The following is a 93,029-nucleotide window of genomic DNA, read 5'->3' as shown; positions in this document are numbered from 1 at the left end:
TCCCCCCCCCCCCCCCCCCCCCCACTCCCACAAAGGGTTGTTCTTGCGGCTGGCGGCCGCACGCCGCTTTTGGCAGTCTGTCGGCGACACCTCACGGATTCGCGCCCATGTCGGCTCCCCGCCACTTCTCGATGTTGCGCGAATTCCGGCTCGCCGACTGGTTCACCCTCGGCAACGCGTTCTGCGGCACCGGCGCGGTGTTCGCGGCGATGCGTTTCCTGCAGGACGGGGTGGTCCGCGACCTAACGATCGGCATGGCGCTGATCCCGCTGGCGTTCGTGTTCGACGCGCTGGACGGGCGCATCGCCCGCTGGCGCAAGGTCGCCTCCACCCTGGGGCGTGAACTGGATTCGCTGGCGGACGTGATCTCCTTCGGCGTGGCGCCGGCCGTGCTCGGCTACGCCTGCGGGCTGCAGGGCGGCTGGGACTGGGTGGTGCTGAGCTACTTCGTCGGCTGCGGCGTCAGCCGGCTGGCGCGCTACAACGTCACCGCCGAGCAATTGGCCGGCGACGCGGGCAAGGTGAAGTATTTCGAAGGCACGCCGATCCCGACCAGCCTGGCGATCGTGATCCTGCTGGCGGTTCTGGCCTGGCATGGCCGCATCGGTGCGCAGCTGTGGCTGGGGGTATGGCAGCTCGGGTCGTGGCAACTGCACCCGTTGGTGCTGGTCTACGCCCTGTCCGGGACCCTGATGATCAGCAAGACGGTGCGCATCCCCAAGCCATGACCGCTGTGTCACGGCGACGACGTGCCCGGTTGCTATCATCCGGAAACCAGCTCCGGAGGGCGGCATGGCGAATAGCGAACCACAGGGCGGCGCGGCCGCTGATTTCGAAAGCCTGGCGCGGCAGTACTGGAACGCCTGGGGCGATGCCTTGCGCAGCGCTTCGCCCGATGCCGGCGCGCAGGGCGCGCAGGCGCTGCAGGACGCGATCGGCCGGTGGGCGCGCATGGCGCAGGAGCAGGAGCAGCCGGGCGCGGCCGACGTCGTCGTCGCGCGCTTCGACGCCCAGGCGCGGCAGTGGTATGCGCAGATGCAGCAGGTTGCGGCGCAGTTCGCCGGACGCGACGGCAGCGCCGCGGACGTGGTCGATGCCTGGAAGCGTGCGCTCGGCGCTGCCGGCGTCAATCCGTTCCCGGAGATGTTCCGGAGCATGCGCGGCCCCGGGCTGCACGATTTCGAGCACTGGATGGAGCAGGTGGCGCCGTTGCTGCAGGCCTGGCGTGCGCAGGGCAGCGATCTGCTGGAGCTGCCGGCGTTCGGTTTCGCACGCGAGCACCAGGAACGCTGGCAGCGACTGGCGCAGGCGCAGGTGGAACTGCAGCAACGGACCGAGGCCTACAACGCGCTGATGCTGAAGGCCTCGCAGCAGGCCTACGCCATCCTCGAGCGCCGGCTCGCCGAGCGCGAGCAGCCGGGGCTGCAGATAGAATCGCCGCGCGCGCTGTTCGACCTGTGGGTGGACGCGGCCGAGGAGGCCTATGCGGAGGTCGCGCTGTCGCCGGAGTTCCGTGAGGCGTACGGGGATCTGGTAAACGCGCAGATGCGCGTGCGCGGTGTGGTGCAGCGCGAGGTCGAGCAGCTGTGCAGGCAGTTCGACATGCCGACGCGCAGCGAACTCGACGGCGCGCACCGCAAGATCGTGGAACTGGAACGACAGGTGCGGCGATTGCGTGACGCGGTGGTTTCGTCGACGGTCGCGTCGCCCGAAGCCGCGGCGGTGCGCAAACCGGCAAAGGCGGCAAAGGCAGGCAAGCCGCGAAAATCCGCCGCCCGCAGCGGCCAGCCCGCCGCGGTGAAGCGCAATGCGAAGACGACGACGAGCAAGCCGGTCGCGGCCAGGAAAACGCCGTCGCGAACCGCCGGAACCGGACAACGGGCTTCGAAGCGTCCGCCGCGAAGCAACGCGAGCAGCCCCGCCAAGCGCGCCGCCGGTCGCGCCAAACGCTCGGCTTCCGCCGCCGCCGGCAAGGCATCTCCCGCGCCCGGTGCGGTGAAGAAGGCCGCCAGGAGCAAGCGCTGACATGCACGGCCCGCTCGACATCAGTACCAAGGCCATGGCCGACGACGCCTTGCGGCTGCAGCAGAAGCTCGCCGCCGGCCTGCAGACCCTGCGCGAGGTCGACGACGTCGACTACGGCGCCACCGAACGCGAGGAAGTCTGGCGCGACGGCAAGACGGTGCTGTACCGCTTCCGCGGCGGCGATACCGATGAGAGCCGGGCGCCGACCGCGAAGGTACCGTTGCTGATCGCCTACGCGCTGGTCAACCGGCCCTACATGGTCGACCTGCAGGCCGACCGCTCGCTGGTCAAGGGACTGCTGGCGCGGGGCGAGGACGTCTACATCATCGACTGGGGCTACCCGGACCGCTCGGACCGTTTCCTCACCCTCGAGGACTACATCGAGCGTTTCATCGGCGGCGCGGTCGACCACCTGCTCGGCAGGTTCGGCATCGACGCGGTCAACCTGCTCGGCATCTGCCAGGGCGGCACGTTCTCGCTGTGCTACGCGGCGCTGCACCCGGACAAGGTGCGCAACCTCATCACCATGGTCACGCCGGTCGACTTCCACACCGACGACAACATGCTGTCGAACTGGACCCGCGGCATCGACGTCGACCTGCTCGTCGACACGCTCGGCAACGTGCCGGCCGACCTGATGAACCTGTGCTACCTGACGCTGAAGCCGTGGCGCCTGTTCGTGCAGAAGTACGTCGGCCTGGTCGACATCCTCGACGACCGCAAGGCGGTCGAGGACTTCCTGCGCATGGAGAAGTGGATCTTCGATTCGCCCGACCAGGCGGGCGAGGCGTTCCGCCAGTTCATCAAGCAGTTCTACCAGGGCAACGGTTTCGTCGAGGGCGGCATCGTCATCGGCGAGAACGAAGTGCACCTGGGCATGGTCGAGATGCCGGTGCTCAACATCTTCGCCGAGCAGGATCACCTGGTCCCGCCGTCCGCCTCGCGGCCGCTGCAGGGGCTGGTCGGCAGCGACGACTATTCCGAGCTGTCGTTCCGTGGCGGCCACATCGGCATCTACGTTTCCGGCCGCGCGCAGAAGGAAGTGCCGACGGCGATCCACGACTGGCTCGCAGCGCGCGCGCCCTGAATCGCGCCGGCGCCGGGCGCGAGCTTCCTGCCACGCGCCTCTCGCCGGCCTTCGCGCTAGACTCGTCTGCAACGCAGCCATTGCGAGCGAGATCATGAACCAGTCTGCCACCCTGTCCCGTTCGATCAACGACCGCGTCCTCGCCGGCGTGCTGGGCGGGATCGCCCGGCGCTTCGGCTGGAGCTCGACCTTGCTGCGGGTGCTGTACGTGGTGGTGTCGATCCTGTCCGCGGCGTTCCCGGGCATCCTCGTCTATCTGGTGCTGTGGCTGGTGATACCGGAAGGCGACTGAGCGCCGCGCCGCACATGGGCCGCACTGCGTCGGTGCTACTGCGCGTCCTCGGCATGCTGTGGACGGCGCCCAACACCGGCCTCGGCCTGATCGCCGGAAGCGTCGGCCTGCCGTTCGGCGCTCGCGTGCATTTCGACCCCCACACGGTAGCGCTCGTGTTTCATCGCTGGCCCTGGGGGCCGGGCGGAGCGATGACGCTCGGCAACACGATCCTGCACACCGGCGAGACCCTCGATGCGCCGTGCCTGACCTATGCGCACCGCGCCGGCCACTGCGAGGAGCCGCCGGTCCGGATCGGCGACCACGAGCGCGCCCATGTCTACCAGTACATGGCGCTCGGCCCGCTGTTCCTGCCGCTGTACCTGGTCTGCGGCGGCATCAGCGTGCGCAACCGCTTCGAGCGCGCCGCCGACCGCTACGCGCAGACGGGCCGGGGCTGGTGGCCGTGGTGAGGGCGACCGATGAAGTCGCCGACGAACGGTCGCCCTGTTTTACGCCCGGCTAACAGGCATCGCGGTAACCTGCATGCGTCGAAGAAAAAGCGAAAGGTGCAAGCCGGACGCAATCGCTTCGACAAGGAAGGCTCAGCCGATCGGGGTCAAACCCGAAAGACTGGGCCTTCTGCTTTTGTGGGGTACAACCTCCGGCCCGACGGACAGGCGTGCAGGGCGCTGTTTACATAGGGCGGGCCGGCTCCCGCTCATGTGGGAGCGACGGAAATCGCGACTTCCCTGGGAGGCATGCCACCGCCACTCCCACATCGAGACACCGATGCGCTCCTGCCCCTATTGCGGATGCGCGTCCGCGTGTCCGGCGGCCAGCGCCGGCTCGAGTTCCGCCGTTCCGTAGCGGCCCTGCAGTACAGGTTGCTCGATCCAGTCCGCCAGCAGGCGCAGATAGCCCTCCGGGTGCCGCAGCAGGATCCGCTCGCCGTCCTCCTCTGCGAATTCGTAGATGCCGTGGTCGGTCTCGGGAAATACCGCCAGGTCGACTGGCCGCCCCTGCGCCTGCAGCGCGCGCAGGCGGCGCAGCGTCTCGGCGTTCGGCGCCTCCCGGTCTTCCGCGGCGATGATCCACAGCTGCGGCACCGCCAGTTCGGCCAGCACCGGTAGCGGCTCGTAATCCCAGCTGGTGCCGACGTCGTAGCGCATCGCGATCCGTCGCGCGGCCCACTGCGGCATCCAGCCCGGGAACTCCAGGATCCTGCCGGTGAACTCGCCGCGGATATCGCCGAACCACGCCTCGTCGCCGTAGGCGCGGCGCACGGCATCCAGTTCGTCGAAGCCCCGGGTGAACCCCGAAGCCATCAACAGTCCCGTCGCATCGGTCACCTCCCGCGCCTTGGCCAGCACGTCCTCGCCGTGGCCGGCGTCGCGCAGGTCGTTCATGACCTGCTCGCGATCCTCGGCGAGCGCGCCCTCGGCCAGGCCGAACATCGCCACGGCGTAGTCCACGCGGGAACGCGACGCCGCCAGCGGGGCGATCCAGCCGCCCTGGCTTCCGCCCGCGTAGCCGGTCCGCGAGAAGCCGTCCGGCGCCAGCCGCAGCGCCTCCTCCAGCGCCGCGACGGCGTCATCGGCGAGCACGCGGAAATCCTGCGTGTATTCGCCTTCGGAACCGCCGGTGCCGCGCTTGTCGTAGACGAACACGGCCACGCCCTGCGCCGGAAGCAGGTACTGCAGCGGATAGATGTCGACCGCGGAATAGCGCTCCGAACCGTGCACGAGTACCGCCAGCGGGACCGGCGCGTCGCTGTCCGCCGGCAATACCAGGCGTCCGCGCAGCGTCAGGTCGCCGCTGCGAAAGCGCGTGTCCTGCGTCGGCAACGCGATCTTCTCCGCCTTGCCCGATGGGCCGCCATCGATGCGGAACTGCATGGTGCCGGCGTCGCAGGGCTCGAACGTCGCCGTCGCCACCGCAGGGCCGTGCTCGCGCCAACCTTTGCGCGCCGACAGTTCCGCGTCGTCGCCGGATGTCTCGAAAAGGCCGCTGCGTCCGTCGAGCAGGCGATGGCGCAGTCCGCCCTCGACCGGCGACAGCGACAGGATTTCGCCGCTCTCCATGCGCCAGGCGCCGGCCTGGCAGGCGATGGCCTCGGGCAGGGGCGTGGTGGTGGCGTCGCGATCGGCGCAGCCGCCCAGCAGCAGGGCGGCCGCAACCGCGGCGATGGCGATCAGGGCAGAGGCGGGCAGTCGGGTCGGCATGGGCATGAATGCGAGCGGGCCAGGGCACCAGACTAACGTTCCGCAGAGTGCCCATCCTGTGCCGAAAGAAAGGATTTGCGGGTGCCGAAGGTCACTGGATGCGTTAGGCTCGAGCTTCCTCAAGAAGAGGGCAGCATCATGAGCGGGTTCCGCGACGACACTCCGCCCTGGTCCTTCTTCGTCCCGATCGCGCTGGCCGTCATCGTCGGCGTGCTTGCCGCCGACGCGATCCGCTATGCGGTGGTGACGGTGTTCGCCGGGCACGACGCACCGATTGCCGAGATTGCGCCACCCGATGCGGCCGAGCCGGGTGTCTCGCCCTTCGCCGAAAATGGTGAGGCATCGCCGGGCCCGGACCTCGACGCTGCCGACCAGGATGCCGCGAGCAGCCCGCGGGCCGAGTCAGTCAACGCCACACAGCCGTCGGACGCTGCGGCCGGTGTCGACCCGGGTGGAGCTGAAGTCGATGCCGTCCTGGTGCCGGCGGCCTCCAGTGCGCTTCAGGAACTGCCGGGGCCGCTCAGCGCCCGCCGCGACGGCAACAACGCCACCTGCATCAACGGCACGGTGGCCTATCGAAGCGGCAACGGTTGGGAACAAAGCCTCGAGAACGACGCACCGATCCGCTGTACCGCGACCTCGCCCTGAGGTGGCTGGCGCTGCCCGGCCGACTCGCATCGCCAGGCAGGTTGTCCGGTCGAATCTGCGCGTGCGTTGCACGGATCCGAAGCGTCACCGTTTTCGGGAAAACAAGCTTCGTGCGGGACGGGTCTTCGAGTCATCCGGCCGGCACGTACGAGCGCTTGTCACGTCGTGCGTGTCAGTGCCGCCACCGACCCGCCCAACGCCCGGGCATTCGGTCCGAAACGCCGTTCCGCGAACACGATCCGCCCGCGTTCCACCAGTACCACGCTGCTCGAGCGCGTGCCGTAGGTTTCGCCCAGGACGAAGGGCGGCGATAACACCCGCTCCAGTTCCAGCCCGATGCCGGTGTCCGGCAGCGACGTGTCCGGCGCGGTGGCCGTGTCGGCGAGGGCCGCGAAAAGCGGTTCGATCAGATCGGGATCATTTGCGGGATCGGCGCTGTCCGGCAGCGATTCCAGCCAGGCCGTCAACGCCCGGGTCGCATGCCCGCTCTTGGGCCAGGCCGCGTCGAAAGCGCCGTTCGACATGGCGTGGACGCCGGGCGCCACCGGCGCATGCATGGGCGGATGGTTGCTGGCGAAGGCGAGGGCATCGCCATCCCACACCAGCAGGTTGAAGCGCCCGTAATCGTGCGCGAGAGGCTGCAACGCCTCGACGTACTGACCGGCCGGTGTGTCGCCACGCGCGAAATCCCGCACCAGCCATCCGCGCGACCGCGGCGCCGCCTCCGCCGCAAGACCGTCCCTGACGTTCGTCACCGCCGCCAGCCGCCCTCGTGTCGACACTTGCAACCAGCTTCCACCTCCCACCAGATCCCGGCCACCGTAGACATCCGGTGCCTCCGGGTCGGCTTCGGCTGCCGCAGCCGGTCGCGCATGCGACTCGTCGCGATTGGCGATCAAGGCCAGCGGAAAGCGGGGATGGATGTTCCAGGCGATGGCGATCAGGCACATGGAGTACATCCTAGCCCGGTCGCCGAGGAAGCGAGGCGACCTTCTCGGTTTGTTCATTCATGGGCCGGCGTCAGCGGCAGAGCAAGCTCCTCAGGGCCGCAGTATTCCGTAAGCGCCGGATTTCCATCCGGAGGGCCATACGCCGAGCGCGCCGAATCGAACGCAACGGTGTACTTTCGCGTCCCGGTTTCGCCTTTGCCTTCATCAAAGCATGCCCGGCTGACCTGCAGATCGGCCCAGGTTTTCCTGGCCTCTCTCGGCCGGACATCAGTGAAGAAATCGTCGAGTACCTTGACGCTGAATCCTCCCGGACAGCTTGCGAATCCCATAAAGTGCACGACGTCGTGCATGCCGTAGGCGCCTGAAAAATCCTTGATCATATAATCTTCCCGGCCGTCAAAGTTCAGGTCGAGATTGGCGTGTATGAATGTCTTCCCGAGTTCGAAGCTATAGAGACAGTCCCCGACGCCATCCGCGCGGCAGATGCTGGCGTGTCGATCATCGCCGACTTCAATTGCCATCCGAATTTCATGGTCAGCCGTCGAGCAAGGATCCATGCGTCGAGTAATATCCTTTCCGGTCGCGTGTCCATCTGATCGCGCAACCGGTGTGCAGGCGACCAACACGAGCACAGCCAGCGCGCTTACAGGAAGTTTCATGGTCATGCACCTAGATGCGTGCGATAAAGCGAAGGCAATATGCTCTGTTCAGTAGAGAGATACAGAGAAAAGATCCTCAAGGGAGCGTCTTCACGGCGATCTCGTGATGCGAGCTCTTGTTGAGCCCCCAGAAAGTCAATGTTTTCTGGTTGGCCTCCGCGGTTGTAGGCGCAAATTCGAATCCGGCGATTGAAAAGATCACACGATAGTCTGGTGAAAGAAACTTGATGGATAAGTTTCCTGTCATTTCATCGTCTTCTCCCGTCTTGCATCTGACAATGTAATGCCCTGCGTAAGCCAGGCCTGATGGATGCTCGCAGTCGGCAGAGTTGCTTGCTTCACCGAGCCACGGTAGGGACGAGGAGTACGTGAGCAAGTGCTCGTCGCTGATAGCGTGATCTATAGACTCGATGGATGCATCGGATCGGCCTCTGCAGTAGGTCCCGACCGATACGGTGGTCATGTCCGTGATGGATCTCACATAGCTGCAATCGATGAGGAGGTCGTCCTGCTCGACGCTGACGATCGGCGTAATCGTCTTGTATTTCGAGCGGGACGAGAATGTCTCGTGGACAATTACGTATCTGCCTTCTGAAGGTCCATCGATGTAGATAAAGTTCGAGCCATGATTTGCGACGATGTCCTTCGCAATGGCGATTTCCTTGATCCTGCCCAGATCCTGCGCGACGTGGGTTTCTTCGTCTTCGACTGCAGACGCGGTCCGTGAAGGAGCAGACGCGGTCCATGAAGGAGAGGGTAGCGAGCCCCTATTTCCGCGAGTCGTGACGTCCTGACAACTCAGCAGGAAAATGGAGAGAGCGGACGGGACCAGCAGGGAGAGGTTCGAGGGCATTCTTGGCATCAGCCATCAATCATTCGTTACTGATGCTGTGTGCTCATATCGTCCACTAGTTTTTTTTCGGCTGGCTGAGCAGGGCGTCCATGAGAGGCAATCTATCTTCTGCTAAGAAGCTTGCGGATACTTGCCGCGTCTCGGTAACGATAATGGACCTTTTCTCCCTCGCGTGTGCCGTCCAGGCCTTCCCCGATCTTTTCCTCGACATCTTTCAGTCGGGAAAAATCCGTACTGCTTGCATTGGCCTTGTAAACATAAGTCCTGAAGTAGTTACCTGATGTTTGCAATCCAGAATGCCTCACTTCCAAACGCGCAAGAACAAGCAATTCCTTGCGCCCATCTCTGTCTACGTCCATGGTAAAGACCGATTCAATATTGGGCGGGCCGCCTTCCGGTTCTATTTTCCCTAGGTAGTAGGATCTCGGGGTGGCGTCTGCCTGGCTGGTCAAGTACATTTCAATGCTCGGATCGCGGTCGATCCGTTCGACGTAGAAGAACTGGATGAGAGAGTTAAGGGACGGGAAATCGACCCTTAACGTCGGTGAAGCGATCGAAGTCGCTGAATTTTCCCGGTTGTCATCGGCGTTGGTTATGCCGACAAGTGTTAACAGGAGTGCCAGAACTAGCAAGAATTTCTTCACCGGGTTGCCTCTTTGGGCCCTTGGCCTAATTTGCTGAGCTAATTGGAGCATCCTAACGCGTTCCTGGCACACAATTCAGACTTGGTGCCTTCGTGCTCATCTGTAGAGTGAGCGGAATTTATTTCGTCTGTCTTGTTTTCCGAGCCCGCAGGTCGGGTTGACGGGCAGGTGCTAATCGTTATGGTCATTAGTATGGCGTTGTGATTTTCATTTTGAAGTCCGAGCTAAGTGGCGGAGGGAATTAAGGGGCAAGTATTGGTGACTTAGTTGCCTCCGTTCCTTTTAGCTCAGCTTTTTTATTCGCGCTGACGCGCTGGCATTCACTTGTCTTCTCTGGGTCTTCGGGTGGTTGCTTGATACTGGAAGCTGCATCATTTGAAAGAAGCGCATCCATCGGTGTTCCCTGCAATACTTCGCAAGAGTAATGGGACGTAGGATCGGAACGCCAGTCAGAAAATGTGTAAACGGAGCGCGTTAGAAGCCATTTTTCATTAGAATATGAAATATAGTGAGTCGCTGAATTTTCTTCTCTTGGATAATAAGTTTGGATTGATATTACTTCTGGGTTGGGCGCGCCTTCCTGTACTTCTTGGCTGATCGTATCAAGGGTTCTCCCTCCATCCTCAGTGAAATTAATGCTACTGAGAACCTTGGTGAAGCTATCATTTGTGCGACGAAAGAAAATCAATTCGTTTCCGCTATTGACGGCACTACTCACGACTTTGTCTGGTGATCCATCATCATCAATGTCTATGTCGTAGATTATATAATTTTTGCTATTCTCATGCTCTTTTAGCTCGTTACCGTATTGCGCAGGCCCTTCTGTGGCATGAGTTTTTGTGGCGCCAATAGCTGAGCTTGGGTCGTGAGTCAATGCTGGGGATGCACTAGTAGAGCGCGATTGTTCACACGCAACGAACAAGATTGGTGTTAGTAATAAAGCCATTAATGCTGCGTAATTATTTGTTATTGACACAGTCTTCATACTTTATAATCTATTTTAGTTTGCTGACATAGGCCCGTCTCTCTGACAATCCGTTGCTCCCTCCGTTTACGAGTCAGCTGATCACATCCACGTAATCGTCGAGGGACGACTCCCTAGGGGCGGTCAGCGCCGCAAGACTTTCCAAGTCTTCGCGGCAACGAGAGGTCCAGCGCAAGATTTACTTGCCATCCTGCTCGACCACCACCGGTGTTGTGCCGTTGCAAATGACCCTCTCGCCAGTATCAGGGTCTGACATCCCTTCAACACTCTGTAGCGGCAAGACAGCATTGGCCGCAGATATGCTTGGATCGTAAAACTCAGCGATGACTGCGCTCAGGTCCGCAGAGAACACGATCCGATAGTAGTTTCTTGTCCGAACATCAGGGTTCTTCCCTGGGCCTGTCTGAATTACGAGGTCAACGGAATTGCCGTCGCATCCGTGGCTTTCCAATGCGAATATCCTCTCCACCTTATCAAATCCCACCTCGGAGAGAGCATGTTCGATTTCCGCTCCACCCGAAAAAGTTCCACTGACAAGCTTGCCCGACTCAGATTCATGTAAAGAGAACTTATAGCTTTGTATCTCGACCGACATAGGGCTATTGATCTCCGGCGGAACGAACAACTCGGCGCCAGCAGGCAACTCAACAGGACAAGCTGCGGCAGCACAGGAAGCCATCAATAACACAAGAGCACTCATCCTCCATCCAGCGCGCATCAGCGCAAAGTCCGGACACAGATGTCCCACATAAGAAATATCTAAAATACGTCCATGGTTTATTGGTCGAAATGTATTTTCGTGCATTCAGTCCACATATTGATTAGCTCATTGCTTTCACTCAAATATTGTATCTCGCACCAGCCTGCCGTTTCGCTTTTGATGATCACTCTGTCTTCGGCTATCAGGTATGAACGTGTCTTGTCTGCAACGACGGGAAATGAGTGAAGGGATGCTTTTTCTCTAATTGTTCCGCTCAGTTGTCTGCCAGATAGCCAGTTCTGATAAATTGGAGAATTAATGCTGGACTCTATCGATTCTTTTGTTTTGTATGGAAATTCATAGATTATATTGTAATCTTTATTAGTTTGATCGATAGGTTCTGCGATATCGCCTCCGGTTCCAAACCATTTGGAAATCTTTTCATTTCTTTCATATTTTCCGCCGTTTTCTGTGTATACCGAAACTGTATAATAATCACTAACGTAGTTCTCGCCAGTGTCGGATCTGATTTCAATGCTGTGAATTACAAATATATCCGAATTTCCATCGTTATTTGCGTCTAGAAAGAAGCTGCCTCGAACTTTTCCTGTTCCGGCTAAATAGGGAAGGTCATCAAGATTTTCATGCTCTCCATTCTGGTTGTATATATATATGGAAACTTGCGGTTCTTCGTTAGATGGATTGCGGCCGCTTTCATCAGTAAGCGGTTTGAGCATGAAGCAAATAGCTTTGTTCCCGTCATATATGGGAGGGGCGGCTTGTTGAAGGTTGTCAATTGCGCAATCACTGAGTGCCGATACCGTTTGGCATCCGGAGAGAGCTATTGCTATAAAAAATGTTTTGATCATCTGATGCACTCCCCGAATTCATCTTCAAATATCTTCGATATCTCCCTCATGAACCTTTGTCGTTCGGCTAGGCCCTTATATCCGGGGTTGATTGGGTAGGTGACACGTTTTACGGCAGCATCGCCTGCATAGCTTGGGTTGTCAGCTATTGTTCCAATGCTATGCTTTTTCCAATACCATAAGCCTGTTTCCATAATGACTGCGGTTTTGGTCTCTACTAGTTCAGGATTTGAATCGATTGGGTGTCCGACTTCTTTCGCATAATTTTCATATGTTTCGAAATGCGTCAGATGTAATAAGCCTCTTCCTCTATAATCTTTGTTTGGAAATTTATTGCTCCCAAAGCAGTGCTGTCCATACCCTGCGTCATTTTTAAGAAGATTGTCTTCTATGTAGTCAATTTTATCTTTGTTGGTTTCAAAAGTAAGTCCTTTTCTGACAAACCCATTATTTATGGCTGTTGGTGCCATAGCGTATAAGGATTCGGCAGTATAGCTTGAGTAATAAAGGGACTCTCGAAACGCTGTGAATCGTTTAGTCTCATGTTTGCCTTGGGCTAGCAAATGTTTGATTTGACTGCAGGTATTTACTTCATATTTTGTGAGAAGCTCTCCCGATAGTTCTGAAAACTCCGTTAAGAATTTATCTTTAGCTTCCGAGCCTGCTACTTTTCGCATAAAATCAAAAGATAAGAGTATCGATCTTCCGCATGTTTTGCATGTCAGCCCTGATTTAAAGAAATTTCCGACCAATCCCACTGGATGAAAGTGGTTCGCCTTGCTCACCTGCGGGAACCCGTGCTTGCCCTTGACGTCATCCCACCAAGTCAGCGACTTGATACGGCTCTTCTCCTGGGTCCAGTCCGCCTTGCGCTCTTCGGGAATGTGCTGGTCGATCTCGTCCCACTTGCTCATCGGCCCCGACCATTCGTTCTCGTATTCGACGATGAGGCGCGAGATGGCCTGGGCCAACCATGGCCTGGCCAGGGCCTTGCGGATCTCCTGCGGCGAGAGGTGGCCGTCCTTCTCTTTTCCGCCATCCGCCTGGTCGATGATGTCATAGAGCTTGCTGAACACGGGACGGGTGTCGACCGGCTCGCCCTCGGCTGCCAGTTCGCCTTCCTCGCTCGGTGTGGCCTGGCGCTGCTGGACGACATGGCGGGCATACAGCTGCGCCGGGGTGCTGGTCTCGCCCTTCACGATCTCGAATCCGGGCCACGCCCAGGGCGAGCACAGGGTGACGTTGGCGTGATCCTTCTCACGCGCCCAGCCCGTCCGGCTCGACCCGTCCGCGGTGCCGACGTCGATCTCCCACCAGCGGGTGCCGTCCTCCTCCGCGGCGCTCTTCTCGAGCAGCTTGATCTGCCTTACACGCAGGAATCCGGCCTGTGGGCCGTTCGCTCCTGCAACCTGTAGGGGAAAGCGATTCCAGAGGGAAGTGGCTGTGCTCGAGGCACCTGTTTCGGCAACCTGCGAGCGCCGCGCCCAGGCCTCGGTGCCGCCGGCGGGCAATACCTCACGCCGTGGGTAGTTCTCCTTTTGCTCAGGGGTGAGCGCGTTGTAGGCTTCGACGGTGATCTTGTCCGTGTCCGTCGTGCCCACGACCATGGACAACGTTTGGCCGCCGCCATAGGTTCGCGTGTCCGTGCTATAGCCGTTGAGCGTGGCCTTGGAAACGATTTGCAGCGCTCCCTTGCGCACCTTGACCCATTCGCCCGTCTTCGGGGAATCGGCGGTCGGCGCGACGCTTTCGCCTGCGCCCAGTTGCAAGTCCGACTCGGCAGGCACGACCAGCGTCGCGCCCGGCTCGACCACCAGCAGGGTCTTCTGCTTGGCGTCCAGTTCCTTGTCGCGGTCGCGGCTCTTCTTGATGAACTCGTCGATATCCTCGTGGGTGAACACATCCACCTGCGCCAGTGGACGGCCGGTGCAGGACGTGGCCAACGGGTTCATGTCGCCGTAGCGCTGGTACTCGCCCAGATACCCCATCAGGTCGCCCGCCTTGGCTGGGATGGGCGTGTCCGGGATCGCGATGCTGTCCTTGGTGGCCGGTTCGGCTGCCGCCGGCGTGAGTTCCTTCTTGTAGGCAGTGGCACCGGAGATCTCGGCGGGCGTGGTCTGGCCGCCGACGATCTCCGTGACCGTGTAGTACCCCTTGTTTGCGGATTCCGCGCCGAGACGCAGCTTGGTGCCGCGCGGCGCGAAGCCGCAGTAGCCGCCGCTGGCATCGCGCAGGTTCAGGCCGACGCCGTCCTCGGGGATATGCGGGTTGTCGGGGTGATTCTGCCGGCTGTCATTGGCGTCTTCGCCCACCGAATAGACAGGTTCGCCCCAGTATGCAGGGCGCTTCTTCTTGTCATCGTCCTGGTATCCCTTCCAGTACAGCAAGTGCATGTACAAGCTGTAGAACACCATCGAAGGCTGCTCGGATGCTGCGGTCGAGGATTGCGATTGCGCCGGCGCTTGCGGCTCTTCGCGGGCCGCGGCGCCTTGTTGGGGGGCACCGGGCGCGGCGTCCGGAGGCAATGGCCGGTCTGGCAGCACGGGCCCCTCGGCAGGCAGCGCGACTGGCTGCGGAGCAGCGGGCGCGGTTGCGGCTTCCGTGCTTGCGTCGCCGCTGTTGGCGGGGGCGGCGGGCAGCTGCAACCGATGCCTGACCAGGGCGAAGCCGGACGAGTACTTCGCCGCCTTGCAGGTCTCGTACTCCACTTCCGGGTATTTGTCCCCGTCGATCCGCCAGGCGATGACCTCGCCATCGGCGATGCAGCGCACGCCGCCGTCCTGGGACAGGGCGGTGCCGGTCTGGCTGCCGAAGTGGATGCCGCCGTGCCACTGGCCGTTGACGCCGATGGGATAGAACCCGTCCTCCGCCTTGGCCAGCGCGTCGTAATAGACCTGCGGGTCGTCGATCTCGACGATCTTGGGGTCGTCCGGGTTCGAGGCGTCCGTTTTCGGGAAGGGGTAGACGAACTTCTTGAGAGATTCAGGGGCTTCGTTGCCATTGCTCATGCGGGCGTCCTTGTCTGTCGTTCATCAACCGGAGAAGTCGAGCATCCTGTCCGGTTCGAGTTTCACGATGCCGTCCGGCAGGGAAAGCCTGACGTCGCCACTCTCCCCGCCCAAGAACGGATGCTGACTCGCCTTGACCGTGAAATTCCCCGGACAGGCAAACGTGATGTCGCCACCCTCCAGCGTTACCTGCGTCTGCCCCGCCTGCAGCACGATCTTCTGCTGCGCGAGCACGTCGATGCGCTCGTCGGTGGCGGTGAAGGTGACCGACTGGTCGGCCAGCAGTTCCAGTGGACCGGTATGCGCCTGCAGGGTGACCGGGCCGTTGGCGGCGATGGCGCGGATCGGGCCGGCGTGGGCGTAGAGGGCGGCGTGCTGGCCGGAGACGGACGAGAACGTCTGCCCGGCGCTGAGCTGGGCGTCGTCCTGCGCGGTCAGGTGCAGGGCGCCGCCGGCGTAGGCGACGGCGCTTTTCCGGGTGGCGAAGGCGATCGACTCGGGCGATTCGGCGATCAGCTTGGGATCGGCGAAGCGCTCCACCGGATCTTCGCCGGGATCTCGGCCGCCGGGCGCCGGCTTCATCGCGCTCTGGCCGGCGACGCTGCCGGCGTACTTGCCATCGACCTGCGGGTCGATCGCCTCGCGCAGCGCGGTGAGGCGGTCGTTGGCGTCGAAGCCCGGCACCTGTTGCTGGAGCAGGGTGTCGTGCAGGCTCTCGGCGGTGCGCTCGGCGCCCGTGAGCTGGGCGATCGCCTCGCTCAGGTCGAGCTGGGTGGACGCGGCGTCGGGTCGCGCGGTACTGGTCAGCAGCAGGCCCTGGCCGGCGTGCACGTTGCCCCAGCCGCCGGTGGCCAGTTCGATGCCTTGTCCGCGCAGGCCGCCACGGCTGGCGTCCTGGTGATCGATCAGGTAGCCCAGCTCCAGCCGGCTGTCGGCCAGGCTGGTGTGCAGACGGGTGCGCAGCTGGCCGGGGGTGTCGTCGAGCACCCATTGCTGGGTGCCGGCGCCGTCGTGCGCCTGGCTGTGCAGGCCGCTCACGGTGCCGGGGTGGTTGGACGGTCCGTCGATGCCGCCGGCGAAGGGCGGGGCGACCTCGCCGTTGTACAGCTGGCCGGTGATGCGCGGCTGGTCGATGTCGCCGTGCAGGAACTCGACCAGCACCTCGGCCTCCAGCCGCGGCAGGAAATGGCTGCCCCAGTTGGGCCCGGCGAGCCACTCGGCCACCGGCACCCAGGTGCCGCTGGTCGCGTCCCCGGGTGCATGCCCCGGGTGCTGGCTGGCGGTGTCGGTCAGGCCGCCCGGGTTCGGTTGCGGGCCGCGCTGCCAGGCGAACTGGATCCGCACCTGATGGTCGCGGCTCGGCGTCACCGCGGCTTCGGGCAGGCCGACCACGTGCGCGGTCTGCGGCCCGTGCACGGTCGGGCGCGGGCGCGGCAACGGCGCCACCGGGGTGCCGGCGGGCACCGCGGCGAAACGATTGCGATAGCTGCCGTGCTCCAGGTCGGCGGAGGCGAGCAGGGCGGTGATGCCGCTGCCGAGGTTGTTGACCGCCACGTGCGCGATACGCAGCGGCAGGAAGGCCTGGCCGCCGTGGTTGGGATGCTGCTCCAGGGTGAAGGTGCTGCCCGCTGTCAGCATGCGGCCGCTGCCGGCGCCGAAATGCAGCGTCTGCGGCAGGCGCAAAGCATCGAGCCGGTGCGTGGCCTCGGCCTGGGCGTGATCGGCCTGGGCGAAGCGCCCGGCACGCGGCTGCACGAAGACCTCCAGCGGGGGCAGGGTGCCGGCGTCGGCCTCGCTCTGGCCGGCCACGCTGGTCAGCTGCTCGCTCTGCCAGCTGGCGACCTGGCTGCGGTTGGGCACCAGCTGGCGCTGTTCGCTGAAGGCGCTGACGGCATCGGCGGTCTCGGTGCCGTCGATGCGGTGGAAACGGAGGTGCCCGCTCTCGGGCGCTTCGGCCGCCTGGTCGTGGATCACCAGGGTGTGGCGGACGGAATCGTCATCGCCGCCGTTGCCGGCATCGTCCTGCGCGTGCTCGTAGCGCCAGGCCAGCCCTGCCTCGGCCAGCAGCCGGGCGACGAAGTCCCAGTCGCTCTCGCGATACTGGGTGGTGATCGCGCGCACCGGCAGGGCGCGGGTTACGTCGAAGCGGAACGCCGCCTGCGGATAATCGGCGAACACCTGCTCGAGCACGCCGCGCACGTCCAGGTCCTGGAATATCAGCGCGTTGCGGCGATGGGTGAGCAATGCCGTCCACGGTTCCATGGTCAGTCGGTAGCGGGCCAGGCCGCCGTCGGCGCCCAGCGGCGCGACCTCGGTGCACAGGCCGTGCCAGCGGCGATGGGCGCCATCGGCCCGGCGCAGGCGCAGGCCGAGCGGCTGCTCGAGCAGGTCGTCCGGCGACAGGAACGCCGACGTGGAGAAGACGTCGATGTCGAACCGGAACGGCGCGCAGACGGCTTCATTGCCATCGAACCGTTCCACCACCAGCCCCGATACCGGGGCGTCCAGCTGGATCAGGCGTGCATGTTGCGACGGTACCGCGAGCGCGGCGAGCGCCTCGCGGGCCAGAGAAGGCATGTCCATATCGTTCTCACGGCAGGGTGATGGTGACGTGGGCCGTGCGTTCGGGCATCTGCACGACCTGTTGATAGGCGGCCATGCGCTGCTCGGTCCGGTGACCGAGCCAGGCGCTCAGGCCGAAGTAGCCGAGCAGGCCGAACGTGCCCACCAGCATCGCCGGCAACCACAGCGGCACCACGCGACGCAGGGCATGGGCGACGTTGTCCGGCGGCGGCCAGTGCGGCGCGAAGCCGGTGCGCTTGCCCTTGAGATAGACGATCTCGTCGCCGAGGCGCGCGGTCAAGTAGCCGAGCTTCTCCGGGCCCTCGAGCCGGTACTTGCCCTCGAAGCCAAGCAGCAGGCAGTAGTGGTAGACCTCCAGCGACGGCAGCCGCGGCGCGCCCTGCGCGCGCAGTTCCTCGAGGCGGTCGAAGAAGTGCTCGCCGGCGAGATGGTCGCCGAACAGGCGCAGTTGCAGCGGCTGCAGCTCCCAGGCGTCGCGCACCGCGGACGGCTGCGACAGGACCACCTCGTCCACGGCGGCGCAGAAGGCGTACTTGGCGGCGTACACGTCCTCGGAAGCGATGCCGAGCTTGATCGCGCCGCGTTCGACGCCGTCGAGGAACCGCTGCACCGACTGCACGAAACCTTCGACGCTGTCCGGCAACTGGCCGCGCTTGAGCAGCAGCAGCAGGTAGAAGCCGTCGGACATCAGGTCGAGCAGGCTGCGCGGCGTGGCGGTGCCGGCGGCGCCCGGCGCGGCCGCGTGCTGCGGCGTGAGCGACGGCATCGGGGCGGGGACGGGGGGGAGCTTCGAGTTCATGGCGCCACCGCGATCAGTTCGAGCTTGAGTTCACGCAGGCCCGAAGGCACGTAGATCATCAGCGACTGCGCCTTGAGCATCCGTTCGTACAGCGGGCCGCGCGTCTCGACCGCGAAGTAATAGCTGCCCGGGCGTACCGGGATCGCGGCAGGGACCTGCGCCGCGTGGGTCAGCTTCACCCCGGGCAGCGCCGACAGCACGCACTTCTCCACGTCGTCCGGCGCGCCGACCTTGAACCGCACCGGTACCGTCTGCACCAGTTCCTGCCCCGGCATGTCGGCAGCGACGCCCAGGTAGAACGCGGAGTTGTCGTCGATGCGTTGCGAATCGATGCGGCCGACGTGGAACGACGGTTTGACCTCGGACAGCGCGATCTGGAAGTAGCGCGCCGAGATCACCGTCTCGAGCAGCTCGCGGATCATGCCGAACAGGCGCTCGAAACTGGCCTCGGGGGCGGCATGGTCGTACTTCGGCAGGTCCGACAGGCCGTAGGCCTTCGAGAACGTGAGCAGTCCCCCGGCAAGCCGCAGCAGTTCCTGGTGCAGGCGCTCCGGGTGCAGTCCGGCGTTGTGGAACAGGTGCGAGAGCGTGGCGAAGGACGAGGTCGCGGTGTGCAGCAGCCAGAATGAGGCGATGTCGCCGGAGCGGAATTCGATGATGTGCTGCGATGGTTGCCGGTGCAGTCCGTACAGCGCGTCCACCTTGGCCTGCAGCGAGTCCAGCAGCGTCCGCAGCTGCATGCGCAGTTGCGGCGCGGCGCCGATGCTCAGGCTCGGCGGCTGGAATGCCTCGTCGAACTCGAAGCCGCCGGTCGGCGTGCGCCGCACCCGCGCCACCGCGACCGTCACGTAGGCGTCGCGGGGCTTGTCGTCGGTGAGCAGGCGCACGGACTTGCGCAGGTACGACAGCTCCGCCTCGGCGGCATCGGTGTAGAGGTCCGGCGTCGGCTGGTTGTCCTGCACGAAGCGCGCGGACTGCGTGCCGTCGCCGTTGTCGCCGCAGTTGCCGCCGTGCTCGCGGATCAGCGGCAGCGCGAGGTGCACCGTCGTCGCCTGCACGCCCTCGGGCAGGTCGCCCAGCGACAGCGCGTCGGGCAGTTCGTCGTGCGCGGGGGCGTCGTAGGTCTCACCGTCGGGGAAGATCGCCGAGAGCTCGAGCGCGCGCAGGCTGCCGGTGGCAAGGCTTTGCGGGTCGAAGCGCAGGCTGCGTACGCCCCAGGCGTGCGGGTGCAGGCTGCGGGCGAGATCCTGCAGGCGCGCCTCGTGGTAGGCGTCCTGGCGCTGGAAATGCTGCGGCCGCAGGAACAGTCCCTCGCCCCAGAACACTTTCGACATCCGACTCACGTGCGACACGCTGCAATCCTTTGGCTGTTTCGTTCGTCATGCTGCAGTGCAGCGGCATGCGCGGGGCGCCGGACGTCGTTCCGGCACCCGGATCCTTCGGGAAGGAGCTTACCCATGCGGTCGCGGATCAGGCAATGCCACCGCGGGTTCCCCCTGTCGGGCCGATCTTAGCAGGCGGGCATGGCTCCGTGCCGATCACGGCGACATGCATTGCACGGACGCCAGGCTCGCCGGGGCGCCGGCGATGCGCGTGATCAGCGCGGCGCTGCTGGTGGTCATCGCGCAGGCGTGCAGACCGACGGTCACGCCTTCCTCCTGGATTTTTTTGTGATGACCATCAAAAGAAAGGCGCCAGCGATTGTCCGCCGGGGCCCGGAACAACGCCACCACGCCCAGCACCTCGGCTTCGGGCGCGAGACGCTCCTCGACCTCGTGCCGCGCCCCCGGCGTCAGCACGATCTCGTTGACCGCGATCAGGTCATCGCCCAGTGCCCGCCGCTCGCGATCCTCGTCCAGGAACATGTCGAACGGTGCCTGTTCGAAGCGCCGGTTGCTGCGCAGGTGGTACACCTTCACCACCGCTGCCAGCGCGCGCCGGTCGTTGCCTGCGTTGAGGTTGTCCCCCGCGTACAACCGCAGCGGGATGCGCTTTTCCTCCTGCTGCGTGTCGGCGTCCTTGAGACCGACGCTCTCCAGCGTACGGTTGACCGCCTTGCCGATGCCGCCGCCGCTGGCGCAGCCGCCGAGCGCAACGAGGAGCGCAACCAGCGCAAGCCGTGCGGAAACGCGGAAACGGAGCCGCGAAGGGAAGGTTTCGGCCACGGCGCGGGCTGCGAAATGTGTGTCCATACTTGAATCGCCTGGTTCGCTGGTTTTTAATGGATGGGCTCCCGGCGCGCGATGCCGGGGCACATGGAGCAGGCGGCGACCCTTCCGGAGCCGGGGCGTCTGCCGGGGAATGTCATCTTGACGCAGCAGGGAAAGCCTACTATACCCACTCCGGAAACAAGCAGGAATTGAAATCCGGCCGATCGCCCGAGGCGGCGCTGCGGACGGATTTCAGGTTGTGTCACACGGAACGTGTGGACACATGGAATGAATCAGGATTGATTTGGGACGGTCATGATGACGAGATGGAGCGGGAAAGGAACGTGTCAGGGATTGATGGGCCTGGTGCTGCTGTCGCTGCTGGGAGCATGCGCGACGACCGGAGGCGAGAGTGCCTCCGACTACGGCAGCCTGATGTCGCAGGCGGAGTCCGCGGTAAGCGCAGGGCGTGTCGACGCCGCCCTGGCCGATTTCGCCGACGCAGCCAAGGCAGATCCCACCAGGAAGGAACCGTGGGTGCGCTCGGCGCAACTCCAGTTCGACAAGTCCAATTACGCGCGTGCCATCGTCGCGGCCGAAGAGGTCCTGCAACGGGACCCGGATGACCTGGTCGCCGACGGCATTCTCACCGTGAGCGGGTTCCGCATCGCCAACCACTCGCTGCAGCGCCTGCAGGGGCGCGGCGCGCTGGCGTCGGAGACCGCGCGGCGCGAAGCCGAGACCCTGGCCGGCACGCTGAAGGCCACCATGGGCGACGACATCCTCGCGCCCGAGGAGCCGCAGAAGGCGGCCGCGGCGCGCAGGCCCAGGCCGGCGCGCCGCGCGTCGGCGCCCGCGGCGCAGTCGCCTTCGCGTCCCGCCGCCAGCAGCGCTTCGAGCGAGTCGGGCGGTCAGTCCGGCGCGGATCCGTTCAAGAACATCGGCGGCAACTGAGGGTTCGTTCCGCCCGACCCATCGTCAGGAGACGAGTGAGATGGCCAAGAAGGATAGTGTCCAGAAGCGCCTGCAGAAGGTGCGCCCGCCGCGCGTGCAGCTGACCTACGACGTCGAGAAGGGCGACGCGATCGAGCAGAAAGAGTTGCCGTTCGTGGTCGGCGTGCTCGGCGATTTCAGCGGCAAGCCCGAGCAGCCGCTGCCGAAGCTCAAGGACCGCAAGTTCGTCAACGTCGACCTCGACAACTTCGACGAGGTGCTGGAGGGCATGGCGCCGCGCGCCGTCTACCGGGTGCCCAACAAGATCAGCGACCAGGGCGGCGAGTTCGCGGTGGAGCTGAAGTTCAACTCGATCGACGATTTCCGGCCCGAGGCCGTGGTCGAGCAGGTCGAGCCGCTGCGCCGGTTGCTCGAGTCGCGCTCCAAGCTGGCCGACCTGCGCAACAAGCTGGCCGGCAACGAGAAGCTCGAGGACCTGCTGAACGATGTGCTCACCAATACCGAGCAGCTGAAGCAGCTCGGCAGCGAGGACCAGGAGTAGACCATGGCCGCAGAAGCGACGACCGCAACGCAAGAAGCCGCCACCGTCACCGAGGCCGGCCTGCTCGACCAGATCGTCGAGCAGAGCAAGGTGGCCAAGTCCGGCGCCGAGCACCAGCGCGCCAAGGACATCATCTCGGAGCTGGCGAAGGAGGTGCTGGACGGCACCGTCGTCGTTTCCGACAACCTCAACCTCACCCTCGATGCGCGCGTCGCCGAACTCGACCGCATCATTTCCGAGCAGCTGAGCGCGGTGATGCACGCGCCGGAGTTCCAGAAGCTGGAAAGCAGCTGGCGCGGATTGCACTACCTCTGCCAGCAGACGTCGACCGGGCCGATGATGAAGGTCAAGGTCATGAACGCGCCGCAGAAGGACCTGGTGCGCGACTTCAAGTCGGCGATCGACTTCGACCAGAGCGCGTTGTTCAAGAAGGTCTACGAGGAGGAGTTCGGCACCTTCGGCGGCGCGCCGTTCGGTGCCCTGATCGGCGACTACCACATCGGCCGGCAGCCGGAGGACATGTACTTCGTCGAGCAGATGTCGCACGTGGCCGCGGCCGCGCACGCGCCCTACATCACCGCCGCCTCGGAGGACATGTTCGGCCTGGAGAGCTTCACCGACCTGGGCAAGCCGCGCGACCTTGCGAAGATCTTCGACACCGTCGAGTACGCCAAGTGGAAATCGTTCCGCGAGTCGGAGGACAGCCGCTACGTCGGCCTGACCCTGCCGCGCTTCCTCGGGCGCCTGCCTTACAACCCGAAGGACGGCACCACGGTGGAGGGCTTCAACTTCGTCGAGGAGGTCGAGGCCACCCACCATGGCAAGTACCTGTGGTGCAACACCGCCTATGCGATGGGCGCGCGCCTGACGCACGCGTTCGAGGACTTCGGCTGGTGCGCGGCGATCCGCGGCGTCGAGGGCGGCGGCCTGGTCGAGGACCTGCCCACGCATACCTTCCGCACCGACGACGGCGAAGTCGCGCTCAAGTGCCCGACCGAAATCGCGATCACCGACCGCCGCGAGAAGGAGCTCAGCGATCTCGGCTTCATCCCGCTGGTGCACTGCAAGAACACCGACTACGCCGCCTTCTTCGGCGCGCAGTCGGCGCAGAAGCCGAAGAAGTACAACACCGATTCGGCCAACGCCAACGCCATCCTGTCGGCGCAGCTGCAGTACATCTTCGCGGTGTCGCGCATCGCCCATTACCTGAAGGCGATGATGCGCGAGAAGATCGGCAGCTTCGCCTCGGCGGGCAACGTCGAGGACTTCCTCAATCGCTGGATCGCGCAGTACGTGCTGCTCGACGACAACGCATCCCAGGAGGCCAAGGCGCAGTACCCGCTGCGCGAAGCCTCCATCCAGGTTTCGGAAGTGCCGGGCAAGCCCGGTGTCTACCGCGCCGTGGCCTTCATCAGGCCGCATTTCCAGCTCGACGAGCTGTCCGTTTCGTTGCGACTGGTGGCCGAACTGCCGGCCGGTGCCAAGAAGTCGTAGCGGTTTTTCGTAGCGTCAAGGGACGGAGATCCCGCATTTGCAGTGACGCAGCCGCCCCGCTGGGGCGGTTCGTACCGACTGCCGGGCCGTGCGAGCCGGCAACCTCTATCTCACGGAAGATCGGAACAAGGAAACCCAGACATGCAACATGCATTCCTCTCTATCGATACCATCAAGGGCGAGTCCCGCGACGACAAGCACCCGAACTGGATCGAGATCAAGTCGTTCTCGCAGGACCTGCTGCAGCCGCGCTCGGCCACGGCGTCCACCTCCGGTGGTCAGTCCGCGGCACGCGTGAACCTGTCGGCGGTCGAGATCGTCAAGTCAATCGACCTGTCCACCACCGCCCTGAACCAGGCGTGCGCGGGCGGCACGACCTTCCCCAAGGCCCGCATCGAGTTCATGCGCGCCGACAAGGACGGCAATGCGCTCAACTACTACGCAGTCGAGTTGCTCAACGTGCTGGTGCACCGCGTCACGACCACCGTCGACGAAGACGGCATGCCGCAGGAAGTCGTACAGCTGAGCTTCGGCGCCATCCGCTGGACCTACAACCAGCAGAAGCCCGAAGGCGGCGTCGGCGGCAAGACCGTCGCGCAGTGGAGTGCCATCAAGAACGTTCCCAACTACACGGCCTGATGACGCTTTGCGGTGGCGCTGCACGCGCCACCGCATTTGGCCCGCATCGCGAACAGCGCATGGAGTGCGCCACCGCGCCGGGTCGCAGGGGGCGCGATCGCGGCCGCAAGTCCGGTGTCGAGGATCGCGCGGCTGGATAAGCCGCTTATGAGGTATGACGGTCAATGAAGGGATTCGAACCGAGCCTGCTGGAAAAACTGCTCGACGACACGCCGCGGGCCAAGCCCGGTGGCAACGTGTTCAAGTCGATTTCGATGGAGCAGTACAAGGAATCCGTCGCCCGCGACCTGGAAGGGCTGCTCAACAGCCGGTCCGCGTTCTCCGAGGACGACCTGGGCGATTATCCGAACTGCCGCCAGTCACTGATGACCTATGGCCTGTGCGACTTCTCGTCGATGAGCCTGGCCAACGCCTACGACCGCGCGGCGATCTGCCGTTCGCTGGAGCAGGCGATCGCCCGCCACGAGCGCCGGCTGCACAACGTGCAGGTGCGGCTGGATTCGGACACGCACATGGGCACCGGGCTGCATTTCACCATCCACGGACTGCTGGACCTGCAGCCGGCGCGCGAGGCGGTCAGTTTCGACGCCATGCTGCAGCCGACGACCCTGCAGTACTCGGTCAGCCGCCTGCGGCGCCAGGCGGCCTGAGATGCAGGATCTACTGCCGTTCTACGAGCGCGAACTGGCCTTCCTGCGCCGCTATGGGCGCGAGTTCGCCGAGCGCTACCCCAAGATCGCCGGGCGGCTGCTGCTGTCGGCGGACGGCAGCCAGGACCCGCATGTCGAGCGCCTGATCGAGTCGTTCGCGTTGCTCAGCGCCCGGGTGTCGAAACGGATCGAGGACGATTACCCGGAGTTCACCGACGCGCTGCTGGAGGTGATGTATCCGCACTACCTGCGGCCGTTCCCGTCGTGCTCGATCGCCCGTTTCGACATGGGCCCCGCGGCGGCGAAGCTGAGCGCGCCGGTGCGCATCCCGCGCGGCACGCAGCTGCAGTCGCGTCCAGTGCGGGGCGTCAACTGCCGTTTCCGCACCGCCTACGACGTGCAGCTGGCGCCGATCGCGCTTCGGTCGGCCGAGTATCGCGCCGTCGCCGAGGCGCCGATGGCGGTCAGCCTGCCGCCGGGGTCGGGAGCGCAGATCTCGCTGACCTTCGAGCTGCTGTCCGACCAGGTGTCGTTTGCCAAGCTCGGCAGCGAGGCATTGCGCCTGTTCACCGATGGCGAACCATCGTTCTGCGCCGCCCTGCGCGATGCGCTGGCGCTGCAGGTCGCGAACGCCTATGTCGAGGCCGATGGCGACGGCCGCTGGCGTCGGCTGGAAGCGGTGCCGCTGCGGCCGGTCGGGTTCACCGCGGACGAGGCGCTGGTCGATTTCCCGGCGCGTGCGCATCCCGCCTACCGGCTGCTGACGGAACTGTTCGCGTTCCCGGAGAAGTTCGGCTTCTTCGATCTCGACCTGAAGCCGGTGAGCGCCCAGGCGACCCGCGGCTTCACCCTGCACCTGATCCTGCGGGCAATGCCGCCGGACCAGCCGTCGAGCCGGGTGCTGGAGGGCTTGAGCCGCGACAACGTGCTGTCCGGCTGCACGCCGGTGGCCAACCTGTTCGGCCAGCACGGCGAGCCGATTCGCGTCACCCAACGCACGACCCACTATCCGGTGGTCGCCGACGCACGGCGCGCGTTCGCCTACGAGGTCCATTCGATCGATTCGGTCAAGCGCGTCCGGCAGACCCCGCAGGGCGAGCAGGTGCAGGAATTCCGGCCGTTCTATTCCCTGCATCACGGCGAGGATCCGGACAAGACCGGACATTACTGGCTGTCGCGCAGGGACGAGGCCGTCGCCCGGCACAGCCCCGGCTACGAGACGGAGCTGTCGTTCGTCGACCTGGACTTCAATCCGACGGTGCCGAAGACCGACGTCGTCAGCATCGAGCTGACCTGCAGCAATCGCGACCTGCCCACGCACCTGGCCTACGGCGTGTCCGGCGGCGACCTGAGCATCGAGGGCGGAAGCCCCGCGCGCACGATCGGCCTGCTGCGCAAACCGAGCCGGCCGCTGCGTTTCCGCCGCGGCCGCGGCGCGCACTGGCGGCTGATCTCGCACCTGGCGCTGAACCATCTGTCGCTGACCCAGAGCGGACTGCCCGCGCTCAAGGAAATGCTGCGCCTGTACGACCTTTCGGCCAGCAGCGTGTCCGGCCGCCAGATCGAGGGCATCGTCGGCCTCGAGCATCGGCCGACCACGGCGTGGATGTCGGGCAAGCATTTCGCGTCCGTCGTCCGCGGCATCGAGGTCCGCGTGACCATCGACGAGGCGAACTTCGTCGGCGCCGGCGTCGCCGCCTTCGCCCACGTGCTCGACCGGTTCTTCGGCCTGTACGTGCATGCCAACAGCTTCACCCAGCTCATCCTGATCTCCAGCCACAACGAAGAGGTACTGGTCCGATGCGACCCGCGAAGCGGCGAGTCGATCCTGGCGTAGCGCAGCAGCTGTTCGAGCAACCCCACCGCTTCGAGTACTTCCAGGCGATGCGGGTGATCGAGCAGCTGTTCCACCACCAGGGTGCGAAGGCGGAGGACGTGATCCCGCAGCGGGTCCGTTTTCGCAATACCCTGTCGCTCGGATTTCCGGCCGCCGAGCTCGAAGAGGTGCGTGCCTGGTCCACCGAAGGCGAAGCGCTGGTGCGCAGCGCCGCGCTCGAGCACGCGATCGCCACCGAGAGCATCGGCCAGGTGCACATCACGCCGGCCTTCATGGGGCTGCTCGGCACCGCCGGGGCGTTGCCGCTGCATTACACCGAGATGCTGCACGAGCGCGAGGTCTACCACCGCGATCGCGCGGCGCGAGCCTTCCTCGACATCTTCACCAGCCGTGCGCTCGCGCAGCACTACGCGGCATGGAAAAAATACCGGCTGGCGATGCAGTACGAGCTGGACCGGCGCGAACGCTTCCTGCCGCTGGTGCTGTCGCTGTCCGGGGTCGGCATGCCCGGCCTGCGCGACCGCATGGCGGACGGGCAGGGCGACGTGTTCGACCAGGCGATCGCCTACTACGCCGGCGGGGTGCGCCAGCGCCCGGTATCGGCGGCGTTCCTGCAGCGCATGCTCGCCGACTACTTCGGCATCGACATCCGGGTCGAGCAGTTCGTCGGTGCCTGGTACCAGGTTCCCGGGCACCAGACGACCCGGCTCGGCATGGCCAACGCGAACCTCGGTGCCAATGCACTGGCCGGCGATCGCGTCTGGCAGCGCGACCTGCGCCTGCGCCTGATGATCGGCCCGCTCGATCGCGATCGCTTCGACGCCTTCCTGCCCGGCGGCGACGCGGCACGGGCACTGGCCAAATGGCTCACGCTGCTGACCGGATCGTGTCTCGAATACGACGTGCGGCTGGTGCTCAAGGCCGAGGACGTGCGCGGTGCCGGCATCGGCGGCGAGCACGGCGCACGCCTGGGCTGGGACAGCTACGTCTGCACCCGGCCGTCCGAAATCCCGCGTTCCGATGCCGGCTACGGCATCCACACGCTGCAATGAACGCCCCTGCATCAGGCCATGCAGGCGTGGAGCCGAACAGGCCCGGCTCCGCGCTGCAGGCCGTCGCGGCAGTCGGCGGCCTGTCGGTCGTGAAGAGAATGTACCTGTCCAGCATGGAGCCTTCCGTTCAAGCATGAGCATCAACCTCAAGACCCTGATCAGCAAGCTCGACGACACCTGCCGGCAGGCGGCCGAGCGCGCGGCCAACCTGTGCATGGCGCGCGGACACTACGAGGTCGACCTCGAGCACCTGTTCCTGGCGCTGCTGGAGCAGCCGCGGAGCGACTTCGTGCTGATCGCGCGGCGCAGCGGCATTTCGCTGGAGACGCTGGAGAAGGACCTGGCCGACGAGATCGGCCGCTTCAAGGGCGGCAATACCCGGACGCCGGTGTTCTCGCAGCACCTGCCGGCGCTGTTCGAGCACGCCTGGCTGCTGGCCTCGCTGGATTCGGGGACCACCCGCATCCGCAGCGGCCATCTGCTGCTGGCGCTGCTGACCGAGCCGGACCTGGCGCAGCTGGCCTATCGCGGCTCCAAACAGTTCGTGCGCTTCAAGCGCGACGAGCTGAAGCACAATTTCGCCAAGCTGACCGAGGGTTCGCAGGAGGCGGGGCAGGGCGTGGGCTTCGTCGATGCCGATGGGCAGGCGTCCGCCGACGGCGCGGACGGCGATGCCGCGCCCGGTCAGGGCGGCCTGTCGAAAACGCCGGCGCTCGACCAGTTCACCACCAACCTCACCCAGCGCGCGCGCGACGGGCAGATCGACCCGGTGATCGGCCGCGACGCCGAGATCCGCCAGCTGGTCGACATCCTCATGCGCCGGCGCCAGAACAACCCGATCCTCACCGGCGAGGCCGGCGTCGGCAAGACCGCGGTGGTCGAGGGCCTGGCGCGACGCATCGCCGAGCACGACGTGCCCGAGGTGCTGCAGGGGGTGGAACTGCACGTGCTCGACATGGGCCTGCTGCAGGCCGGCGCAAGCGTGAAGGGCGAGTTCGAGAACCGCCTGAAGAACGTGATCGACGAGGTCAAGAAGAGCCCGCACCCGATCATCCTGTTCATCGACGAGGCGCACACCATGATCGGCGCCGGCGGCTCGGCCGGGCAGAACGATGCCGCCAACCTGCTGAAGCCGGCGCTGGCGCGCGGCGAGCTGCGCACGATCGCCGCCACCACCTGGAGCGAGTACAAGAAATACTTCGAGAAGGACGCTGCGTTGGCGCGGCGCTTCCAGGTGGTCAAGGTCGAGGAGCCCACCGAGCCGCTGGCCGCGGCGATGCTGCGCGGCATCGTGCCGCTGATGGAAAAGCATTTCGGCATCCGCGTGCTCGACGAGGCCATCACCGAGGCGGTACGGCTGTCGCACCGCTACATCAGCGGCCGCCAGCTGCCGGACAAGGCGGTCGGCGTGCTCGACACCGCCTGCGCCAAGGTGGCGCTCGGGCAGAGCGCGACCCCTGCGATCATCGAGGACACGCGTCGTCATCTCGACCGGCTGCAAGCCGAGCTCGCCGCGCTCGGGCGCGAGACCGCAGGCGGTGCGAATCACCACGACGAGCGCCTGGGCGAACTGCGCGAACAGCAGGCGCAGGCGCGCAAGGTGCTGGCCGACAACGAGGCGCGGCTGGCGCAGGAAACCACCCTGGCGCAGCGCATCCAGGCGCTGCGCGCCGAGCTGGAGCAAGGTGGCGCGACTTCCTCCCATGCCAGCGAGGGACGAGGCAAGCGCGCGAGCGCCAGCAAGGCCGCGAAGGTCGCCAAGGTCGTCAAAGGCAAGGGCGGCAAGGCCGCTGTCGGCCCGGCGGACGCCAAAGCTACGGACGTAGGCTCCGACGTCGCGAAGCATGCCGAGCTGCGGCGCCTGCAGGCGGAACTGCGCGAGCTCCAGGGCGAGACCCCGATGGTGCCGCTGCAGGTCGACGGCACCGTGGTCGCCGAAATCGTCTCCGCATGGACCGGCATCCCGCTCGGGCGCATGGTCAAGGACGAGATCCGCACCGTGCGGGGGCTCCAAAACCTGCTGCGCGAGCGGGTGATCGGCCAGGATCACGCGCTCGACGCCATCGCCCAGCGCGTGCGTACCGCCACCGCCAAGCTGGAGGACCCGAACAAGCCGCGCGGCGTCTTCATGTTCGTCGGACCTTCCGGGGTCGGCAAGACCGAGACCGCGCTGGCGCTGGCCGATATCCTCTACGGCGGCGAGCGCAAGCTCATCACCATCAACATGAGCGAGTACCAGGAGGCCCACAGCGTCTCCGGCCTGAAGGGTTCGCCGCCCGGCTACGTCGGCTACGGCGAGGGCGGCGTGCTGACCGAGGCGGTGCGCCGCAACCCGTACAGCGTGGTGCTGCTGGACGAGGTGGAGAAGGCCCACCCCGACGTGCTGGAGATGTTCTTCCAGGTGTTCGACAAGGGCATGATGGACGACGCGGAAGGGCGCGAGATCGACTTCCGCAACACCCTCATCATCCTCACCAGCAACGTCGGCTCGCCGCAGATCATGCACGCCTGCCTCAACAAGCCTGCCAAGGAGATTCCCGCGTCCGACGCCCTGGCCGAAGCGCTGCGCCCAGTGCTGATGAAGCACTTCAAGCCCGCCTTCCTCGGCCGGCTGAAGGTGGTGCCGTACTACCCGATCGGCGACGCGGTGCTGGCGCAGATCATCGCCCTCAAGCTGGGCCGGATCCGCGATCGCGTGGCTGCCAACCACAAGGCCGCCTTCCAGTGGGACGCCAGCCTTGTCGACGCGGTGCTGGCGCGCTGCACCGAGGTCGACTCGGGCGCGCGCAACGTCGATCACATTCTCAACGGCACGCTGCTGCCGGAAATCGCCGAAAGCGTCTTGGCAAGCATGGCCGAAGGCGGCAAGATCACCCAGATCAAGGTCGCGGCCGGCAAGAACGGAGCTTTCAAGTACAAGGTGGCCTGAACGTCGAGGGCGCCTTGCCACACCAAAGGAGGAAACACCATGGATTTTTACGGAATCGACAGGGAAACGACGATCGGCAACTGCGACAGCCTTGCGCTGGGACGGGAAGGCCGCGGTACCGAGAGCATCTGCAGCTGGAACCGGATCCGGCCGGAACACGTGGTCGAGCTGCTCGACAAGGCGTCGACCGAGGCGCGGGGCGAGGCGCGCGATCTCGCGGCCTTGTTGTCGCGCTTTTCCTGGCGCATCCGCGGCGCGGCGCAGGCACAGGGCAGCAGCAACCGGATCGTCAGCAACGTACGCGAGATCACGATCTCGGCCGCCGGGCGCAACTTCCAGCTGCACTGCACCGAGAACCCGTCGCTGAAACTGGAGCGGATCACCGCCTGACCCGCAGGCGGCATCCCGGGCGTCCCGCCGCGGCGGGACGCCCGCCTGTCCGATCGGATCGGCAGGGCCGCGCAAGGAGCATCGCCATGGACGCAATCGCCACCGCACTCACCGCCCTGGTCGCCGGCCCGAAGCAGCATGAACGGCTGCTGCGGCTGCACACCGGCCTGGGCCCCGATGTCCTGGTCGCCGAAACATTGGCCGGCCACGAATCGCTGGACGACGGCTTCCGCTTCGAACTGACCGCGCTGTCGATCGATGCGCACCTGTCGCTGGACGACCTGCTCGGCCAGCCGGTGCTGCTGGAACTGCTCACCGCGGATTCGCGCACGCGGCTGCGCCCGTTCCATGGCCACGTGACCGCCTTCGAGCGGCTGGGCAGCAACGGCGGCCTGGCACGCTACCGGCTGGTGCTGGAGCCGTGGCTGGCCTTCCTGCGCCAGCGCGTGGACAGCTACGTGTTCCAGGACATGACCGTGCTGGAGATCGTCGAGGACGTCTTCGCCGACTACGCCGAAGCCGGGGCATTGGCGCCGGCGTGGCGCTGGGAGCTGGCCGACTGCGGCGTGTACGCCAGGCGCAGCCTGACCACGCAGTACGAGGAGAGCGACTTCGCCTTCCTGCGGCGCTTGCTGGCGGAGGAGGGCATCTTCGGCTGGTTCGAACATGCCGGCGATGTCGCCGCCGATACCTTCGGCGAGCACACGCTGGTGCTGGCGGACCACGGCGAGGCTTTCGCCGATGCCGGCCCCGTGCGTTACCACCGCAGCGATGCGACCGAGCGCGAGGACGGCATCCAGCAGTGGTCCAGCGCGCGTCGCTGGCAGACCGGCCGGCTGGCGCGCGCCAGCTGGGACTATCGCAGCCTGGGCATGCGCCCGGCCACCGCCGATGGCGAGCGCTTCGGCGACGTGACCGCCGAAGACGACGATATCGCCGGTCCCTACGCCTGGCACGACAGCGCCCAGGGCGAGCGCCGCGCCCGCCAACACCTAGAGGCGCTGCAGGTCGACGCTCGCACCTTCGACGGCCAGGGCACCTGGCGCCGGCTGGCGCCGGGCGTCCGCTTCGAGCTGGTCCAGCACCACGCCCGGCTCGATGCCGATGCCCACCGTTTCACCTGTCTGAAGGTCGAACACCAGGCCCGCAACAACCTGGGCGCGGAGATCCAGAGCGCGCTCGAAGCGTCCCTCGGTCCCGTGGGCCTGCCGGGCGCCGATCTCCCCGATGCCCTTTCGGGACTGATCGCAACGTCATTCGCCGCGGGTGCCGGTGTGAACGAATCCCGCTTCCGTTTACGGGGTGAAGAGGCACGCTTGCGAGCCATCGGCTCGCGTGCCGATGAACGCCCACGCGCCAGTGCGTGGGCCGGGGCGCGGAGCGGGGGCAGGGGTGAGGGCGCTCCCGAGGCCGGCAACGCCGGAAGCGACGAGACCGCCACCAGTGCCGTCGATTCGCTGCTGTCCCGCATCACCGGCGGTGGCGCACAGGACGCGACCCACTTCTACCGCAACACCTTCACCGCCATCCCGGCATCGGTGCCGTACCGCCCCAGGACTACCGACGGCCACGGCCTGCGCCTGCACCCCAAGCCGACCGTACACGGCACCCAGAGCGCCATCGTGGTCAGCGACGGCGGCCCGGTGCTCACCGATCGCGACCACCGCATCAAGGTGCAGTTCGCCTGGCAGCGCGGTGCCGACGCCAGCAGCGGCCATCCCCATCCGGGCGGCGGCGACAACGCCCCCGGCACCGACGGCGCCTGGACCTGGGTGCGCGTGGCCACGCCTTGGGCCGGCGACAACTGGGGCGGCGTGATGGTCCCGCGCAAGGGCCAGGAAGTGCTGGTGGCGTTCCTGGAAGGCGACGTCGACCGGCCGGTGGTGATCGGCAGCGTCTACAACGGCAAGGGCCAGGCCGACGCCCAGCACAACCAGGTCGCCGGAGGCGGAGCGGGCGCTACCGGCAACGCCGCGACCTGGTTCGACGGCAACGAGCACGCCGCGGTGTACACCGGGTTCAAGAGCCAGGCATTGGGCAGCAGCCAGGACGGAAGCGGCGGCTACCAACAGTTGCGCCTCGACGACACGCCTGGCCAGGGGCGCGCCCAGGCGGCCACGACACAACATGACACCACGCTGACCCTCGGCCATCTGAAGGGTGGCGAGGACAACGTGCGCGGCGCCGATCGGGGATTCGGGGCAGAACTGTCGACGCGGGCGAGCGGCACCATCCGTGCCGGGCAGGGCCTGCTGCTGACCACCGAGCCCGGCACGCAACAGCTCGCAGCCACGCAGGCCCTTGGCCAGTTGGGTGAGAGCGAGCAACTGCTGCAGGCATTGGCCGACACCGCGAAGAGCCAGGAAGCGACGCTTCCCGGCGATGCCGACACCCTGCCGGCGCAGGCGAGCCTCACGACCGTGCAGGAGACGATGCAGGCCACCCAACAGGGCAGCGCCGCCTCCGGCTCCGTCTCCCGCGGCGCGGGAGAGGGTGGGGGCGAGGGCACGATCGGCGGCGGCGAAGGCGAAGCCCCCGGCTGGAGCGCCCCGCAGCTGGTCGCCGCCAGCCCCGAAGGCCTGCTGAGCCTGACCCCGGCCGACCAGGCCTGGATCTCCGGCACCCAGACCAGCCTGATCGCCGGCAGCGACCTCGACTGGGCCAGCCAGGCCGGCACCGTGATCGCCTCGGCCGGCGGGATCGCCTTGTTTACCCAGGGCGGCGAAGCCCCCCGCGGCAAGCCGAACCAGGAGAAAGGCATCGCCCTGCACGCCGCGCAAGGCAAGGTGAGCGCGCGGGCGCACAAGAACCAAGCCAAGGTAGCGGCCAAGGCCAGCATCACCGTCGCCAGCACGCAGGCGGACGTCGAGATCTCGTCGCCGAGCAAGCACGTGCTACTGACCGCGGCCGGCGCCTACCTGAAACTGGAAGGCGGCGACATCGAACTGGGCGCGCCCGGGAAGATCGAGTTCAAGGCGAGCAGCAAGGAGTGGACATCGCCCGCGAGCGCGAGCGCCAAGCCACCGGCGTTTGGCGAGGCGGACCCAAAATTCTGCGAGCTGGATGCCAAGCGGGCCGATGCCTATGGCGGCGCCATGGTCAGCCTGGGTTGAGTGCGGAATGGTCGGCCTGAGTCATCGCGAGTTTCTGGCGCAGGATTACGCGTTGATCAATCCGATGCAGGTGGCGCCGGACCAGTATCGCGATCTGGATACGGTGCGACTGCTGCCGAAAGGGTTGGATCGTCATGCGAGAATGATGCCGCTGTTGTTGCGGCTCAAGTCTCTCGCGGAGCACGTGCGGATCGATCTGCTGCATCGGGCGGAGCAATGGGCGCGTGACTACGACATGCCGTTGTTCTCCGCGCTCATGTCTTCCGATGTGGAGCTGGCGCGGCTGAAAGCGCACTTGCTGCGGAACATGCTCCTGAAGCGACTGGGCGTTGGCAGGATATGGCTACGGTTCCATGATCCTCGGGTGTATCGACATCTGTGCTGGCTGCTCGATGGCGAGCAGATGGCTCGCCTGATGGGGCCGGTCTCGGCTTGGATGTGGTACGACCCCTTGGTCGGTGCGTGGCACACTCACGAACGGGCCGCTGCCGTCGAGCTCGGGCCACTGCAATTGTCGCAGGCGCAATGGAAAGCAATGGACCAGGTCGAGGCGTTGAACCGCTGCATGCGTGATCTGGCCGATGAGGATTCCGGCCCTCTGGGGAAAGGGATTCTCAGGCAGTTGATGGCGGGCTTGCTGGAAGCGCAGCGGAAAGGCCTGGATGAGATCGGGGACAGGGTGCTATATGCCACGCAGTTCGTGCGTCAGGGTGCCGACTCCACCTCGTTACGGCAACACGGATAGAGAGACCACAGGGAGTAATGATCATGGCGGATGCGCAGACGCAACAGCAGGAATTCTGTCCGAATTGCACGAAGTTCGGCTTGCCGATCCTGCCGTTGCGCTATGCGGTGGCGCGCAACGATGCAAGTGTGACCGAGCAGGCACCGGAACTGACGGGATCGTTCGGCGATGGTGTCCGCGACATCGCCATGCCCGACGTGTCGGCGCGCTATACCTTGCGTCTGCTGCGTAGCGGCTACCTGTATGTCTTCAACGAAACGCGCGGTGAATGGAAGGCCTATCAGGTCGGCGAAGACGCGCAGCTGATTGAATTCGACATCCGCGACAAGGCACCGCCGCCACAAACCGAGGAAGACGAACACCCTGCGGTCTGCTCCCGTCACGGGAATCCACCGACGGCCAAATGCGTGATCATTCCGGATGCTGCGAATGCGGGGCCGGTCTGGCTCGCATTCTCCGATGTGGCGTGGACGCAGGCGATGTTGGCGTACAACCGCACGCGGGCCAACCGCGAGAAGCACATGCGTCGAATCGACGTCGCCGCCTGGGTCGGCGGCGGCGGTGAGGCGACGCAGCCGCACCTGCAAAGCCTGGCCGGGGTCCGAGAGCACGTGGCCGAGTACCATCTCGAACCGCCGGCGTCGGAACCGAACACACCGGAAATGATTGCCGAGCATGAGGCGCGCAATGCCTCCTTGCCGGAAGAGAAGCGTTCGATCCTGCTGGAGAACGTGACCGTCAAGGCCTATATGGCGTTTAGCCATAGCCTGGATGATTTCGGGAACTGCTCGCCCGAGGCCGAGCAGCTGATTGACGATGCACAGCGGGCGGGCGAGCGCTGGGGATATCCGCCCGCGATGGTGGCGTTGGACGACCCGTCCGGGATCGCCGCTGACCTGAATGAACTGGCCAAGCAGCGTCTACGGGAGTGGGCGCAGGCGCCCGAGCGCAAGAAGAAGCACGAATCGGCACTGCTGATCGGCGCCGTGCGCCAAGCGGTCGAGAATGGCGGCGAACTTCAAACCAGCGAGCGACGACGCCAGACCATGGGGATCCTGGGCGCCCTGATGCCGGCCCATGTCGGAGCAGCATATGGCGGCCGACCCGGCATCCGGGGCGTCGCAAATGCCATGGACAGGGCTGGACGTCTGAGTGAATCGGAACTCGAGGCCATCCACGCCGATGCCTGGGAGAAATACGAGGACATGTACGACGAGGCGGCGAGAAAGCGGTATCTCGAGAACGAGTATCCAGCCGAGCTCGCCGCCTTTGAGGAATCGACCATCAAGGCGCTGGACGAGGCCTATATCGGCTGGATGGGCAGCGCGCCGTTCAGGGAGTACTTCAGGGGCAACTTCGACCCCAACCACGTCCAGAGCGGTGTCGTATATACGGGTGTGTTGTATACGGTGCTGAACGATGCATCCGGGCGCAAGCTGGTGTGCGATTACATGGAGCAGTGTTTCGATGCGGACCCGAGCGATCCCAACTCCATTCTGTGCCGGGGGCTGGTGTTCAACCAGGACCAACTGGCCCGGAAGTGGATGGACACCACGGGTGAGGTTCCGGAGCCGGACGGCGGCTGGAACGGCATGGTGGAGCGCCTGTGGAGCGTGGCCAACACCCTGCTGGGCGAGGCGGCCGGGAGCTTGGTGACGGCGGCCAGGGCCAGCCTCAACAACTACGCGTACGAATACAGCGGCGTCCTGATACGCAAGCTGAAAAAGATCTACGACCTGCGCACCGGGGCGCTGATCGCCAGCCAGGTCGAGCCGCGTGCGCTGTCGATCCTGGGCATGATCGCCCGGTCCGATGCTCCCGAATACCGGTTGATGACGGTGCGTACGGAAATGAACCGGATGCAGGCGCGGTGGGTGATGGGGCGGGCGGCGGAGGCGGCGGCCGATCCACGGCGACGGTCGCCATACTCGCCCCGCGAACTCCGCAACATGTACGATCCCCGCGCCGGTCGGGTGACGTTTCAGGGAGTCGTGTTGGTGGAACAGACGCAATACGCCCATTTTGAGGGAGTGCAGCGCCTGTCACCGGAGGAATTCGACCTGCGCATGCAGTCGAGCGTGCGGTTGGCGTCCCGGATCGAGGCCGGGGGGCACTTCGTGGCGGCGTTGCTTGCACTATGGAGCCTCGGCAGCGCCTGGGATGACATGAAGAAGGCGCCGTCGGCGAAAACAAAATGGTCGTTCGCCTCAGGGGTGGCGGCGCTGAGCGGAACGCTGATGGAGACCGCTGGGACGGCGCTCAAGACCAGCCAGTGGGGGGCGATGCCATTCGGTAAAACGATCGTCCGGCGTGCCGGCACGGTAGTGACCCGTTCGCAAGCATTGAGCTTTGCAGGCAGGATGATTGGGATGATAGGTGGGGTGATATCGGGCGTGCTAACGATAGTAGAGGGATTTTCCGAGTACAGCATTAGCCCCGTCTATGGACTTGCCATGGTCGGATTAGGCACCGGAATGGTCATCGCTGCGGTGATGCTTGGAATTGGTATGGTCAGCGGGCCGGTCGGGATTATCATCACTTTAATCCTCGCGCTGATCGCCTTCCTGGTGAGTTTCCTGAAGAAGGACGAGATCCAGAAATGGCTGGATCGGACTGTCGCTTTTGGCCACCACAGGCAGGACTCGTTCGGTAGCATTGAGGCACAATGGCAGTCTATGCAGACGCTCGGATCGGAAGAGGCGGCCACAGCAGGCGCCGGCGGAGGCTAGTAAAGTGCTGACAGGATGGACCAAGCCGTTCAAGATTGATCGGCTGTTATCGACTGAGGAGCGGCAGGCGGCATTGCCGCACCACAGGCAGCCGGGAGTCAGGCCAGACCCCTACGACGGACTGATTCACTTCAACTCGACCTATGCGGATTTTATCGATCGTAGTTTCAGGTTGAGAGGGATGGCCAATACGGCGTTTGGCCTGTTCGGGACTGCTTTGTTGCTTGGAATTCTTTTCTATACGGTTATATTCTTCTTTCCTAAAAACTATCGAGATGGCGTGATCGACGAGGCTTTTTTATTGATATCGTCCGGAATCATGTCTGTCCTTATTCTGGGTAGTGTTTATATTTTCTGGAGGTTTCACTTTCGGAAAGACCTTTTTGCCTGCACTCACTACCCGATCCGTTTCAACCGCAAGACAGGCAATGTGCATGTGTTCCGTCACAACGGCCCCGGGGGTGTTCTGACAGTGCCTTGGGGCGAGGCGTTTTGGCATGTGGGTCGCGGCTACCAGCAGAAATTCCTGTGCGACGTGCGGGGCCACGTATTGGAAGGAGACATGGTGCGCGATACGTTCGCTGTCGGGCACTATTTCGACGACAGCCGGATGAGTCGTATCCAGAGCATCTGGGAGTTCATCCGTCGCTATATGGAGGAAGGACCGGAGACGGTGGCCGAGCACCCGCTCGACCGGTTGATCCACGAATCGACGAAACCGACGCTGAAGAACTGCTTCATCCATGTCTACGCCAGCATGGGACCGAACTTCATCGCGTTGAGGTATTTCCTTTTCTTCCTGTTCTTTCCGAGCGTATGGGTGCTGACGCTGACGCGCTGGCTGGTACTGAACAGTTGCAAAGAGCCGATGTGGCCGCCGGAGGTAGAAATGGAGAGCCGGATCGAACCGGGCGATCCGCACCGCTGGGAAGAGCCGAGTTACATCAACGAGTTTGCCAACCGGCCTGGCGTGTTTGAGCGGTATGAGGAACGAATGCGTCAGGAAGAGCGGATGCGTGACAGATCGAGCCGGTAGTTGACGACGATCCGGGCCTTGATCGCCTTCCTCATGAGTTCCTGATGAAGGACGAGATCCAGAAATGGCTGGATCGGACCATCGCTTCCGGCCACCACAGGCAGGACTCGTTCGGCAGCATCGAGGCGCAATGGCAGGCGATGCAGACGCTCGGATCGGAAGAGGCGGCTGCAGCAGGCGCCGGCAGAGGCCAGTAAGATGCTGACCGGATGGATCAAGCCGTTCAAGATTGACCGGTTGCTGACGGCTGACGAGCGGCGCGCGACATTGCCGCACCGTCGTCAGCCAGGAGTCAGGCCTGATCCCTACGATGGGCTGATTCACTTCAACTCGAGTTATGCGGATTTTATCGACCGCAGTTTCAGGTTGAGGGGGATGGTCAATGCAGCGCTTGGATTAATTGTGTTAATTTTTTACATTGGATTTTATTTTTGGCTCATTAGTAATTTTCCAGAAGAGTTTAGTGACCCATTTGTTTCTGTTTTTATGACATTCTCCGTAGTGTTCTTGCTCGCTGTTACTTGGATTTTTTACTATAAGAAAGAACTATTTTCCTACACCCACTACCCGGTCCGCTTCAACCGCAAGACCGGCAAAGTGCACGTGTTCCGCCATAACGGATCTGGGGGCGTGCTGACGGTGCCCTGGGATCAGGTGTACTGGCATGTGGGGCGCGGCTACCAGCAGAAGTTCCTGTGCGACGTGCGGGCCACGTGCTGGAAGGGGACATGGTGCGCGATACGTTCGCCGTCGGGCACTATTTCGACGACAGCCGGTTGAACCGCATCCAGAGCATCTGGGAGTTCATCCGCCGCTACATGGAGGAAGGGCCGGAGACGGTGGCCGAGCACCCGCTCGACCGGTTGATCCACGAGTCGACGAAACCCACGCTCAAGAACTGCTTCATCCATGTCTACGCCAGCATGGGCCTGAATTTTATCGCGTTGAGGTATTTCCTCTTCTTCCTGTTCTACCCGAGTGTGGGGGTGCTGACGTTGACGCGCTGGCTGGTATTGAATAGCTGCAAGGAACCGGTCTGGCCGCCGGAGGTGGAGGCGGAGAGCCAGGTGGAACCGGACGATCCGCATCGCTGGGAGGAGCCGAGCTATCTTTCCGAGTTTTTTGATACCTGCCCCGGTGCATTCGAGCGGCACGAAGAGCGGATGCGCGAGGAAGAACGCATCCGCGGGAGATCGGGCTTTTAGTCCGGCCGGTTCGCAGCGTGTCGCAAGCCCGGCAGACGTGTACTGATCGCCGAGCAATCGCAAGATCGCCGAGTCTTCGCCGAAGAACGACCGCACTAGTCGCTCGGCAGCCTGCCATCGAGCCGCTATCGCGATGCGTGCGAACAGGCCAATCCTTTTCCCTGCGAATGCACTATTCGGCGGGAAAGACTACGCATGGAGACTGGGGATATCTGTCACCGGACGCCCTGTTCGGCGACGACCAATGTGCTGCGCCGCTATGCCGCCGCCGCGACCGATGGAGCGCCATCCGGCTTCGGCTTCGAGCCATCGTCGGTGGTCAACTGTACCGATTCCGCCATGACGGTCCAGACCGGCATGCCGAGGCGCGCCAGGGCGTAGTCGGCGTGATAGGCGAGGCGGCCACGTTCGGCTTCCGGGAGTTGTTCGGACAGGTCGCGATAGAGGCGTGAGAATGCGAGCCAGAAGTGCTCGTCGTCCAAGCCTTGGGCGATCAGGCGCCACAGGCTTTGTTCCAGTTTCGATGCGGCCCGAGGCAGTGACAGCATCCGTGGGGACGTGCCGTTCGGATTTCCGTGCGGGTGGTGATCGGCGAGGACGCGCTGGTCCGGTGATGAGGTGTCGGAGGGGGAGTCCCGGGTATCGAGTGGGGCCGACATGGTGGCGTTCCTGCGTGCGATTGTTCCTGTGATGAAACGAAGTATTGGCTCGCGATCGTCAAGACAGCGCGATGACGCAGCGCGTCGACTGGCGGTCGTATCGAAAGCTGCGTGCGCAAGATAGGGCTCTGCTTTCAACATTCAACCCGTGTGCAAACGCATTGCTCGTTCAGGCCGGCGCTAGCCGGCGTGCTGTGCCGGCGGTCTGCTGAACACGAGCGTCGCCGTGGGGCGCACACTGGACGACGAGGCGGCGGCGGCCGTCCACGCCGGGCACATGCCCTTGATCGCTCCGCGGGCAAGCTCGCCATCTCGATGGACTGGCAGGGAGAATCCGGGCATGGGCATGCTGATCGACGGCAAGTGGCACAGCGAGGAGGAGATCCCCGTCGACGAGACCGGCCGTCTGCGGCGCCCCTCGTCCGTGTTCAGGAACTGGGTGACGGCAGACGGTCGCGCCGGGCCGAGCGGCGAGGGCGGATTCGCGGCCGAGCCCGGGCGTTACCACCTCTACATCGCCCGCGCCTGCCCATGGGCACACCGGACGACGATCTTCCGTGAACTCAAGGGCCTGCAGGAGATGATCGGGCTATGGGTGACGCACTGGCTGATGGAGGAGGACGGCTGGACCTTCCGCGCCGCGCCGGGGGTGGTTCCCGATCCGGTGAACGGCGTCGAGTGCCTATGGCAGCTGTACGTCAGGTCCGATCCCGGCTACACGGGGCGGGTGACGGTGCCGGTGCTGTGGGACACGCGAAGCGGACGGATCGTCAGCAACGAGTCGGCGGACATCATCCGCATGCTCAACTCGGCGTTCGACGAGGTGGGCGCGGCCGAAGGCGACTTCCATCCGCTTGCGCTGCGCGACGAGATCGATGCCTACAACGAGCGGATCTACGACAAGTTCAACAACGGCGTGTACCGCGCCGGTTTCGCGCGCAGCCAGGAAGCGTACGCGGAAGCGGTCGATGGCGTGTTCGAGACCCTCGACTGGCTCGAAGGCGTGCTGTCGAAGCAGCGCTACCTGTGCGGCGACACGCTCACCGAGGCCGACTGGCGGCTGTTCACCACGCTGCTGCGGTTCGACCCGGTGTATCACGGGCACTTCAAGTGCAACCTGCGGCGGCTGGTGGACTATCCGTCGCTGTGGTCGTACACGCGCGAGTTGTACGGGCATCCGGGGGTGGAACCGACGGTGAATTTCGAGCACATCAAGCGGCACTACTACGAGAGCCACCGGCACATCAATCCGACCGGGATCGTGCCGAAGGGGCCGTTGCTGGACTACGACGCGCCCGGGACGCGGCTGCCCGCTGCGGACTCGTAGTGGTGGCCGTGCGTCGCTTCGGTCGTCTGGCTGTCATATTGCCGACATAGTCTCGCCGGGCATGGACATCCTCATGCTGTCGGACGTGTATTTTCCGCGGGTCAACGGGGTGTCGACCTCAATCCGCACCTTCGCCCAGGCGCTGATCCGCATGGGGCACCGGGTGACCCTGGTGGCGCCGGACTACGGCCCGGGCAGCGGACAGCAGGCGCACGACGGCGAGGGCGGGCTCGAGGTGCTGCGGCTGCCGGCGCGCGTCATCTTCTTCGATCCGGAGGACCGGCTGATCCGCGCGCCGGCGTTGCGCAGGGTGCTGCCGCAGCTGGCGGGACGGCACTGGGATGCGATCCATATCCATACGCCGTTCCGCGCCCACCAGCTCGGCGTGCGCCTGGCGCGGCGGACCGGACGGCCGACGGTGGAGACCTACCACACGTACTTCGAGGAGTACGTGGCGCATTACCTGCCGTGGCTGCCCGGGCCGTTGCTGCGGGCGTTCGCACGCGCGGTTTCGCGCCGGCTGTGCCATGGGGTCGACCACCTCATCGTGCCCAGCGCGCAGATGACCGAAGTGCTGAGGCGCTACGGCGTCCGCACGCCATCCACGGTGCTGCCGACGGGCATCGAGCTCGACGAATTCGCGGGCGGCGACGGTGGGCGCTTCCGCGCCCGCCATGGAATCGCGCCCGATCGGCCGGTCCTGGTCACGGTGGGCAGGCTGGCGGTGGAGAAGAACCTCGCTTTCCTGCTGCAGGCGATGGCACGGCTGGTCGGGGAGTTTCCGGACCTGCTGCTCGTCGTCGCGGGCGAAGGGCCGGATGCCGCCCGGTTGCGGAAGCTGACGGCGGAACTCGGGCTGCGCGACCAGGTGCGGTTCTTCGGCAACCTCGATCGCCGTACTGAGCTGCTCGACTGCTATCGCGCCGGCGACGTGTTCGTGTTCGCGTCGCCTACCGAGACCCAGGGGCTGGTGCTGATCGAGGCGATGGCGCTCGGGGTGCCGATCGTGTCCACCGCGGTGATGGGCACCGCCATGGTGCTGCGCGATGCGCGCAGCGCGCGGGTGAGCAGCGAGGATGTCGATGCGTTCGCTGGGCACGTCGCCGCGCTGTTGCGCTCGCCGGCCGAGCGCGCGGCACTGGCCGCGGCCGGACCCAGGGATGCGAAGGCGTGGAGCAACGGTGCGCTGATGCAGCGGGCGGTGGCCCTGTACCGGGAACTGGGCGCGCGGAGCGAAGGCAGCATTGCCGCCGTCTCCACGTAGGAGCGCGCCACGCGCGCGATGCCCCCGATTTTGGCTGCTGCCGCGAACTGCTCTCCCCGCGTATCCATGCCGCGCCGGCATCGCGCGCGTGGCGCGCTCCTACGAGTACCGCATCTTGCGGGTCGTGCCGTGGGCCGCGATCGCCGACATCGCGGGCATGGCGCCTAGCCGAGCTTGCCGAGCGAGCTGTCCAGCACCCGCACAAGCTTCTTCGCCGCGCCGGTGATCGCCGCTGCGATGGTGCCGGCCTCGTCGGACGCGGTGGCCGGCGGGCGGCCTTCCAGGCGCGCCTCGAGCGTGCAGTGTTTGTCCTGCGTGCCGCCCTTGCCGGCGTTGGTGTCGCGCAGGTGCACCTCGACCCGGGTGACCTGCGCGGCATAGCGTGCGAGCGCATTGCCGATGCTGTCTTCGGCGTGGCGGACGACCGATTCGTCGGCCTGGATGTGGTGATCGGTATTGAGCTGGATCTTCATTCGCGCTCCTGAGCGGGACAGGCCGCCGGTGCGGCCTTGCGAAGACCCTAACGTGATCGTGGTGTAAACGCCGCGAAAAGCCGAAGCGCCGGCGACGATCGGCGCTTCGGCCGACATCGAGACCGCTTAGCGATTGACCGAATCCATTTGCGCTTCCGGGTAGCGTGTGCCCGCGATCTGGTGCTCGGCAAGCAAGCTGTCGATGCGCGCCAGGTCTTCGGGCTCGAGCCGCAGTCGCGCGGCGGCTGCGTTCTCGTCCAGGCGCTCGATGCGCCGTGTCCCGGGGATCGGCACGATGTCCTCGGCCTGATGCAGCAGCCAGGCCAGGGCGATCTGCGCGGGCGTGGCGCCGCGTGCCTTGGCCACCTCGGTGACCGCCTCCACCAGCGCATAGTTGCGGTCGAAGTTGTCGCCCTGGAAGCGCGGGTTCTGGCGGCGCCAGTCGTTGTCGGCCAGGTCGTCGGCCTTCCGGATGGCGCCGGTGAGAAAGCCGCGACCGAGCGGGCTGTAGGGGACGAAACCGATGCCCAGTTCGCGGCATACCGGCAGCACGGCATCGGCCACCTCGCGCGTCCACAGCGAGTATTCGCTCTGCAGCGCGGCGATGGGATGCACGGCGGCGGCGCGGCGTACCGTATCGGGGGCCGCCTCGGACAGGCCGAGGTGACGCACCTTGCCCGATTCGACTAGGCGCGCCATCGCGCCGACGGTGTCCTCGATCGGTACGTTCGGGTCGACCCGGTGCTGGTAGTACAGGTCGATCTGGTCGATGCCGAGACGCTTGAGGCTCGCATCGCAGGCCGCGGCGACGTATTCGGGCCGGCCGTCGACGCCGAGGAAGGCGCCGTCCGGCGCGCGCACGTTGCCGAACTTGGTAGCCAGCACCACCTCGTCGCGCCGAGTGCGCAGCACCTTGGCCAGCAGTTCCTCGTTGCGGCCGACGCCGTACATGTCGGCGGTATCGAGGAAGTTCACGCCGATGTCGATGGCATGGTTCAGCACGGCGAGGTTCTGCGCCTCGTCGCTGTCGCCGTAGAAGTCGGACATGCCCATGCAGCCCAGGCCGATCGCGGACACGCTGAGGCCCTGGCGGCCCAGGGTGCGGCGGGGGAAGGATGTATGCATGCTGGAATCTCCTGGTGCGGGGGAGCTACAGGCTAGACCCCGACCGCCGGCGGCAGTTAGTCCATTGCTGGAACATTCTTGCCCGATCCTCCGCGACTCCGCCCGCCGCGCTGGCGGTGCCGGCGTCGATGCGCATAATCACGGACGCCCCGGTCAGGAGCCGCCGCCATGCCCGACAACGCTTTCAACGTGATCGCCACCCGCCACGGCACCGAGGCGCAGCGCGCCGAACTGGCCGACCGGATTATCAGGAACGCGCCGCAACCGGGCGTGCATGCCTGCGCCGTGCCCGACCTGGCCCTGATCCGCGCCGACGAACCCTCGCAGCCGCTGGCGTGCGTCTACCACCCCAGCCTCTGCGTCGTGGTGCAGGGACGCAAGCAGGCCATGCTCGGCGAGGACCTGTACCACTACGATCCGCTGCACTACCTGGTGGTATCGATGTCGGTGCCCGTGACCGGGCAGGTGATCGAGGCCTCGCCGGAACGCCCGTACCTGTGCCTGCGCATCGACATCGACACCCAGGCGGTCGCCGAACTGGTGACGCAGCTGGCGGCCTCGCCGCCGCCCGCGCAGGAGAACGGCCGGGCGCTGTATCTCGCCCGCACCGACGCCTCGCTGCTCGATGCGATCCTGCGGCTGGTGCGGTTGCTCGATGCCCCGGACGAGGCGCCGGTGCTGGCGCCGCTGGTGCTGCGCGAGATCCATTACCGGGTGCTTTCCGGCGAACTCGGCGCGCGCCTGCAGGCGTTGTGCCATGTCGATGGCGCCGCCCACCGCATCGCCCGCGCGATCGAACTGCTCAAGGCGCACTACACCGAGCCGCTGCGCATCGAGCAGATCGCCGCCGCCGCGCACATGAGCCCGTCCACCCTGCACCAGCGTTTCAAGGTGGCCACCGCGATGACGCCGCTGCAGTTCCAGAAGCAGCTGCGCCTGCAGGAGGCGCGCCGGCTGATGCTGATGGAAGGCGTGGAGGCCGCCGCCGCCGCGCATCGCGTCGGCTACGAAAGCCCCTCGCAGTTCAGCCGCGAGTATCGCCGCCTGTTCGGCGCGCCGCCGCGGCGCGAGGTGCAGGCGGCGCTGCAGAACGGTGCGGCGATGGCGTGAGTGCCGATGGGCGGCGTCGGTGCGTCCATGCGTCTATAGTGCCGGCAGGTCACGGGGAGGTTGACTGAGCCAGATGCTCCTCCCGTTTTCGCGGCAAGCGGCCGATTGGTGCCTTCGGTCAGATTTTGATATGGCCCACTGATCGAGACCAAAACCGGCAGTTCGATGGCAGCATGCATGAAAGTACACCTGCATACCCGTTCCCTCGAATTGCGTCCCCTGAATCGTCGTGATCGCACACTGTACTGCGCTCTGTACACCGACGCCGAGCTGCTGCGGCACGTGTCCGCCCCGCTTTCCGAAGAAGCCGCCCGGCGTTCGTTCGAGAAGGTGTTGCTGCAGGTAGAAGCGAGCCCCCCAGAATCGCTGTACTGGATATTCCATGCGCTGGACAATCCGAAGCCGGAAGGGCTGGGCCTGATGGCATTGGTATTCGATCAGGGCGTCGCCATCGCTGAGATCGGGGTGTTATTGATGCCCGAAGGGCAGGGGCGGGGCTACGCAACGGAGGCCATAGCGGCGGCGGCCGACCTCTCGTTCGATGCGCTAGGACTGAATCGTCTGCATACCCGGCACACGCCCGACAATCTAGCCGCATCGGGGCTGATGCGGCGCCTCGGCTTCGAACTACTGGTGGCTACAAGTGCCACGGATGAAACGGCGGGGCCGCCCAGCTGCCGATGGAACCTGGATCGGGAGCACTGGCTGGCACGCGGCCGCAGCCCGGGCGGCTTTGCATTACCCCGGAAGACGGGCTAGATTCCGGATTGCTGACGGGAATGGCGAGGCTATGAGAACGGGAGCGGGTAGCTTGGCCTGCGTCGGGCTGGGCATGATGCTGGGGGCGCACCTGGGCCCGCGTGCCCGCAGCTATATCGAGCAGGCCGATGTGGTGTTCGTCGCCGTATCGGATTCGATAGTCGAACTCTGGGTGAAGGAGATGCATCCCGATGTGCGCAGCTTGCAGCCGTATTACGGCAAGGGGAAGTCGCGGCACGACACCTATCGCGAGATGGTCGAGGCGATGTTGAGGGAAGTCCGCTCGGGCCGGAAGGTTTGTGGAGTCTTCTACGGACACCCTGGAGTGTTCGCCCTGGTCCCGCACCGTGCCGTCGGTCAGGCACGCAGCGAAGGCTTCGATGCCCACATGGAGCCGGGGGTCTCCGCAGAAGACTGCCTTTACGCCGACCTGGGGATCGATCCGGGGACCTTCGGCTGCCAGCACTTCGAGGCCAGCCAGTTCATGTTCTATCGGCGCCGTCTCGACCCTTCCGCATACCTGGTCCTCTGGCAGGTGGGGGTGGCCGGTGACCGGTCGATCCGCCGTTTCAGTACGGGTGCAGAGCATCGGCAATTGCTCGTCGAGCTGCTGCTCGAAGACTACCCGGAAGATCACGAAGTGATCCTCTACGAGGCCGCCACCCTCCCGGTATCCGAGGCCCGCATGGAGCGCATACCTCTGTCCCGACTTGTCGACGCGGAACTTCACCTGCAGACCACCATGGTGGTGCCGCCAGCCAGGCCGATGGAGCGAAACAACGAAATGCTCGCGCGCATAGCCGAGATCGATGCACGTGACCACGTTGAGAGCACATAGCAGCGTGGTGTACGGCTCGGCAGGTGATTGAGTGAGATCGAGTTACCTCGATTTGGCAATGAAGCGTTTAGTCCCGATCATCAAAGTGGAGGCACTATCATGACCAGTACTGTAGAAATGTTGGAAAATCTGGCGACAACTGCGGCTTGGGTCGAAAGGCCGCGCGGTTTTCCGCACCAGCCGCAAGCAGGAGATACATATTGGGATGACCGCCGATCGCTCCAGCGGAGGGCGGACTCCTTGCGACAATCGCTCGCGACGAACGAAGATTTTCGTTGCCTCATCATAGCGCCAGACTGATCATCGTTCGTCCCCGCCCGATGTCGGGCGGGTTCAGGTTTGGCCAATTCTTGAGGGGGAGTGGTGGAATCAATCAGTTTCCTGGAACAGGCCGGCCGCAATCCGGTGCTTGCGCATGTCGAGTATTTGGATTCAGTGAAGTCCCTGGATGTTCCGGATGCCGAGCGGCGGGCGTTGCTGGACAGGGACTTCGCCGGGCTGAGAGCGATTCTTGGAGCAAGGGCCGTGATGGCAATGCACATCATCGCGCCTGATGGTGACGAGCCCAAAGAGGCGCCTGGCGAGCGTGAGCCAGATCCACAGGATCCAGCGCAGCCGGTTCGTCCGGATGAACGTAAAGCCTGAGAATGGTCACGGTATTGGCGGGCAGACATGAAGTCGAATCATATCCATGCTGGACTGATGCTTGCCTGTCTTCTCGGGGTGGCGGCTCATGGGGTCGCCGCTTCCGAGTTCAAGCAGATTCTAGAGCACGCAGACCAAATCCGGACGTCCGACCCCAAGCGATTCAGAGAGGTTCTGCTCGAACTGGATCGAATCGCCGACACGGCCACACCGCAGGAACGCAGGCATCTCCAGATGTTGCAGGCGTATCGCATGACGATGAGCGGCGAGATGGCAAAAGCGATCTCTGGGCTGGAGTCGTTAATCGAGAGCCCCGATGCGGATCTCGAAACCAGATTTCGTGCGGGTTCGTTCCTTGCCAACACCTATGCACTTACAAGAGATTTCAACAAGGGTATGGTGGTGTTGGAAGCCACTTTGGCGCTGGAAGACAGAATAGAATCCCAGGAGTTGCGATCGCAGGCGTATCTCAGTGCGACGGTTCTCTATAACCAGGTAGGCCAATACGGGCTCGGACAGCACTACGCCGAGAAGGTGATTGACACAGAGCCGGACGGGCGGCTTCGCTGTTTCTCGCAAAATCTGCGTCTCGAAGCCTTGCAGGGGCAGGGGCAGGCCTCCGACGATGCCGCCTATTTCGACGCGATCGAACAATGCAATGCGATCGGTGAGCCCATTGGAACCAACCTGGTGCGTACTTATCTGGCCAGGAAGTGGCACGACGATGGCCGCACCGCCCAGGCCCTGGATCTGCTGAAGCAGCACCTGGACGAGGTGATCGGCACGCAATACAAGCACCTGATCGGCGAGTTCAACGCGCTCATCGCCGAGTACTCCCTGGCATTGGGCCAGGTGGAAGCGGCCGAGAGCCATGCGAATTCAGCCCTTGCCGAGAGCGAGGGATTCCTGCACACGCTTCCTCTCGTGACTGCATACAAGGTGCTTTATTCCATTGCGGAGAGCCGCGGCGAGTCGGATGCGGCACTGAAATTCCACAGGCGATACGCCGATGCCGACAAGGCGCATCTGAACGAGGCGAAGGCACGCGAACTTGCATATCAACTCGTTCGCCACGAGACATTGCAGAAGAACCAGCAGATCGAACTGCTGGATCAACGCAACCGGGTGCTCGAGCTGCAGCAGAAGGTGGTCGAGAAGTCGGCACAGAACACACAACTCATCGCACTGTTGCTGGTCGCGGTGCTGGGGTCGATCGGATACTGGGCCTACAAGACCAAGCGGTTGCAGGTGCGTCTGCGGCGGATGGCCGAGATCGACATGCTCACCGGGATATGCAACCGGCACCATTTCACCCAGAAGGCGGAGCGTGCACTGGCGCTGTGCGCCAAGGCGGGCGAGGCGGCGACGCTGGTGATGTTCGACCTCGATCACTTCAAGCAGATCAACGACCGCTTCGGCCATCCCGCCGGCGATTGCGCGCTCAGGCACGTGGCGGCGGCCTGCCTGTCGTTGTGCCGGCCGGTCGATTGTTTCGGCCGGTTGGGCGGCGAGGAGTTCGGCATTCTGCTGCCGGGCTGCGACCTGCGGGATGGCGAGCGTCTGGCCGAGGCCTGCATTGCACGCCTTGCCGCGATCCACACCGCCGACTGCGGCCACGTCTTCGAGGTCACCGCCAGCTTCGGCGTGACCTGCTCGGCCCACTCCGGCTACGATCTCAACCGCATGCTGTCGCACGCCGACAAGGCGCTGTACCGGGCCAAGCGCGCAGGCCGCAACCGGCTCCGCGTATATGCGGACGAGACACCGCGCTCGACGGTGCCGGCGGGCGTGGCGGAAGACCCTGAGTCGGCGCGGAGCGTTGCGTTGTCCTGACGAAGCCGCCGGACACCGACCGGCGATGTCCGCTGGAGCCGCACCGTTCCACTGCCGAGGACGCCATCGACGCCGCAAAGCCCTAGACTTCCCCGTTCCATCGATCGGGAGTTCGGGCATGCACCTGGGAATCTTGGGCGGCATTCTGCTGGCGGCCGCGGTTGGCGTGCTGCTGCCGTTGCAGGCGCTGATCAATGCGCGACTGGGGCATGCGACCGAAGGGGCGCTGTTCGCCTCGTTCGTGTCGTTCCTGGTCGGTACGCTGGCGCTCGGTGCGGCGCTGTTGGTCACGCGCACGTCGCTGCCCAATGCGCAGACGGTGGCGTCGCAGCCGTCGTGGATCTGGCTGGGTGGCCTGATCGGGGCCATGTACGTGCTGAGTGCGACGGTACTGGTGCCGCGGCTGGGCGCGGCGGCGCTGATCTGCTTGATCGTGTTCGGGCAGGTGGCCGGGTCGTTGCTGTTCGATCATTTCGGGGTGCTCAACGCCACGCGGCCGGTGGACATCTGGCGACTGCTGGGGGCGGCCCTGGTGGCGGCGGGCGCGGTGTTGGTGGTCCGCCCTGCGGCGGCGGGATGAACCCGATGCCTTTGTGCGTCCTCGCCATGCGGGTTGGATGCGGCCTGGGGGACGGGTTTCGCGCGCACGACGCATCCCCGCGGGAGGGACGCGAATGCCCGGATTGACCGGCACCGGCAGGCGGTTGCCGACCGACGATACGCGGGCGGCCAAGCCGAACGGGGAGGGCGCGCCATCGGCGATGTCCGTTACCGGCACAGGCCCGGATCCCCTGTTGCGGCCCATGGCTGGCACCGCCCTGGGCGGCATCGCGCTGTTCGTGCTGACCGCGGTCGCGCTGCAGTTCGCGCGCGCGGAGCTCGACTGGATCCGCACGCCGATGAGTTTCTATCTGCTGGGCGACGAAGGACGCTGGCTGCAGGCGGGCTACGTCGCCCTGGCCGGTGCGATCGTGACACTGGCGGTCGGCTGGTATCGCGCGCTGCCGGATTCGGCGCGCAGCGGCGTACCGACGTTGCTGTTCCTGCTGGCGGCGACCGGCCTCGGCGTGACCGCGTTCGCACCGACCGCGCAGGCGGGCTTGCCGCCGACGCTGTGGAACTGGTTGCACGGCGTCGCGGCGCAGACGGCGTTCCTGTGCGTGACCACGGCGATGCTGTTGCAGGCGTGGCGACTGCGCGCCGATCACCGCTGGCGGCGGCGATTCGTCGCGGCCTTTGCCGTCGCCATGGTCGCGTTCGCCGGTGTCTGGCTGTTGGCACTATGGCGGGAACTGCCGCGCGGACTGGCGCAGAAGGGGCTGATCGCGATCATCGTGTCGTGGCTGGCGACGATGTCGGTCTGGTTGTGGCGCGACGCGCGGGCGCCCGGGCCGGACTGAGCGCCCCCGGCCCAGCGGGGCGAATGGAAACGCACCCGGAACCGGCGCAGTATGAGGCACCGCGACGCAACGAGCCGAGGGCCCGGTCCCGTGACGACACGCATCGACGACCCCTTTGCCGTGTGCGCGGCGCCCGTCCTGCCGCAGCCGCAGCGCGAGGCGCTACTGTCCGCCTATGCGAGCCCGCCGCGCGCCTACCACGATTTCGCGCACGTCGGCGAAGTGTTGCGGCACTACGCCGAGGTTGCCGCGGGCCCGGGCTGGACGCAGCCGGTCGAGACCTGGCTGGCGGTGCTGTACCACGACGCCGTGTACGAGGCCGGCCGGCGCGACAACGAGGCGCGCTCGGCGCGGATGGCGGTCGAGGCGGTGGCACGCTGGCTGCCGGAGGCCGGCGTCGACGCGGCGCGGGTCGCGGTCCTGGTCGAACTGACGGCGCGACACGGCCAGCACGATCCCGACGATTTCGGCGCTGGCCCGGAAGCGGACGACACGCGCCACTTCCTCGACTGCGACATGGCGATCCTCGGTGCCGAGCCGGCGGCATTCGACGCTTATCACCGGGGCATCGCCGCCGAGTACCGGGGACGCATGCCGGGCTGGCTGTTCCGGCTCAATCGCCGCCGGTTCCTGAAGGCGCTGCTGGCGAAGCGGCGAATATTCCTGAGCGATCTCTTCCACGCGCGATACGACGCGCGGGCGCGCGACAACCTGCGGCGGACGATCAACGCCTGGCAGTAGCGCAGGCACCCGCCAGGGGATCTCTGAACAAGTTCAGGGATTCCGCGAACCAGGAGGGTTTGCTCGCGGATCAAGCACGAGTGTTCGATCTGCGGGAGCGAGTCCGGACATGTGCCGGACTCGTGACGCCCGGACAAGCCCATGGTGGGCTTGTCCGGACCTGAGCCGGATCGCGAGGGTTCGTTCCCGATGACGGGAACTGCCGCCGGCGCGTGTGCACCGGCGGCGTTCGACGGACGATCGGCCGATCAGGCGGCGGTTTGCGGCTGGTTCGCCTGGCCGAGCTGCTTTTCTTCCGGCGAAGCTTCGCGCACTTCGGCGACCTCGACGGCGAAGTGCAGTTTGCGGCCGGCCAGCGGATGGTTGCCGTCGATCTTGACCTGCTCGTCGCCGACCTCGACCACGGTCACCAGCAGCGGACCGCGATCGGTCTGCGCCTTGAACTGCATGCCCGGCTCGACCGAGTCCACGCCCTTGAACGCCTCGCGCGGCACGGCCTGGACCAGGCTCTCGTTGCGCTCGCCGTAGGCCTCCTCGGGCTTGACGTCGACTTCCAGCGAATCGCCGGGCTTCTTGCCGGCCAGCGCCTTCTCGAGGCCGGGCACGATGTTGCCGGCGCCGTGCAGGTAGCTCAGCGGCCGGGCTTCGGGCGACTTGTCGATGACCTGGCCGCTATCGTCGGTCAGCGTGTAATGGATGGTGGCGACGCACTCGGTGGCGATCTCCATGGATGATCTCCTCGATGAATGGGTGGAGTGGGGAGTGCGCCGGTCGATTCACGGCGCGAGAGACGGGGTAGCCCGTAAAGGCTAGACAACTCCGGCCGCGATCGCAACCGCGCGCGTGAATATTCGCGACAAGGATATGCGTCCGGCCTGTCGCGATGCGGCGATCCGTGGCGTCGACGTAACTTTTGTGCACGGGCGCGATATGGCCGGCTCTTTTGCTTCTTCGGCGCCGGCCGCTGTGGCACAGTGCGGATTCCTGAACGTGGAGCGGATCCATGCGCAAACTGCGGCTGTTGCTGCTGTCCCTGTTGTTCGCCACCGCCGCGGCCGGCGCCCAGGCGCGCGATGGCATGACCCTCGAGCAGATCGCGAAAACGCGCATGGTGACGCAAGTCGCGATCAGCCCGGACGGCAGCGAGACCGCCTATGTGCTGTCGGTGCCGCGGCGTCTCGGCGTGGACAAGGACGGCGCCGCCCGCACCGAACTGCATGTGGTCGATCGCGGCGGCGACAGCCGCGGTTTCGTGACCGGCCAGGTCGAGGTGAAGGCGCCGGCCTGGTTCCCCGACGGGCGTGCGATCGCCTTCCTGTCCAAGCGCGACGGCGACAAGACCTCGGCGCTGTACCGGATCCCGCTGCGCGGCGGCGAGGCGACCCGGATCGCTGGGCTCGGCTCCGACATTTCCGCGTTCAGCCTGTCGCCGGACGGCGGCCGGGCGGCGCTTCTGGCCGTCGAACCGGAGAGCGACGCGTCGAAGGCGCTGGAGAAGCAGGGCTTCACGCAGAAGGTGTACGAGGAAGACTGGCGTCCGGTGCAGCTGTGGATCCAGGATCTCGGCGACGACCAGGCGAAGCCGCGTCACGTCGAGGTCGAGGGCAGCGTGCAGAAGGTGCTGTGGAGCCCCGTCGGAGACCGCCTGGCGCTGGTGGTCACGCCGCGCCAGCTGACCGACGACACCCTGGTGTTCGCGCGCGTGCGCATCATCGCGACCGACGGGCGCGAGCTCGGGCGCGTCGACAATCCCGGCAAGCTCGGCGACCTGGCCTGGAGCCCGGACGGAGAACACCTGGCGATCATTTCCGCCGAGGATGCGCACGACCCGCGCGAGGGCCGGCTGGCCGTGGTGGGCAAGGACGGCGGCGAACAACGCGACCTGCTGCCGGGCCTGGAAGGGCACGTCTGGAGCGTCGGCTGGCGCGATGCCTCGCGGCTGCTGTTCATCAGCCACGAGGGCGTGCAGAGCCGGCTCGGCGAGATCGGCGTCGACGGCGGCGGGCAACGCACGCTGCTCGCGGCACAGGGGCCGGTCTGGTACGGATTGAGCGTGGCGGACAACGGCGAGATCGCGCTGCTGGCGAACGCGCCGACGCATCCGAACGAGGTCTTCCACCTCGCAGCGAACGCGACTGTGCCGCGGCGCCTGACCGACAGCAATCCATGGCTCGCGGACGTGCGTTTCGCCGAGCAGGAAGCGGTGCGCTACCGCGCCCGCGACGGCCTCGAGCTCGAAGGCGTGCTGGTGCATCCGCTCGAGCGCCGCGGCAGCCGCCGCGTGCCGTTGATCCTGGTCGTGCACGGCGGCCCGGAATCGCATTACTCCAACGGCTGGATGAACAGCTACGCGCAGCCGGCGCACCATGCCGCCGCGCGCGGCTTCGCGATGTTCTTCCCCAACTATCGCGCCAGCACCGGGCGCGGCGTGGCGTTCTCCAAGCTCGATCGCGGGCGCCCCGGCATGGAGGAGTTCGACGACCTGGTCGACGGCGTCGATCACCTGGTCGAGATCGGCCTGGTCGACCGCGACAAGGTCGGCATCACCGGCGGCTCCTACGGCGGTTACGCCAGCGCCTGGGGCGCCACGTACTACAGCGAGCGTTTCGCCGCGTCGGTGATGTTCGTGGGGATCTCCGACCAGGCCAGCCTGGTCACCGCCGGGGACATCCCGCAGGAGCAGTATCTGGTCCACATGGGGACCTGGCCGTGGGAGGACCCGGAGCTCTACCGCCAGGCCAGCCCGATCACGCATGCGCAGAAGTCGCGCACGCCGACGCTGATCCTGCACGGCGAGGCCGACCCGCGCGTGCCGCCGATGCAGTCGTACATGATGTACCGCTACCTGAAGCTGGCGGGCCAGGCGCCGGTGCGGCTGGTGCTGTATCCGGGCGAGGGCCACGGCAACGCGCGCGCCGCCTCGCGCTGGGACTACTCGCTGCGGCTGATGCGCTGGATGGAGCACTACCTGCAAGGGCCGGGCGGCGAGCCGCCGGAGTACGAGATCGATCACCGCCTGCCGGAGCCGGAGGCGGCTGAAGACAAGGCGTGAACCCGATCGCCGGCGCCGCCTGTGCGTGGTGCCCGATCCGGAACGTTCGGCGTCGTGACGCATTCACGTGCGTCCGGAGTCGCCTTTCCCGGCCGCAGGTACGTCCGCATCACGCTACCTTGAGCCAGGCGTTGCTAGTGTCGCGGTTGTTCGCACCAAGCGGTGCGCACACCTCCGGCTACACGCCGTATCCCCACACCGCGCTCCGGGATCGGCCCTGCCGATCCCGGCGTCAGACCATGGAGCCCCCACCATGAACGAACACGACAAGACCACTCATACCCTCAACGACCTCATCGAGATCGCCCGCGACGGCCAGGAATTCTACGAGGAGGCCGCGAGCAAGATCGACGATGCCGATCTCAAGGCGCTGTTCACCCGCATCGCCGGCATCAAGGCGGCGATCGTCAACGAACTCGGCGGTGCGGTCCAGGCGGCCGGCGGCAAGGTGGAAACCTCCGGCACCGCCGTCGGCAGCATGCAGCAGTTCTACGGCAAGATCCGCGCGACACTCGGCGACAAGGCCTACGGCTACGTGGCCGAACTGGAGGAGTCGGAGGACCGTCTGCTGGAGGCCTTCGAGAACGCCGCCGGCGACCGGGACATCCCGGTGGCCGCCCGCGACATCGTCATCCGGCTGCTGCCGGAAGTGCGGTCCTGCCACCAGGTGATGCGCGACCGCAAGCGGGCGATGAAGCACGCCGCCTAGCGGGCGCACCAGAGCGCCGAAGGCCGGCTATCGTGGCCGGCCTTCGCCGAAGGCCGGTCTCCCGGTCGCGGGTATCATGGCGCCATGTCGAAGCTGCTGCTCAACCTGCGCCACGTGCCCGACGACGAGGCCGACGACGTGCGCGCCTTTCTCGATGCGCACCGGATCGCTTGGTACGAGACCAAACCCGGCCCGCTCGGCATCTCGCAGGGCGCGATCTGGGTCAAGCACGACAGCGACATCGCCAAAGCCAAGCGGCTGATGGCCGCCTACCAGGGCGAGCGCCGGACGCGCGTGCGCGCCGAGCATGCCGCCGCGCGCCGTGCCGGCAGCGCCGAGACCTTCGCCTCGCTGCTGCGCGAGCGGCCCGGCTGGGTCCTGCTGCGGGTGCTGGGCATCGTGCTGCTGCTGGCGTTGATGGCGTTGCCCGGTTACCTGCTGTGGCGGTGACGATGGTGCGCGGCGGATGAGCGCAGCCGGCCGCCGAGGCGCGACCGCCGGCGCGAATCCGGCGCCCGCCGGTGCCGGCCGGCGCCGGGTGCTGTTCGCCAGCATGGTCGGCACCACCATCGAGTTCTTCGATTTCTACATCTACGCCACGGCCGCGGTGCTGGTGTTTCCGGCGCTGTTCTTTCCGGCGGCCGATCCGGCGTCGGCGACGCTGCAATCGCTGGCGACGTTCGCGCTGGCGTTCTCCGCGCGCCCGGTCGGCTCGGCCGTGTTCGGGCACTTCGGTGACCGTGTCGGGCGCAAGACCACGCTGGTCGCGGCATTGCTGACGATGGGCCTGTCGACCGTGGCCATCGGCCTGCTGCCGACCCACGCCCAGATCGGCATGGCGGCGCCGGTGCTGCTGGCGCTGTGCCGGCTGGGGCAGGGGCTCGGGCTGGGCGGCGAGTGGGGCGGGGCGGTCCTGCTGGCGACCGAGAACGCACCGCCGGAGAAGCGTGCCTGGTACGGCATGTTCCCGCAGCTCGGCGCCCCGATCGGCTTCTTCATGGCGACCGGCGTCTTCCTGCTGCTGACGGCGATGATGGACGACGCCGCCTTCTTCGCCTGGGGCTGGCGGATCCCGTTTCTCGCAAGCGCGGCGCTTGTGGCGGTCGGCCTGTGGGTGCGGCTGCGCATCCACGAGACGCCCGCCTTCCAGCGCGTGCTCGACCGGCAGGAGCGCGTGCGCCTGCCGATCGCGGAAGTGCTGCTGCGCTACCCGCGTGCGCTGCTGCTCGGCACGGTGCTGGCGCTGGCGACCTTCGTGCTGTTCTACCTGATGACGGTGTTCGCGCTGAGCTGGGGCACCTCGCAGCTCGGCTACACCCGCGAACAGTTCCTGTGGCTGCAGATGCTGGGGGTGGTGTGCTTCGGTGCCACGATCCCGCTGGCGGCGCTGTACGCCGATCGCCATGGACGCCGCCGCGCGATGATCCTGGCGACGCTGGCGATCTTCGTCTTCGGGCTGTGCTTCGCGCCGCTGTTCGTCGCCGGCAGTCTCGGCGGCACGCTGCTGTTCCTGGTGCTGGGGCTGGGCCTGATGGGCCTGACGTACGGCCCGGTCGGCACGCTGCTGGCCGAGCAGTTCCCGACCGAGGTGCGCTACACCGGGGCTTCGCTGGCGTTCAACCTGGCGGGGATCTTCGGCGCGTCGCTGGCGCCGTACGTCGCCACCTGGCTGGCGGGCCGCTATGGGCTGCAGTCGGTCGGCTGGTACCTGTGCGCGGCGGCGCTGCTGACGCTCGGCGCGCTGCTGGCGGCGCCGCGACGCGGGCACGACGCCGGAGTCGCGGGCGAAGAAGCCGGGCGCGCTCACGTGACGTGCATGCCTTCCTCCTATGATTGATCGTTGCCTCGGTTCACCGGTCCTTGCGATGAATACCAAACTCCGCCGTTTCTCGCTCGCGCTCTGTGTCGCGGCCGCGCCCTGGTTCATCGCCGGCTGCAATTCGTCGCAACCGGAGGGGGCTGGCGATGCCGCACCTCCCCAGGCGGAGAGCACCGCGCCTCCGCCGCAGGAAAACCCCGAGCCGGATCCGTCCAAGGAGCGGGTCGAGCGCGCGGCGCCGCCGGAAGTGCGGCCGGTGGCGCTGGGCGAGTTCGAGCCCGAGGATCCGGTGGCGGAGGCCGCCACCGGCCGGCTGACGCTCGAGGACGATGCGATCCGCGGCGCCAACGGTGCCGAGTTCGTCACCGAACGCATCGCCATCGTCCGCGCTGGCGACGAATACCGGGCGGGCGAGCGTTACGCCGACGCGCTGGCCGTCGGCAGCGAACAGCCGGTGGAACTGCGCCGGGTGCTGGAGGAAACCCCGCCCGACGGCGAACCGGGTGCGGCGTTCTGCGGAGACATGGACACCGGCTACATCGCGCTGGCGAGCATGCCTTCGGACAGCGGCGATACAGTCAAGCTGATCGCCCTGCGCGGCGAATCGATGCCGGCGGCCGCGGCCGAGGACGTCACCCTGTGCGCCGCGGCGCATTACCAAGCCGCCAGGTGAAGATGCGCACGGTTTCAGCTGACCGGAGTCGAGCACCCGGTCGCGGAGGTTGGATGTGCGTTTCACGCAGGTTGAACATCTTTCTGCACTCCGGCCCGCATAATCAGGTGTCCAGCCTTGCCTCCCCTGAGTTCGTGCGCTGGAGTTCCTTGCGATGGAGTTCTCCAAGTGATGAAACAGATTCCACGAGGCGCTCGCGCCGTCCTGACCGTGTGCGCGCTTGCGTTGCTCGCCCTCGCGGCAGGCTGCCAGCCGGCGCCGGACACCGCATCCGACGCCACGGTCCGTACCTCGCCGGTCGTGGTCCAGGCAGCGCCGCCGGCGGACGTGCCGGAGGCCGATCCGACCCGGGCCACCGCACGCGCCGCGCCGCCGATGCTGCATCCGGTGGCGCTGGGGACGTTCGAGTCGGGGAGTCCGATCGCCGAGTCCGTGACCGGCAACGTGACCATTGAAGGTGCGCTGATCCGCGGCGAGAACGGCGCCGAATTCGTCACCGAACGCGTCGCCATCGTCCGCGGCAGCGACGAGTATCGCCCGGGCGAACGCTACGCCGATGCGCTGATGATCGGCGCCGAGCATCCGGTCGAACTGCGGCGGGTGGTATCGGAGAAGTCGCCGACGCTCAGCCCCGGCAGCGCCTTCTGCCGGAACTTCAAGACCGGCTATCTGGCCATTGCCAAGATTTCCGAGGACGACAACGACGTGGTCCGGGTGATGGGCCTGCGCGGCAGCGAGATGCCGGCGCCCAGCGCCGAGGACATCGCCGTCTGCACCTCCTCGCAGTACTTCGCGCGTCGCTGAGCCGCGGCGCGGGGTGCGAATGCACCCATGGTGCCCGGCCGCCGCGGCGGCCGATGCACCGATGTCCGTTTATTCCTTCAGCGGTCCGCCGATCGACCAGACGTGCCCGAACGGATCGCGGAGCTGGCCGTAGCGCGCGCCCCAGAACTGGTTGTCCAGCGGCATGAGCACCTCGGCGCCCGCCGCCTGTGCCTGTGCCCAGGCGGTATCGGCATCCGTGACCTCGAGATGCAGGGTACAGCTCGCGCCGCCGAGCCGGTTCGGCGCCTTGGCGCCGCCGAACTCCCCGTACTCCGGAAACTCGTCGTGCAGGTAGAGCGCGCCGCCGTCGAGACTCAAGTGCGCATGCATCAGCCGCTTGCCGTCGTCGGCGGGATGCTTCGCTTCCAGCCTGGCGCCGAAGGCCTTCTCGTAGAACGCGATGGCCGCCTCGCCGTCGCTGACGACCAGGTGGGGAACGAGGGCGATATTGCTCATGGGCATTCTCCTTGACAGGAACGATTGGCAGTCGTGCGTCGCCGAGTCCGATGCGATGGATGTTCCGCGGCACTCGGGCCGGCGCGACCGGGGCGGCCGGCGTCCGCCGCCGGATCCGCACGGCGCAGAATGCCACGCCGCGCCAGGCAGCCCCTTCCGCTGCAGTGAAGCGTGGGCCGTCGCCACGGGCGGTGTCAGTGAATAGCCCGCATCTCGAGCCAACGGGTGAGATTTTGGTCCATCGTGATGGGCTTGGCTATTGATTGGCACCGCCCGTGGCGACGGGGCTTGTCTCATCGCAACGGAGAAGGCTGCCTGGCGCGGCGCGGTATCGCGCGCATGGCGCGCTCCTACGGGTCGGACAGGCCTGCCCGCTCAGGCGGCAGGCAGCCGCTTTGCGTACTCGCGTTCCAACCGGGTATGTGCGATCCAGAAGTTGGCCGGCAGACGGTCGTGCAAACGGTCGAGCAGGATGCACAGATGGGCATGCCAGCCGCTGGCGACGCTGGCCATGTCGCTGCGCTGCAGGCGGCGATGGGTCAGGACCAGCAGGACGCGATCGCCCTGCGGCGACAGCTCGAAGGCGACCTCGGAGGCGTCGTCGCCAGTGTCGCCCCAGGTATAGGCCAGGCGCCGCGGCGGGTCGCAGGTGGTCACGCGGCCATGATTGACGTGGCCGTTCTCGTGCATCTCGCGATAGCGTTCGGGCACCGGGCCCTGTACCGGCGAAAGCTCGGCGTGCCGGAAGCGCAGCTCGACCGCGCCGCCGACCCGCAGCTCCATGCCGCCCCCGGCCAGCCACTGGCGACGCTTGTCGGGCTCGGTGAGCCAGGCCCAGACGCGCTCGATGGGGCCGGGCAGCAGGCGTTCGATCCGCACCGTGTCGGAGGCGGTCAATTCGGCGTAGGCGTCGTTCATCACGCTGTTCCGTATCGTTGTCGCGGCGTGGCTACCATTCGCGCTCCTCCGGGGAGACCAGGTGCACGATCGAGGCAGGACTGAGGATCCAGAACGATTCGGCGCCTTCCCCGAGCGGTTCGATGTCGTCGCAGCGCACGACATTCGCGGCCTCGAGCCGCGCACGCGTGGCTTCGATATCGTCGGTGGCCACCTGCAGCCAGATCTCGCTCTGGCTGAGCCCCGGCGCACGGTCGATCCACAACTGGTTGGCGCCGAACTCGAAGCCGGTTTCCGGGGCGTGACCGGTGATCGGCTTCAGCCCGAGCACGTCGCGATAGAAGGCGACGGTGGCGTCCCAGGTGTGTGGCGGGACCTTCATGGCGATGTTGCGGCCGCCGCGGACGGCGGGCATTGGACGACTCATGCCTGGCTCCTGTGGTTGGGAGATGAAGGGGAGGGATCGTGCAAGCCCGATCCACGGCGGATCACATCTCGACGATGCTCTTGAATCCACCCCAGATCATGCGCTTTGGGTCGAACGGCATCGCCTTCGGGTCGATCGCGGCGAGGCGCGGATCGGCCATCACCTTCTTGTTGACGCGGTCGCGCTGCGCGCGCGACTTGTAGACGATGTACGAGAACACCACCACCTCGTCCGGCTTCAGCTTGACTGCCTGCGGGAACGAGGTGACCTTTCCGGGCTGCACGTCATCGGCCACGCACTCCACATACTGCAGCGCGCCGTATTCCATCCAGACCTCGCCGGCCTTGCGCGCCAGCGCGCGATAGGCGGACAGCTTGTCCCTGGGGACCGCGAGCAGGAAACCGTCGACGTAACTCATGGGGTGCTCCTTGACTTGAATGTGGGGCGGATGGAATGCCGGCCGGGGGCTAACCGGCCTCCTGGAGTCGCTTCTCCAGCTGCTCGAGCACGTCGGGCCAGGCGGCAGCATGCTTGTCGCGGGCCGCCGCGTCGGCGAAGCCGGCATGGGTCAGCCGCAGGCGTGTGCCGCAGGCCGTGCCTTCCAGTTCCACGGTGACCATCGTTTCCGCGCCTTCGGTGCCGCCGGCGCCGGTGACCCAGGCGAGCTGGACCAGGCGCGCGGGGACCAGGCGCAGGAAGCGCCCGTAGTGCGGATGCCGCATGGCCGGCCTGCCGGCCTCGACCGCATACTCGGTTTCGAAGAAGAACGGCGCGTCGACCTCGGCGCGCATCCGCACCGAACCGGGTGCGGCGAACCACAGTTCGAAGCGCTCGGTCCAGGCCTCGAAGACCGCCGCCGGCGATACCGGCAGTTCGCGCTCGACGACGAAGTCGTGCGGACGTCGCGACAGGTCGGGCATGCGGGCGGAAGCGGTTGCGGTCATGTCCATGCACCTGCAGGTGGGCTGGGGATCGATCCTTTACCGGCTGGGTTCGCAGTGCTTCCTGAGCATGTCCAGCGTCACGCCCCAGGCGGTGTTGCAGAAGCCGATGAATTCGCTGTCGGGATCCCAGCCCGCGTGGCGGAAGTCCAGCACCGTCATCGCCTTGCCTTCGTCGTCCAGGCCCAGCCACTGACCCGGGCTGGGGCGCTCGTCGAGGTCGAAGGCGATGCGGGTGCCGGCCCATGCCGAGGCGGGGCTGCGCGCCGGATGCCGGCTCACGATTTCCCATGCGACGCGTCGCGCGGGAACGCATTCCAGCACCTTCATCCGCACGTCCCCGTGTGCGGGGCCGGGGCTGTGTGCGAGCACCAGGCCATCGCCGGTCCCGGTGGAGGTATGCGGCGCCCACCAGCGGCCGAGGCCCTTGGCGGTCGCGAGCGCGTCATAGACGGCCGTCGCCGGCGCGTCGATCCAGATCTGGTGATAGAGCGTGACCATTCGGTGATTCCTGTTGGTTCCGGTGGGTTCGGGCGCCCGGTCGATGACAGGCACATGCGGATCGCGCCTGCTCATCGGCGCGGCTTCCTTCCGGTGCGCTTCGGCGGCGCGGTGGTCGCGTCGGCCTCCAGCAACGCGGCCAATGCATCGAGGCGTGCATTCCAGAAACGCTCGTAGTGGCGCAGCCATTCCGCGCCGGCATGCAGCGGGTGCGCATCGATCCGCACCCGGTGCCTGCGTCCCTGTACCGTGCGCCGGACCAGGCCGGCGCGCTCCAGCACCTGGATGTGCTTGGAAGCCGCGGCCAGCGACATGTCGAATGGCTCGGCCAGTTCGCCGACGCAGTGCTCGCGTTGCGCCAGCCGTTGCAGCATGCCGCGGCGGGTGCGGTCGGAAAGCGCCTGGAACACGGTGTCCAGGCGGTCGGGACTTCTGTCAACCATATGATTGAATATAGCCTCATCGATTCAGTTGTCAACCGCCTGGTTGAATTTCGGGTGCCGGCAGGCTGGCCGGTGCGGCGCGACTTCCCTGGACCGGTCCGGCCGTCCGGTCGCGCCCGGCGCCAGCCTGCCCGGGCGGGCGTCGCAAGCCCGCGCGGCTCGACGCCCGGCTGCGGCCAGCCCGTACAATCCGCGCATGCTGACCAACGTCGCCGCTTACCGTTTCGTCGCCGTCGAGGACCCGCCCGCACTGGCGCGGCAGGTGCGCGGCTGGGCGCAGGCGGGCCGGCTGCGCGGCACCGTGCTGGTGGCCGGGGAGGGCATCAACCTGTTCCTGGCCGGCGCCGCCGCCGACATCACCACCTTCCTGGCGCGGCTGGGCGACGACCCGCGTTTCTCCGCACTGCCGGTGAAATTCAGCTACAGCCGCGCGCAGCCGTTCGCGCGCCTGAAGGTCAAGGTGAAACCGGAGATCATCGGCTTCCGCCGCGCGGGGACCGCGCCGCTGGGGCGGCGCGCGCCGGCGGTCGCCGCACCCGATCTCGCGCGTTGGATCGGCCAGGGCACGGACACCGCCGGCCGGCGACTGGTGCTACTGGATACCCGCAACCGCGAGGAAGTCGGCCATGGCAGCTTCGCCGGCGCGCTGACGCTACCGATCGACAACTTCGGCGAGCTGCCGGAGGCGCTGGCGCCGCATCGCGAGGCGCTGGCGGATGCGACCGTGGTGAGCTTCTGCACCGGCGGCATCCGCTGCGAGAAGGCCGCGCTATGGATGCACGATGCCGGCATGCCGCATGTCCTGCAGCTCGACGGCGGCATTCTCGGTTACTTCGAGCAGGTGGGCGGGTACGGCTACGAGGGCGACTGCTTCGTGTTCGACGGCCGCGTCGCCCTGGATCCGGCGCTGCGTCCGCGGGTCGACGGCAGTGAAAACCTGAAGGATGCAGCGTGAGCTGGCTCGGGATCGTCGTCATCGTTCTCGGCCTGTACCTGGCCTTCAAGCTGGTCGGTTTCGTGCTGAAGCTGGCGATGTGGCTGCTGGTGATCGTCGGCGCGTACTGGTTCCTGGCGCCGCTGTTCGGTTGGCCGGAGCTGGGCGAGGTGATCCACGTGCTGGGGCCATGAGGCGATGACGTACGTGCGCTGCCTGCGCGGTGTCGGGTCGGGGGTCGAGTACCCGGCCGACGCGCCGATGAACCTCGATCCGGCCGACGGCCGGCCGCTGGAGATGGTGCTCGACCTTGAGCGCCTGGCAGCGGACAGGCCGCATGCGGCCTGGTACGACCCGGGGCGCCGCGACATGTGGCGCTTCGGCGCGCTGATGGCGCTGGACGTGTCGGACCCCGCCGATGCCGCGCACGTGGTCGCGCTCGGTGAAGGCCATACCCCGCTGCTCGACTACCGCGATCATCCGGTTGCGCGCCGCGCCGCGCTCGACCTGCGGGTCAAGGACGAGGGCAGGGCGCACCCGGGATTCGGCGCCAACCCGACCCAGAGCTTCAAGGACCGCGGGATGGCGATGGTCGTCGCCCAGGCGCGGCGGCTCGGGCTGGCGAAGCTCGCGGTGCCGACGCAGGGCAACGCCGGCGATTCGCTGGTGCGCTACGCGCTGGCGGGCGGATTGTCGGTGGTCGTGGCGATGCCGGGCGATACGCCGATGCCGATCCTCGGCAACGTCGCCGCCGCCGCGCATCGCCATCCGCGACAGGTCGTGCTCGAACTGGCCGGTCCCACCATCCGCGAGGCCGCCGCGCTGCTGCGCGAGCGCTACCTGCCGCAAGGCTATTTCTCGGTCGCGACCTTCCAGGAGCCGGGCTGGCGCATCGAGGGCAAGAAGTCGCTCGGCCTGGAACTGGCGGAGCCGGCGCCCGGCGACAAGCGCTGGTCGCTGCCGGATGCGGTGATCTACCCGACCGGGGGCGGCACCGGCGTGCTCGGCATGTGGAAGGCCTGGGGCGAGCTCGAGGCGCTCGGCCTGATCGGCAGCGCGCGGCCGCGCATGCTGTGCGTGCAGAGCGCGTCGACCGCGCCGCTGGTGCGTGCCTTCGACGACGGCGCAGACGACACGACGGCGATGCCCGCGGGCGCGACCCTCGCCACCGGGCTCAACGTGCCCGGCGGCGTCGGCCACTTCCGCGTGCTGCAGATCGTGCGCGCCAGCGGCGGCGCGGCGGTGGCGGTGAGCGAGGCCAAGATCGCGCGGGAACTCGTGGACCGGTGGCGGAGCACCCGGGACTGGATCTCGCCGGAAGGGGCGGCGTGCCTGGCGGCGCTGCCGCAGCTGCTCGACCGCGGGCTGCTGGCCGCCGGCGAGCGCGTGGTCGCGGTCAACACCGGCTCGGCGGAGAAGTACCTGCCGGCATTGCGGCACCTGCTGCAGGCCGGCGACGGCGTTAACGCGGGGTGATTCACCCGCCTTATGCGGGGGTTGCGTTCGAATACTGGGCGGGCCCCGGCACCGCCATCGGCAAGGCGCTCGACCTCGCCGCCGCCGCGGTCACCAGCGATCCCGGAAAGGCGGCCGGCAACGAGCGCGTGGACCTGCCCTAGCGTCGCTCAGAAGAACTCGCGCGTGGGCAGGGTGTAGAGCTTCTGCGGGCGGCCGACGAGGTCGAGGAAATTGTTGAACACCGCGCCGGCGCTGGCCTGCATCGCGGCGATGTGCTGCCGCGTCTGCGCCTGGATCGCCCGTGCGTCGTGCGGCAGGCCCGAGGCCAGCAGTTCCTCGCGATAGTGCGGGTTGTGCAGCCAGCGCTCGACCAGCGGCTGGTCCATCTCCAGGTGGAACTGGAAGCCGTAGGCGTTTTCGCCCCAGCGGAAGGCCTGCGGCTCGCAGGTCTCGGTGCGCGCCAGGTGCACGGCTTCGCCCGGGACCTCGAACTGGTAGCGGTGCCACTGGAACACCGGGGCGGCGGCCTGCAGCGGCGCCAGCACCGGGTCTTCGCGGCCGGCGTCGGTGACGTGCAGCGGGTACCAGCCGATCTCGGGCTGTTCGCGGCGCGTCACGCCCGCGCCGAGCACGTGCGCGAGCAGCTGCGCGCCGAGGCAGATGCCCAGCACCGGCTTGCCCTGCCGCAGCATGCGTTCGATCGCCAGCAGTTCGGTGCGCAGGTGCGGGCGATGCGCGCGATCGTCGACGTTCATCGGCCCGCCCAGCACCACCAGGCCACGGTAGCGGTCGACGTTCGGCTGCGCGTCCGGCTCGCGTTCGAAGTTGACGAAGCGGATGCGATGGCCGCGCCGACGGATCAGCGGATCGAGCGTGCCGAGCGGTTCGGCGGCGACATGCTGGAACACCAGGATGCGGGACATGGCCGGATTCTAGCCGGAGTCTTTCTGTTCTCCGGTGCCGGTCTACGTGCGTGGCTCAACGCTTCCCGGGCTTGGGCCTGCCGGCGGGCTTGCCGCGCGGCGGACCGGCGAAGGGGCGCTTGCCGCGGGGCGGCCCGTCGGTATCACCGGCCTCGGCACGGCGCAGGCTCAGCTGCTGCCCGGCCACGCGCACGCGCTTGAGGTGTTCCATCAGTTCGCGCGGCATGCCTTCCGGCAGGTCGACCAGGCTGTGATCGTCGCGGATGTCGATGCGGCCGATGTAGCGGCTTTCCAGGTCCGCCTCGTTGGCGATCGCGCCGACGATGTTGCCGGGCTGCACGCCATGGCGATGGCCGACCTCGATGCGGAAGGTTTCCATGCCGGTTTCCGGCGCGCGCGGGCCCTGGTCGCGGGGCGCCCGCGGCTTTTGCGGGCGCTCCGCCGGGCGCGCATCGCCGCGGGCGGGGTGCCGTTCGCCGCGTTCGGCACGTTCGCCGCGTTCCGGCGCCGGCCTCGGCCGCTCGCGCGGCGGCTCCAGCAGCAGCGGCGTGTCGCCCTGCAGCAGGCCGGCCAGCGCCGCTGCGATCTCGACGGCGGGGACGTTGTGCTCGCGCTCGTAGCGCTCGATCAGGTCGCGGAACAGGCCGATCTGGCCGCTCTCCAGGCCGCTGCCGATGCGCTCGAGGAACTTGGCGACGCGGCGCTCGTTGACGGTCTCCACGCTCGGCAGCTCCATCGGCTCGATCTTCTGCCGGGTCGCGCGTTCGATCGCGCCGAGCATGCCGCGCTCGCGCGGGGCCACGAACAGGATCGCCTCGCCGCTGCGCCCGGCACGGCCGGTGCGGCCGATGCGGTGGACGTAGCTCTCGGTGTCGTAGGGGATGTCGTAGTTCAGCACGTGGCTGACGCGCTCGACGTCGAGCCCGCGCGCGGCGACGTCAGTCGCGACCAGGATGTCGACGCGGCCGTCCTTGAGCGACTGCACCAGCTTCTCGCGCTGCTTCTGCTCGACGTCGCCGTGGATCGCGGCGGCCGACAGCCCGCGCGCGGCCAGCTTGTCGGCCAGTTCCTGGGTGCCGAGCTTGGTGCGCGCGAACACCAGCATGCCGTCGAAGGGCTCGGCCTCGAGGATGCGGGTGAGCGCGTCGAGCTTGTTGACGCCGCTGACCATCCAGTAGCGCTGGCGGATGTTCTTGGCGGTGGTGGTGCTCGACTTGATCGCGATCTCGACCGGATCCTTGAGGTAGGTCTGCGCGATGCGCCGGATCTGTTGCGGCATCGTCGCCGAGAACAGTGCGACCTGCCGGGTCTCGGGGGTCTTCTTCAGCACCGCCTCGACGTCGTCGATGAAGCCCATGCGCAGCATCTCGTCGGCCTCGTCCAGCACCAGGCAACGCAGCTCCGACAGGTCCAGGGAGCCGCGCTCCAGGTGATCGATCACCCGCCCCGGCGTGCCGACGACGACGTGCACCCCGCGCTTGAGCGCGCTCAGCTGCGGGCCGTAGCCCTGGCCGCCGTACACCGGCAGCACGTGGAAGCCCGGCAGGTGGCGGGCGTACTTGTGGAACGCCTCGGCAACCTGGATCGCCAGCTCCCGGGTCGGCGCCAGCACCAGCGCCTGCGGTTTTCGCGCCGCCGGCTCCAGCTGGTTGAGGATCGGCAGCGCGAACGCGGCGGTCTTGCCGGTGCCGGTCTGCGCCTGGCCGAGCACGTCGCGGCCGGCCAGCAGCGGTGGAATGGTCGCGGCCTGGATCGGCGAGGGCGACTCGTAGCCGACGTCGGCCAGCGCGCGCAGCAGCGGTTCCGACAGGGCAAGATCGGTGAAGCGGATATCGTTGGCGGTTTCGGCGCTCATGGAGAATTCTCTGTTCGGCGCCAGCGGGAGCCGTTCGGGCAGTCGGCCATTTTACGCTTTCGGGCGAGGCAGCCTCCGGCGGAGGGGCGCAGGCACGTTCCTGCCGCGCGGCATGCGGGCGCTGCGGCGCCTATCGGTGGGCGCTCCCGTGGCCGGTTCGATGATGGACCATGCGGGTCGTACTCCGGGTGAAAGCGGCGCACAGCGGCCGCTCCGGCACGAGGTAACGCCGTTCCCGCTGTGTTGCCGGATGCCCTGATAGGCTCGCGGCCATGCAGTTTCCACGACTCGACAACGCGTTTTTGCGAGAACTGCCCGGCGATCCGCAGTCCGGTCCGCGCCTGCGCCAGGTGCAAGGCGCGGCCTGGTCGCGGGTGGCGCCCACGCCGGTGCCGGCACCGAAGCTGATCGCGCATTCGCGCGAGATGGCGGACGCGCTGGGGTTTTCCGATGCCGATGTCGCCTCGCCGGAGTTCGCGCAGGTGTTCGCCGGCAACGCGCTGCTCGACGGCATGGCACCGTTCGCCGCCAACTACGGCGGCCACCAGTTCGGGCAGTGGGCCGGGCAGCTCGGCGACGGGCGCGCGATCACCCTGGGCGAGGCGATCGGCGCTGACGGCGGCCGCTGGGAACTGCAGCTCAAGGGCGCGGGCAAGACGCCGTACTCGCGCATGGCCGACGGCCGCGCCGTGCTGCGCTCGTCGATCCGCGAGTTCCTGTGCAGCGAGGCCATGCACCACCTCGGCGTGGCGACCACCCGCGCGCTGAGCCTGGTGACGACCGGCGAGGCGGTCGAGCGCGACATGTTCTACGACGGCCATCCGCAGGACGAGCCCGGCGCGGTCGTCTGCCGGGTGGCGCCGTCGTTCATCCGCTTCGGCACGTTCGAGCTGCCGGCCTCGCGCGGCGACACCGACCTGCTGCGCAGGCTGGCGGACTTCACCATCCGCCGCGACTTCCCGGAACTGACGGGCGAGGGCGAGGCGCTGTACGGCGACTGGTTCGCGCAGGTCTGCGAACGCACCGCGGCGCTGGTCGCGCACTGGATGCGCGTCGGCTTCGTGCACGGCGTGCTCAACACCGACAACATGTCGATCCTCGGCCTGACCATCGACTACGGCCCGTACGGCTGGGTCGACGACTACGATCCGGACTGGACCCCGAACACCACCGACGCCCACGGCCGCCGCTACCGTTTCGGCTGGCAGCCGCGCGTCGCGCACTGGAACCTGTCGCGCCTGGCGCAGGCGCTGTCGCCGCTGTTCGACGGGATCGAGCCGCTGCAGGCCGGGCTCGACCGCTACGGCGCCGCGTTCGTGCGCGCCGACCGCGACAACGTCACACGCAAGCTGGGCCTGGCCGATTGCCGCGACGGCGATCCGGCGCTCGCCGCGCAGCTGTACGGGCTGCTGCACGCGGGCGAGGTCGACATGGCCCTGTTCTTCCGTGATCTGGCCGAGTTCGATCCGGACCAGCCGGCGCTGGGTCCGTTGCGCGACGCGTTCTACGACGACGGCAAGCTGCGCGCGCACGAGGACGGCTTCCTCGACTGGCTGGCGCGCTACGCCGCGCGGTTGCATGACGACCCGCTGACGCCGCAGCAGCGCCGCGAACGGATGAACGCCGCCAACCCGCGCTACGTGCTGCGCAACTACCTGGCGCAGCAGGCGATCGATCGCGCCCATGCGGGCGACTACGGCGGCATCCACGAGCTGCTGGAGGTGATGCGCCGGCCGTACGAGGAGCAACCCGGCCGCGAACAGTTCGCCGCCCGGCGGCCGGACTGGGCCCGCGACCGTCCCGGGTGTTCGATGCTGTCGTGCAGTTCGTAGGGCGATGCGCCGCGATCGTTCCCGCCGCAGCCGGCCCCTCGTAGAGCGGAGCTTGCCCCGCTGCACGCGGAATCCCCAGTCGTGCCGTATTCCGATTTCAGGCCGGAAGGTGATCTTGCCCTGTGTGAGCGACGGGAGTCGCGACTTCCCGGCGGTGACATGTCACCGCCACTCCCACAATCACTGACTGGCGGCAGGGACGAGGCGCCAGGCGAGTGGGTCGCGTCGACGCCCCCGGGCCGGAGCATGGCAGCCGGCCGCAATCGACGCAGTCCAGTCTCCCGGATGCGCGGGCTTCGCGCGCATGGCGCGCTCCTACGAGGAGGCGAGCCACCGGGTTCCTGAAGCCGCGAAACAAAAAAGCCGGCTCATTTGCCGGCTTTCTTGTCCTTCTTGGCCGCGCGCTTTTCTTTCAGCGACTTTTCCGGCTTCTTCTTGTCTTCCTTCTTCTTGTCCAGGCTCTTGGCCATGGCTGCGCTCCGTTGGTGGGTGGTCGATCGTGGCGCAAATGTACTGCCTGCGGCGACCGGCGAACAGGGGGTCCGGTCAGCCCGCCATCAGCCGCGGAGGCGGGCAGCCGCTAGACTATGCCGATGCCCCTGATCACCCTGAACGCCGTCGACTACAGCGTCGGCGGCCCGCTCCTGCTCGAGAAAGTCAGCCTGTCCATCGATTCCGGCGAGCGTATCGCCCTGATCGGCCGCAACGGCGCCGGCAAGTCCACCCTGTTGCGGCTGCTGTCCGGCGACCTGCGGCCCGACGACGGCACGATCCGCCGCGAGGGCGGGGTGCGCATCTCGCGCCTGGAGCAGGAGGTGCCGGCGGGCGCCTCGGGCACGGTGTTCGACGTGGTCGCCGAGGGCATGGGCGAGCTGGGGGCCTGGCTGGCGGAGTTCCATCATCTCAGTCACGCCGACGAATTCGACGCCGACGCGATGTCGGCCGTGCAGGCCAAAATCGAAGCCGCCGACGGCTGGTCGGCCGACCAGCGGGTCGAGGAAACGCTGGCCAGGCTCGACCTCGACGGCGACGACGTCTTCGGCCGGCTCTCCGGGGGCATGAAGCGCCGCGTGCTGCTGGCGCGGTCGCTGGTGTCCGCGCCCGACGTGCTGCTGCTCGACGAGCCGACCAACCATCTCGACATCGCCGCGATCGACTGGCTGGAGGGCTTCCTGAAGGGCTGGCCGGGCGCGCTGGTGTTCGTGACCCATGACCGCCGCTTCCTGCGCGCGCTGGCCACCCGCATCGTCGAGATCGACCGCGGCCAGGTCAGCGACTGGCCCGGCGACTGGGCCAACTACCAGCGCCGCCGCGAGGAGCGGCTGAACGCCGAGGCGCAGGAGAACGCGCGCTTCGACAAGCTGCTGGCGCAGGAAGAGATCTGGATCCGCCAGGGCATCAAGGCGCGGCGCACCCGCGACGAAGGTCGCGTGCGCAGGCTGGAGGCGATGCGCCGCGACCGCGCGCAGCGGCGCGACCTGGGCGGCAACGTGCGCATGGAGACCGCGCAGGCCGGCAGCTCCGGCAAGAAGGTGATCGAGGCGAAGCACGTGTCCTTCGGCTATCCGGGCAAGCCGCTGGTGCGGGACTTCAGCGGCACCATCCTGCGCGGCGACCGCATCGGCCTGATCGGCGCCAACGGCACCGGCAAGACCACCTTGCTGAAGCTGCTGCTGGGCCAGCTGCAGCCGCAGTCCGGCGAGATCCGCATCGGCACCCAGCTGCAGGTCGCCTACTTCGACCAGTACCGCGCCACGCTGCGCGAGGACTGGAACGCGCTGGAGAACGTCGCCGAGGGGCTCGAGTTCGTCGAGGTCGGCGGCAAGCGCAAGCACGTGGTCGGCTACCTGCAGGACTTCCTGTTCACGCCCGAGCGCGCGCGCGCGCCGATCACGCGGCTGTCGGGAGGCGAGCGCAACCGGCTGCTGCTGGCGAAACTGTTCGCGCAGCCGTCCAACCTGCTGGTGATGGACGAGCCGACCAACGACCTTGACGTCGAGACGCTGGAACTGCTGGAGGAATTGCTGGCCGACTACCCGGGCACGCTGCTGCTGGTCAGCCATGACCGCGACTTCCTCGACAACGTGGTCACCTCCACCCTGGTGATGGAAGGCAACGGGCACGTCGGCGATTACGTGGGCGGGTACAGCGACTGGTTGCGGCAGCGTCCGCAGCCTGGGGCTGCGCCGGTCATCGCCGGCTCGCCCGCACCGGGCGAGCCGCAGAAGGCATTCGCCGCGCAGGGCGCCGCGCCTGCGCCCGCGCGCAAGCTCAGCTATCGCGACGCACGTGAGCTGGAACAGCTACCCGCGCGGATCGCGCAACTCGAGACCCAGGTGGCCGAACTTACGGCGGCCATGGCCGAACCCGCGTTCTATCGGCGCGACGCCGAAGCGATTGCCGCGCACCACGCCGCGCTGGCCGACACCCAGGCGGAGCTGGACCGCGCGTATGCCCGCTGGGAAGCGCTGGAGAGCGCATCCGGGGCCTGAACCCTCTCCCGACGCGGCCCCTTCGAGCCATGAAGGGCGGCCTGATCCCGTCGCAGTCATGCCTCCGCGAGTGACGAAAGTCTTGGCGCCGGGATGCTCCGTGACGGAGGGCAACTGGCATGAAAGCCGTTGCCTGTGAGAGCGATGGAAGTCATCGTAGCCAGGAGGGAAGCGCGTAGCGCCGCAATCCGGGGGGGCATCGGACCCCGGATTGACTGGCCTGCAGCCGTTGTGAAGCGCCCGCTGCGCTGCATCCGGGCTACGTGTTGATCGCCCGGATCGCCGCTGCTGCGCGGCGCATTCGCACGCGACTGCGCAACAGCCGCCGCCGTGGATCCCGCCGGCTCCCATCGTAGAGCCGAGCTTGCTCGGCTGCTCTTCGTCTCGCGGCCGCTCTTCGTGTCGCGGCCGCAGCGGAGCAAGCTCCGCTCTACGCGAAAGATCCCGGACTCAATCCTCACGTGGCTTGGTGCGCGCGCCATCGCGGAGGTCGTCGGCCGGATACAGCACCACCTGCTCGCCTTTGCGCAGCCCTTCCTTTACTTCCGTCGCTCCCACATGGCACATGGGGTCTTTGCGTCAGCGCCGGTGCCCGCGTGCGGATACGCGAGGATCGCTTCGGTTTCCAGGAGTGGCGATCAGTCGTCCAGGAACGCGCCGCAGCCGGCGTAGGTACGTTTGCCGACCTGCAACCGGACGCTGGCCTCGAAAGGTTCGCCGCTCATCGGGTCGGCGCAGGCCTCGCGTTCGATGTCGAGCCGCACGACGGTGCCGTCGGTGGCCGTACCCTCGAAGCCGTCGTCGTCGGCCCTGGGCTCGGCGTTTTCCACTTCGATGAAGCGTTCGCCGTAGTCCAGCTGCGCGGTCAGCGTCGGCCGGTCGCCGCCGCCGACTTCGAGCAGCCAGCCGGGCTCCTGGCCGATCGCGCGGAAGCGGACGCCGCGTGCGGCGGCGGCGTCCCAGGGCGAGACCTGGGTGGTCGGCATGCACGTGCGGGGCGGATCGCCGTGCAGGGTGAGCGTCGCCGTATCGCCGTCGAACCGGAATCTGTTGCCTTGCTCGTCGGCATAGGCGGTCCCGGACGCGGATTCCTCTGGCGCGAGCACCAGCCTGCGCCCGGACAGGGAAAGCGCGAGCGGCCCGCCGTCGGTGTCGATGCGGCTGGCGACCAGGATCTCATCGCAGCGGAAGCTGCGGCTGGCTGGCGCATCCGATGGCGGAGCGATGGCCTCGCCGTCGTCGGTATCGATGGTGGAAGCAGCCTCGCGATCGGGGTCTGCGGCATCCGGCCGCTGTTGGCATCCGCACAGGCATGTTGCGAGGACGGCGGCCAGTGCTGCGGTCGGGGCGATATTCATGGACAAGCTCCTTGCTTGGCGAGCCGGTTCAGGGCGTCGGCAGGCGGATCATCCTGAACTCGATCGTGCCGGGCTCTTCCGGCTCGAACGGCACCGGTCCCGCGGTGGCGAAGAACGTCTCCCCCTGCGGGGTGGTCAGGCTGGCGGTGATGCCGTAGCGGCCGCCATCCTTCAGGCGCGCGGGATCGTAGGGGAGAACGAACGCATAGGGAGGCCCGGCGATATCGCTGAAGGCGGCCTCGGCAATGATCGCCTGCTCGCTGTCGGCTGCGACATCACGGTCCACCAGCCGCACCGACAGCACCGAGTCGATCGGCATCAACATCTTTTCGTAATAGGTGGCGCTGCCGCGGATCACGGCGCGATCGGGTCCGGCTGCCTCGGCGATCGCATCGCCATCGGCGCGGGGGCCGGGAAACATCGATTGGCAGGCGCCGATGACCAGGGCCAGGCAGCAGGCGGCGAAACGGAGCAGCATGTCGGGTTCCGGGGTTCGTTGAGGGCTGCGCCAGCGAGCGAACAAATCACAATAGGTCCGATTGGATGATCGCGACGTGTAGACGACAGGCGCCGCCCCGCGGACGGCACGGCGTCATGTCCCGAGCCACTGCGTTTCGCGCGGGCATCCTGAAAGGCTACATCGGTCCGGTGCCTGCCACCACTCCTCGGCAGGGCTTGACGCGGTTGGCCGGACGGCCCGCCATTGGCGTTCGAGGGGGGATGAAGTCGCCATCCAAAGAGGGCCGCCATGCCCGGCGTACGCTGCGCTACCAATCTGGGCACGGCCCGTGACAACGTCATCAGCGGCTTTGCGTCCGGAGTGCTCGGCTGCCTGTCGTCCGGCAATACGGTCAATACGAACTGACGTTGCGCGCCAATAGTGCTCTTAAAGGCAATCCTCTAGCGCCCGGAGGCGGTGACGCGGGAGAGGGTCAGCAGCCGGCGCCACGGGCGCCGTCGGCATGAATTTCCGATGTGGCTGTCCAGAACCGCCGTCCATTTGCGGTTGGGTTCAATGAATTCATCATGCAAGGATCGCCATGCTCCGTCTTCGCTTCCATCTCCTGTCCACAGCAGCCGTATTGATGGCTGCCGCCGCTCTCCTGGCGCCGGCCCAAGTCCAGGCCGAGACCTATCACACCTGCAAGGGCTTCATCGACTCGGTGCCGGCCACCATCAGCCAGCAGGGCGTGTGGTGCCTGCGCCAGGACCTGTCCACCGGCATCGCCAGCGGCAGCGTCATCATCGTCGCCGCCAACAACGTCACCATCGACTGCAACGGCTTCAAGCTCGGCGGACTGGGCGCCGGGGCAGGAACTGCCACCAGAGGTATCAGTGCCGACGGCCGCTACAACGCCACCGTGCGCAACTGCAGTATCCGCGGCTTTTACTACGGCACATATCTTGCGGGCGGCGGTGGCCATTTGGTCGAGCGCAACAGCTACGACAGCAACACCCTTGGCGCGATCCGCGTTTTGGGCGCAGGTTCAACGATCCGCGGCAATCAGGTGATCGATACCGGCGGTTCGACCTTATCCACCACCAACGCCTATGGCATCTACGCTGCGAACGGCGTCGACGTTATCGACAACACCGTCAACGGTGTGGCTGCGATTGGCGCCAATAAAACGGCATACGGCATCCTTACCGGCGCCAATGGCGACGGCAGTATCACCGCCAACCGCGTCCGTGGCCTGGAAGCCAACGGAGCCGGGTCGACCTACGGGATCTATGGGAACTCCGATCGGGAAGTGATGCGCGACAACGACGTGCAGCAGGGTGCCGGGGTCGCCGGCAGCATCGGTGTGCGTTGCGCTGGCAACCAAGCTACGGCCCGTGACAATGTCATCAGCGGCTTTGCAATCGGGGTTCAAGGTTGCCTATCGTCCGGCAATACGGTCAATGCGAATTGACGCTCCCGTGCGAGGGTCGTGCTTGAAGGCAATCGCCTGGCGCCAGCAGACGTAGGCCCTGGCGCAGGAGGGATCTCACGCCGGCGCCGCCGGCGTGAATTTCCGATCTGGCTGTCCAGAACCGCCGCCCATTTGCGGTTAGGTTCAATGAATTCATCATTCAAGGATCGCCATGCTCCGTCTTCGCCTCTATCTCCTGTCCACGGCAGCCGCATTGTTCGCTGCCGCCGTTCTCCTGGCGCCCGCCCCAGCCCAGGCCGAGACCTATCACACCTGCAAAGGCTATATCGACTCGGTGCCGGCTACCATCAATCAGCAGGGCGTGTGGTGCCTGCGCCAGGACTTGTCCACCAGCATCGCCAGCGGGAACGCCATCACCATCGATGCCCACAACGTCACCATCGACTGCAACGGCTTCAAGCTCGGTGGGCTCGGTGCCGGGGCGGGAAGCACCACCGTCGGCATCTATGCCAACAACCGCTTCAACGCCACCATGCGCAACTGCAGTGTCCGCGGCTTTTACTACGGCATAAATTTCACAGGCGGCGGCGGTCATCTGATCGAGGACAATAGCTATGACAGCAATACCTACATGGCAATCCGCGTTTACAGTCCAGGTTCGACGGTCCGCGGAAATCAGGTGATCGATACCGGCGGCTCGACCGTAGCTACCGCCAGCGCCCATGGCATCTACGGCGTGTCCGGCATCGATATCATCGACAACACCGTCAACGGCGTCGCCGCGATCGGTGCCAATGCGAACGCATATGGCATCTTTACCGGCGCCAACGGCGGTGCCAGCATCACCGCCAATCGCGTTCGCGGCCTGGCAGCCAATGGAACCGGGTCGACCTACGGGATCTACAACGACAATTCCGGCCGATTGGTGTTGCGCGACAATGACGTGCAGGGCAGCGGCGCCGCCGGTAGCGTTGGCGTACGCTGCACCAACAACCAGGCCACGGCCCGTGACAACGTCGTCAGCGGCTTCGAGACGGGGATTCTCAACTGCCTGTCGTCCGGCAATACGGTCAATACGAACTGACGCCCCTTGCAAGCGGCGCCCTTGAAGGCAATCGCCTGGCGTCAGGAGGCGGAGGCGTGGCGAAGGAGGGGATCTCATGCCGACGCCATGGGCGCCGGCGGCATGAATTTCCATGCGGCTGTCCGGAACTGCGCCTCATTTGCGTTGAGGGCGGGTGAATACATCATCCGAGGGATCGCCATGCTCCGTCTCCGCCTCTATCTCCTTTCCACGGCCACTCTATCGATGGCCGCTGCTGCTCTCGTGGCGCCGGCGCCGGCCCATGCCGAGACCTATCACACCTGCAAGGGTTTTATCGATTCGGTGCCGGCTACCATCAGCCAGCAGGGCGTGTGGTGCCTGCGCCAGGACCTGTCCACGGGCATCACCAGCGGCACTGCCATCACGGTCAACACCAGCAACGTCACCATCGACTGCAACGACTTCAAGCTGGGCGGCCTGGCGGCCGGAGCGGGCACCGGCACCTTGGGCATCCACGCCAACGGCCAATTCAATGTCAGTGTGCGCAACTGCAGTATCCGTGGTTTCCTGTACGGCGTAACCCTCGAAGGGGGCGGCGCTCACCTGGTCGAGCGGAATGGCCTGGACGGCAATACATACATGGGAATCTCGGTCTCCGGGCCCGGCTCGATGATCCGGAGCAACCGGGTCGTTGACACCGGCGGTTCGACCACGTCGGCCTACGGCATCTTCGCCGCGAATGGCGTCGACGTCGTCGACAACACCGTCAACGGCGTGGCCGCGACCGACACCAACGGCTCGGCATTCGGCATCTACAGCAGCGCCAACGGCGAGGCCAGCATCGCGCATAACCGCGTCCGCGGGCTGGCGGCTGCCAGCAGCGGATCGACCTACGGCATCTTCAATGCGAATTCCGGGCGCTTGAGCGTGCGCGACAATGACGTGCAGGGGACCGGGGTCGTCGGCAGTATCGGCGTGCGCTGCTTCACCAACACGGCCACCGCTCGCGACAACGTCGTCGCCGGCTTCGAGACCGGCGTGGCCAACTGCCTGCTGTACGGCAATACGGTCAACGCGAACTGAGCCTTCTCGCGCACCGGGGGATGGGGCGGAGTCGGGGAATGGAGCGAGAAGCGAGCGGCCGGGCCGCCCGTCAACGCGCGGGCACCAGCCGCAGCCGCGCGTAGATGCCGAAGTGATCGGTGGGCCAGGTGCCGGCGGCGTCCGGCCGGTCGAGTACGCGGCGCGCTTCGAGTACCTCGAAGCGCCCGCCCTGCACGAAGATGTGGTCGATGCGTTCGTGCCGGTCGGGGAAGTAGTGCGGATTGAGGGTGGTGACGTCGTCGCCGGGATGCGTGCTACCGAACGCGTCCAGGTAGCGGTCGGTCAGCGGCTGCAGCTCCGGCAGGGTGACCTCGGCGTTGAAGTCGCCCATCAGCACCATCGGCGTGCCGTCGTCGTTCTCGTCGATATGGGCCAGCACGTCCGCCAGCTGCTCGGCGCGCATTGCGCCGCCTTCCGCGGTGTGATGCAGGTGGGTGTCGTAGATGTCGACCGGCCTGCCGTCGACCGCGATGCGCACGTGCGCGACGGTACGCGAGTCCTCGAGCGGCCGCAGTCGGCGTTCGCTGCGCTCGAGGATCGGGTGCCGGGTGAGAATCGCGTTGCCGTAGCGCTTGGCCTCGTCTTGCGGCGCCGTGGAGACGAAGTGGTATTCGTAACCCAGCGCATCGGCGATGTCCTCGGCCTGGTTGCGCAGTGCCTCGTGCTGCAACACTTCCTGCAGGCCGATGACGTCCGGCCGCAGTTCGCGCAGGCCCTCGATCACCAGTGGACGGCGCCGGTCCCACCCATCGCGGTCGTGATAGATGTTGAGGGTGACGACGCTGAGGGTCGCGTCATCGTCATCCGTCGATGCGTCCGGCGCATGCGATGAGCCGGTGGCGCAGGCGCTTAGCATCACGAGCGTTGCAACGGACGGCAACAGGCGCGCAAGCGTGCGGATCATCGTGGGGCGTGTTCGGTCCGGTAGACGGGGTAGAGGTTGTGGCGCTCGTCCCAGGCGCTGTGGCGCCGGTAGAAGAAGTCCAGCCGCGCGCGCGGGCTGTCGGCGAAGGTGGCGTCCTCGCGCAGGCGCCGTTCGAACTCGGCCTTCAGCTGCGGATCGGCGGCCAGCATCTCGCGCGCCACTTCCTCGGCGACGTAGGCCTCCATGTATTCCTTGCGCTCGAAATGATTGTTGAAGAACCCCCAGGCGGCGAACGAATCCGGTGCCTGCGGCTCCAGCAGCGCCATCACCAGGCGTGCCTTCGGTTGCGCGATCGGCACGAACAGGGCGCCGGCGGGCACGTCGCGCGGCCCGGCCTTCCACTCGCCCTCGAGCGTCAGCATCTGGTGGCCTTCGACCGTGGCTGCGGCCAGTTCTGTGCTGTCGGCGCGAAAGGTCTGCACGTCGGCCCGGGGCAGGGCGCGCGCGATTCGGGTGTAGTCGATGCCGTGCACGTCCAGCTTTTCCGCGATCCAGGCCGCGTGCGCCGGAGGCACCAGGTAGCCGGCTCCCGGTGCCGGGACGCTGCGATCCGGCACCACCTCGTCTCGCAGCGGCACCGTCCAGACCTGCGGCGTGGTCTCGTCGTAGCGGGTCATCAGCGCGCCGGAGATCTCCGACGGCTCGCGCGCGTACGCATAGCCGCGGAACTCGATCGTGCGGCTGGCATCGGTGGCCTTGTAGTCGAGCGGCACCGGCCGTCCGGCCAGTTGCGCGGCGCGCGCGTCCGCCTCGCGTGCCAGGCGCAGCCAGTCGCGGCCGTCGCGGGCGGTACGCTCCAGCACCGAGACCACGGTGTTGCGGGTGATCCGCACCCGGTGCGGGTAGTCCTTCCAGGAGTGCGTCTCGACCAGCATGGCGAGGCGGTTGCGCAGCGGGAAATAGCCGGTGGAGAATCGCGGCGGCGAGACCCCGTCCTCGAACCCGGATGCCGGATTGTCGTATTCGACCAGCGAGGGATAGAACGGCAGCGGCAGCGATCCCTGCCCGGCGAGATCGTCGATCACCCCGTCGCGCAGCGCGCGCCCGGCCTCGCGCAGGGCCGCGTCGCCGGAGTGCAGCGGCTCGACCTGGATGGCGATGTCGTGCTCGAACTTGGCGCCGTTGGTAACGTGCAGGTCGATCGTGGCGATCGGGTCCCAGTCGTTCACCAGGCGCAGCATCGCCTGCATCTCCGGCGCGTCGGCCTTGGCGTAGTCTCGGTTGAGGTTGTAGTTCTGCGCGGTGGTGCGCCAGCCCATCTCTTCGGGACCGCGCTGGTTGGGGCGGTTCCAGGCGCCGAAGCGTTCGTGGCCGTCGACGCTGAACACCGGCACGAACACCCAGACCAGCCGTTCCAGCGCACCGGGCGCGGCCTCGCCGTCGAGCGCCTGGCGCAGCGCCAGGAAGCCGGCGTCCTTGCCGTCGATCTCGCCGGCGTGGATGCCGCCCTGCATCAGTACCACCGGCAGGCCGCGCTCGCGCGCGGCCCCGGGCGTCAGCGCGCCGCTGCGCGAGACGGCGAGCGCCTTCATCGGCCGGCCTTCCGGCGAGGTCCCGAAGTCGAAGCAACGTACCGCGTCCGGGTAGGCCTTGGCGAAGGCGTCGCACAATGCGATCACCTCGTCGTAGCGGCCGGTCCGCACGAAACCGCTGCGCTCGGAGGCGGTGACGAGTGCGGGATCGGGGGCGGCGGAAGCGGAGACGGGCATGGCGGGCAGCAGGCAGGACAGCAGCGCGGCAGCGAGCGAAAGACGGTTCATTGGCACCGAGGCGTGATCGGGAAGCGCCAATGATGCCCGTTTGCGCGCCCGGCTGCAGTCCTCGCCGCGGTGCGATCGGCGCGCGACCGCGCGGATGCGCTAGGCTTCGCTTTCCACGTCCGTCACGGGCGTCCGGCAACGATCCCTGCCGCAATCGGCATCTGGAGAAAGGATGGAATCGATCGTCACCCTGGCCATCATCGGCATCACCGCGCTGGTGTCATGGCAGGCATTCAACAATCCGCAGCTGCTCGCACGGCTGATCCTTTGGCCGCCGGCGATCGACCGCCATCACCAGTACGAGCGGCTGGTCACCCACGGCTTCATCCACGCCGACTGGATGCACCTGCTGTTCAACATGATCACGCTGTATTTCTTCGGCAGCGTGATGGAGCAGTTCTTCTCCGAACGCATCGGCGCGCTGGGCTACCTGGCGTTCTACCTGTCGGCCATCGTGGTGGCGATCCTGCCGACCTACATGCGCCATCAGCGCGATGCGCACTACCGCAGCCTCGGCGCCTCGGGCGCGGTGTCGGCGGTGCTGTTCGCGTTCATCCTGCTGGCGCCGTGGGCGCCGATCTACCTGTTCCTGATCCCGATCGGCATCCCGGCGTTCGTGTTCGCGCTGTTCTATCTCGGCTACAGCATCTGGATGGATCGCCGCGGCGGCGGCAACGTCAACCACAGCGCGCACCTGTGGGGCGCCGCCTACGGCATGCTGTTCACGGTGATGATGGAGCCGCGCGTGTCCACCACCTTCCTGCAGCGGCTGGCCGAGCCTTCGTTCGGCTCGTGAACGGTCTGCCGTCCCGACTCCGGATAAGTCAGGCGGTTGCGGCGTGGCGCAAGTCGTCGTCTTCCCGGCCGTAGGTCCGGATCAGGCCGCCGTAGATCAGCTGGTCGAGCCGGAGGTATTCGCCGCAGCCCGTCCTTCCTTCGCGGGTGAGCTGATAGAGGCGATCGACGGCTTCGCGTTCGCATGCGTAATCGGGCATGGACATGTTCGGCTCCCGTGCCGGCTTGAAGTGGTACGCGGGATAAGAAGCATCAAGCGTGCCATAGAATCTGCGAGCGTCTCCACAATTTCGCTGACGTCCCGCGTCATCCGCCCGGCATTTTCCGGCGGCATTTGACGCGGCAGCGGCGCTGCCCTCACCGCGAATGAATCCCCGTTGTGCTACTTCCGGCGAAGATCCGAACGATCCGAGGGAGACACGATGGCGATCACCCGCGCCAAGGCCACCGGCCTGCTCAACAAGACCGAGATGGGCCTGTACGACGACAGCCGCGCCAATGCCCTGCGGCGACTCGGCGAGGCCGAGCTCGACAGGCGCATCGAACGCACCCGCAAGGCGCGCGACCGCGCCCGCGACCTCGTGCAGCGGCAGAAGCTGGCCGCGCGCGGGCACACGGGCGGCAAGCGCGGCCAGGGCGCCGCGGACAACCAGCGCAGCAAGGACAAGGCAGAACTGCTGGCGGACATCCTGAAGCGGTTCGAGGCGCAGCTGAAGCAGGCGCGGAAAGCCGGGGCGGCATCGGCCCGGGCCGGCAAGACGACGGCGAAGCGTGCCGCCGGGAAGAAGGCGGCGGCGAAGACGCCGGCGAAGCGGGCGGCGCCGAAGCAGGCCGCGAAGAAAGCAACCGCGAAAAAGGCTGCCGGAAAGACCACGAAGAAGGGCACGGCAAAGGCCGCGAAGAAGGCGACTACCGGCAAGCCTGCGAAGAAGGCGGCCCGCAGGCGCGGAATCACGCCGCAGAAGGCGCTCGCCAATACCCGTGCGTTGCTGGAAGCGAAGCACGAGCAGGCCCGGCAGCCGAAGCCGTGGCAGTCGACGGACGGGCGGGGCGAGCCGGCACCGGAAACCGGTTTCCAGTCCTCCGACGCCGCGCGGCGCGCCGAGGACCTGCACGCCGGGGAGAGCCGCCTGCCGGCGATCCAGGGCAGCATCAGCACGCGCGACCGGCTCAACCAGGGCAAGCGCGACCACCGCGGCTCCTCGGAGGATTGATCGTGCCCGATTCCGGCGCGGTGCCCGCGATCCGGCACGACCGCCGGCGCGGGCTGTTCGAAGTCGAGGTCGAGGGGTACGCGGCGCAGCTGGCCTACCGCCTGGAGGACGGGGTCATGGCGATCACGAGCACCCGGGTGCCGTCGCCGGTGGGTGGCCGCGGGATCGCCGGCCGCCTGGTCGATGCGGCGCTGCAACATGCACGGGCGGAAGGACTTCGGGTCGACCCGCGCTGCTCCTACGCACAGGCCTATATCGACCGTCATCCCGAGCATGCCGGACTGCTGGCCTGACCGGCCGGCGGACCGGATTGCACCGCCATGAAACCTTGTTCACACTTGCGCCCGGAAGTAGGGTATGGTGCCCGGACTGTTCAAAGCCGGGATCACGGTACATCGTGGCTCCGATGCGGTAGATCAAAGCTGTACGGTCGGCGTTGTCCGGTCGGGACGATCCGCTCCATCGCTTTCGCGTTACCCCTTGCTCGACAGTCTCGGCTCCGCAGTGTGCGGGTCGTGTCCCAATCCAAACTGTGTTCCAAGGAGTAACAGCAATGTCTGATCGTCAAACCGGTACCGTCAAGTGGTTCAATGACGCGAAGGGCTTCGGCTTCATCACCCCCGAGAGCGGCCAGGACGTGTTCGTCCATTTCCGTTCGATCGTGGGTTCGGGCTTCAAGTCGCTGCAGGAAGGCCAGAAGGTTTCCTTCAAGGTCGTCCAGGGCCAAAAGGGCCTGCAGGCCGACGAAGTCGAGCCGATGTAATCCGGCCCATACCGGAACTATCGAAAAACCCGGCTTCGGCCGGGTTTTTCTTTGCCCGCTTGCATTTTTCCGTCACGCGGCCGGCGCTATGCTGAATGTGCCACGAAGTGTCCGCGAGCGGGGAAAGGAGTCGGCGATGAAGCGAGGTTTGACTTGTGTGCTGCTGATGCTGGCCTTGTCGGCCTGCCAACGCGAGGCCGAGGCGCCGCAGCCGCGGCAGGATCCGGCGGCGCCGCAGAGCGCCGCGGATTCGCCGGGCGCGCCGGAGCAGTCCGCCGATGCGGCGCCGAACCTGGAGGACGTGATCGAGCACGATCCGCGCTACGTCATCGGCATCAGCTATCCGCCCGAGGCGAAGCAGTATCCCGGCCTGGCCGCCGAACTCCACCGCTATGCCCAGGCCGCGCGGGAGGACCTGCTCGAGGCGGTGGCGAACCTCGGCGAGGGGACGCCCTCGGCACCCTACGACCTGTCGCTGGCGTTCAGCGTGGTCGCGAACACGCCGCGGGTGGTCGCGATCGCGGCCGATGGCAGCAGCTACACCGGCGGCGCCCACGGGAATCCGCTGGTCGCGCGTTTCGTGTGGCTGCCGCGGCAGCAACGGCTGCTGCGCGCGCAGGACCTGTTCGACGACCAGGCGGGCTGGCAGGCGGTGTCGGACTACGTGCGCGAGCAGCTGCACGCGGCGTTGTCGACCCGGGTGGAGGCCGAAGACCTGGAACCGGCCGAGCGTTCGCAGGCGATCCGCGCGGCGGGGCGGATGATCGACGAGGGCTCCGGCCCCGAGCCGGACAATTTCGAGCAGTTCGAACCGGTCATGGGCGTCGACGGCCGCATTCGCGCGCTGCGCTTCGTGTTCCCGCCCTACCAGGTCGGTCCGTATGCCGACGGCACGCGCCGCGTCGTGGTACCGGCCGAAGTGCTGGCGCCGTACCTGGCGGCGCCGCTGCGGGGGTTGTTCGCCAGCAGCTGAATGCGCGGTTCTCCGGCGTTAGACTGCCGCCACGACCGCAGAATGGATCCCGGCCCAGGCAACATGTTCAGCAGCGATCGACTTCGGCGGCGGATGCAGACGCTGCTCGCAAGTGCCGACATCCACATCGGCGGCGCGCGCGAATGGGATCTGCAGGTACATGACGAGCGCTTCCACGCGCGAGCGCTCGCACAGGGATCGCTCGGCCTCGGCGAGAGCTACATGGACGGCTGGTGGGATACCGCGTCGCTCGACGGACTGCTGCTGCGCCTGATCCGGGCACGCCTGGACGAGCGCGTCCACGGCATCGGCGAGCTGCTCGACGGCGTGCGCGCGCACCTGTTCAACCTGCAGCGCGGCCGCCGCAGCTACGTCGTCGGCGAACGCCACTACGATCTCGGCAACGATCTCTACGCCGCCATGCTGGGCCGGCGCCTGGTCTACAGCTGCGGCTACTGGCGCCGGGCCGGCGACCTGGACGCGGCGCAGGAAGCCAAGCTCGACCTGTGCTGCCGCAAGCTCGGCCTGCGGCCGGGCATGCGGCTGCTCGACATCGGCTGCGGCTGGGGCGAGATGCTCAAGTACGCGGCCGAACGCTACGGGGTGTCCGGCGTCGGGGTGACGATCTCGCGCGAACAGGCGGACTATGCCCGGCATCTATGTGCCGGCCTGCCGGTCGAGATCCGGTTGCAGGACTACCGGGAACTCGACGAGCGCTTCGACCGCATCGTCTCGATCGGGATGTTCGAGCACGTCGGCGCGAAGAATTACCGGACCTATTTCGACGTCGCGCGGCGCTGCCTGGACGCCGACGGGCTGTTCCTGCTGCATACCATCGGCAGCAATGTCTCGCGCCGCCGCACCGATCCGTGGATCGCGCGCTACATCTTCCCGAATTCGATGCTGCCATCGGCGGCGCAGATCGCGCGGGCGTCGGAGCGGCGCTTCGTGATCGAGGACTGGCACGGCTTCGGCACCGACTACGACCGCACCCTGCAGGCCTGGCGCGACAACGTGGAGGCGGCCTGGCCGCGCCTGCCGTCGCGCTATGACGAGCGCTTCCGGCGCATGTGGCGGTTCTACCTGGCCGGATCGATGGCCAGTTTCCGCGCCCGGCGCATCCAGCTGTGGCAGGTCGTGCTCTCGCCCGAGGGCGTGCCCGGCGGCTACGTGGCGCCGCGCTGAATCCCTTCGAATCCCCGGATTGCCGCGAATGAGGCTATCGGCATTCGCCCGTGCGGTTTCCAGTGGCCTTCCGGCCGGGTTTCGAGTCGCTCCCCGACACTCGCTTGGTCGAAACCCGGCCGGAAGGCCGCCTCGACGGCCCATCCGAATGCCGACCGCCGCCTCATGGCCGTCGGCGGCACTCGATGATCTGCGACGGTCGTTGCGTCCCGGATGCGGCGGTCGTCCGCTTTCGTCCCGCGATCGTCAACGTGCCGCAACCTGGACCGGCGACGCTGTGGGCGCCGGCCGCGGCAGGGGGCGCCGGCGCATCCGCCATCCAGGAGGCACGACGCCATGTATCCGCTTTTTCAAAGATTCGCCCCCGCAATCGCCGCACTGCTGGTTTCCGCCTGCAGCCTCGGCGCCCATGCACAGGAGGCCGAGGTGAACGCCGGGGCCGAGCACACGCGGCCGCACCGCGACCGCCAGGGCCTGATCGTCATCGCCCATCGCGGCGCCAGCGGCTACCGTCCGGAGCACACGCTCGAGGCCTACCGGCTGGCGATCCGCCAGGGCGCCGATTTCATCGAGCCGGACCTGGTCGCCACCCGCGACGGCGTGCTGATCGCCCGCCACGAGAACGAGATCTCGGGTACCACCGATGTCGCCGAGCGCCCGGAGTTCGCGGCGCGCCGGACCACCAAGATCGTCGACGGCGTGCCGGTCACCGGCTGGTTCACCGAGGACTTCGCCCTGGCCGAGATCCGCACCCTGCGTGCGCGCGAGCGGATCCCCGAAATCCGCCCGCGCAACGCCCGCCACGACGGCCGCTACCAGGTGCCGACCTTCGCCGAGGTGGTGCGGCTGGCAAAGCGGGAAAGCCGGCCCGGGCGCATCGTCGGGGTGTATCCGGAAACCAAGCATCCGACGTACTTCGCCCATGAGGGGCAGCACCTGGACGGCACGCCGATCGGGATCTCGCTGGGCGCGAAGCTGATCGAGACGCTGGTGGCGGAAGGCTTCACCGATCCGAAGCGTGTCTACATCCAGAGCTTCGAGGTCGAGAACCTGCTGGAGCTGAAGACGCGGATCATGCCTTCGGCCGGGGTCGAACTGCCGCTGGTGCAGCTGTACAGCGATTTCGAGGACGCCACGCCTTACGACATGGCCTACAACGCCGCGCAGGGCAACGACCCGGCGGCGGTGTACGGTGGTCTGCCCGCATTGGTGGAAGAAGGCATCGGCGCCGACACGCGCTACGGCGCATTGGCGACACAGCCGGTGCTGGCGTGGATGAAGGCGCACTACGCCAGCGGCGTCGGCCCATGGAAGAACGACCTGCTGCTGCGCGTGCCGCTGGATCCGCCGGTCGACGTCGACGGCGACGGCCGTGCCCTGCTGGCCACGCGCAACACCGGCCACGTGCATCCGATGCTCGGCCATGCCCTGGACGCGGGATTGAAGGTCCATCCGTACACCCTGCGCGCCGAGGAGCCGTTCCTCACCCAGGCGGCCAACGGCGTGCCGCAGTCGGTGGTCGGCGAAGCGGTGCAGTGGTACGCGCTCGGCGTCGACGGCTTCTTCATCGACCAGCCGGACCTGGGCGTGGCGGCGCGCGAGATCTTTCTGGATCTGGCCGAACCGCTCTAGAAACCGGGGGAACGAGGGGAGAGGAACGAGAAACGAGTCGAAGCGCCTGCACTCGTTTCTCGTTTCTCGGCTCAATGGGTTACGACATAGCTTGAACCTGCTACGCCAACCTGAAAGCAGGTGCTTGGCTCGGCTATTCAGATGATACGTAGCGGCCGGGCGGCCGGGCGTGCCGTTACGACCACATAGCGCCGAGCTGGCTGAGGGTGCCCAGTGACAACCCCTGCGTAGGACCAGGAGGCTGCGACTGCGCCATCGGAAACGACTCACAGTTCTGCGCTCTCGTGTTCGGGTCCGACGCAACGTTATCGGCGGCCCTTTGTGCTGCTTCGGCCGCACTGGCGGCATGGCCTGCCGCACGAGCAGCGATGTCCGCTGCCGTGTCCGCAAACTGATCCGGCGACTGTGCCGCTGCAGCCGCCTTTGCGGCAGTCTCCGCAGCTTGCTGTGCGTCTTCGGCCGCCTGCTTCGCCGCATCCGCCAATGCCTGAGCGGCCGTCGGATCGCAGGCTGCCTCTGCGGCGGCCGCAGCGTGTGCTGCCTCCGCTGCGGAAGCTTTCGCGTCCTCTGACGCCTGCTGGGCCGCTGCCTCGGCTTCGGCCTGGCTGCCGTAGGAGTCATTGGCGGCGCTGGAAGCTTCTGCGCCTGAAGCGCCTGACGTGTCTGAACCACCACCACCACCTGATACGCCCGATGCGGAATCCGTCATGAGAGACTCTCCTTGAAAGTTGAAAGGCGCGGTATTGGCACGACCTGCCCAACGGAGCAAATCTTGAAGGCGGCAGGCTAGCCGCCTTCCAAGGGGGCGGCTACCTGGGGTAAGCCCTAGTGTTTACTCCTCCCCGGGTGCGACGTCCTCGGCCCCGGACTCGGGCGGTGCGCTGTCGTCGGACACCGGCAACAGGCCACGCTTCTCCAGCAGCGGCTGGATGTCGGGGTCGCGGCCGGAGAAATCGCGGAACAGCTGCAGCGCGTCCTTGCTGCCGCCGCGCGACAGCAGGGTGGCACGGAAGCGGTCGCCGTTGGCGCGGCTCAGGCCGCCGTTCTCCTCGATCCACTTGACGGTGTTGGCGTCCAGTACCTCGGACCAGATGTAGGCGTAGTAGCCGGCCGAGTAGCCGCCCATGATGTGGCTGAAGTAGGGCAGCTTGTAGCGCGGCGGCACCGCGGCGAAGTCGATGCCGTCGGCGGCCAGCGCACTGGCTTCGAACGCGACCACCTCGTCGGCCCCGGGAATCGCGTCGCCCTCGGCCTGATGCAGGCGCTGGTCGAGCATGGCCGCGGCCAGGTACTCGGTGGTGGCGAAGCCCTGGTTGAACTTGGCCGTCTCCAGCACCTTGTCCAGCAGCGCCTGCGGCATCGGCTCTCCGGTCTCGTGGTGCCTGGCGTAGTTGGCCAGGATCGAGGGCCAGTCGGCCCACATCTCGTTGACCTGCGACGGGAACTCGACGAAGTCGCGCGGCACGCTGGTGCCGCTGAAGTACGGATATTCCACGTTCGAGAACATGCCGTGCAGCGCATGGCCGAACTCATGGAACCCGGTGGTCACCTCGTCCCAGGTCAGCAGCGTCGGCTGGCCCGCCTGCGGCTTGGGCACGTTGAGGTGGTTGGCGACCACCGGCTTGGTGCCCTCCAGTTCCGACTGCGAGACATAGGAGTTCATCCATGCACCGCCGCGCTTGGAATCGCGCGCGTACGGGTCGAAGATGAAGATCGCCAGCTGGCTGCCGTCGGCGTCGAACACGTCGTAGATCCAGGTGTCCGGATGGTACTTGGGCAGGTCGGTGCGCGGCTTGAAGGTGATGCCGTAGACCTGGGTGGCGGCGTGGAAGATGCCGTTCTCCAGCACGTTCATCATCTCGAAGTAGGGCTTGAGCTGCGATTCGTCGAAGTCGTACTTCGCCTGGCGCACCTTCTCGGTGTAGAAGGCCCAGTCCCACGGCTCGAGCTGGAAGCTCTCCTCACCCTTGGCGGTCTGTTCCTGGTCGATCATCGCCTGCAGGTCGGCCGCCTCGCGCCTGGCGTTGGCGACCGCCGCCGGCGCCAGCTGGCCGAGCATGTCGTTGACCGCCTGCGGGGTCTTGGCGGTCTCGTCCTCGAGCACGTAGGTGGCGTGGTTGGGATAGCCGAGCATCTCGGCGCGCTCGTCGCGCAGCTTGACCACCTGCGCGATGATGCCGGTGTTGTCCCACTCGTTGCCGCGCGCGCCGCGCGCGACCGAGGCCTTGAAGATGCGCTCGCGCAGCGCGCGGTCGGTCAGCTGCGACAGCGGCGGCTGGCCGGTGGTGTTGAGCAGGGTGACGACGTACTTGCCTTCATGGCCGCGCGACTTCGCCGCCTCGGCGGCGGCGGAGATCTGCGCGTCGGTCAGGCCGTCGAGTTCCTCGCGGGTATCGACCACCACGGCGGAGTCGTTCACCTCGGCCAGCACGTTCTGGCTGAACTTGGTGCCCAGGTCGGCGAGCTCGGCGTTGATCTGCTTCAGGCGCACCTTCTGCGCCTCGTCCAGGTCGGCGCCGGCACGCACGAAATCGGTGTAGTAGCGCTCGACCAGGCGCGTGCCCTCTGCATCCAGGCCCAGGGACTCGCGGTTCTCGTGCAGGGTCTTCACCCGCTCGAACAGCTCGGGGTTGAGCGAGATCGCGTCGCGATGCGCGGCGAACTTCGCCGAATAGTCGGCCTGCAGCTGCTTGCGCGTGTCGTTGGTGTCGGTGCCGACCAGGTTGAAGAACACGCGCGTCGCGCGGCCCAGCAGCTCGCCCGACTTCTCCAGCTCGAGGATGGTGTTCTCGAACGTCGGGGCCTCGGGGTTGTCGGCGATCGCATCGATTTCCTCGAGGTTCTGCTTCATCCCCGCATCGAAGGCCGGGGCGAAGTGCTCGTCGCGGATCTTGTCGAACTGCGGATACTGCAGCGGCAGCGGGCTCTGCTCGAAGAACGGATTGGCCTGCTGGGCGTCGGCGCTGGACACGGCGGACTCCGGGGTCGCGGACTGGGCGAGGACGGGCGCGGCGGCGATGCCGGCGAGGGCGACGGCCAGCGCGAGACTGAGCGGGTGCTTCATCTGGAAATCCTGGGCAGTGCGGAATTTCCAAGCATAGCCCACGGCCAGCAGCTGGGACCCATGACCATCGGCACAGGTAAGGGTCTGTTGACGCCGCTCCGCGCGGCCTCAGGCCCGGCCCCCGGATCAAGTCCGGGGCAGGCTCTTCGGGTTGCGCCGCAGTGGCCGCCATGCGGCGCAACCCGACCTGTTCGGGCAGCGTCAACAGGCCCTAGAGCGTCTCGAACTGGCGTGTGATCCAGGACAGTTGGTGGAGCAGTCCGGCGACCACGAAAATGCCGTGATACCAGGGGTTTCGCGTGGCGATGGCGACCAGGCTGAGGACGATGTAGGCGCCGTTGCGCACCAGGTACTCGGGGCCGAATTGGTGGAAGTATTCCGGGCCCTTGATCCAGGTATCGGCGAAATCGACCGCATAGACCAGCGCCAGCAGGCCGAAGAACCAGTGCCGGCGGGCGTAGAAGTACTCGCGGTAGTCGCGGTATTCCGCTGCGCTGTCGGAGAACACGAGCGCGCACAGCAGGTACAGCAGCAGCGCATACAGGGTGACGAACAGATAGAGATTGAAGCTCCACGCCACCAGGTGCGAGAGCCGGAATTCCCACCACCAGAAATGGATCAGGTACACGAATACCGACAGTGCCCACAGCAGGTGCACCCAGTACACGCGCCTGCGGCGGGGGTTCTCGATGATATTGGCGAAGTTGCGCAGCAGATGGGTCAGGCCGAGGCCGACGATCATGCCCAGCAGCACGCGGACGTGCACGTACAGCGTCACCAGGGAAGCAGCTTCCGGGCTCGGCATGGCTTGCGGCATCGCTGTTCCCTTGGCGGACCGTCGGCGCCAGATTAGCGCCTGCGCGGGCCGATGCCCAGACGGCACCAGGCATCGCCATCGCCGCCGGCGCGTGCGCGGCCGCTCGATATCGGGTACCGGACCGGACGAGGCGAGTGACCGGATCGCATCGACACCGCTTAGACTACCGTCATGGCGCACGGTCGCAGAGCCGGAGCGCATGCGAACCGCCGTGCGGAATCGAGGGAGTGGAACCATGAAAACCGCCTACGACTTCAGCGCCACCGGCATCGCAGGCGCGGAGCAGCCCCTGTCGCAGTACGCCGGCAAGGCGCTGCTGATCGTCAACGTCGCCTCGAAGTGCGGGTTCACCCCGCAGTACGCCGGGCTGGAGGTGCTGTGGCGCGAATACCGGGATCGCGGGCTGGTGGTGCTGGGATTTCCCTGCGACCAGTTCGGGCACCAGGAACCCGGCGACGAGGCAGAGATCCGCAACTTCTGTTCGCTGCAGTACGACGTGAGCTTTCCGATGTTCGCCAAGGTCGAGGTCAACGGCGGCGGCGCGCATCCGCTATGGGCGTGGCTGAAGGCGCAGAAGGGCGGGTTCCTCGGGATCGGCGCGATCAAGTGGAACTTCAGCAAGTTCCTGGTCGGGCGCGATGGCGCGGTGATCGCGCGCTACGCGCCGAACGACACGCCCGAGTCGCTGCGCACCGACATCGAGGCGGCGCTGGGCCGATAGCCGGTGGAAAAGAGCGTTTGGCCACTGATCAACGCGGATGAACACGGATAAGGCTGCCTGGAACGAGCAGCCGCTTCCCTGCGATCGCCGATCCGTGTTCACCCGCGTTGATCCGCGGCGGAACGCTTGTGCGATGAGTGTCAGCGCACGATCGTCACCGGGATGTCGGTCTGCGCGATCACCTTGCTCGAGACCGAACCGAGCAGCACGCCCTGGACCGCGCTGCGGCCGTGCGAGCCCATCACGATCAGGTCGACGCGCGGTTTGTGCGCCACCTTGAGCACGGTGTCGGCGATCTCGCCGATCTCCAGGCATTCGCGCACCTCGAGTTTCGCCCGCGCCAGCGCCCGCCGCGCAGGGGCCAGCATGTAGGCGTGGTTCTCGGCGTGGTGCCGCTGCGCGGCCGCCGCGCCGATCTTTCTTTCGACCCCGGGGAACAGCGGCGGGTCGACCGCGAGCAGGATGAGCTGCGCCGGTGCGGTCAGCTGCCGGCTGAGCCGGATCGCGAACTTGACCGCACGCAGGCTGATGTCGCTGCCGTCGACGGCGACCAGGATCTTCATCGTTTCGACTCCACGGACGTGGCCCCGGATTCTACGAGCAGCCGCGCCTGGCCGTCATGACCGGGGTCATGGCGCCGGTTTCCCGGGAGCCGGCCATGGGTCGTCATGCTATTTCTCGACGAAGGCACGCTCGAACACGTACTGCCCGGGGGTCCCGATGCGCGGTGCGGCGGCGAAGCCGCGGGCGTCGAGCAGGGCGCGGAAATCGGCCAGCATCTGCGGGCCGCCGCAGATCATGGCGCGGTCGTGCGCCGGGTCGAGCGGCTCGATGCCGAGCTGCCGCATCATCCGCCCGTCGGCCATCAGCGCGGTCAGGCGGCCGCGATGGTCTTGGCCGTCGAAGACGAAGTCCTCGCGGGTTACGGCGGGGTAGTAGCGCAGCCGCGCCGCGATCTGTTCGCCCAGCAATTCGTGCCGCGGCAGCTCGTTGAGGATGTAGTCGCGGTAGGTCAGGTCGCCGGGGCGGCGCACGCCGTGGCACAGGATCACCCGCTCGAAGCGTTCGTAGGTCTCGGGGTCCTTGAGCACCGCCAGGAACGGCGCCAGCCCGGTGCCGGTGCCCAGCAGGTACAGGTTGCGGCCCGGGTGCAGGTCGTGGACCAGCAGGGTGCCGGTGGGCTTGCGGCCGACCAGCACGCGGTCGCCGGGGCGGACGGCGCGCAGGCGCGAGGTCAGGGCGCCGTCGGGCACCTTGATGCTGAGGAATTCCAGCTGCTCCTCCCAGTTGGCGCTGGCGATCGAGTACGCGCGCAGCAGCGGCCTGCCGTCGATTTCCAGGCCGATCATCACGAACTGGCCGTTGTCGAAGCGGAAACCGTCGTCGCGGGTGGTGGTGAAGCTGAAGTAGTCGTCCGTCCAGTGACGGACGTCCAGCACCGTTTCGGTGCCAAAGGCAGCGGACATGCGGGGGATGGCATAAAGCGGACTGCCGTAGATTGTACCGGATTGATGAGACCGGTTCTCATTTCTGCAGCGTCACGTCCGCGACTTCCGGCGCGCGGCACACTGCGGCCATGACCGCGAGGCTCTGGACCGTCGGCCATTCGACCCGCGAC

Annotated in this window: 91 protein-coding genes and 1 pseudogene (1 of these 92 running past the window's edge); 56 read left to right on the top strand and 36 right to left on the bottom strand. The window is 66.6% G+C overall.

The genetic code is table 11. The annotated features are described in order from the left end of the window. Positions 1 to 107 precede the first annotated feature (107 nt). The 5 genes from AB5T46_RS06750 to AB5T46_RS06730 all read left to right on the top strand — a co-directional run bounded on the left by AB5T46_RS06750 (position 108) and on the right by AB5T46_RS06730 (position 3,856). Positions 108 to 728 carry a CDP-alcohol phosphatidyltransferase family protein gene (locus AB5T46_RS06750; RefSeq protein ID WP_370563087.1) on the top strand — a complete coding sequence of 207 codons (621 nt, stop codon included), beginning with the start codon at positions 108 to 110 and terminating at the stop codon, positions 726 to 728. Positions 729 to 792: 64 nt separating this feature from the next. Next, positions 793 to 2,025 (top strand): class III poly(R)-hydroxyalkanoic acid synthase subunit PhaE, encoded by a 1,233-nt coding sequence (gene phaE, locus AB5T46_RS06745; protein ID WP_370563086.1) that lies wholly within the window; start codon positions 793 to 795, stop codon positions 2,023 to 2,025. A 1-nt stretch (position 2,026) separates the two neighbouring features. Further along, positions 2,027 to 3,112 carry a class III poly(R)-hydroxyalkanoic acid synthase subunit PhaC gene (locus tag AB5T46_RS06740; protein ID WP_370563085.1) on the top strand — a complete coding sequence of 362 codons (1,086 nt, stop codon included), beginning with the start codon at positions 2,027 to 2,029 and terminating at the stop codon, positions 3,110 to 3,112. Positions 3,113 to 3,206: 94 nt separating this feature from the next. Continuing rightward, positions 3,207 to 3,404, top strand: a complete 198-nt coding sequence (locus AB5T46_RS06735) for a PspC domain-containing protein (protein ID WP_370563084.1) — start codon at positions 3,207 to 3,209, stop codon at positions 3,402 to 3,404. 14 nt (positions 3,405 to 3,418) lie between these two features. Beyond that, positions 3,419 to 3,856 carry a hypothetical protein gene (locus tag AB5T46_RS06730; protein WP_370563083.1) on the top strand — a complete coding sequence of 146 codons (438 nt, stop codon included), beginning with the start codon at positions 3,419 to 3,421 and terminating at the stop codon, positions 3,854 to 3,856. Between the two features lie 333 nt (positions 3,857 to 4,189). Here AB5T46_RS06730 and AB5T46_RS06725 read toward each other — a convergent pair whose 3' ends face one another. Continuing rightward, complete coding sequence (locus tag AB5T46_RS06725) at positions 4,190 to 5,608, bottom strand: alpha/beta hydrolase family protein (RefSeq protein ID WP_370563082.1); 1,419 nt, start codon at positions 5,606 to 5,608, stop codon at positions 4,190 to 4,192. A 138-nt stretch (positions 5,609 to 5,746) separates the two neighbouring features. Between AB5T46_RS06725 and AB5T46_RS06720 the strand changes: the two genes are divergently transcribed. After that, positions 5,747 to 6,256: a hypothetical protein gene (locus tag AB5T46_RS06720; protein ID WP_370563081.1), complete on the top strand. Its 510-nt coding sequence runs from the start codon at positions 5,747 to 5,749 to the stop codon at positions 6,254 to 6,256. A 158-nt stretch (positions 6,257 to 6,414) separates the two neighbouring features. Here AB5T46_RS06720 and AB5T46_RS06715 read toward each other — a convergent pair whose 3' ends face one another. The 12 genes from AB5T46_RS06715 to tssJ form a co-directional block, all read right to left on the bottom strand. Beyond that, the gene (locus AB5T46_RS06715; RefSeq protein WP_370563080.1) at positions 6,415 to 7,206 is read right to left on the bottom strand and encodes an NRDE family protein; all 792 of its coding nucleotides are present in this window, start codon (positions 7,204 to 7,206) and stop codon (positions 6,415 to 6,417) included. A gap of 53 nt (positions 7,207 to 7,259) precedes the next feature. After that, the gene (locus tag AB5T46_RS06710) at positions 7,260 to 7,871 is read right to left on the bottom strand and encodes a hypothetical protein (protein ID WP_370563079.1); all 612 of its coding nucleotides are present in this window, start codon (positions 7,869 to 7,871) and stop codon (positions 7,260 to 7,262) included. Between the two features lie 70 nt (positions 7,872 to 7,941). Then, a complete protein-coding gene (locus AB5T46_RS06705) occupies positions 7,942 to 8,718 on the bottom strand; it encodes a hypothetical protein (protein WP_370563078.1) in 777 nt (258 codons plus the stop codon). Between the two features lie 101 nt (positions 8,719 to 8,819). Further along, positions 8,820 to 9,362: a hypothetical protein gene (locus tag AB5T46_RS06700; RefSeq protein ID WP_370563077.1), complete on the bottom strand. Its 543-nt coding sequence runs from the start codon at positions 9,360 to 9,362 to the stop codon at positions 8,820 to 8,822. Between the two features lie 241 nt (positions 9,363 to 9,603). After that, positions 9,604 to 10,347 (bottom strand): hypothetical protein, encoded by a 744-nt coding sequence (locus AB5T46_RS06695; RefSeq protein ID WP_370563076.1) that lies wholly within the window; start codon positions 10,345 to 10,347, stop codon positions 9,604 to 9,606. A gap of 178 nt (positions 10,348 to 10,525) precedes the next feature. After that, positions 10,526 to 11,152: a hypothetical protein gene (locus AB5T46_RS06690; RefSeq protein WP_370563075.1), complete on the bottom strand. Its 627-nt coding sequence runs from the start codon at positions 11,150 to 11,152 to the stop codon at positions 10,526 to 10,528. After that, a complete protein-coding gene (locus AB5T46_RS06685) occupies positions 11,125 to 11,916 on the bottom strand; it encodes an FG-GAP repeat domain-containing protein (RefSeq protein ID WP_370563074.1) in 792 nt (263 codons plus the stop codon). The genes AB5T46_RS06690 and AB5T46_RS06685 overlap by 28 nt, the downstream gene beginning before the upstream one ends. Beyond that, entirely contained in the window at positions 11,913 to 14,924 is a 3,012-nt protein-coding gene (locus tag AB5T46_RS06680) for a glycoside hydrolase family 19 protein (protein WP_370563073.1), read from the bottom strand. Before AB5T46_RS06680 ends, AB5T46_RS06685 begins: the two co-directional genes overlap by 4 nt. Positions 14,925 to 14,948: 24 nt before the next feature. Then, positions 14,949 to 17,507 (bottom strand): type VI secretion system Vgr family protein, encoded by a 2,559-nt coding sequence (locus AB5T46_RS06675; protein WP_370563072.1) that lies wholly within the window; start codon positions 17,505 to 17,507, stop codon positions 14,949 to 14,951. A gap of 7 nt (positions 17,508 to 17,514) precedes the next feature. Further along, complete coding sequence (gene icmH, locus AB5T46_RS06670; RefSeq protein WP_370563071.1) at positions 17,515 to 18,306, bottom strand: type IVB secretion system protein IcmH/DotU; 792 nt, start codon at positions 18,304 to 18,306, stop codon at positions 17,515 to 17,517. Beyond that, positions 18,303 to 19,640 carry a type VI secretion system baseplate subunit TssK gene (gene tssK, locus AB5T46_RS06665; RefSeq protein ID WP_370563070.1) on the bottom strand — a complete coding sequence of 446 codons (1,338 nt, stop codon included), beginning with the start codon at positions 19,638 to 19,640 and terminating at the stop codon, positions 18,303 to 18,305. Before tssK ends, icmH begins: the two co-directional genes overlap by 4 nt. A 204-nt stretch (positions 19,641 to 19,844) precedes the next feature. Further along, the gene (tssJ, locus tag AB5T46_RS06660; protein ID WP_370563069.1) at positions 19,845 to 20,471 is read right to left on the bottom strand and encodes a type VI secretion system lipoprotein TssJ; all 627 of its coding nucleotides are present in this window, start codon (positions 20,469 to 20,471) and stop codon (positions 19,845 to 19,847) included. Positions 20,472 to 20,813: 342 nt separating this feature from the next. On the opposite strand from tssJ, the gene AB5T46_RS06655 reads away from it, so the two are divergent. The 16 genes from AB5T46_RS06655 (at position 20,814) to AB5T46_RS06580 (ending at position 39,770) form a co-directional block, all read left to right on the top strand. Further along, entirely contained in the window at positions 20,814 to 21,410 is a 597-nt protein-coding gene (locus AB5T46_RS06655) for a tetratricopeptide repeat protein (protein WP_370563068.1), read from the top strand. A gap of 40 nt (positions 21,411 to 21,450) precedes the next feature. Continuing rightward, positions 21,451 to 21,951: a type VI secretion system contractile sheath small subunit gene (gene tssB, locus AB5T46_RS06650; protein ID WP_370563067.1), complete on the top strand. Its 501-nt coding sequence runs from the start codon at positions 21,451 to 21,453 to the stop codon at positions 21,949 to 21,951. Positions 21,952 to 21,954: 3 nt separating this feature from the next. Next, positions 21,955 to 23,445, top strand: coding sequence for a type VI secretion system contractile sheath large subunit (gene tssC, locus AB5T46_RS06645; RefSeq protein ID WP_370563066.1), 1,491 nt, complete (start codon positions 21,955 to 21,957; stop codon positions 23,443 to 23,445). A gap of 141 nt (positions 23,446 to 23,586) precedes the next feature. Next, positions 23,587 to 24,084, top strand: a complete 498-nt coding sequence (locus AB5T46_RS06640; RefSeq protein ID WP_370563065.1) for an Hcp family type VI secretion system effector — start codon at positions 23,587 to 23,589, stop codon at positions 24,082 to 24,084. Between the two features lie 164 nt (positions 24,085 to 24,248). Then, entirely contained in the window at positions 24,249 to 24,734 is a 486-nt protein-coding gene (tssE, locus tag AB5T46_RS06635; RefSeq protein WP_370563064.1) for a type VI secretion system baseplate subunit TssE, read from the top strand. A 1-nt stretch (position 24,735) separates the two neighbouring features. After that, positions 24,736 to 26,571 carry a type VI secretion system baseplate subunit TssF gene (gene tssF, locus AB5T46_RS06630; protein ID WP_370563063.1) on the top strand — a complete coding sequence of 612 codons (1,836 nt, stop codon included), beginning with the start codon at positions 24,736 to 24,738 and terminating at the stop codon, positions 26,569 to 26,571. Further along, positions 26,535 to 27,623: a type VI secretion system baseplate subunit TssG gene (tssG, locus tag AB5T46_RS06625; protein WP_370563062.1), complete on the top strand. Its 1,089-nt coding sequence runs from the start codon at positions 26,535 to 26,537 to the stop codon at positions 27,621 to 27,623. The genes tssF and tssG overlap by 37 nt, the downstream gene beginning before the upstream one ends. Positions 27,624 to 27,756: 133 nt before the next feature. After that, positions 27,757 to 30,552, top strand: coding sequence for a type VI secretion system ATPase TssH (tssH, locus tag AB5T46_RS06620; RefSeq protein WP_370563061.1), 2,796 nt, complete (start codon positions 27,757 to 27,759; stop codon positions 30,550 to 30,552). Between the two features lie 39 nt (positions 30,553 to 30,591). Continuing rightward, positions 30,592 to 30,942, top strand: coding sequence for a hypothetical protein (locus tag AB5T46_RS06615; protein WP_370563060.1), 351 nt, complete (start codon positions 30,592 to 30,594; stop codon positions 30,940 to 30,942). 86 nt (positions 30,943 to 31,028) lie between these two features. Next, positions 31,029 to 34,055 (top strand): type VI secretion system Vgr family protein, encoded by a 3,027-nt coding sequence (locus tag AB5T46_RS06610; protein ID WP_370563059.1) that lies wholly within the window; start codon positions 31,029 to 31,031, stop codon positions 34,053 to 34,055. Positions 34,056 to 34,062: 7 nt separating this feature from the next. Next, the gene (locus tag AB5T46_RS06605; protein WP_370563058.1) at positions 34,063 to 34,800 is read left to right on the top strand and encodes a DUF4123 domain-containing protein; all 738 of its coding nucleotides are present in this window, start codon (positions 34,063 to 34,065) and stop codon (positions 34,798 to 34,800) included. Between the two features lie 23 nt (positions 34,801 to 34,823). Beyond that, entirely contained in the window at positions 34,824 to 37,529 is a 2,706-nt protein-coding gene (locus tag AB5T46_RS06600; protein WP_370563057.1) for a T6SS effector BTH_I2691 family protein, read from the top strand. A gap of 4 nt (positions 37,530 to 37,533) precedes the next feature. Beyond that, the gene (locus tag AB5T46_RS06595; RefSeq protein WP_370563056.1) at positions 37,534 to 38,565 is read left to right on the top strand and encodes a DUF6708 domain-containing protein; all 1,032 of its coding nucleotides are present in this window, start codon (positions 37,534 to 37,536) and stop codon (positions 38,563 to 38,565) included. Between the two features lie 44 nt (positions 38,566 to 38,609). Continuing rightward, on the top strand, positions 38,610 to 38,762 hold the full coding sequence (locus AB5T46_RS06590) for a hypothetical protein (RefSeq protein ID WP_370563055.1): 153 nt from the start codon (positions 38,610 to 38,612) through the stop codon (positions 38,760 to 38,762). 1 nt (position 38,763) lies between these two features. After that, positions 38,764 to 39,345 carry a DUF6708 domain-containing protein gene (locus AB5T46_RS06585; protein WP_370563054.1) on the top strand — a complete coding sequence of 194 codons (582 nt, stop codon included), beginning with the start codon at positions 38,764 to 38,766 and terminating at the stop codon, positions 39,343 to 39,345. After that, positions 39,294 to 39,770, top strand: coding sequence for a DUF6708 domain-containing protein (locus AB5T46_RS06580; RefSeq protein ID WP_370563053.1), 477 nt, complete (start codon positions 39,294 to 39,296; stop codon positions 39,768 to 39,770). The genes AB5T46_RS06585 and AB5T46_RS06580 overlap by 52 nt, the downstream gene beginning before the upstream one ends. A gap of 257 nt (positions 39,771 to 40,027) precedes the next feature. On the opposite strand, the gene AB5T46_RS06575 is transcribed toward AB5T46_RS06580, so the two are convergent. Continuing rightward, on the bottom strand, positions 40,028 to 40,429 hold the full coding sequence (locus tag AB5T46_RS06575; protein ID WP_370563052.1) for a hypothetical protein: 402 nt from the start codon (positions 40,427 to 40,429) through the stop codon (positions 40,028 to 40,030). A 340-nt stretch (positions 40,430 to 40,769) separates the two neighbouring features. Between AB5T46_RS06575 and AB5T46_RS06570 the strand changes: the two genes are divergently transcribed. Together AB5T46_RS06570 and AB5T46_RS06565 are read left to right on the top strand one after the other, a co-directional pair. Next, positions 40,770 to 41,756, top strand: coding sequence for a glutathione S-transferase family protein (locus AB5T46_RS06570; protein WP_370563051.1), 987 nt, complete (start codon positions 40,770 to 40,772; stop codon positions 41,754 to 41,756). Between the two features lie 61 nt (positions 41,757 to 41,817). Beyond that, complete coding sequence (locus tag AB5T46_RS06565; RefSeq protein WP_370563050.1) at positions 41,818 to 43,020, top strand: glycosyltransferase; 1,203 nt, start codon at positions 41,818 to 41,820, stop codon at positions 43,018 to 43,020. Positions 43,021 to 43,184: 164 nt separating this feature from the next. Here the strand turns inward: AB5T46_RS06565 and AB5T46_RS06560 are convergent, their stop codons facing one another. Both AB5T46_RS06560 and AB5T46_RS06555 read right to left on the bottom strand, forming a co-directional pair. Beyond that, positions 43,185 to 43,493, bottom strand: coding sequence for an HPF/RaiA family ribosome-associated protein (locus AB5T46_RS06560; RefSeq protein ID WP_370563049.1), 309 nt, complete (start codon positions 43,491 to 43,493; stop codon positions 43,185 to 43,187). Positions 43,494 to 43,619: 126 nt separating this feature from the next. Further along, on the bottom strand, positions 43,620 to 44,618 hold the full coding sequence (locus AB5T46_RS06555) for an aldo/keto reductase (protein ID WP_370563048.1): 999 nt from the start codon (positions 44,616 to 44,618) through the stop codon (positions 43,620 to 43,622). A 168-nt stretch (positions 44,619 to 44,786) separates the two neighbouring features. Between AB5T46_RS06555 and AB5T46_RS06550 the strand changes: the two genes are divergently transcribed. From AB5T46_RS06550 to AB5T46_RS06515, 8 genes are all read left to right on the top strand, one after another. Next, positions 44,787 to 45,728 carry an AraC family transcriptional regulator gene (locus tag AB5T46_RS06550; protein ID WP_370563047.1) on the top strand — a complete coding sequence of 314 codons (942 nt, stop codon included), beginning with the start codon at positions 44,787 to 44,789 and terminating at the stop codon, positions 45,726 to 45,728. Positions 45,729 to 45,905: 177 nt separating this feature from the next. After that, complete coding sequence (locus tag AB5T46_RS06545; protein ID WP_370563045.1) at positions 45,906 to 46,487, top strand: GNAT family N-acetyltransferase; 582 nt, start codon at positions 45,906 to 45,908, stop codon at positions 46,485 to 46,487. Positions 46,488 to 46,539: 52 nt separating this feature from the next. Then, positions 46,540 to 47,325 carry an SAM-dependent methyltransferase gene (locus AB5T46_RS06540; RefSeq protein WP_459558939.1) on the top strand — a complete coding sequence of 262 codons (786 nt, stop codon included), beginning with the start codon at positions 46,540 to 46,542 and terminating at the stop codon, positions 47,323 to 47,325. Positions 47,326 to 47,688: 363 nt separating this feature from the next. Then, the gene (locus tag AB5T46_RS06535) at positions 47,689 to 47,970 is read left to right on the top strand and encodes a hypothetical protein (RefSeq protein WP_370563043.1); all 282 of its coding nucleotides are present in this window, start codon (positions 47,689 to 47,691) and stop codon (positions 47,968 to 47,970) included. A 27-nt stretch (positions 47,971 to 47,997) separates the two neighbouring features. Continuing rightward, entirely contained in the window at positions 47,998 to 49,803 is a 1,806-nt protein-coding gene (locus AB5T46_RS06530; protein WP_370563042.1) for a sensor domain-containing diguanylate cyclase, read from the top strand. Between the two features lie 118 nt (positions 49,804 to 49,921). Continuing rightward, complete coding sequence (locus AB5T46_RS06525; RefSeq protein WP_370563041.1) at positions 49,922 to 50,383, top strand: DMT family transporter; 462 nt, start codon at positions 49,922 to 49,924, stop codon at positions 50,381 to 50,383. 223 nt (positions 50,384 to 50,606) lie between these two features. Further along, positions 50,607 to 51,203, top strand: a complete 597-nt coding sequence (locus AB5T46_RS06520) for a DUF998 domain-containing protein (protein WP_370563040.1) — start codon at positions 50,607 to 50,609, stop codon at positions 51,201 to 51,203. A 120-nt stretch (positions 51,204 to 51,323) separates the two neighbouring features. Continuing rightward, on the top strand, positions 51,324 to 51,944 hold the full coding sequence (locus AB5T46_RS06515; protein ID WP_370563119.1) for an HD domain-containing protein: 621 nt from the start codon (positions 51,324 to 51,326) through the stop codon (positions 51,942 to 51,944). Between the two features lie 248 nt (positions 51,945 to 52,192). Here AB5T46_RS06515 and AB5T46_RS06510 read toward each other — a convergent pair whose 3' ends face one another. Next, entirely contained in the window at positions 52,193 to 52,672 is a 480-nt protein-coding gene (locus tag AB5T46_RS06510; RefSeq protein WP_370563039.1) for an FKBP-type peptidyl-prolyl cis-trans isomerase, read from the bottom strand. Positions 52,673 to 52,947: 275 nt separating this feature from the next. Here AB5T46_RS06510 and AB5T46_RS06505 point away from each other — a divergent pair, with 275 nt between their 5' ends. The 6 genes from AB5T46_RS06505 to AB5T46_RS06480 all read left to right on the top strand — a co-directional run bounded on the left by AB5T46_RS06505 (position 52,948) and on the right by AB5T46_RS06480 (position 59,001). Next, positions 52,948 to 54,996 (top strand): LpqB family beta-propeller domain-containing protein, encoded by a 2,049-nt coding sequence (locus tag AB5T46_RS06505; RefSeq protein ID WP_370563038.1) that lies wholly within the window; start codon positions 52,948 to 52,950, stop codon positions 54,994 to 54,996. Positions 54,997 to 55,249: 253 nt separating this feature from the next. Next, positions 55,250 to 55,705 carry a PA2169 family four-helix-bundle protein gene (locus AB5T46_RS06500; protein WP_370563037.1) on the top strand — a complete coding sequence of 152 codons (456 nt, stop codon included), beginning with the start codon at positions 55,250 to 55,252 and terminating at the stop codon, positions 55,703 to 55,705. Between the two features lie 84 nt (positions 55,706 to 55,789). Continuing rightward, positions 55,790 to 56,155 carry a DUF6164 family protein gene (locus AB5T46_RS06495; protein WP_370563036.1) on the top strand — a complete coding sequence of 122 codons (366 nt, stop codon included), beginning with the start codon at positions 55,790 to 55,792 and terminating at the stop codon, positions 56,153 to 56,155. A 16-nt stretch (positions 56,156 to 56,171) separates the two neighbouring features. Continuing rightward, positions 56,172 to 57,542 (top strand): MFS transporter, encoded by a 1,371-nt coding sequence (locus AB5T46_RS06490; protein ID WP_370563035.1) that lies wholly within the window; start codon positions 56,172 to 56,174, stop codon positions 57,540 to 57,542. A 28-nt stretch (positions 57,543 to 57,570) separates the two neighbouring features. Further along, a complete protein-coding gene (locus AB5T46_RS06485) occupies positions 57,571 to 58,197 on the top strand; it encodes a hypothetical protein (protein WP_370563034.1) in 627 nt (208 codons plus the stop codon). 171 nt (positions 58,198 to 58,368) lie between these two features. Further along, positions 58,369 to 59,001, top strand: a complete 633-nt coding sequence (locus AB5T46_RS06480) for a hypothetical protein (protein WP_370563033.1) — start codon at positions 58,369 to 58,371, stop codon at positions 58,999 to 59,001. A 69-nt stretch (positions 59,002 to 59,070) separates the two neighbouring features. Here AB5T46_RS06480 and AB5T46_RS06475 read toward each other — a convergent pair whose 3' ends face one another. From AB5T46_RS06475 to AB5T46_RS06445, 7 genes are all read right to left on the bottom strand, one after another. After that, positions 59,071 to 59,478, bottom strand: coding sequence for a VOC family protein (locus tag AB5T46_RS06475; protein WP_370563032.1), 408 nt, complete (start codon positions 59,476 to 59,478; stop codon positions 59,071 to 59,073). 375 nt (positions 59,479 to 59,853) lie between these two features. Beyond that, positions 59,854 to 60,396 (bottom strand): SRPBCC family protein, encoded by a 543-nt coding sequence (locus AB5T46_RS06470; protein WP_370563031.1) that lies wholly within the window; start codon positions 60,394 to 60,396, stop codon positions 59,854 to 59,856. A gap of 31 nt (positions 60,397 to 60,427) precedes the next feature. Next, positions 60,428 to 60,802 (bottom strand): VOC family protein, encoded by a 375-nt coding sequence (locus tag AB5T46_RS06465; RefSeq protein ID WP_370563030.1) that lies wholly within the window; start codon positions 60,800 to 60,802, stop codon positions 60,428 to 60,430. Between the two features lie 61 nt (positions 60,803 to 60,863). After that, on the bottom strand, positions 60,864 to 61,220 hold the full coding sequence (locus AB5T46_RS06460) for a DUF1428 domain-containing protein (protein ID WP_370563029.1): 357 nt from the start codon (positions 61,218 to 61,220) through the stop codon (positions 60,864 to 60,866). 49 nt (positions 61,221 to 61,269) lie between these two features. After that, a complete protein-coding gene (locus AB5T46_RS06455) occupies positions 61,270 to 61,746 on the bottom strand; it encodes an SRPBCC family protein (protein WP_370563028.1) in 477 nt (158 codons plus the stop codon). Positions 61,747 to 61,782: 36 nt separating this feature from the next. Continuing rightward, positions 61,783 to 62,319 carry an SRPBCC family protein gene (locus AB5T46_RS06450; protein WP_370563027.1) on the bottom strand — a complete coding sequence of 179 codons (537 nt, stop codon included), beginning with the start codon at positions 62,317 to 62,319 and terminating at the stop codon, positions 61,783 to 61,785. Continuing rightward, the gene (locus AB5T46_RS06445) at positions 62,316 to 62,687 is read right to left on the bottom strand and encodes an ArsR/SmtB family transcription factor (RefSeq protein ID WP_370563026.1); all 372 of its coding nucleotides are present in this window, start codon (positions 62,685 to 62,687) and stop codon (positions 62,316 to 62,318) included. Before AB5T46_RS06445 ends, AB5T46_RS06450 begins: the two co-directional genes overlap by 4 nt. A 196-nt stretch (positions 62,688 to 62,883) precedes the next feature. On the opposite strand from AB5T46_RS06445, the gene AB5T46_RS06440 reads away from it, so the two are divergent. Genes AB5T46_RS06440 through AB5T46_RS06425 form a run of 4 tightly spaced genes read left to right on the top strand, consistent with a single transcriptional unit; the run spans position 62,884 to position 65,240 of the window. After that, positions 62,884 to 63,642: a sulfurtransferase gene (locus AB5T46_RS06440; protein ID WP_370563025.1), complete on the top strand. Its 759-nt coding sequence runs from the start codon at positions 62,884 to 62,886 to the stop codon at positions 63,640 to 63,642. After that, positions 63,639 to 63,815 carry a hypothetical protein gene (locus AB5T46_RS06435; RefSeq protein ID WP_370563024.1) on the top strand — a complete coding sequence of 59 codons (177 nt, stop codon included), beginning with the start codon at positions 63,639 to 63,641 and terminating at the stop codon, positions 63,813 to 63,815. Before AB5T46_RS06440 ends, AB5T46_RS06435 begins: the two co-directional genes overlap by 4 nt. A 4-nt stretch (positions 63,816 to 63,819) precedes the next feature. Then, positions 63,820 to 65,097 (top strand): threonine synthase, encoded by a 1,278-nt coding sequence (locus tag AB5T46_RS06430; RefSeq protein WP_370563023.1) that lies wholly within the window; start codon positions 63,820 to 63,822, stop codon positions 65,095 to 65,097. Further along, positions 65,094 to 65,240, top strand: a complete 147-nt coding sequence (locus tag AB5T46_RS06425; protein WP_370563022.1) for a hypothetical protein — start codon at positions 65,094 to 65,096, stop codon at positions 65,238 to 65,240. The genes AB5T46_RS06430 and AB5T46_RS06425 overlap by 4 nt, the downstream gene beginning before the upstream one ends. A 6-nt stretch (positions 65,241 to 65,246) precedes the next feature. On the opposite strand, the gene AB5T46_RS06420 is transcribed toward AB5T46_RS06425, so the two are convergent. Together AB5T46_RS06420 and AB5T46_RS06415 are read right to left on the bottom strand one after the other, a co-directional pair. Next, positions 65,247 to 66,002, bottom strand: a complete 756-nt coding sequence (locus AB5T46_RS06420) for a type 1 glutamine amidotransferase (protein WP_370563021.1) — start codon at positions 66,000 to 66,002, stop codon at positions 65,247 to 65,249. Between the two features lie 55 nt (positions 66,003 to 66,057). Then, positions 66,058 to 67,857, bottom strand: coding sequence for a DEAD/DEAH box helicase (locus AB5T46_RS06415; RefSeq protein ID WP_370563020.1), 1,800 nt, complete (start codon positions 67,855 to 67,857; stop codon positions 66,058 to 66,060). Between the two features lie 272 nt (positions 67,858 to 68,129). On the opposite strand from AB5T46_RS06415, the gene AB5T46_RS06410 reads away from it, so the two are divergent. Both AB5T46_RS06410 and AB5T46_RS06405 read left to right on the top strand, forming a co-directional pair. Further along, positions 68,130 to 69,689, top strand: coding sequence for a protein adenylyltransferase SelO (locus tag AB5T46_RS06410; protein ID WP_370563019.1), 1,560 nt, complete (start codon positions 68,130 to 68,132; stop codon positions 69,687 to 69,689). 593 nt (positions 69,690 to 70,282) lie between these two features. After that, positions 70,283 to 72,181, top strand: coding sequence for an ATP-binding cassette domain-containing protein (locus AB5T46_RS06405; RefSeq protein WP_370563018.1), 1,899 nt, complete (start codon positions 70,283 to 70,285; stop codon positions 72,179 to 72,181). Positions 72,182 to 72,819: 638 nt separating this feature from the next. Here the strand turns inward: AB5T46_RS06405 and AB5T46_RS06400 are convergent. After that, positions 72,820 to 73,539 (bottom strand): MliC family protein, encoded by a 720-nt coding sequence (locus tag AB5T46_RS06400; RefSeq protein ID WP_370563017.1) that lies wholly within the window; start codon positions 73,537 to 73,539, stop codon positions 72,820 to 72,822. 28 nt (positions 73,540 to 73,567) lie between these two features. Then, positions 73,568 to 74,017, bottom strand: a complete 450-nt coding sequence (locus tag AB5T46_RS06395) for a YbaY family lipoprotein (RefSeq protein WP_370563016.1) — start codon at positions 74,015 to 74,017, stop codon at positions 73,568 to 73,570. A gap of 562 nt (positions 74,018 to 74,579) precedes the next feature. Between AB5T46_RS06395 and AB5T46_RS06390 the strand changes: the two genes are divergently transcribed. From AB5T46_RS06390 to AB5T46_RS06380, 3 genes are all read left to right on the top strand, one after another. Further along, the gene (locus AB5T46_RS06390) at positions 74,580 to 75,452 is read left to right on the top strand and encodes a right-handed parallel beta-helix repeat-containing protein (RefSeq protein WP_370563015.1); all 873 of its coding nucleotides are present in this window, start codon (positions 74,580 to 74,582) and stop codon (positions 75,450 to 75,452) included. A gap of 172 nt (positions 75,453 to 75,624) precedes the next feature. Then, positions 75,625 to 76,497 carry a NosD domain-containing protein gene (locus AB5T46_RS06385; RefSeq protein ID WP_370563014.1) on the top strand — a complete coding sequence of 291 codons (873 nt, stop codon included), beginning with the start codon at positions 75,625 to 75,627 and terminating at the stop codon, positions 76,495 to 76,497. A gap of 21 nt (positions 76,498 to 76,518) precedes the next feature. Continuing rightward, positions 76,519 to 77,541, top strand: a complete 1,023-nt coding sequence (locus tag AB5T46_RS06380; RefSeq protein WP_370563013.1) for a right-handed parallel beta-helix repeat-containing protein — start codon at positions 76,519 to 76,521, stop codon at positions 77,539 to 77,541. A 70-nt stretch (positions 77,542 to 77,611) separates the two neighbouring features. On the opposite strand, the gene AB5T46_RS06375 is transcribed toward AB5T46_RS06380, so the two are convergent. Further along, a complete protein-coding gene (locus AB5T46_RS06375; RefSeq protein WP_370563012.1) occupies positions 77,612 to 78,466 on the bottom strand; it encodes an endonuclease/exonuclease/phosphatase family protein in 855 nt (284 codons plus the stop codon). Further along, entirely contained in the window at positions 78,463 to 80,247 is a 1,785-nt protein-coding gene (locus AB5T46_RS06370; protein ID WP_370563011.1) for a M14 family metallopeptidase, read from the bottom strand. The genes AB5T46_RS06375 and AB5T46_RS06370 overlap by 4 nt, the downstream gene beginning before the upstream one ends. Before the next feature lie 181 nt (positions 80,248 to 80,428). Here AB5T46_RS06370 and AB5T46_RS06365 point away from each other — a divergent pair, with 181 nt between their 5' ends. Beyond that, positions 80,429 to 81,043, top strand: a complete 615-nt coding sequence (locus tag AB5T46_RS06365; RefSeq protein WP_370563118.1) for a rhomboid family intramembrane serine protease — start codon at positions 80,429 to 80,431, stop codon at positions 81,041 to 81,043. A 28-nt stretch (positions 81,044 to 81,071) separates the two neighbouring features. Here the strand turns inward: AB5T46_RS06365 and AB5T46_RS06360 are convergent, their stop codons facing one another. Next, positions 81,072 to 81,248, bottom strand: coding sequence for a hypothetical protein (locus tag AB5T46_RS06360; RefSeq protein ID WP_370563010.1), 177 nt, complete (start codon positions 81,246 to 81,248; stop codon positions 81,072 to 81,074). Positions 81,249 to 81,464: 216 nt separating this feature from the next. Here AB5T46_RS06360 and AB5T46_RS06355 point away from each other — a divergent pair, with 216 nt between their 5' ends. The 6 genes and pseudogenes from AB5T46_RS06355 to AB5T46_RS20475 all read left to right on the top strand — a co-directional run. Further along, positions 81,465 to 82,256, top strand: a complete 792-nt coding sequence (locus AB5T46_RS06355) for a hypothetical protein (protein WP_370563009.1) — start codon at positions 81,465 to 81,467, stop codon at positions 82,254 to 82,256. Positions 82,257 to 82,258: 2 nt separating this feature from the next. After that, positions 82,259 to 82,549, top strand: a complete 291-nt coding sequence (locus AB5T46_RS06350; RefSeq protein ID WP_370563008.1) for a GNAT family N-acetyltransferase — start codon at positions 82,259 to 82,261, stop codon at positions 82,547 to 82,549. Between the two features lie 260 nt (positions 82,550 to 82,809). Next, positions 82,810 to 83,019, top strand: coding sequence for a cold-shock protein (locus AB5T46_RS06345; protein ID WP_370563007.1), 210 nt, complete (start codon positions 82,810 to 82,812; stop codon positions 83,017 to 83,019). A 136-nt stretch (positions 83,020 to 83,155) separates the two neighbouring features. After that, on the top strand, positions 83,156 to 83,992 hold the full coding sequence (locus AB5T46_RS06340; RefSeq protein ID WP_370563006.1) for a DUF3298 and DUF4163 domain-containing protein: 837 nt from the start codon (positions 83,156 to 83,158) through the stop codon (positions 83,990 to 83,992). A 63-nt stretch (positions 83,993 to 84,055) separates the two neighbouring features. Beyond that, entirely contained in the window at positions 84,056 to 85,177 is a 1,122-nt protein-coding gene (gene cfa / locus AB5T46_RS06335) for a cyclopropane fatty acyl phospholipid synthase (RefSeq protein ID WP_370563117.1), read from the top strand. Between the two features lie 336 nt (positions 85,178 to 85,513). Beyond that, positions 85,514 to 86,332 (top strand): annotated as a pseudogene (locus AB5T46_RS20475) (glycerophosphodiester phosphodiesterase family protein); the annotation flags it as partial. A 652-nt stretch (positions 86,333 to 86,984) separates the two neighbouring features. On the opposite strand, the gene AB5T46_RS06325 reads toward AB5T46_RS20475, so the two are convergent. The 3 genes from AB5T46_RS06325 to AB5T46_RS06315 form a co-directional block, all read right to left on the bottom strand. Then, positions 86,985 to 87,518 carry a hypothetical protein gene (locus tag AB5T46_RS06325; RefSeq protein ID WP_370563004.1) on the bottom strand — a complete coding sequence of 178 codons (534 nt, stop codon included), beginning with the start codon at positions 87,516 to 87,518 and terminating at the stop codon, positions 86,985 to 86,987. A 123-nt stretch (positions 87,519 to 87,641) separates the two neighbouring features. After that, a complete protein-coding gene (locus tag AB5T46_RS06320) occupies positions 87,642 to 89,873 on the bottom strand; it encodes a M3 family metallopeptidase (protein ID WP_370563003.1) in 2,232 nt (743 codons plus the stop codon). Positions 89,874 to 90,084: 211 nt separating this feature from the next. Further along, positions 90,085 to 90,690 (bottom strand): hypothetical protein, encoded by a 606-nt coding sequence (locus tag AB5T46_RS06315; RefSeq protein ID WP_370563002.1) that lies wholly within the window; start codon positions 90,688 to 90,690, stop codon positions 90,085 to 90,087. Between the two features lie 235 nt (positions 90,691 to 90,925). On the opposite strand from AB5T46_RS06315, the gene AB5T46_RS06310 reads away from it, so the two are divergent. Next, on the top strand, positions 90,926 to 91,411 hold the full coding sequence (locus tag AB5T46_RS06310) for a glutathione peroxidase (RefSeq protein ID WP_370563001.1): 486 nt from the start codon (positions 90,926 to 90,928) through the stop codon (positions 91,409 to 91,411). 140 nt (positions 91,412 to 91,551) lie between these two features. Here the strand turns inward: AB5T46_RS06310 and AB5T46_RS06305 are convergent, their stop codons facing one another. Together AB5T46_RS06305 and AB5T46_RS06300 are read right to left on the bottom strand one after the other, a co-directional pair. After that, the gene (locus tag AB5T46_RS06305; protein ID WP_370563000.1) at positions 91,552 to 91,974 is read right to left on the bottom strand and encodes a universal stress protein; all 423 of its coding nucleotides are present in this window, start codon (positions 91,972 to 91,974) and stop codon (positions 91,552 to 91,554) included. Positions 91,975 to 92,082: 108 nt separating this feature from the next. Further along, positions 92,083 to 92,877 (bottom strand): ferredoxin--NADP reductase, encoded by a 795-nt coding sequence (locus tag AB5T46_RS06300; protein WP_370562999.1) that lies wholly within the window; start codon positions 92,875 to 92,877, stop codon positions 92,083 to 92,085. 110 nt (positions 92,878 to 92,987) lie between these two features. On the opposite strand from AB5T46_RS06300, the gene AB5T46_RS06295 reads away from it, so the two are divergent. Beyond that, positions 92,988 to 93,029 carry the start of a DUF488 domain-containing protein gene (locus tag AB5T46_RS06295; RefSeq protein WP_370562998.1) on the top strand. It continues 504 nt past the right edge of the window, so only the first 42 of its 546 coding nucleotides appear in the window; its start codon is at positions 92,988 to 92,990; the stop codon falls past the right edge of the window.

Origin of the sequence: Luteimonas salinilitoris, assembly GCF_041300785.1 — a bacterium.
GTDB classification, from domain to species: Bacteria; Pseudomonadota; Gammaproteobacteria; order Xanthomonadales; family Xanthomonadaceae; genus Luteimonas; species Luteimonas salinilitoris.
The sequence above is the reverse complement of the archived record's forward strand: the minus strand, read 5'-3'. Positions and strand labels throughout refer to the sequence as shown.

Coding starts and splice junctions, on each gene's coding strand:
- icmH (WP_370563071.1), bottom strand. CDS start 18,306: ATGAACTCGAAGCTCCCCCCCGTCCCCGCCCCGATGCCGTCGCTCACG.
- AB5T46_RS06460 (WP_370563029.1), bottom strand. CDS start 61,220: ATGAGTTACGTCGACGGTTTCCTGCTCGCGGTCCCCAGGGACAAGCTG.
- AB5T46_RS06580 (WP_370563053.1), top strand. CDS start 39,294: ATGGTGCGCGATACGTTCGCCGTCGGGCACTATTTCGACGACAGCCGG.
- tssG (WP_370563062.1), top strand. CDS start 26,535: ATGCGACCCGCGAAGCGGCGAGTCGATCCTGGCGTAGCGCAGCAGCTG.
- AB5T46_RS06740 (WP_370563085.1), top strand. CDS start 2,027: ATGCACGGCCCGCTCGACATCAGTACCAAGGCCATGGCCGACGACGCC.
- AB5T46_RS06415 (WP_370563020.1), bottom strand. CDS start 67,857: ATGAGCGCCGAAACCGCCAACGATATCCGCTTCACCGATCTTGCCCTG.
- AB5T46_RS06420 (WP_370563021.1), bottom strand. CDS start 66,002: ATGTCCCGCATCCTGGTGTTCCAGCATGTCGCCGCCGAACCGCTCGGC.
- AB5T46_RS06720 (WP_370563081.1), top strand. CDS start 5,747: ATGAGCGGGTTCCGCGACGACACTCCGCCCTGGTCCTTCTTCGTCCCG.
- AB5T46_RS06585 (WP_370563054.1), top strand. CDS start 38,764: ATGCTGACCGGATGGATCAAGCCGTTCAAGATTGACCGGTTGCTGACG.
- AB5T46_RS06305 (WP_370563000.1), bottom strand. CDS start 91,974: ATGAAGATCCTGGTCGCCGTCGACGGCAGCGACATCAGCCTGCGTGCG.
- AB5T46_RS06315 (WP_370563002.1), bottom strand. CDS start 90,690: ATGCCGCAAGCCATGCCGAGCCCGGAAGCTGCTTCCCTGGTGACGCTG.
- AB5T46_RS06510 (WP_370563039.1), bottom strand. CDS start 52,672: ATGGAGATCGCCACCGAGTGCGTCGCCACCATCCATTACACGCTGACC.
- AB5T46_RS06710 (WP_370563079.1), bottom strand. CDS start 7,871: ATGACCATGAAACTTCCTGTAAGCGCGCTGGCTGTGCTCGTGTTGGTC.
- AB5T46_RS06430 (WP_370563023.1), top strand. CDS start 63,820: ATGACGTACGTGCGCTGCCTGCGCGGTGTCGGGTCGGGGGTCGAGTAC.
- AB5T46_RS06490 (WP_370563035.1), top strand. CDS start 56,172: ATGAGCGCAGCCGGCCGCCGAGGCGCGACCGCCGGCGCGAATCCGGCG.
- AB5T46_RS06370 (WP_370563011.1), bottom strand. CDS start 80,247: ATGAACCGTCTTTCGCTCGCTGCCGCGCTGCTGTCCTGCCTGCTGCCC.
- AB5T46_RS06570 (WP_370563051.1), top strand. CDS start 40,770: ATGGGCATGCTGATCGACGGCAAGTGGCACAGCGAGGAGGAGATCCCC.
- tssK (WP_370563070.1), bottom strand. CDS start 19,640: ATGTCGAAAGTGTTCTGGGGCGAGGGACTGTTCCTGCGGCCGCAGCAT.
- AB5T46_RS06600 (WP_370563057.1), top strand. CDS start 34,824: ATGGCGGATGCGCAGACGCAACAGCAGGAATTCTGTCCGAATTGCACG.
- AB5T46_RS06340 (WP_370563006.1), top strand. CDS start 83,156: ATGAAGCGAGGTTTGACTTGTGTGCTGCTGATGCTGGCCTTGTCGGCC.
- AB5T46_RS06725 (WP_370563082.1), bottom strand. CDS start 5,608: ATGCCGACCCGACTGCCCGCCTCTGCCCTGATCGCCATCGCCGCGGTT.
- AB5T46_RS06550 (WP_370563047.1), top strand. CDS start 44,787: ATGCCCGACAACGCTTTCAACGTGATCGCCACCCGCCACGGCACCGAG.
- AB5T46_RS06445 (WP_370563026.1), bottom strand. CDS start 62,687: ATGGTTGACAGAAGTCCCGACCGCCTGGACACCGTGTTCCAGGCGCTT.
- AB5T46_RS06575 (WP_370563052.1), bottom strand. CDS start 40,429: ATGTCGGCCCCACTCGATACCCGGGACTCCCCCTCCGACACCTCATCA.
- AB5T46_RS06405 (WP_370563018.1), top strand. CDS start 70,283: ATGCCCCTGATCACCCTGAACGCCGTCGACTACAGCGTCGGCGGCCCG.
- tssH (WP_370563061.1), top strand. CDS start 27,757: ATGAGCATCAACCTCAAGACCCTGATCAGCAAGCTCGACGACACCTGC.
- AB5T46_RS06410 (WP_370563019.1), top strand. CDS start 68,130: ATGCAGTTTCCACGACTCGACAACGCGTTTTTGCGAGAACTGCCCGGC.
- tssC (WP_370563066.1), top strand. CDS start 21,955: ATGGCCGCAGAAGCGACGACCGCAACGCAAGAAGCCGCCACCGTCACC.
- AB5T46_RS06300 (WP_370562999.1), bottom strand. CDS start 92,877: ATGTCCGCTGCCTTTGGCACCGAAACGGTGCTGGACGTCCGTCACTGG.
- AB5T46_RS06470 (WP_370563031.1), bottom strand. CDS start 60,396: ATGAACGACGCCTACGCCGAATTGACCGCCTCCGACACGGTGCGGATC.
- AB5T46_RS06680 (WP_370563073.1), bottom strand. CDS start 14,924: ATGAGCAATGGCAACGAAGCCCCTGAATCTCTCAAGAAGTTCGTCTAC.
- AB5T46_RS06500 (WP_370563037.1), top strand. CDS start 55,250: ATGAACGAACACGACAAGACCACTCATACCCTCAACGACCTCATCGAG.
- AB5T46_RS06545 (WP_370563045.1), top strand. CDS start 45,906: ATGAAAGTACACCTGCATACCCGTTCCCTCGAATTGCGTCCCCTGAAT.
- AB5T46_RS06375 (WP_370563012.1), bottom strand. CDS start 78,466: ATGATCCGCACGCTTGCGCGCCTGTTGCCGTCCGTTGCAACGCTCGTG.
- AB5T46_RS06325 (WP_370563004.1), bottom strand. CDS start 87,518: ATGACGGATTCCGCATCGGGCGTATCAGGTGGTGGTGGTGGTTCAGAC.
- AB5T46_RS06385 (WP_370563014.1), top strand. CDS start 75,625: ATGCTCCGTCTTCGCCTCTATCTCCTGTCCACGGCAGCCGCATTGTTC.
- AB5T46_RS06355 (WP_370563009.1), top strand. CDS start 81,465: ATGGCGATCACCCGCGCCAAGGCCACCGGCCTGCTCAACAAGACCGAG.
- AB5T46_RS06390 (WP_370563015.1), top strand. CDS start 74,580: ATGCTCCGTCTTCGCTTCCATCTCCTGTCCACAGCAGCCGTATTGATG.
- AB5T46_RS06395 (WP_370563016.1), bottom strand. CDS start 74,017: ATGCTGCTCCGTTTCGCCGCCTGCTGCCTGGCCCTGGTCATCGGCGCC.
- AB5T46_RS06520 (WP_370563040.1), top strand. CDS start 50,607: ATGGCTGGCACCGCCCTGGGCGGCATCGCGCTGTTCGTGCTGACCGCG.
- AB5T46_RS06320 (WP_370563003.1), bottom strand. CDS start 89,873: ATGAAGCACCCGCTCAGTCTCGCGCTGGCCGTCGCCCTCGCCGGCATC.
- phaE (WP_370563086.1), top strand. CDS start 793: ATGGCGAATAGCGAACCACAGGGCGGCGCGGCCGCTGATTTCGAAAGC.
- tssF (WP_370563063.1), top strand. CDS start 24,736: ATGCAGGATCTACTGCCGTTCTACGAGCGCGAACTGGCCTTCCTGCGC.
- AB5T46_RS06590 (WP_370563055.1), top strand. CDS start 38,610: ATGAAGGACGAGATCCAGAAATGGCTGGATCGGACCATCGCTTCCGGC.
- AB5T46_RS06615 (WP_370563060.1), top strand. CDS start 30,592: ATGGATTTTTACGGAATCGACAGGGAAACGACGATCGGCAACTGCGAC.
- AB5T46_RS06750 (WP_370563087.1), top strand. CDS start 108: ATGTCGGCTCCCCGCCACTTCTCGATGTTGCGCGAATTCCGGCTCGCC.
- AB5T46_RS06465 (WP_370563030.1), bottom strand. CDS start 60,802: ATGAGTCGTCCAATGCCCGCCGTCCGCGGCGGCCGCAACATCGCCATG.
- AB5T46_RS06610 (WP_370563059.1), top strand. CDS start 31,029: ATGGACGCAATCGCCACCGCACTCACCGCCCTGGTCGCCGGCCCGAAG.
- AB5T46_RS06655 (WP_370563068.1), top strand. CDS start 20,814: ATGGGCCTGGTGCTGCTGTCGCTGCTGGGAGCATGCGCGACGACCGGA.
- AB5T46_RS06560 (WP_370563049.1), bottom strand. CDS start 43,493: ATGAAGATCCAGCTCAATACCGATCACCACATCCAGGCCGACGAATCG.
- AB5T46_RS06505 (WP_370563038.1), top strand. CDS start 52,948: ATGCGCAAACTGCGGCTGTTGCTGCTGTCCCTGTTGTTCGCCACCGCC.
- AB5T46_RS06455 (WP_370563028.1), bottom strand. CDS start 61,746: ATGACCGCAACCGCTTCCGCCCGCATGCCCGACCTGTCGCGACGTCCG.
- AB5T46_RS06525 (WP_370563041.1), top strand. CDS start 49,922: ATGCACCTGGGAATCTTGGGCGGCATTCTGCTGGCGGCCGCGGTTGGC.
- AB5T46_RS06685 (WP_370563074.1), bottom strand. CDS start 11,916: ATGATCAAAACATTTTTTATAGCAATAGCTCTCTCCGGATGCCAAACG.
- AB5T46_RS06360 (WP_370563010.1), bottom strand. CDS start 81,248: ATGTCCATGCCCGATTACGCATGCGAACGCGAAGCCGTCGATCGCCTC.
- AB5T46_RS06735 (WP_370563084.1), top strand. CDS start 3,207: ATGAACCAGTCTGCCACCCTGTCCCGTTCGATCAACGACCGCGTCCTC.
- AB5T46_RS06690 (WP_370563075.1), bottom strand. CDS start 11,152: ATGCACGAAAATACATTTCGACCAATAAACCATGGACGTATTTTAGAT.
- AB5T46_RS06715 (WP_370563080.1), bottom strand. CDS start 7,206: ATGTGCCTGATCGCCATCGCCTGGAACATCCATCCCCGCTTTCCGCTG.
- AB5T46_RS06475 (WP_370563032.1), bottom strand. CDS start 59,478: ATGAGCAATATCGCCCTCGTTCCCCACCTGGTCGTCAGCGACGGCGAG.
- AB5T46_RS06495 (WP_370563036.1), top strand. CDS start 55,790: ATGTCGAAGCTGCTGCTCAACCTGCGCCACGTGCCCGACGACGAGGCC.
- AB5T46_RS06675 (WP_370563072.1), bottom strand. CDS start 17,507: ATGGACATGCCTTCTCTGGCCCGCGAGGCGCTCGCCGCGCTCGCGGTA.
- tssE (WP_370563064.1), top strand. CDS start 24,249: ATGAAGGGATTCGAACCGAGCCTGCTGGAAAAACTGCTCGACGACACG.
- AB5T46_RS06530 (WP_370563042.1), top strand. CDS start 47,998: ATGAAGTCGAATCATATCCATGCTGGACTGATGCTTGCCTGTCTTCTC.
- AB5T46_RS06695 (WP_370563076.1), bottom strand. CDS start 10,347: ATGAAGACTGTGTCAATAACAAATAATTACGCAGCATTAATGGCTTTA.
- AB5T46_RS06480 (WP_370563033.1), top strand. CDS start 58,369: ATGAAACAGATTCCACGAGGCGCTCGCGCCGTCCTGACCGTGTGCGCG.
- AB5T46_RS06310 (WP_370563001.1), top strand. CDS start 90,926: ATGAAAACCGCCTACGACTTCAGCGCCACCGGCATCGCAGGCGCGGAG.
- cfa (WP_370563117.1), top strand. CDS start 84,056: ATGTTCAGCAGCGATCGACTTCGGCGGCGGATGCAGACGCTGCTCGCA.
- AB5T46_RS06730 (WP_370563083.1), top strand. CDS start 3,419: ATGGGCCGCACTGCGTCGGTGCTACTGCGCGTCCTCGGCATGCTGTGG.
- AB5T46_RS06485 (WP_370563034.1), top strand. CDS start 57,571: ATGAATACCAAACTCCGCCGTTTCTCGCTCGCGCTCTGTGTCGCGGCC.
- AB5T46_RS06450 (WP_370563027.1), bottom strand. CDS start 62,319: ATGAGCAGGCGCGATCCGCATGTGCCTGTCATCGACCGGGCGCCCGAA.
- AB5T46_RS06565 (WP_370563050.1), top strand. CDS start 41,818: ATGGACATCCTCATGCTGTCGGACGTGTATTTTCCGCGGGTCAACGGG.
- AB5T46_RS06605 (WP_370563058.1), top strand. CDS start 34,063: ATGGTCGGCCTGAGTCATCGCGAGTTTCTGGCGCAGGATTACGCGTTG.
- AB5T46_RS06440 (WP_370563025.1), top strand. CDS start 62,884: ATGCTGACCAACGTCGCCGCTTACCGTTTCGTCGCCGTCGAGGACCCG.
- AB5T46_RS06705 (WP_370563078.1), bottom strand. CDS start 8,718: ATGCCCTCGAACCTCTCCCTGCTGGTCCCGTCCGCTCTCTCCATTTTC.
- AB5T46_RS06400 (WP_370563017.1), bottom strand. CDS start 73,539: ATGAATATCGCCCCGACCGCAGCACTGGCCGCCGTCCTCGCAACATGC.
- AB5T46_RS06640 (WP_370563065.1), top strand. CDS start 23,587: ATGCAACATGCATTCCTCTCTATCGATACCATCAAGGGCGAGTCCCGC.
- AB5T46_RS06345 (WP_370563007.1), top strand. CDS start 82,810: ATGTCTGATCGTCAAACCGGTACCGTCAAGTGGTTCAATGACGCGAAG.
- AB5T46_RS06555 (WP_370563048.1), bottom strand. CDS start 44,618: ATGCATACATCCTTCCCCCGCCGCACCCTGGGCCGCCAGGGCCTCAGC.
- tssB (WP_370563067.1), top strand. CDS start 21,451: ATGGCCAAGAAGGATAGTGTCCAGAAGCGCCTGCAGAAGGTGCGCCCG.